Source organism: Kribbella sp. NPDC051936, assembly GCF_040680955.1.
In the GTDB taxonomy this organism is placed as follows: domain Bacteria; phylum Actinomycetota; class Actinomycetes; order Propionibacteriales; family Kribbellaceae; genus Kribbella.
In genome coordinates this window covers 54,965-170,307 of record NZ_JBFAXS010000002.1, presented here as the reverse complement: position 1 = coordinate 170,307, position 115,343 = coordinate 54,965, and the positions used below count along the sequence as shown (strand labels likewise).

The following is a 115,343-nucleotide window of genomic DNA, read 5'->3' as shown; positions in this document are numbered from 1 at the left end:
GCGAACGAGATCTTGCGCAGCTCGAGCAGCGTCTGCGCCTGCTGTGCGGGCGTCTGGTCCTTGGTACGGATGTCGATCACGCCGGCCCGGTTGTGCGTCGGGCCGGAGCGCTTCGCGGCCTTCCCGGCCAGGAACGATCCCTGCACGATCACGAGTTTGCGCCCGAGTTTGCGCTCGGCGGCCTCGAGCATCGCCATCGTGCGGCGATTGACCACCAACGGTCGTCCCGACGAGTCCCTGCCCAGCGAAACCTTGTCCAGAAATGCATTCGGCACGGTCTTCCTCCCCCCTCAAGGCCGGTCCCACCCGGCCTCGAACCCGCGGCGCCGCCCCCGACCCCCCGGGTCCGCGAACATGTCCATCTCAGTGAACGCCCGCCACCGCCCACTGGCAAGGTGTTCAAGAGCCTGAACCGCCACCCTTGGTGAGCGCGGACGGGAGCTGGCGTCGTGAGGTGACGCCGAGCTTGGTGAAGACCTTGCGCAGGTGCCACTCGACGGTGTGCCTGCTGAGGAACATCTGCGCACCGATCTCGGGATTGGTCAGACCGGCCGCCGCGAGTTCGGCGATCAACGCCTCCTGCGCGGTCAGTGCCTGACCCGGTGGTTCCGCGGGTCGGCTGATCGCTTCCCCGGTCGCGGCGAGCTCGCGACGCGACCGCTCCGCGAACGCGTCGGCGCCGGGCGCGGAGAACATCTCGTACGCCGTTCGCAGGTGTGCACGCGCGTCCCGGCGCCGGCCCTCCCGCCGCAGCCATTCGCCGTACAGCAGATGCGCGCGGGCGAGCTCCATCCGCAAACGCGTCCGGCCGAGGAGCTCGACGGCCTGCTGGTAGTGCGACTCGGCGACGTCGCCGATCGCGAGCAGCGCGCGCGACCGGGCGAGAACGCCCAGGCCCCAGTCCGTTCCGCCGGCTTGGGTCAACAGGGCCAGGCGTTCCAGAGCCTCCGCCGCCAGCTCGGGTCTGCCGGTGTGGACCGCCGACTCGACGAGTTCGCTCCAGGCCCAGTTCGAGACGCCGTACTCGATCGGGTAGGCGGTCGCCTCCTGAGCCGCCGTGAGCGCGCCCTGGTACTGACCGAGGCTGTTCATCAGCAGGGCGCGCGCCCAGAGATGGGATGCGACCCCGCCGCCTTCGCCACGGGCCTTTGCGTCCGCGAGACTCGTGGTGATGAGCCGGTCGGCGAGTTCCTCGTCGCCGCGCCACGCGGCCAGCGTGATGGCCTCGTACCGGGCGGCGGCGGCGAACGTCGCCTCGCGGACCATCTCGATCTCGCGGACCATCGACTCCGCGACCGCGAAGTCCCCGGCGAACAGGTCGATGACGAGCCGCGGCCCCAGGACCAGCGGGAGCTGGGTGAGATCGCCGAGGTCGCGCGCGATCCGGACGTGCCGCGCGGTCAGGTCGTTCCAGCCCGCGTCGTCCCACAGGTTGATCGCCACCAGTCCGGCCAGCCACAGCCACCGGACATCGGCGTAGTCGTCGGCCCCGTTCCTGCCGGAGAAGGCGTCGATCACCTCCCGGCCGAGCGGCACCGCCGCCGGGAAGTCGCCGGAGAAGAAGCGCGCGAGTGTGTCCAGCAGCAGGTCCCGCTTGTCGCGGGCCGCCGGCTCCGGCGCCGCCCGCGCCGCCTGCGCGACCGCCGGCAGATCGACGTCGCCGCTGAGCCGGCCGGCGAGCATCGCGGCCATGATCGCGTCGAGGTACGTGTCGCGAGCCAGACGGGCGTCGAGCGGTCCGAGCCGGCGTGCACTGTCGAGCAGCAGCCGGGGCGCTTCCATGCCGTGACCGGTGACGAAGGTGATCTGCGCCCTGAGGAGCTCCGCCTGTGCCTGCCGGAGTTCGTCGGCCGGGTCCTCGTCGGCGATGACGAGCAGTTTCAGCGCGGTCTCGAAGGCCCCGGCGCCGAGTGCCGCCTGGGCGGCGGCGAGGGCACGGTCGGCCCGTGCGCCGGGGGCCGGGGTGAGGTCGGTCGCGCGGTGCAGGAACGCGGCGCTGGCCGCGATCCCGCCACGACGCAGGGCGCGATCCGCGGACGCGATCAGCTCGCCGGCGATGGTCTCGTCGGGGCCGAGCGCGCTGTTGGCGCGATGCCAGGCGCGCCGGTCGGGATCGAGGTCCGGGTCGGTGGCCTCGGCGAGGGCCCGATGCACCACCCGCCGGTCGGCCGGTGCGGCCTCCCGGTATGCCGCGGACCGCACCAGCGGATGCCGGAACCGGACAATGGCCCCGAGCTCGATCAGTCCTGCGTCCTCGGGCGGACCGGCAGCGCTGATCGGTACGTCGAGGACTGCCAGCGCCCGCTGCAGGAGACCGATGTCACCGACCGGCTCTGCCGCCGCGGTCAGCAGCAGGCGCCGGGACTGTGGTGGGAGCGCCGAGATCCGCTGGGCGAAGTTCTGCTCGAGTTGACTGGCCAGCGGCTGGGCGTCCGGTCGCTCGAAGCCGCCGGCCAGCTCGGCCGGGCTGAGACCGCGGGGGAGTTCGAGCAGTGCGAGCGGGTTGCCCCGCGTCTCCGCCACGATCCGGTCGCGCACGTGCTCGTCGATCCGGCCGGGAACGACCGCGGTGAGCAGCGCCCGCGCGTCCTGGTCCGCCAGGCCGCGGACCACCAGTTCGGGCAGCCCGCGCCATTCCGGGCGGGTGAGCGGCTCACGGACGGCGAAGACGAACCCGATCCGATCGGCGAACAGCCGCCGCGCGGCGAAGGTCAGCGCCTGGGCCGACGCCTGGTCGAGCCATTGCGCGTCGTCGACGATGCACAGCAGCGGCCGATCGGCGGACGCCTCCGACAGCAGGGTGAGTGTCGCGGCACCCACCACGAACCGGTCCGGCGTGGCACCCGCCCGTACGCCGAAGGCCACCTCGAGCGCCTCGCTCTGCGGATGCGGGAGCCGGCCGGCGAGGTCGAGCATCGGCGCACACAATTGGTGAAGTCCGGCGAACGGCAGCTCCATCTCGGACTCGACGCCGGACGCCCGGGCGACGATGCAGCCGTCGGCCGTCCGGGCGAGGTGGTCGAGCAGCGCCGACTTGCCGATCCCTGCCTCGCCGCGCACGAGCAGGACCTGACCGTGCCCGGCGCGGAGGTCGGCGACGAGTCGCTTGAGTCGGGCGAGCTCCGGACGCCGGCCGCGCAGTGCGTACGACCCGCCACCGATCATCGCGCCACCCTCCTGTCCAGAGGCTAGGACGGATTCGCGGCGAAGGCGACCGCTGGTTATCGGTTTGCTCTCCGTGGACAGGTGGCGTGATGCTCGGCAGGTGGCCGGTGAGGCGAGTGGTGGCCGGGAGGTTCGTACGGCGAGCGGTGTGCTGCGCGGCAGCAGTGCGGACGGGCTGCTGGTGTTCCGCGGCATTCCGTACGCCGCGCCGCCGATCGGCAGGCCTCGATTCCAGGCGCCTGCACCGGTGCACGCGTGGGACGGCGTCCGGCCGGCGACGACGTACGGTCCGCCGCCACCGCAGTCCGGTCTGCTCGGATCGGCTCAGGCTGCCTCCGGTGACGACTGGCTGACTCTGAACGTGTGGACGCCGGATCTCGCGGCCCGGCTCCCGGTCATGGTGTGGATCCCCGGTGGCGGTTATGCACTGGGCAATTCGAGCCTCCCGGAGTACGACGCCACGCACCTCGTCGCGAACGGTGTCGTCGTCGTGACTGTCAACTACCGGCTGGGGATCGAGGGGTTCACGCAGCTCGACGGAGCGCCGGCCAACCGGGGACTGCTCGACCAGGTGGCCGCGCTGCGCTGGGTGCAGGACACCATCGGCGTGTTCGGCGGCGATCCGGATCGGGTGACGATCTTCGGGGAGTCGGCCGGCGGCGGCTCGGTCGCCGCTCTGCTCGCGATGCCGCGCGCCGCCGGACTCTTCCGCCGGGCGATCGCGCAGAGTGTGCCGGGCACGTTCTTCTCCGCCGAGTTGGCCGGTGAGATCGCCGTCGCCCTGGCCGGCGAGTTGGGTGTCCGGCCGACAACACAGGCGCTGTCCGCGATACCTCCCGCCCGACTGCCCGAAGCCGGCGATGCGATCCTGCCGAAGATGGCCGCGTGGCGGGAGCGGTGGGGACCGATCACGCACCGGCCGATCCCGTTCGCACCAGTTGTCGATGGCAACGTTCTTCCGGTGGCGCCGTGGCAGGCGCTGGCCGCCGGCGCCGCGCGCGACATCGAGCTGCTGGCCGGGCACACCCGTGACGAGCACCGGCTGTTCAGCCTGATCGACGGCGTCCTCGGCCAGGTCAGCCGCGAGCAGACCGAGACCGCCCTGCGGATGCTCGCGCCAGAGCCTCACCGCTACCGCGACGCGTACCCGGCCGCCTCCGACGAAGAGCTGTATGAACTCGTCAACGCGGACTGGTTGTTTCGGATGCCGAGCCTGCAACTGGCCGAGGCGCAGGTCGCCGGTGGCGGCCGGGCGCACCTGTACGAACTGACCTGGCCGGCACCAGCCCTCGGTGCCTGCCACGGCCTCGACGTACCGCTGGTGTTCGGCAATCTCACCAGCGGTCAGCCCGCGATGCTCATCGGCGATCCGCCGTCCCCGGAGGCGATCGACCTGTCCGCGCAGTTCCGTACGGCGTGGACCGCGTTCGCCACGCACGGCGATCCAGGGTGGCCGGCGTACGACGTCGACCGTCGCCTGACGCGGCTCTTCGATGCGCCGTCGACCGTCACGGCGTACCCGGAGGAAGCCTCCCGCCTGCTCTGGCGGAAGCACGAGTTCACGGCGCTCGAGCCGATCGGCTCCCGCTGACTGCAATCCCGCTCTTACCGCTGGCAGGGGGGTCCTCGCTCGGTGGGCCGGTCGCTTACCCGGCTAGCTGGAAGCCGGAGTTGGGTGCCTGCAGCGACGAATTCATCCGCCCTTCGAACGCATGCTGACGGAGTACTGCGGCTCTCGGAGTACGACGGGCTCCATCTCGCACGATCAAAGGACGCACCGATGCGAACACCAAGGAGGGCGGTAGCGCTGGCCGGAACGGTCCTGGCGCTGATGGCCACACTGACCGCCTGTGGCAACAACAGCACGTCGACCGGCAGCGCCGCGCCGGCGAACACTAAGGTAGGGATCCTGCTCCCCGACACGGCGTCGTCGCCGCGCTGGGTCTCGGCCGATCCCACCGAACTGAAGCAGCAGTGCGCGGCGAACAAGCTCACCTGCTACATCGACAACGCCAACGGCAGCGCCACCACGCAGCAGGCCCAGGCGCAGGCGCTGATCAACGCCGGCGTGGGCGTCCTGCTGGTCGTGAACCTCGACTCCGGCTCGGGCAAGGCGATCGAGTCCCTCGCCCAGCAGCACAACGTCGTGACCATCGACTACGACCGGCTGACCCAGGGCGGCAGCGCGTCGTACTACGTCTCGTACGACAACGTGAAGGTCGGCGAGGACCAGGGCACCGCACTGACGCAGGCGCCGCAGGTAAAGGGCAAGAGCTCGGTCAACTACGTCGAGATCGACGGCGCACCCACCGACAACAACGCGACGCTCTTCGCTGACGGCTACAACTCGGTGCTGTCGAAGCAACCCGGCTGGAAGAAGCTGGCCGACCAGACCGGCAACTGGGACGCCGCGACCGCACAGACCGTGTTCACCACCATGCTCGGACAGCACCCCGACATCAACGCGGTGATGGTGGCCAACGACACGATGGCGCAGTCGGTCATCAACGTCCTGAAGGCTCAGGGCCTGGCGGGCAAGGTCGCGGTCTCCGGGCAGGACGCCACCGCCGGCGGTCTCGACAACATCATGGCCGGCACCCAGGCCTTCACCATCTACAAGCCGGTCGCCGGTGAGGCGGACGTGGCGATCAAGCTGGCGGCCCAGATCCTGGCGGGCCAGAAGCCGACCGCGCCCACGACGACCAAAGACCCGACGACCGGTCGTGAGATCCCGTCGTACCTGGCGAACCCGACCGTCATCACCAAGGCGAACGTAGCGCTCCCGGTCACCGACGGGTACGAGACCGCCGCGTCCGTCTGCCCGACGCCGGCGCTGCAGCAGCTGTGCGCCGCCAACGGCATCCACACACCGTAGGGGGACGGCATGACTACTGTTCCTACTCTCGAGCTCCGGGGCGTCGACAAGGCGTTCGGGCCCGTCCAGGCGCTGTCGTCGGTGAACCTCGTCGCGAAGGCGGGCGAGGTGACGGCCCTGGTCGGCGACAACGGCGCCGGCAAGTCGACGCTGGTGAAGTGCATCGGCGGCATCCACCGGATCGACGCGGGGGAGCTGCTCTTCGACGGTACGGCGCACAGCGTCGGCGAGCCGCGCGACGCCGCGCGGCTCGGCGTCGAGATCGTGCACCAGGACCTCGCGTTGTGCGACAACCTCGACGTCGTCGGCAACATGTTCCTCGGCCGCGAGCACCTCACGCGGCTGCACACGCTGGACGAGAACTCGATGGAAACGCTGGCCCGTCAGGCACTGGACTCGTTGTCGGTGACCACGATCCGGTCGGCGCGCCAGCTGGTGGCGAGCCTGTCGGGCGGGCAGCGGCAGACCGTGGCGATCGCCAAGGCGGTGCTGTGGCAGTCGAAGATCGTGATCCTCGACGAGCCGACCGCCGCACTCGGCGTCGCCCAGACCGCGCAGGTGCTCGATCTCGTCCGCCGGCTCGCGGAGCAGGGCGTGGCGGTGATCCTGGTGTCGCACAACATGAACGACGTACTGCGCGTCGCCGACTCCATCGCCGTCCTGTTCCTCGGCCGGACAGCCGCACAGGTCCGGCGCGCGGAGGTGACCCAGACGCAGGTGGTCGAGCTGATCACGACCGGGCGATCGGGCGCGCTGGGACTGTCGCCCACCCAGGCGGGAGCGACGCTGTGAACGCGCAACTGCTGGAACACGGCGGCGCGGAGCAGCGCCACGAGTCGCCGGCCGGCTCGTCAGGCGTCGGCGCCTATGCGAGGGGCTATGTCGCGCGGCTGCGGGGCGGCGAGCTGGGCGCCGTTCCCGCACTCGTGGGTCTGGTCGTCATCACGGCGTTCTTCGCCATCGTGCACCAGGGATTCCTCAGCGCCTACAACCTCGAGGCGCTGGTGATCCAGGCCGCGCCGATCATCGTGATGGCCATGGGCCTGGTGTTCGTCCTGCTGCTCGGCGAGATCGATCTCTCCGCCGGTACGACGGGAGGGCTGTGCTCGGCGATCACGGCGATCCTGATCCTGCGGCACGGGGTCGCGTGGTGGATCGCGGCGGTCGCCGGGCTCGCGGTGGGCATGCTGGTCGGGTTCGGCACCGGCTGGCTGCGGGCGCGGATCGGCATCCCGTCGTTCGTCATCACGCTGGCCACGTTCCTGGCGTTCCAGGGCGTCACGCTGATCATCGTCGGCGGCCAGGGATCGGTGACGCTTCCGGCCGGCTCGCCACTGATCGGCCTGGAGAACAGCTTCCTGCCGCTCTGGCTCGGCTGGACGCTGCTGGCGGTCTTCGTGATCGGGTACGCCGCGCTCAAACTGGCCGACGCACGGGCCGCCCGGCGGGCCGGGCTCCCGGGCACGCCGTACGCCGTGATCGCGGTCAAGGTCGCCGTGGTGGCCGCACTCGGGGCGGCGTTCACCTTCGAGATGGGCGTCAACCGCAACGTCACGACGAACGCGTTCTTCACCAACAAGGCGCAGGGGATGCCGTGGGTCGTCGTCCTGCTGGTGGTGCTGTTCGCGGTGTGGCACCTCGTCCTAAGCCGGACCCGCTACGGCCGGCACGTGTACGCCGTCGGCGGCAACGAGGAGGCTTCACGACGCGCGGGGGTGGTCGTGTCCCGCATCCGCATCTCGGTGTTCGTGATCTGTTCCGGGATGGCCGCGGTCTCCGGTGTCGTCGCGGCCTCGTTGCTGCAGTCCGTCCAGTCGAACGCCGGCGCGGGCAACACGCTGCTGCTGGCGGTCGGTGCCGCGGTCATCGGCGGTACGTCGCTGTTCGGCGGGCGCGGCCGCGTCATCGACGCCGTCCTGGGTGGTCTCGTCGTCGCGGTCATCATCAACGGTATGAGCGACCTGATCCAGGGCGCGAACTCGGCCGGCTACGAATGGGTGGTCACCGGCGCGGTCCTGCTGCTGGCGGCCGGCTTCGACGCCGTCGTCCGCCGCGCCCGCAGATAGACCGGTCGGGAATCACCAAGGCCGCCGGGTCGTCACCGACCCGGCGGCCTCAGTGCGTGGCGCGCCGGAGAAGATTGCCGATGGCAACCGCCGACAGGCGCGTCTTCGGCACGAAGCCGATCGCCGCACTCGCGTCGATCAGCTCGGTGTAGTCCTGCTCGGCGTACGTCGAGATCAGGATCACCCGGGGCGGCGGGCGCAGCCGGTGCAGCCGGGCGACGATGTCGAAGCCGCTCTCCGCGCCGAGGTCGATGTCCACCAGGACCACGTCCGGGTGCGAGTCCTCGACCAGGTCGACGGCGCCGGCGCCGCTCGTCGCCGTACCGACGACGGCGACGCCTTCGCGTTCCAGGAGTCCGCGTGCGGCGTCGAGGAAACGCCGGTTGTCGTCGACGATCGCGCAACGCAGCATGACACCAGGGTCGCAGGGTCCGGCCGCGGTGGCATTCCTGCTAGCTGGAGATCTCCTCAGGGGCCACCGGCAACGAGACCTGCAGGGTGGTGCCCTGGCCGGCCGGGCTGTCGACGGTGAGCGTACCGCCCAGCGCCTGGACACGGTCGGTGAGCCCGATCAGGCCGGAGCCGTTCGCCGGGTCGGCCCCACCGGCTCCGTCGTCGCGGACAGCGAGCCGCAACGAGCCGTCGAGCAGCCGTACGTCGACGTACACGACAGAAGCGTCCGCGTGTTTCGCGGCGTTGGTGAGTGCTTCGGAGACGACGTAATACGCGGCCGACTCGACGGCCGGTGGGAGGCGCTCCGTGACGGTGACCTCCGCCTCGACCGGGATCGCGGACCGGCGGGCCAGCATCCTCACCGCGGGACCGAGACCGCCGTCGGACAGGATCGCCGGGTGGATGCCGTGGGAGATCTCCCGCAGTTCGTCGAGGGTGCTGCCGAGGTCGTCCGTGATCTCGTCGAGCCGGGCCCGCAGGTCGCCCTGGTCGCCGGTCAGGCCGGCCTGGACCGTGCGCAGTTCCAGGGCCAGGGTCACCAGTCGTTGCTGGATGCCGTCGTGCAGGTCGCGCTCGATCCGCCGCCTGGTTTCGTCGGCCGACGCCACGAGGCGGGCCCGCGAGGACGCCAGATCGGTACGAGCCTGGTCGAGCGAGGCGGCCATGCTGTTGAAGGTGCGCTCCAGACCGCCGATCTCGCCGACTCCGTCTTCGGGCACCCGAACGGCGAGGTCGCCCGCCGCGAGCCGGTCGGCCATGGCGGCGGTGATCAGCACCGGGCGGACGACGGCACGGGACAGGTACCAGGTGAATCCCAGGATGAGCAGCACCGATCCGACGAGCCCGATCGCGGCCGCGATGGCCGCCCGGCCGGCCGCGGCGTCGGACCGGGCCTGCGCGGCGGCCGAGAGACCTCGCTCGGTTGTGATCAACCCGTCGAGGACGGTCCTGATCGCGTCGACCCGGCGCTGGCCGTCCGTGGTCGCGGCCTGCGACGGTGCCGAGCCAGGACGACCGCGGATCGCTGCGACCAGCGGCTCCGAGTAGTCCCGGAGGTACGACGTCGCGCTGCGGCTGATCTCCTCGGCGCTGGCGCGTTGCGCCGGCTCGTCCGCGACCACCCGCTCCAGCGCCGCGAGCCGGTCCGGAAGCTGGGACCGCGCGGTCTGCCACGGCGCGAGGAACTGCTCCTCGCCGGTGATGGCGAACGCCTGCCGGCCGGTCTCCAGGTCGACGACCGAGCGCTCGACCTGGTTCGCGGCCGCGAGCACCGCCGCCGCCTGCCGGGCCTGGCGCTCGGAGTCGCGCAGATCCTGGACCGACGCCAGCAACACGGCGAACCCGGCGCCGACGAGCAGCACCAGCAGCGCACTGGCGACGATCACGCGACGCGAGACCCCGCCGGTCATCGGCCGGTCACCCCGAGGTCGCCGCTGCGATCAGCTCCGTCACCGGTCGTCCGCCGTACGACGGTCGCCCTGGAGGTAGGCCAGGACCGCCCGGACGCGACGGTGGTCGTCGTCGGTCTCCGGCAGGTCGAGCTTGGTGAGGATGCTGCGGACGTGTTTCTCGACGGTGCCCTCGGTGACCCACAGGCGCCGGGCGACGCCGGCGTTGGAGCGGCCCTCGGCGACCAGCGCCAGCACCTCACGTTCCCGGTCGCTGAGGGAGGCGAGCGGGTCGTGGCGGCGCCGGACGTCGACCAGCTCCTGCACCAGTGCGGGGTCGACGACGGAGCCCCCGTTCGCGACCCGCCGTACGCTGTCGAGGAACTCCTCGACGTCGGTGACCCGGCGCTTGAGCAGATACCCGATTCCGTGACCGGCGGCCATCAGCTGCACGGCGTGCTCGACGTCGACGTACGCCGACAACAGCAGGACGGCGGTCTTCGGGCGCTCGCGACGGATCACCTCGGCGGCCTCGAGCCCTTCGGTCGCGTGGCCAGGCGGCATCCGGATGTCCACGACGACCAGCTCCGGACGCCGGCTGCGGACCAGGTCCAGCAGCTCCGGGCCGTTTCCGGCCTGCCCGACCACGTCGAATCCCGACGCTGCCAGCAGACTCGCGATTCCTTCCCGTAGCAGGACGTCGTCGTCCGCAATCGCCACCCGCGTCCCGCTCATGGCGGCGAGTGTAGCCCCGGGCACCCGGTGCCCGAGCAGGTGATTGGACGGATCGCAGCGGGGGACTCATGCTCTACTCATGGCCGCGACCGACGACGAACAGTTGTTCGGTCGCGACCAGATCCTCGGTCGGCTGACGGCCAGGCTCGACGAGGTGGAGGCCGGCGGTTTCGCGATCGGACTGAGCGGCGAGCCGGGAGTGGGCAAGAGCGTGGTGCAGGCGCGCGTCGCCGAGCACGCGGAGTCCCGGGGTTTCACAGTTCTGCGTGCGCACGGCAGCCAGTCCGAGACCCACCTGCCCTACGCCGGTCTGCATCAACTGCTGCGGCCGGTCCTGTCGCGCGTGGACACTCTCCCGGCCCAGCAGCGCGACTCCTTGCTGGCCTGTTTCGGAATGGTCGAAGCAGGCCAGGTGAACCCGTTCTTCACGTCGCTCGCGGTGCTGGAGCTCCTGGTGGAGTGCGCCGGGCGGGCACCGGTCCTGATGAGCCTCGACGACCTGCACTGGATGGACCGGCCCAGTGTGGACACGCTCGCCTTCGTGGCCCGTCGTGTCGCGGCGGAGCGGGTGGTGCTGCTGTGCACATCTCGCTCCGCATCGCAGCTTCTCGGCGACGAGCAGACCGTCAGCTGGATCGAGCTGGGCGCCTTGCCGGACGCGGACGCGCAGGCGTTGCTGCGGTCGCGAGCTCCCGATCTGGCACCCGGGTTGCGCGATCGGGTTCTCGGCCACGCCGCGGGTAATCCCTTGGCGCTGGTCGAGTTCGCTGCCGCTTGGCAGTCCGGGATGTACGCCTGGACCGAAGTGGACGACGACCTGCCGATGACGGCTCGCCTGGAGCGCGCCTTCGCAGCGCGTGCCGACGAACTGGAACCGCCCGCTCGCGCTGTCCTCGACGTGGCCGCGCTGGATGACGGCGACGACCTCGAGCAGGTACTGACCGCGGCGGCGATCCTGTCCGGCGTCACCGTCGATCGCGGTACGGCGCTACCGGCCGTCGAGCTCGGCTTTCTCACGATCGCCGGACCGACGTACGCCATCGGGCACCCGTTGATGGGGTCGGCACTGCGGCAGGTGATGCCCGCAGACCGCCGTACGCAGGCACACGCCGCCCTCGCGACCGCTCTGTCCGCCGAGCCCGACCGCGCGATCTGGCATCGGGCCGGCGCGGTGGCCGGCCGCGACGAACCCATCGCCGCAGAGCTCGAGCGGGCGGCCGGCGAAGCCCGCCGGCGCGGGGCGTACGCCACTGCGCTGGCGCGGCTCGAGCGGGCCGCCGCTCTGAGCCCCGATCCCCTGGACCAGGCGGCCCGGCTGCTGGGTGCGGCGGAACTGGGCTATGAACTCGGCAGGTTCACCCAGGTCGAACAAATCAAGACCCGGGTGACGCGGATGGCACTTCGACCGCGAGATCGGTCCCGCCTCACGTGGCTGATGGGTGTCTTCCACGACGGCGCCACGAGTGATCCGGCGGAGGTCCGTCACCTGGTCGATCTGGCCCGGCAGGCCACCGCCGAGGACGACGTCGAACTCGCCATGCAGTTGCTGTTCGGCGCCGCCCGCAGGGTTTGGTGGCGCGATCCGGGCGAGTCGGTACGGCGGGAGATCGTCGGCGCCGCGCGGGAGGTTCCGCTGGCCGCCGGTGACCCCAGGTTGCTCGCGGTGCTCGGTCTCGCGGAGTCGCTGGAATCGAGCGCGCCGATCATCGAGCAGCTCGAACTGTGGCCCGCGGACGGCGGCGGCCGGGCGGAACCCGCGGCCCTGCTCGGCATCGCGGCCTTCGGCGCCGGTGACTTCGTGCGCGCGGAGTCGTTCCTGTCGGTGGCCGTGCACGAGCTGCGCGCGGACGGGCGGCTGAGCCTGCTCGCCGAGGCGCTCGCGATCCGCGCCTGGGCCGAGATCAACCTGGGCGTCTTCGACGCGTCGCGGTCCGCCGCCGAGAGCATGCGCCTGGCCGACGAGACCGGCCAGCGGGTGTGGGCCGGTACTGCCCGGATCGCGGCGGCACTGATTGACGCGATCGGCGGCGGCTGGGACCCCCGGCACGCCCTGCTCGCCGACGCCGAGCGCACCGCTCTGCAACTGCCGAACGCGAGCTCCTCCCTGCTCGCGGGTGCTCAGTTGGTCCGCGGGCTCGGCGAGCTCGGCGCGGAGCGTGCCGAGCAGGCGTACGGCGAGATGCTCCGCGTGTTCGTACCGACCGACGCCGCCTATCAGCGCGTTCAGCAACTGTGGACGGTCAGCTACCTCGCCGAGGCCGCCGTACGGGCCGGTCGCCGGGACGACGCGAGGTCGTTGGTCGGCACCGTCGAACGGGCGGCGCGAGGCACGCCTGCCGTCGGTACGACGATCGCTCTGGAGTACTCACGCGCGGTTCTGGCCGACGACGCATCGGCCGAGGAGTTGTTTCGGGGTGCGCTGGACGGTGCGAGCCGGCCGTTCCCGTGGCATCAGGCCCGCCTGCAGTTGGCGTACGGCTCCTGGCTGCGTCGCCGGCGGCGGGTGACCGAGTCCCGCGATCCGCTCCGGGCGGCGCGCGGCGCCTTCGACGCGCTCGGTGCCAAACCGTGGGCGCTTCGCGCCGACCAGGAGCTGAGGGCGACGGGAGAGCGTGGCTGGCAGCCGACGTCGAGTGGCCGGGAGCAGCTGTCGCCCCAAGAGGCGCAGATCGCCGAGCTCGCCGCCCGCGGACTGTCCAACCGGGACATCGCCCAGCGACTCTTCCTGTCGCACCGCACGATCGGCTCGCACCTGTACCGGATCTTTCCGAAGCTCGGCATCACCAGCCGCCAGCAGCTCGCCGGCGTACTCACCGGTGCTCCGGAACACGTGCTGAGGCAGGCACAGTCATTCGACTGAAGACGGCCGCGGCCCGGACGTCCTAACGTCGGTTCCAACGCGGTGTGTCCAGCACCTCGGGACCGACCAGGAGGACGACTGTGGGAACACCGGTGCTCTTCATCCACGGACTCTGGCTGCACGCGACGTCGTGGGACGCGTGGCTGACGCGATTCCGCACCGAGGGGTACGAGCCCGCGGCGCCGGGCTGGCCCGGTGACGGCCCGACCGTCGAGGCGTCCCGGCACGACCCGGAGGCGATCGGCGATCACGGCATCGACGATGTCGTGGCGCACTTCGCCGCCGTCATCGAGGAGCTCCCCGAGCCGCCGATCCTGATCGGGCACTCGTTCGGCGGCATGGTCGCACAGAAGCTGCTCGGGCAGGACCGCGCCCGGGCGGCGATCGCGATCGACGCCGCCCAGATCAAGGGCGTGCTGCCCGTCCCGCTGTCCGCGCTGCGGGCCACGTTGCCGGTGTTCAAGAATCCGGCCAACAAGCACCGGGCCGTCTCGCTGACCGCCGAGCAGTTCCGGTTTGCGTTCGGCAACGCGGTCTCGCGGGAGGAGTCCGACCTGTTGTTCGAGCGCTGGACCATTCCGGCGCCCGGCCGGCCGCTGTTCGAGGCGGCGTCGGCGAACTTCAACCCGCACTCGCCGGCCAAGGTCGACACCGGCAACCAGAAGCGCGGGCCGCTGCTGCTGATCGCCAGCGGGAAGGACCACACCGTCCCCGAGTCGGTGACCCGCGCGACGCTCAAGCAGTACCGCCACTCCGACGCCGTCACCGACCTGAGGACCTTCCCGGACCGGGGCCACTCGCTCGTCGTCGACTCCGGCTGGTCCGATATCGCCACGGCGTGCTTGGCCTGGCTGAAGGAGCAGTCCCTGTGAAGCTCGACCTGGCCGGCCGGACGGCAGTGGTGACCGGCGCGAGCAAGGGCATCGGTCTTGCGGTCACGCAGGCGCTGCTCGGCGAGGGCATGCGGGTCGCCGCCGGTGCGCTCGGCGGTTCACCCGAACTGGACGCGTTGGCCGAGGACGGTGAGGTCGAGGTCGTGCTGGGCGACCTCACCACCGCGGCCGGATGCGAGGCCCTGGTGGGTGCGGCCGTGACGCGATTCGGTGGCGTCGACGTGCTCGTGAACAACGTGGGTGGGGTACGTCCGCGCACCGAGGGTTTCCTCGCCGTCACGGACGCGGAGTGGCAGTGGGCGCTGGAAGTGAATCTGCTGTCGGCAGTGCGCGCGACCCGGGTCGCGGTGCCGCACCTGTTGGCGAGTGCGCCGTCCGCCATCGTCACGATCTGCTCGGTGAACGCCACGCTGCCCGATCCCGGCGTCATCGACTACAGCGCGGCGAAGGCCGCGCTGCGCAGCTTCTCCAAGTCGCTGTCCAAGGAGCTCGGACCCGCTGGTGTCCGGGTGAACACCATCAGTCCGGGACCGGTCGAAACCGCGCTCTGGCTGGGCCCCGGCGGCGTCGCGGAGACCGTCGGCCGGGCCCAGGGACTCGATCCCACCGCGGTCCGGGACGCGGCAGTTGCCGGTACACCGACCGGGCGATTCACCCGTCCGGAGGAGGTGGCGCAGCTGGTGCTGGTCCTCGCCTCCGGAGCCGGCGGCAACATGACCGGATGTGACGTGCTGATCGACGGCGGCATGGTCACCACGATCTGACGGCGATCTGACTACCGGTGGGCGCCGGCCTCGGCGTCGGAGATGAGTTCGAGGGCCACATCGCGGAGTTTGCGGTTGGTCTGGCGGCTGAAGCGGACGAGGGTGCTGAAGGCGCGCTCGGAGGTGATCGAGTACCGCTCCATCAGCAGGCCGACCGCCTGGCCGATCTGGTCGCGGGTCTCCAGGGCGGCCAGGAGGTTCTCCGTGCGCTGGGCGCCCGCGTAGGCCACCGCGGCGTGGACGGCGATCAGGCAGCCGATCTGCTCGGACTCCGCGGAGAAGGCGTTCGCGGTATCGGCGTACAGGTTGAGCGAACAGAGGTTGTCGTCCTTGGAGAACAGCGGGAACGTCAACACACTGAGCGCGCCCAGCTCGGCGGCCCGTGGGGCCAGCCGCGGCCACCGGGACTCGGTGCGCATGTCGTCGACGCGAACCACCGCCTTCTGATCGCGCAGCGCGTCCAGGCACGGGCCTTCGCCGAGCTCCGACACCAGGGCGTCGACGCGCATCGGCAGGGTGCCGGACTCGGCCTTGTGGGACAAGAGTTTGCCGACCACGATCGTGGTGACCGAACCGTCCTGGGCGCCGGGCACGAGCTCGAGCGCGGCCTGCACAGCCTCCCGCAGTACGTCGTCCGGCGCGTCGGCGCGGTGCAGGTCACGGGCCAGTTCGCTGAGGTCGCGGGCGAGCTGGTCGTGCGTGGAGTTCGGCGGCGAGCCGGAATCGGTCATGGCAATTCCCTCGGACCATTTCTGGATAGCACCGACCGGCCGGGGTCGTCCAGCAGGAAAAGAATGTTCCGGACGGGGCTTGCCCAGAACACGTTCGTCCGGTCATAGTGGTTCAGCCTCAGACAGCCGGGCGCCGAATTCTTCGAGCTTGCCGAGGCCGTCATGCGCGATTCCGATCCCCGTACCGTTCGTGAACTACTGCATGCCCTGCAGGCCGTCGAGGACGAGTTGCGGACTGCGCGCCGGCAGGCCGACCGCGAACAGCTGACGGCCGTGATCGAGCGCAAACGCCGCATTCTCACGATTCTTGCCTGCCGTCGCCGGCATCGGTCCGCCGTCGCGTGACCGCAACCCACAGACCGATTGCGGGCCTGTCGCAGCACAGGGGAGGGGGACGGGCCCGCAATCGCAATCCTTCAGTCCGCGGTGACCTTGACGATCGTCTTGCCGCGGCTGCCGAACGTGGCCGGGACGTCGGCCAGCTCACGGACCGCGGTGACGAGAGGGACGAGCCGGCTGTCGCGCAGCCGGGCGGCCAGCTGGGCCGTCTGTGCACGATCGGGCTCGACGACGAAGAAGATCGCCCTGCCGTCGCGAGGCTGGACGGTCGGCGGCTCGGCGACGGTGACGAGTGTGCCGCCCGGCCGCAGTAGTGCGGTGGAGCGGTTGAGGATCTCGCCGCCGATCACGTCGAACACCACGTCCACCTCACCGGCGTCCTCGAGGCGGTCGTTGTCCAGGTCGACGAACTCGTGGGCGCCCAGGCTCTCGGCGAGCTTCCGGTCGGCGGCCCGGCCGGTGCCGATGATGTGGGCGCCGGTCTCACGGGCGAGTTGTACGGCCAGCGAGCCGACGGAACCACCGGTGCCGTGGATGAGGACGGTCTGCCCCGTCTGCAGGTGAGCGTGGTCGTAGAGGGCCTGCCAGGCCGTCAGACCGGGCATCGGCAGGGCGGCCGCGGTGACGTGGTCGACGTCGGCGGGAAGTGGCGCCAGGTTGCGGGCCTCGACGGCGGTGTACTCGGCGAGCGTTCCGTTGCGGGCCCAGTCGGTCAGCCCGAAGACCCGCTGACCGACTGACAGACCCGTCGTGCCGTAGCCGAGCTCGACGACCACGCCGGACAGTTCGTGGCCGGGCACGCTCGGCGTGCGGTCGCGGCCGGCGCGGTCGACCCAGGTCGCGGGCCACTGCGGTTCGGTGCGGATGAAGCCCGCGGCGTGGACCTGCACGACGACGTCGTTCTCGGCGGCATGGGGATGGGGGAGCTCGGTGAGGGACAGCCCGAAGTCCTCGGCCTCGGGGTCCCGAACGGTGATGGCACGCATGATGATCCTCGGGGTAGACAGCTGCTGGTTCACCTTCGACGCTACGCGCTGGTGGACCGCTGCCGGGATGCCATTCGCGGCCTGTGTCGATGGGCCATTTCGGCGGCCGGTGGCCCAACATCCCGCCGTCGGAATGGACCAGCCGCGCGGGCCTTCCGCGCCGTACCGTCGAGGCATGATCACGATTCCTGACACTGCTGCCTCGTCGGCGGCCCTCGACGTGGCCGGCACCTACCTGTCCGCCGCCATGCTCAGTCACTCGCACCGCGTCTACCTCTGGGGAGCGACGTACGGCGATGAGCACGGCCTGCGGTACGACGCCGAGCTGCTGTTCGTCGCGGCGATGTTCCACGACGTCAGCCTGGTGCCGGTGTTCGACAGCCACACCGTCTCCTTCGAGGAGACCAGCGGACACGTCGCGCGGGTGTTCGCGGCCGGTGCGGGATGGCCGGACGAGCGCCGCGAGCGCCTGGGGGAAGTCATCGTCCGGCACATGTGGCCGGAGGTGGACCCGGCCGAGGACGTCGAGGGACATCTGCTGTCGCGGGCCGCGGCGGTCGACATCGTGGGCAGGGACCTCGACGACTTCACCCCGGCCTTCCGCGCCGAGGTCCTCGAGCAGTTCCCGCGCTCGGGTCTCGCCGCCGAGTTCCTCGCGTGCTTCCGGGCGCAGGCGGACCGCAAACCCGACAGCTCCGCGGCCCGCGCAGTTCACTCCGGTCTCGTGGACCGGATGGCGGCGAACCCTCTCGACCGCTGAGCGGAGCCGTACGGCGAGTTCCTCAGCCTCGGCGGGTCCATTGCTCGAGGACGACAAGCGTCTTGGTGCTTGCGATCGCTTCGGCGGAGCGTAGTGAGCTGACGACGCGGCGCAGATCCTCCACGCCCTCGACCTGGATGCGGACCAGCGCGTCCGGGTCACCGGCCAGGGTGAGGACCTCCTTGACCTCGGGGACCTGGGCCACGAACTCCATGATCTGTGCGAGGTCGAGGTCGTCGGCGAAGTGCAGCTCGGTCATCGCCTCGATGCCGCCGGCGATCCGGCCGTGGTTGATCTGCACCGTGTAGCGCTCGATGACGCCGAGTTTCTCCAGCCGGGTGATCCGGCGCTGGACGGGCGCGACGGTGAGGCCGACCGCGGTCGCGATCTCGCGCAGCGGGCGGCGGGCGTTGTCGCGCAGCAGGTCGAGGATCGCGCGATCGGTGGCGTCCAGGCTGGCTTGCTCAGGCACGCAACGAACTCTACTCCGAAGGAGTCCTTTGTTGCGTCCGGACCGCGATCGTCGCGGCAAGGATTGCGGATCGTCGCCAAACTCGACGACAACTCTTGTGACTCGGCCCACCCAGCCCGCACGCTCTGGGGAACTGCCGCGGACCCCTGGAGAGCCGATGACCGCCATCGCCCCCGCCGAGATCAGCGCGGAGCGACTCGCCGCTGCTCCGCCGTACGACCTCGACGACCGGTTCCGGCCGGCCGGCCCGCCGACGCTACTGACCGGCGTCCAGGCGATCGCGCGACTCCTGGTCGAGCACCGCGCGCTCGACCGGCGCCGTGGGCTGCGGACCGCGTCCTTCGTCTCCGGCTACCAGGGCAGCCCGCTCGGCGGCCTCGACCGGCTGCTGGCAGGCATGCGGGACGTGCTGGACGAGAACGACATCCGGTTCGTGCCCGGGCTCAACGAGGAACTCGCCGCGACCTCGGTGTGGGGCAGCCAGATCGAGCTGCCGCTCGGCACCGGCACCCATGATGGCGTGACCGGCTTCTGGTACGGCAAGGGCCCCGGTGTGGACCGCGCGACCGACGCGCTGCGGCACGCCAACATGTACGGCGTGAACCCGCGCGGCGGCGCCGTGCTCCTGGTCGGTGACGACCCTGCCTCGAAATCTTCGACCGTACCGGCGGTCAGCGAGCGGTCCCTGGCCGCACTGGGGATCCCGGTCCTCTTCCCGCGCAACGCGGCCGAGATCGTGACGCTCGGCCTGCACGCGATCGAGCTGTCGCGGGTGACCGGCTGCGTCGTCGCGCTGAAGATCGTCGCGGACGTCGCCGACGGCGCCTGGGCGGTCGACGCCACCGCGGGCGACGTACTGCCGGTCGTCCCCGCGATCGAGTGGGACGGCAAGCCCTACCGGTACGAGCAGCGCCCGATGGTCGTCCGGCCCGACGCGATCGTGCGTGCCGAGGCGGACCTGGTCGGGCCGCGCACCGAGCTGGTTCGCGCGTACGCCGTCGAGAACGGCCTCGACGTGGTCGACGTCGACCCGGCGCACGCCCGTGTCGGATTCGTTGCCTCCGGCAGCTGCTACGACTCGATGCGGCAGGCGATGAAGGACCTCGGCGTCACGGACGAGGCGCTCGCTCGGGCGGGCGTCCGGGTGCTGCGGCTCGGGCTGATGAGCCCTGTCGCGCCCGGCACCGTGCGCTCGTTCGCCGAGGGGCTGGACCGGATCGTCGTGGTCGAGGACAAGACCGCGTTCGTCGAGACCCAGATCCGGGAGATCCTCTACGGTACGCCGGACGCGCCGCAGATCGTCGGCAAACGCGACACCGCCGGCCGGCTGCTGATTCCCGCCGACGGTGAGCTCACGGCGGGCCGGCTGCTCGCGCCGCTGCGGTCCCTGCTGCAGGACCTGGTCGCCGTCACGCCGCCCCCGCCGCGGCGGATCTCGCTGCCGTTGCTCTCGACCAGCCGCTCGGCGTACTTCTGCAGCGGCTGCCCGCACAACCGCTCGACCGCTCTTCCCGAGGGGTCGATGGGCGGCGGCGGGATCGGCTGCCACGCCATGGTGACGATCTCCGACCGGCAGGACAGCGCCGTCACCGGAGTCACCCAGATGGGCGGTGAAGGAGCCCAGTGGATCGGCCAGGCGTGGTTCACCGACGCCGGCCACATCTTCCAGAACGTCGGTGACGGCACCTTCTTCCACTCCGGGCAGCTGGCCGTCCAGGCCTGTATCGCCGCCGGCGTGAACATCACCTACAAGGTGCTCTACAACGACGTCGTCGCGATGACCGGCGCGCAGGACGCCGAGGGCGCGCTCAGCGTGCCGCAGCTGACCCACAAGCTGTCCGTCGAGGGCGTGCGGAAGATCGTGGTCTGCGCCGACGAGCCGGAACGGCACCGTCGTCGCGACCTCGCGCCCGGCACGCTGCTGTGGAGCCGTGACCGTCTCGACGAAGCCCAGCGGATGCTGCGCGAAACCCCCGGCGTCACGGTGCTGATCTACGACCAGCACTGCGCCGCCGACGCACGGCGGCAGCGCAAGCGCGGCAGCCTGCCGGCCCGCACGCAGCGCGTCGTCATCAACGAGGCGGTGTGCGAGGGCTGCGGCGACTGCGGTGTGAAGAGCAACTGCCTGTCGGTGCAGCCGGTCGAGACCGAGTACGGTCGCAAGACCCGCATCGAGCAGACCTCCTGCAACACCGACTACAGCTGCCTCGACGGCGACTGCCCGTCGTTCGTGGTCGTCGAGACGGCGCCGCGGTCCACCCGGACGGCAGCCCGGAAGAAGGCGGCGTTTCCGGCGCCGCCGTCGGTGCCGCCGAGCAGCGCCGAGGACCGCGTCGCCGGTACCCAGAACGTCTTCCTGGCCGGCATCGGCGGCACCGGCATCGTCACGGTCAACCAGGTGCTCGCGACCGCCGCGCATCGCGCCGGGTACGCCGTCGAGTCGCTCGACCAGACCGGACTGAGCCAGAAGGCCGGCCCTGTCACCGGACACCTGCGGTTCGCCGACGGCGAGCTCGAGCCGGCCAACCGGCTCACTCCCGGCTCCGCGGACTGCCTGCTCGGGTTCGACCTGCTGACCCTCGCCGAGGACCGGAACCTTGCCTACGGCAACGGTGCTGTGAGCCGGACCGTGGTCTCCACCAGCCGCACCGCGACCGGCGCGATGGTGTACGACCCTGCCGTCCAGCACCCCGACGAGGCCGGGTTGCTGGAGCGGGTCCGGACCGCGAGCGCGGAGACGTTCGACTTCGACGCGCTCGAGGCCGCGGACCGGATCTTCGGCAACACGATCGCGGCGAACTTCCTGCTCGTCGGCGCCGCCTACCAGACCGGTGCGCTCCGCCTGCCGGCCGCGGCGATCGAGGAAGCCATCAAGATCAACGGCACCGCGGTTGCCGCGAACATCGCCGCTTTCACCTGGGGGCGTGTGGCGGTCGCCGACCCGGCCGTGTTCCGCGCCGCCGGGAAGCAGTCGGCCGCGGTCGCGAGTCCCGACGTACCTGTCTCGGTCGCGACCTCCGGGCTCGAGGGCGAGGTGCTGCGCCTCGTCGCCCGGCGTGCCGCCGACCTGGTCGCCTACCAGAACGTGAAGCTCGCGGACTCGTACGTCGACTTCGTGGCGCGGATCGCTGCCGCCGAGGGAGCCGTCACCACGCAGACCCGGTTCAGCGAGGCGGTTGCCCGCAACCTGTTCAAGCTCACGGCGTACAAGGACGAGTACGAGGTCGCGCGGCTTCTCACCGACCCGGCGTTCCTCGACTCGACCGGCGAGTCCTTCCCGGGCGGTGTGGTGTCGTTCAAGTTGCACCCGCCCGTGCTGCGCGCGCTGGGCCGCACGAAGAAGATCTCGTTCGGCCCCAAGTCGCACGGCACGCTGCGCGTCCTCGCCAGGCTCAAGTCACTCCGCGGCACCCGCGCGGACCTCTTCGGCTACGCGCACCTCCGCAGGGTCGAGCGCACCCTGCGCGACCACTACCGCACCCTGATGACCGGCCTGGCCGCCGACCTCAGCCCCACGTCGTACGACCGCGCAGTACAACTCGCCGAACTCCCAGACCTCGTCCGAGGCTACGAGTCCGTCAAACTCCGCAACGTCGACCGCTACGCCACCGCCCTCCGCGAACTGAACGTCGAACCCCCCGCGCTCGGCAGCCTGAAAGCCAACTGAAAGCCCGTCTGTCTGGCGTCGTGCGCCACTATCAGGCTCGACGGACGAGGACGAGGCTTGCGCCGGTGAGGAGCACGACAAGTGCTGCGATGGCCAGGCCCTGGCTCAGGCCGGGCGGGTGGTAGGTGCAGGAGACCGTGGACGCGCCTGCCGGTAGGGGTACGGCGAGAAGGCCTGCCCGGTTGTCGGGGGTGTGGGCGGGGCCGTGGTCGACGGAGCAGCGCCAGCCCTCGATTCGGATGGTTGCGATGACGAGCGAGGCAGACGTATCGCTCGGGTGGAGGCGGATGTGGATTGCGTGGCCGCTGACGTCGACTGCCGGCGGGCTGGGCGGAGTGAGAGTGTGGACGGCGGTGGCGAGGCGGGATCGATCGAGGCAGCCGATGGGGGATGAGGGGAGTGTCGCGCGGGGGCTGAGGCGGATGGGTACGGCGGCGACGCCGTCCGCGCCCACGGTGCCGACCCGGAGCATCGGCGCGCCCGCGTAGACGCCGGGGGACTTCACCTTTGCGGACAGGTTGACGACCCAGCCGCGGCCGGCGACCAGGACCGAGCCGACGAACTCCGGCGCCGCGAACCAGATCTCCGAGCCGGGCGCGCAGGCCGCGAGCAGCACGTGGCCCTTCTCGGGGCGCACACGCGGCACGGTGTAGACGTCCGCGCCGAGCGCCGACTCCTGCGCGCCGAACGGTCCGGGGTCGCTCGACGACCAGGCCGCCGCCGGTCGAACGGTGACCAGCGGCGGTACGTCGTACTTCTCCAGCGACAGCCGGCCCACGACGCGCGACCGGATCGCGAAGATCGCGTCGACGACCGGGTTCCGTGGGTCGACCAGCGCCCGTCCGTACGAGCTGTACCCGAACCCGAGATCGAGCAGCTGTTGCGACACCCGGTCAGGCATCGTGCTCGAGTAGTACTGCGGCCCCTGCCCGCCGATCAGCATCGGATCGTTGACGGTCTGCTCCGCGCCGGGCGCCGTGCGGTACGCCGGCCAGTCCGCCGCCGAGGTGACCAGCGAGCGCAGCGCGGTGTGCTCGGCGCCCCACGGCGCCTTCGCACTCAGGATCTTGCTCCGCCGCTCGTCGATCGCCACCGCCGACAACGAGACCTCCACGAACACGGCGGCGACGAGCACCGCCGCCGCTCCCCGCCGTACCCATCGCGGCGATCGGCTCAGGAACCACGCCCCGAGCGCGACGACGACCAGCACCGGTACGACGAGCTGCGTGGCCCGCGTCGTACTGCGGACGTCCCAGGACAAGACGTACAGCAGCAGCACAGCGCCCATCGGGGCAGCGACCGTCAGTACGGTGCGGATCCCGGCGGACCAGGAGATCCAGCCGACGATGACCTGCAATCCGGCCACGACGAACGCCTGCCGGTACGGGCTGCCGTTCGGCGCGTCGAAGCCGTGCCAGATCTCGTGGGTGATCCGGATCTGCAGGCTGAGCATCGTGAGCACGACCGTGGCGGTCCACACGATCCGTTCGCGGGCCGGGACGAGCCGGTTGAACGGCAGGCTGACCGCCAGCAGCAGCATGACCGTGCCGACCGCGAGTCCCGGGGTCGTGCCGACTCCTTCGCTGCCGGGCAGGAGCCGGGCCAGGAAGGTGAGCGGGAGGACCGGCCGGAAGACCACATCCGGGCTGGGCCGTGCGGCGCGCACGGCCTCGAACGTCGGCAGCAGCAGCGGAGCCGCCAGTCCGGTTCCGAGGCCGATGGCAACGAAGCAGCGCAACGCGCCGGTCAGCCGATGCCGCCACGACACCGTCGCGTCGTCCGCGAGCAGACGCGCCACCACGACGAGCGCCGCGCCGATCATCGCCATGTAGACGGTGTAGAAGTGCGACGTCCACAACAGCGCGACGACGAGCGACGTCACCAGCAACGACAGCGCTGACCGCCGCCGCAGGATCCATTCGCACAGCAGGCAGATCACCGGGAACGCGACCAGCCCGTTCAGCCAGACACTCATGTACGCCGCGTCGTCGATCGCCCACCCGCACGCGCCGTACGACACGCCCGCGATCACCGCCGGCCAGGCCGGGCCCGGACGCAGGTACCGCAGGTACGCCGTCATCGCGCCGGCCGCGAGACCGATGGCCAGGACGTCGACGAGGAACAAGGCCAGGTCGACGTGATCCCGTGGCATCAGCACGGTGATCCACGACAACGTGGAGCCGACGTAGGCCATGAAGTCGCCCAGGAACGGTACGCCCAACCCGCTCGACCAGTTGAAGAACAGATCGCCGCCGTGGCCGGTCAGGACGTCGCGGTAGTGCGCGTACATCGGCACGATCTGCTGACCGAGGTCGTTGGTGCTCCGCGGCCGGTCCCCGAACGGATAGGTGTGGCGCAGGATCCCGCTCAGCACGAAGGTCAGCCCGGCGGCGAGCGCGGCGACTGCCGCCGGCCAGTGCCGCCTCATGAACCGGCCCCGACCGTCGCCGCGACCTGGGCAGGCGCCGGATGTGTCAAGTAGCTCAACCGCGCGGCCTCCTGCCGGCTCCGGCCGATCGCGTCCAGCAGATAGCCGAGCACCAGCGTCAGGATCGCGGCCAGCCCGATGGACGACGCGAGGATCGCGGTCGGGAACCGCGGGACGAGCCCGGTCCGCAGGAACTCCAGGACGACGGGAGCGCCCAGCGCCAACGCCGCCGTACCGAGGATCGCCGCGATCACGCCGTGGAACAGCACCGGCCGCTCCAATCGTGCGAGGTGCAGGATCCAGCGCAGGATCCGCAGCCCGTCGCGATAGGTCCGCAGCTTGCTCTCGCCGCCGGCCGGCCGCTCCTTGTAGCCGACCTCGACCTCAGCGACCGGAACCCGTAGGTGCAGTGTGTGGATCGTGAGCTCCGTTTCGATCTCGAACTCCTGGGCGAGGGCGGGGAACGACTTCACGTACCGCCGCGAGAAGGCCCGGTAGCCGCTGAGCATGTCGGTGATGTCGCGGCCGAACAGCGCGCCGACGGCGGCGGTCAGCACCCGGTTCCCGAGCGTGTGGCCCGGCCGGTACGCCGCGGCGTCGGAGTGCCGCCGTACGCCTACCACCTGGTCGTACGGACCGGCCAGCAGAGCGTTCACCAGGTCGGCCGCGCGGGCCGCCTCGTACGTGTCGTCGCCGTCGATCAGCAGGTAGACCTCGGCCTCGATGTCCGCGAACGCACGCCGGACCACGTTGCCCTTGCCGCGGCGCGCGACGTGCCTGACGGTCGCCCCCGCGGCGGCGGCGATCGCGGCCGTGTCGTCGGACGAGTTGTTGTCGTAGACGTAGATCTGTGCTGCCGGCAACGAGTCGCGCAGTTCGGTGACCACCTTGCGCACCGCCGCGGCCTCGTTGTAGCACGGCACGATCACCGCGACCGCGGCCATGTCTCTCCTTCGGTGTTCTGCGGCGTGGGGTGCCGGAGCAAGATCAGGTCGCCGTCCCGGACGACGACATCGTCCGGGCGCGGCGACAGGTGCGGGTCGTCGTGCGGCGCCAGCGTCCACTCGGTCGGCCGTTTCGCCTTGAGCAGATACACGTCGGTCCGGGACGACAGGTGCGGCGCGATCGTGTCCGTCGTACTCACTGTCGCACCATCCGGGATCCTGGCGATCAGTCGGTCGGCAGCGGCCGTGAACTCCGACGGGTGCCCGGGACCGTTCGCGGCGGATGACTGCAGGAACAGCGTCACGCAGGTCGCCGCCAGAGCCGCGCAGACGACAGGCAGGAGGCCGCGCAGGCGTGGCCGGAGCAGGACCAGTCCGTGAACCAGCGCGCAGAACAGCATCGGCATCAGTACGGCGTCGTAGTGGAAGGTCGGGATCCAGTAGAGGATGTACGTGCTTGTCAGACGCCAACCCAAGGTCGGCACCAGCAACAGCACCAGGGGCGACCTGAGCGCGAGGAAGAGTGTCGGCAGCAGAAGCAGCACGACCAGGTGAAGCTTTCCCGGCGAGAGCAAGTCGCCGGCCAGGGCGGGCTCCGGTGCCCGCAGACCACCTGCACCCAGATAACGGTAGTTGCCGTAGGCACTGAAGGCCGGAATGATCACGAACACGCTGAGCAGCGACGCCGCGGTGCCTCCGGCGGCGGTGAGCAGCCCGAGCCGACGGGTGCCGGGGCGCAGGGCGATCAGCAGTCCCAGCACGGCCAGCGTCAGTCCGAGGTCCTCCTTGACCAAGACCAGGGGAGCGGCTATCGCGACGGCACGCCCCGGCCGGCCGTGGAGCAGTTCGGTCAGGGCGAACGCGAGCAGTGGTACGGCGAACGCGATCTCGTGGAAGTCGAACGTGATTGCGTTCAGCAGGCCCCAGGACAAGCCGTAGCAGGTCCCGACGACCAGTCCGGTTCTGGCGCCGAGCGTCGTACAGGCGAGGCGGGTGATGGGGAAGACGGACACAGCGAGCAGCATCGCCTGGGCGACCAACAGCGTCTCGGCCGTTGGGAAGAGCCGGTAGAAGGGTGCGAGCACGATCAGGATCGGATGGAAGTGGTCGCCGAGCAGGATCAGCTGCGGGTCCCGGATCGTCGACACCGGGAGCCGGCCGTGGGCGTAACTCCGCACGGCCTGGTCGAAGATGCCGAGATCGAAGCCGCCGGAGCGATATGCCCAGTGGCGCTGCACCGCGAACCAGGTGTAGGCGGCTGCGAACCCGGCGGCCAGGGCGGCCGACGGCCAGGGGCTCGCGCGACGGTCCGCGACCGCGACCAGGGAACGCGTGAGCCGGCGCGTGGCCGGGCGATGGGCGAGAAGCATGCGGCGGAGTCTGCGGCCGGCGTACCAAAGGGGGCCTGAAGCAACCTGAAGACTTCTTCAGGATGGTCCGCGGGATGTGTGATCCTGGGACGGTGCGGCTACTGGTGGTGGAGGACGAGCGCCGGCTCGCCGCCGCGCTGAAGTGGGGCCTGGAGTCGCACGGCTTCACCGTCGACGTCGTGCACAGCGGGCCCGAGGCGTTGTGGGCCGCGGAGGAGAACGCGTACGCCGCGATCATCCTCGACGTGATGCTGCCCGGCCTGAACGGCTACCGCGTCTGCGAGAGTCTGCGCCGCGGCGGCGACGCGACGCCGATCATGATGCTGACCGCGAAGGACGGCGAGTACGACCAGGCCGAAGGGCTGGACACCGGCGCCGACGACTACCTGACCAAGCCGTTCTCGTACGTCGTCCTGGTGGCCCGCCTGCGCGCACTGCTGCGGCGCAGCGGCGCGGTCCGAGTCGAGCTCGATGTCGGCGATCTGGTCATCGACCCGGCGGCCCGGACCTGCCGCCGCGGCGAGCGGGCGATCGACCTGACTGCGCGCGAGTTCGCGATCCTGGAGTGCCTGGCGCGGCGGCGCGACGTGGTGGTGACCAAACGCGAGATCCTCGAACAGGTCTGGGACGCCCACTACGACGGCGACGTGAACGTGGTCGAGGTCCATGTCAGCGCCCTGCGCCGCAAGATCGACCAGCCGTTCGGCCGGAACACCCTGCAAACCGTGCGCGGCATGGGCTACCGACTCACCGGCAGCAGCCATGCCTGACCTCCGGCTGTCGACCGCCCTCCGCGCCGCTGTGGTCGCGGGACTGGTCGCCGCGGTGCTGGCCGTCGGCTTCGCGTTCTGGATCCACCACCAGATCTTCACCTCGCGCTACCACGACCTCGAGCGTCAGGCGGACAGCGACCGGCAACAGCTCATCGCGAACATGTACGGGTACCGAACCCTCCAGCCTGTCACCGGGAGCTTTGCCCAGGCTCCCACGGACGCGGTGTTCGAGGTCGTCGACGGCGCCGGCAAGGTCGTCGAGTCGAGCCCGGTGATCGGTGCCCTCGGAGCGGTTCCGGTCGCGCCCCGTCCGAACCGGTACGACCTGACGGACAGTATGTTCGTGACCGTCCGCGGACTCGGCCCCGACTCCCACTGCGCCGCCGCGCCGCAGGGCGACTGTGCCATCGCCAGCAGGATGGCCGGACGGCGCGTATGGGTGGACCGGCAGGTCGTCGCGGTCCGCGATGTCCTGCTGAAAGGCGATCCGAACGACGTCGTGGTGGTGTCGGTCTTCGTTGTGCCGTTCGAGGCCGAGGACGCGGCCGCCGAGGTGGACCGCGTCCTGCAGCGAACGCTGCCGCTGGCGGTTCTGCTGATCATGGTCGGCGCGTACGTCGGCACCCGGCTGGCGCTCCGGCCGATCGAGCGGATGCGGGCCCGGGCGGCGGCGATCAGCCAGCGGAACCTGCACGAGCGGCTGCCGATTCCTCCGACCGGGGACGCGGTCGCGCGGCTGGCGGCGACGCTGAACGACACGCTCGCCCGGCTGGAGGCGGCCGCCGAGCAGCAACGTGGCTTCGTCGCCGACGCGGCGCACGAACTACGCAGTCCGATCGCCACGTTGCGCACCACCTTGGAGGTGGCGGGCGCGCATCCCGAGCGCGCCGACTGGCCGCGGGTGAACCGGGTCGCGGTCGAGGAGGTCCAGCGGCTCCAGCAACTCGCCGACGACCTGCTCCTGATGGCGCGACTCGACGCCGACGCCACAACCACCGTGCAGCCGGTCGACCTGGCCGAGCTGGCCCGCCGGCAGCTCGCGCGGCGAATCGACGAGGGGCCGGACCTCCACTTCGAGTCGGCCCAGTCCGCGATGGTGGAAGGCGATCCCAGGCAGCTGGACCGGCTGCTCCGCAACCTGCTCGACAACGCCGTACGGCATGCGCGGACCAGCGTCACCGTGCGGATCGAGCAGCGCGCCGACCACGTCGTACTGCACGTCGACGACGACGGCCCCGGCATTCCGGCGGCCGACCGCGAGCGGGTCTTCGAGCGGTTCACCCGCCTGGACGAGGCCCGCACCCGCGATGCCGGGGGAGCCGGGCTCGGCCTGGCCATCGCGCGGGAGATCGCCCATCGCCACCACGGCACGCTCACCGCCTCAGCGCCGGAGTCCGGCGGCTCCCGGTTCACGCTGAGCATGGTCGCCGGCTGAATTGGTCCGCGATTCCGCGGGCCGATTGGGCGTGGATACCGCCGGACCCGCACCTAGATTGGCCGTGCGAGTGACCAACGGTGCAAAGGAACTGGATCGATACATGGAGTACCGCAATCTGGGTAGGACGGGACTGAAGGTCAGCGAGGTCTGCCTCGGCGCGATGCACTTCGGCGGCCCGACGGACGAGCAGACGAGCGTCCGGATCCTCGACGAGTTCGCCGACGCCGGCGGCACCTTCGTCGACACGGCCGACGTGTACAACGCGGGTGAGTCCGAGGCGGTTCTCGGCCGCTGGCTCAAGGGCCGCGACCGCGACGCGTTCGTGATCGCGACCAAGGTGTACGGCGCGATGGGCGACGGACCGAACGACGACGGGCTGAGCCGTAAGCACATCCTGTCCGCCGTCGAAGCGAGCCTGCGGCGCCTCGGCACCGACTACATCGACCTGTACTACACCCACGTCTGGGACACCGCGACGCCGATCGAGGAGACGCTGGCGACGCTCGACACCCTCGTCACGTCGGGCAAGGTCCGGTACCTCGGAGCGAGCAACGTCACCGGCTGGCAGCTGCAGAAGGCCATCGACCTCGCGGGGCCGAACCGGTACACCGCGCTGCAGCCGCTGTACAACCTGCTCGACCGTGAGGCCGAGTGGGAGCTCCTGGCGATCTGCCGCAACGAGGGCCTCGGCGTGATGCCCTGGAGTCCGCTGCGGGCTGGGTGGCTCGCAGGCCGGTTCCATCGCGGTATGGAGGCGCCGCCGGCGGACAGCCGGGTGGCGGCCGCGGCGGACCGTGGGCTGCTGGAGGCGTGGGACTACTACGACAACGAGCGGACCTGGAGCGTTCTCGACGCGCTGCACGACATCGCGGCCGCGACCGGTCGGAGCGTGTCTCAGATCGCGCTGCGGTGGCTGATCCAGACGGAGCCGGTCACCGCTCCGATCATCGGACCGCGCACGCTCGAGCACTACGTCGACAACATCGGCGCCGTCGGCTGGTCCCTCACCGAGGAGCAGCTCGACCGCCTGACGGCAGTCAGCGAGAAGCAGCCGGTCTACCCGTACGACCTGCTCCGCAACTTCCAGCGCTGACCTGGGGCCGGTGCGGCGACGCGCCGTACCGGCCCTCGGACGTCGTGACTAGGATCTGTGGTCATGGCGAGGCAGTCCACGCGCGCGGCCTGGACTGTGGTCCTGACCCTGGACGGCCTCGGCAAGCTCCACCAACAGGTCGAGCGCGCGTTGCGGGAGGCCGTCCGATCGGGACGCGTGTCGAGCGGCACGGTGCTGCCGCCCAGCCGTGAGCTGGCAGCGCAGCTCGGCTGCTCGCGATGGGCCGTCACCCAGGCATACGGCCAGCTCGTGACCGAGGGCTACCTGGCTACGCGAGTAGGGTCCGGGACCTGGGTCAGCTGGTCCGGCTCCAGCCGGCCGCCGGTTCGCCGTACGAGCACGGCCGGCGTGCCGACGTACAGGTTCGATCTGGCGCCCGGCGCGCCCGACCTGCGCGCGTTCCCGCGCACGCGGTGGGCGGAGGCAGCCCGGGCGGCCTCGCGGACGATACCGACCGCCGGCCTCGGGTATCCCGACGAGCAGGGCTATCTGCCGTTGCGCGAGCTGATGTCCGACTACCTGCAGCGCAGTCGCGGAGCGATCGTGACGGCCGACGACGTCGTCATCCGCAGCGGTGTCAGCGCGAGTGTCCGCCAACTCTGCACGGGCCTGCGCGCGACGGGCATCGATCGGATCGCCGTCGAGGACCCGGGCTGGACGCGCCTGCGTGCCGTGATCGAGTCGGCGGGTGTGCGGACCGAGCCGGTGCCGGTCGATCAGCACGGTCTCGACGTCGAGCGACTGGCCCGGCGGGACGATCTGCGCGCCGTGCTCGTCACCGCGGCCCATCAGTTCCCGACCGGCGTCGTCCTCGCGCCGCAGCGACGGCTGGAGCTGATCGAGTGGGCGCGGCGGCACGGCGGCGTGATCCTGGAGGACGACTACGACGCCGAGTTCCGGTACGACCGCAGCCCGGTCGGCACGCTGCAGGGGATGGCGCCGGAGCACGTCGTACTGCTCGGCTCGGTCAGCAAAACGCTGAGCCCCGCGATCGGGATCGGCTGGCTCGTGGCCCAGGGACGCTTGCGGGAGCTGCTGGAACGATCGTCCGGCCACGGACCGTCGACACTCGACCAGGCGACCTTCGCGGAACTGATGGCGGCCGGTGCCTACGACCGTCATCTGCGCGCGATGCAGCGCCGCTACAAGCGCCGCCGGGATCAGCTTCTGGCCGCGGTACGCCGGGAGTTGCCGACGTGGACGATCGGCGGGGCAGCGGCCGGCCTGCATCTGACGCTCACCCATCCCGCGAGCCTCGACACCGCCCGGCTCACGGTCGCCGCCCGCGACGCCGGAACCCGGATCGTTCCGCTCGCCGCGTACCGCATTCACGCCAATGGCAGCGACAACGGCATAGTCCTCGGCTACGGCAACATCGCCGACAACGAGGTCGCCCCGGCCATCCAATCGCTGGCAACGGCCTTCGCAAGCGCGGCCACGTCTGCCTAGGGCAACTGGTGGGCCTTGCCGGCGCTAGCATGCGGCGATGCTGACGTGGGGCGACGACGACATCCTCGACCAGGAAGGCCGGACGGTCGTGGTCACCGGCGCGAACTCGGGTCTGGGGCTGCGCGCGGCGACTGTGCTTGCGGCCAAAGGGGCAGGGGTGATCCTCGCCTGCCGGTCCCGCGAGCGCGGTGAGCGTGCCGCGGCGGCGGTCGGTGGAGAGCTCGTGCTGTCGGACCTTGCGGACCTGGACTCGGTGCCACGGCCGCCGCGGAGATCCGGGAACGTACCGGAGAGCGCGTCGACCTGCTGATCAACAACGCGGGCATCCCGGCGGGCCGGCTCCGGCGTACTGCCCAGGGACACGAATCGATCTTCGCGACCAACTACCTGGGCCATGCCGCGCTGACCTGGCTGCTGATGCCCGCACTCCGCGCCGGAAAGTCGGCCCGCGTCCTGACCGTGTCCAGCATCGCCCAGCGCGGCAAGGGTTTCGACGTCGAGGACCCCGACTTCGAGATGGGCGCCGCCGGTGCGGCGCGTTCGCGCGACCGCTGAACGCCCTGACGAAGGCTCTGTCCCAGTCCGTACCCGAGGGCACATTGCCCCTGCTGTACGCCGCGACCGCACCCGACGTCCGGGGCGGTGACTACTACGGCCCACGGAAGTTCGGCGAGTTCTTCCGCGGCGTCGGCCCGGCCCGTATCGACCCTCGAGCCCAGGACGAGAACCTCCGAGCCCGCCTCTGGGACCGCACCGCCGAACTGACCGGCGTACGGCCGGACCCCCGCCTGACATTCAAAGCCGGGATCCGGCCGATCAAGGTGCCGGGATGATCGTCACCGTGATCTGTGGGGGTGCGGTGATCTCGGGTGGTTTGCCGGGTTCGGCTCGGACCTGTAGGGGGCCGTGCGGTGTGGGGACGGAGGCCTGGGCCCACTCGAGGCCGCCGAGTTGCGGGGCGATGGTGACGGACGTCATCCCGGGGGCTGTCGGCCGGACTCCGAGCAGTGTCGCGACGTAGTGGTACAGCGGATGGGCGCCCCACGCGTGGCAGTCGCTGCGGGTCGGTTCGGGGTGTTCGACGACGGTGCGCAGGCCCTGGTCCAGCAACCCGAACCACAGGTCGAGCCGGGCGAGCAGAACGTCGGTGCGCCCGATCGCGTGCAGTGCTTCGAACAGGTAATGATCGAAGTACACCGTCGTCCGCGCCAGCGGTACGGGCGGTTCCAGGAGCATCGTCCGCACGGCCGGCTCGCCGTACTTCGCGCCCGCGAGCAGGGCCAGCGCTTGTGCGTGTTCGCTGAAGGCGGTGTGGCCGAGGTCGTCGGCGTACAGCCCGCGATCGGCGTCGTAGAACGCTTCGTCGGCGGCTTCGAGGAGTTGGTCGGCCAGTCGTGCGTACCGAGCGGATGCGTCGGGCTCGCCGACCCAGGACTCCAGCTCGGCGACCTGCCGTGCGACCAGCGCCAGCTGGAGGTGCAGCACCGCCGATACCCCGCGCCCGGGACCTGGCCAGTCAGGATGTCGCTCCCCGTCCTGGACGATCCCGGGCGGGCTACCGCCGTCCCATCCCGGCACCCAGTCGGTGAAGTTCCAGCCGTGCAGGGCGTGGAAGATCCCGCGGTCGTCGACCGACTGCTGATGAACCTCGACAGCCGCACGTACGGCGGGCATGAACTCGGTGACGAACGCCAGATCGCCGCGCCACAACGCGAAGTCGTGCACCATCGCGACCCACCACAGTGTGAACGGCGGGATCGGGGAGGACCGGCGGGACGGCGTTCGGGACGCGACCAACCCGTTGCCGTCCTGGCTGTGGGCGAACGCGCGCAATGCCTGCCGGGCGAGGGCGTCGTCGCCGGTGGTGGCGTAGGCGATCAGGCATTGCAGCCGGGTGTCGCCGGCGTACTGAAGCTGCTCGTAATACGGGCAGTCCATGGTCGTCTCGTGGCTGCAAGCCTGCAGCGTCCGGAGCGCGAGTACGCCGACCTGCGCCAGCCGCGGGTCGCTCGCGGTGAAGCGGCTGCGGTCTTCGTACGGATAGTGGGTCTCACGGAACCGCAGCCCGGTGATCGTCAGCGGTTCGGCCGCGGTGGTGACGAGGACCTCGACATAGCGGCCGGACTGCCACCACAGCGTGCTGTGTCGCTCGTGACCGCCGCCGGCGACGAAGCTGTCACCGATGCCGTCCGCTTCAAGACAGGGACGGCCGAACAGCTTGCCCGCGACGACATCGCGATGTCCCTTACCTGCTCCGGCCTCCGTCTCGTAGAGGGACTCCTGCCAGCGCAGCCGCACCTCGGCATCGCGGCCGCCGTCGAGATCGAGGACCGGGTACGCGCAGACGTACTGGTCGAGATCGATGAGCACGCGGCGGCAGGTCCCGGCCGCCATCGACAACGCCGTACCGTCGAGCAGCCGCTGCCAGTCGCGGGCCTCGTCGTCGAGGTTGTCCGCCGGCCGTACGACGCGGTCGTGCGTCGGCTCGCCCGCGGGGTGGGCCGCGACATGGCGAATGCGGGCGCCCTCGGCCCACCGCTGTGCCGGTGCGGGCAGGCGAGACGGCACCAGCAGTCGCCGGCCGTTTGTCGTCCGTCCTTCGGTGGCCGCTGACCACTCGAGGTCGTCCGCGCCGGTCTGCCAGCCCCACGGGTACGTGCGGCCGTCGCTGGCGTGCCTGGCGCCGCAGCCGTACCCGTCACCCTTCGGCCGGCGGCCGTGTCCTGGCAGGGCCGCCGCTTGCCAGGTCGCCGTACCGGTGTCGAGCTCGGGCGGCCGACCGCGCACAGTCTCGGCCGCTAGCAGGAAGGTGGGGCCGTCGCCGAGGCTCAGCTGAGCGAGCGGCGCGTCGTCGCCGAGGCTCCACACGCGAGCGGCGAGCCAGTGAGCGCCGGGCGGCAACAGCAGCCGGTAGCTCTCGAACGACCAGTGGCCGATGTCGCCCCGCGACGGCCCGCGGCCGACGAGGTCGCCGTCGAGCCACAGTTCGTATCGTTCGTCGGCCGAGACGTGGACAACGATCTCAGCCGCCTCCGAGCACTCGACCTGCAGCCGGAATCCCACCACGTCGCCGCTTTCGGCCGCCAGAATCCACCGCGCGGGCCAGGCGGCCTGATCCGCGAACGGGGCTCGCTCGAGCTGAAGCTGCTGAACGTCAGCGGTCATCGTCACGGGCTCCCTTCCAGGGAGAGTTCAACTGGCGTCGGAGTCGCAATCATCCACGAGTTCCTCGAACGCGGGTGGTTTGGCGTCCTGTTCTGCGGGAACCCGACCCATCGAGCGGGACTCTCGCCCGCTGCGCGACGCCTCGGTCTGTTCGCTGACGCGAGGGGTCGCCGTTTCGGCACTGTTCGAGGTGAAGCCATGGCTCAGCATCGGCGGCCGACCGAGCTGCTTCCTGTCCCCGGCGTCGAAAAGGCCGTCGATGCGGTCGTACGGTTCGCCGTCCAGGCCGTCGGTTGCACGTACGCCTCGGTGGTGCTGGTTCACCAGCGGACAAGCGTCGAGATCGTCGCGCTGACCGACCCTAGGCTGGTCGGGCTGTGCCAAGCGCAGATCGAGCTGGGGGAGGGGCCCCTGATCAGCGCGATCCGGACAGATCGGGAGCAGATCGTCCCGGATGTGCTGATCGAGCAGCGCTGGTCACATCTGTGGACCGATCGGGCGCTCGCAGCGGGCATCCGCGGCGCTGTTCACGTACCGGTGCGTGCCGGACGGCAGGCGTCGGTGACGCTGAGTCTGTTCAGCGAGGTCCCGGACGGTTTCGATGACGACGACGTCGCCTTCGCGCACGTCCTGGGCACTCATGCGGCGATGGCGATCGCGGCGGCCCGTCCCGAGGCCGGCCTGGTCGTGACGCCCGACGTACGCGACTTGGTCGGGCGGGCGACCGGCATCCTGATGGAGCGCGCAAGTATGGACGGCTACCAGGCGTTCGAGGCGCTCAAGCAGATGTCGCTGGACACCGGGCGGACACTTCGCGAGGTCGCCCAGGAGTTGATCGACGCCCGCGACTTCGCCGAGTCGTCACGCTAGCGCCGGCCTCGGGACCTGATCCGGGTCAGCGCCTTCGCGGCGCGCCGAGGAGCCGTCGGCGGCGCGCGGTGACGGGCGCCGCGGCGACGTCGGCGGGTTCCTCGGCGGCGGGCGTGGTGGGGAGGCCGCTGGCGGCGGGGTCGAGGTCGATACTGCGGGCAGTCGGGGTGTCCGCAGTCGTCGCCGGTGCAGGCTTCGGTTTGCGGACGACGTACGCGCGGATCCGTCCGGACTGGACCGTGCGGTACTCCTCCTCGACCGACTCGTCCAGGGCCTGCGTCGCGACGCGGCGGCGCTTGTTGGTGATCACGTACGACAGCCAGATGCCGGCAGCTCCGGCCAGCATCAGGATCACCCCGAGGGCAGGCAGGTCGACCGCGTCACTACGGTCGCGCAGGCCGAACGCGATGATCGCGCCGGCGGCCATCAGAAAGATCCCGAACCCAATGCTCATCACGCGCCTCCCTTGACCGGGCTCCGACAAGTACCCGGTACCCGCCGTTCAACCCTCGGACCGGAGCCGCACCGCGAGGTCGGCGGTCTGATGGAATGAGCGGATGACCACGACAGACCCACGGCCGACGCTGCGGTTCGCGGATCCGGAGAGCCAGGCGCTGTACGGGGCGACCTACGACGCGGCGCTCGAGAACCTGCTGGGCACCAACACCGTTCCGTTCGGCGAGATCTACGCCAGGAGCGGGCTGATGAACCCAGCAGTCGGCATGGTCCGCGCCGGTGGCGGCTACGAGCAGCCGTGGACCCGGGACGCGACGATCAACAGCTGGAACGCGACGAGCCTGCTGGCGCCGGCGTTGGCCGCGAACACGCTGTGGGCGGTGGTCGAGAAGGATGCCGAGGGCAACCTCAGGGTGCAGCAGGACAGCCAGCAGTGGGATCAGGTGGTGTGGACCGTCGGCGCCTGGCACCACTATCTGGTGACCGGCGACGGGGACTTCCTGCGGAGTGCGTACGAGGTCGTGACGAACACGCTCGCCCTCCGCGAGCAAGCGACGGTCTTCGGCGCCGATGCGCGCTACGGCCTGTTCACCGGCCCGTCGTTCTTCAACGACGGCGTCTCCGGTTTCCCCCTGCCGACGGCCGACGGGGGCGAGTCGCGGGGGAGCGAGAGTACGTCGTACCCGGATGTCGTCTCGGGGATGTACCTCAGCACCAACGCGCTGTACTGCGCGGCGTACACGCGGGCGGCCGAGATGTCGGACGCGCTCGGCCGGCCGGCCGACGGCCACCTGTCCAAGGCGGCGGCGCTCAAGCAGGCCATCAACGAGCATTTCTGGAACCCGCGGACCGGAAGCTACAACTACGAGCTCACGGCCGATGGCACGCCGGGCGTCTATCAGGAAGGCACGGGCCTCGCGTTCGCGCTGCTCTTCGGGATCGCCGACGACGCGCAAGCCAGTGCGCTGATCTCGAATGCGCAGCGGATGCCATGGGGAATGCCCGACACGTATCCGCACTGGGACAGATACTCCGGCGCGGAGCCCGGACGGCACAACGCGATCGTCTGGCCGCTCGTGCAAGGGCTCTGGGCCAAGGGGTTGGCCGAGCACGGCGAGGTGGAGGGGTTCGCGACGGAGACCAGGCTGCTCGCGGAGCTCGTCAGGAACAGCGGCGGCTTCTGGGAGATCTACGACGGGAACACCGGCGCCGTCGAGGGCGGCTACCAGGGCGCGACCGGCGTACTGAGGCGCCGCTGGGACTCGGAACCGGACCAGACCTGGTCGGCGACGGCGTACATCGACATGATGCACACCGGGCTGTTCGGGATGAGGTTCGACGACCGCGGCCTCACCTTCGCGCCGTCTCTCCCGGCTGGTTGGGGTGATGTCACGCTGAGCGGCCTGCGGTACCGCGACGCCGGGTTGACGGTGACGCTCCGCGGCACGGGCACCGTCATCCGCGGGTTGGAGCTCGACGGCAGCCCGCAGTCCGGCGTACCGGCGTCCCTTCAGGGCGACCACACGATCGAGATCACGCTCGGCGGGTAGCATCTGGTGCCGATGCCTTCAGTTCGCACTCGCCGGCCGCGTCCGGCTGATATGACAGTTCCCCTCGGCGCACGCACCGTGTTCACCGACGGCGCGTGCTCGCGCAACCCTGGACCCGGCGGGTGGGCCTGGGCGTTGTCGAAGACCGAGTTCGCGGCCGGTCACGAGGCCGCCTCCACGAACCAGCGGATGGAGATCCGCGCGGCCCTGGAGGCCGTGCGAGCCAACGACGGTCCGCTGCTCGTCGTCTCGGACTCGACGTACGTCGTGAATTGCTTCCGCGACCGATGGCACGCCGGTTGGCTCGAGCGAGGCTGGCTCACGTCGGCGAAGAAGCCGGTCGCCAACAGAGACCTGTGGGAGCCGCTGGTCGGGCTGGTCACCGAGCGCGGAGATGTCGCGTTCCAGTGGGTCAAGGGCCACTCCGGCCACGACATGAACGACTTCGTCGACCAACTGGCCGTCGCCGCCTGCTTCCCGTCGCCCTGAGCTCGACTCAGCTGCTGCGGGGCAGAGGCGCGCAGCCCGTGGGGGATGCGCGCCTCGTGCCGGTCAGACCTTCTTCGCGATGCCTGCCATCAGGATGCGTTGGTACGCCGCGAGCTCGTCGGCGGCCGGGACGTCGGCGTCCGGGTCCTCCGGGTGCCAGCGCGCGAGGAAGTCCACGCCGGGCGGGACCAGCGGCAACCCGAGGAAGTGCTGCTCGATGCGCTCCGGGGTCCGGATCCAGCCGTTGCCGAGGCTCTCGAGGCCGGCCCGCTCCATCGACTTCTGCAGCGGCTCGCCGGTGTCCACGAAGTCGGTGATGAACAGGTAGCTGCCCGGGGCGAGCGCGTCCATCAGCGTGCGGACCCATTCGTCCGGCTTCTCGTCGTCGTGGAAGTGCATGTGCAGGCCGACGACCATCAGCGCGATCGGACGCGAGAAGTCCAGGTGGGCCTTGATCTCCTCGTTGTCGAGGATCGACTGCGGCTCACGCAGGTCGGCGGTGACGACGATCGTGCTGTTGTTGGTCGCCAGCAGGGCGCGGCCGTGTGCGAGCACGATCGGGTCGTTGTCGACGTACGCAGCCCGGGCGTCAGGGTTGATCTCCTGCGCCGCCTGGTGGGTGTTCTTCTGCGTCGGCAGGCCGCTGCCGATGTCGAGGAACTGGTCGATCCCCGCCGTCCGCACGAGGTAGTGCACGCCCCGGACCAGGGCCTCACGGTTCTCGATCGCGCAGCGTCCGGCGTCCGGCACGTACTTCAAGTACAGCGCGGCGCCCTCGCGGTCGGCGGCGAAGTTGTCCTTGCCGCCGAGGAGAGCGTCGTAGACGCGGGCGATGGTCGGCTGGGAAGTGTCGAAACCCGGATCGTAATCCGAGTCGTCTGATGGGGCCATTGGCGCAGCCTTCATGTCGGGAAAGGAACCTCTTGTCATCCTAGGGGAGACGGAAGTCACTTGGCATTCGGGTGCGGCCTGTCGGTGCGCCTGACCGAATCTTCACCAAAGTCCCTGATTCCTCAACTGTCAAAGGCGTTCAGGCCGCTAAAGTCCTGACATATCAGCCGCACCGCCGAAATCGGTCCCGGCGGCGATCGCCGGGGCGCTACCGTAGGCCCGTGAGCGTCGATCCGGTAGCGCACAACCGCGTGGCGTGGGACCTTCAGGTCGAGAGCGGCAACGAGTGGTCGAGACCAGTCACTCCCGAGACCGTCGCACGGGCACGCGCCGGTGACTGGTCGGTCGTGCTCATCGGGTACCGGCCGGCCGACCGGGCGTGGTTCCCCGCCGACCTGTCCGAGGTCGACCTGCTGTGTCTGGCTTCGGGCGGCGGGCAGCAAGGCCCGATCCTCGCCGCGGCCGGCGCGCGCGTCACGGTCTTCGACAACTCGCCGCGCCAGCTCGCCCAGGATCAGCTGGTCGCGGAGCGCGAGGGCCTGGAGCTGCGCACGGTGCTGGGTGACATGCGCGACCTGTCGGAGTTCGCCGACTCGTCGTTCGACCTGGTCTTCAACCCGGTCTCGAACCTGTTCGTGCCCGAGCTCGCACCCGTGTGGCGCGAGTGCTTCCGGGTGCTGCGGCCGGGCGGCGCGCTGCTGTGTGGCTTCCTCAACCCGGACGTGTACCTGTTCGACAACGAGGCCATGGACACCCGCGGCGAGCTGGTCGTGCGCCACCGCCTTCCGTACAGCGACCTGACCCACGTCCCGGCCGAGGAGCGCGAGCGGCTGTGGGGAGCCGACGCGCCGCTGGAGTACAGCCACACGATGGCCGAGCAGCTCGGCGGGCAGCTCGCCGCCGGCTTCGTGATCACCGGGTTCGACGAGGCGCCGCACCATTCCGACGCCACCGCAGGCTGGCTGCCCGGCTACTTCGCCACGCGGGCCCTCAAACCCTGACGGACCTGGAGGAATTGTGGGACGTTTCGACCGTCGCCGCGGTTACCTGGTGATGATCTGTGCGTTGGCTCTCGGACTGGTGGCGGCGCCGAGCCTGACTGCGAATGCGGCCCCCGTACGAGCACCGCTGTTCTCGCCCGGCGCACCGGGTGCTGGGGATCCGTACTTCCCTGACATGGGAAACGGCGGCTACGACGTCAGTCATTACGACATCAGGCTGGCGTTCGATCCCAGAACCAAGGCGATCAGCGCGACCACGACGATCGTTGCCAGAGCCACGCAGAATCTCTCCCGGTTCGACCTGGATTTCCTGGGACCGCTGAAGATCAGCAAGCTCTCCGTCAACGGGCGCGACGCGGCATTCGCCCGCAGCGGTGCGCAGGAGCTGGTGATCACTCCACGGCACGGTCTGTGGCGGGGGAGCACGTTTCTCGTCTCGGTGACCTACGCAGGCGTCCCGCAGAAGATCGACGACCCGGCGCTGGGTCTTTCCGGCTGGGTCGCCACCAAGGACGGCGCCGTCGCGCTCAACCAGCCGATCGGCGCGGCGACGTACTACCCGGTGAACGACACGACCGGCGACAAGGCGACGTACACCCAGACCGTCACCGTGCCGACCGGACTCACCGTGCTGGCCAACGGCGAACCCGGACCGACCACCAAGCACAACGGCCGGACCACCTTTCGGTGGCAGATGAACCAGCCAATGGCCAGCGAGCTGGCGATGCTGGCGATCGGGAGGTACAACGTCACTCGCTCAGCGACCGCCGACGGCCGGCCGAACATCACCGCGATCGGCCGGTCGATCGACACGAAACCCGGTCAGGGCCAGGTGTTCAACCGGACCACGGCGCAGATCGTCCAGTGGGAGTCGTCGATGTACGGGCGCTACCCGTTCGACTCGACCGGCGGCATCCACGCCGACGTCGGCGTGCACTACGCCCTGGAGACGCAGGGCCGTCCGGTGTACGACCAGCGCACGAGCAAGGTCAGTGGTGACCTGCTCGCCCACGAGCTCGGCCACCAGTGGTTCGGCGACAGCCTGACGCCGGTGCACTGGTCGGACATCTGGCTGAACGAAGGCTTCGCCACCTACTCGGAGTGGCTCTACCAGGAGAAGTTCAACGGCGTCCCGGTGCAGCAGAGCTTCGCGGAGACCTACGCGAACGAGAAGGACTGGTCCGGCAAGGTGGCCGACCCGGGGCGGGACCAGATCTTCGACGACCTGGTCTACAACCGCGGCGCGATGACGTTGCATGCGCTGCGCCTGAAGATCGGCGACCGCGCGTTCTTCCAGGTGCTCCGGCAGTGGCCGACGACGTACCGGCACGGCAACGTCTCGACGCAGACCTTCATCCGGTTCGTCGAGCGACTGACCCACCGCGACCTCGACACGTTCTTCCAGACGTGGCTCTACCAACCGGGAAAGCCGAGCCTCTGACGCCGCGGCCCGGCCTGCGGTAGTGGTCCGATAGCGTCGGGGCGTGTTGCTGCCTGAATCGTCGGTGCCGGGGGCTGATCTGCCGGTCCGGGCGGTTCTGCCTGCCACAGTCGAAGCGGTACGTTCGCGCGGTACGGCGGTCTTGGTCGCGCCGCCCGGATCGGGTAAGACCTCGCTGCTGCCGCTGGCGTTGGGTGACGCCCTGGGCGGGAAGATCATCGTGGCCGAGCCGCGAAGATTGGCAACCCGCGCAGCGGCGGTCCGGCTCGCGACGCTGGTCGGCGAGCCGCTCGGGCAACGGATCGGCTACGCGATGCGCGGCGAACGCAGCGGCGGCCAAGAACCACATGGACTACGTGTCGAGGTGGTGACGACAGGGCTCCTCGTACGGCGTCTGCAGCAGAACCCGGAGCTTCCGGGCGTCGCGGCGATCGTGATCGACGAGTGCCACGAGCGGCACCTCGATGCCGACCTGCTGCTGGCGTTCGGCGTCGACATCCGGGCGAACCTTCGGGAGGACCTGGCGATCGTTGCGACCTCCGCCACGCCGGACACGGTCAGGCTGAGTCGCGCACTGGGCACCGACGTTCCGGCGCCCGTGATCACCGCGTCTGCCGCGCTGTACGACGTGGCTGTCGAGTGGGCGCCGCCACCGCTTCCCGTGCCGCTGCTGCCGGGCGGGCGGGTCGACCCACGACTGCTGGACCACGTCGCGGCCGTCGTCGAGCGTGCGTGGACCGAGAACGACGGCGACATCCTCGTGTTCGTCCCGGGGGAGGCCGAGATCAACGGTGTGACGCGCCGGTTGGCCGGCCGGAACGTCCTGCCGTTGTTCGGTCGCCAGTCCAGGGCCGAACAGGACCGCGCGCTGGCCCCGACCGCCACTCGCCGGGTCGTGGTCACGACGTCGGTCGCGGAGAGTTCGCTGACTGTGCCCGGGATCAGGGTTGTGGTCGACTCGGGTCTTGCCCGGGAGCCGCGGACGGATCAGTCCCGGGGCCTCGGTGCGTTGGTCACCCGCCGGGTGTCGAGATCGTCGGCGGACCAGCGAGCGGGTCGCGCCGGGCGGGAGGCCCCTGGCCGGGTCTATCGATGCTGGTCCGCCGTCGACCACACGCATCTCGACGATCATCCGGCGCCGGAGATCGCGACCGCCGATCTGGCCGCCTTCGCTCTCGACCTCGCGGCCTGGGGTGCGCCCGCCGGCGACGGTCTGACCTTGCTCGAGGCGCCGCCGGCCGTGGCGATGACCGCGGCCACCGAACTGCTGCGCCGCCTCGACGCCGTCGACGACAGCGGCCGGATCACCGAACGGGGACGGCGGATGGCGGCGCTCGGGGCGCATCCCCGGTTGGCTCGTGCGCTGATCGACGGTACGCCGCGCATCGGCTCCGACCGGGCCCGCGAGATCGTCGCGATGCTCTCGGACGACTCCGGCCGCGACTTCGGCGACGATCTACCGGCCCGCTGGCGAGCACTGCGCCGCGGCGACGATCGCGGAGCCACGGCCCGCTGGCGAGAGGAAACACGGCGCCTCGGCCGGGGCTCATCGGGTGGTCCAACGGAGGCAGTGCCGGACGACCTTGCGGTGGGGGTTGTGGTGGGGCTGGCGTATCCGGACCGGATCGCGCGGGTTCGGGGCGCCGGCTCGGCGACGTACCAGATGTCCGGCGGTACGGGTGCGGCGCTCGATCCGCAGTCGCCGTTGCGGAGCACGCCCTGGCTGGCGATCGCGGTGGCCGACCGGGCACCGGGGCGCGCCGACGCCAGGATCCGTTCCGCGGCGCCGATCGACGAGCAGACCGCGCGGGACATCGCCGGCGAACTGGTCTCGACCACCGACCAGATCCGCTGGGACAATGGCCGGATCGTGACGCGGCGCGTCGAGACGCTCGGCGCGATCGTGCTCAACGACGTACCCCTGGCAAAGCCCGACCCACTGCTCGTCCAAGCGGCCGTCCGCGACGGTATCCGGCGCAGCGGTCTGTCCGTACTGCGTTGGTCGGACGCCGCTCTCGCCTTGCGGCAGCGGCTGGCGTTCTGCCACGCCCACCTCGGAGCTCCGTGGCCCGCGGTCGACGACGAAGCTTTACTGGCCGGTCTCGACGCATGGCTGGGTACCGAACTCGCCTCGGTCCGCAATCTCGCCCAGATCGACGTGACCTCGGCGCTCCGGCGACTACTGCCCTGGCCGGCAGCAGCCCGGTTCGACGAACTCGCCCCGGAACGGCTCCAGGTCCCATCAGGCTCACACGTCCGCCTCGAGTACGACGGCGCCGAGCCACCGATCCTCGCCGTGAAGCTGCAGGAAGTCTTCGGCTGGACCACCACTCCGCTCATCGCCGACGGCCGCGTCCCAGTCGTCCTGCACCTACTGTCGCCCGCACGACGCCCGGTCGCGATCACCAGCGACCTCACGTCGTTCTGGAAGCAGGGCTATCCCCAGGTCCGAGCAGACCTCCGAGCCCGCTACCCCCGCCACCCCTGGCCCGAAGACCCACTGACCGCCACCCCCACCAACCGCCCAAGACCCCGCCGGTAAACCGAGCGGGGCTGGCGGCCAGCTGATTCAGGTGTTATCGGCGGCGGTCGACGCGTCGCGCTGTGCGACGGGCTGTCCGTCGGGCCACCCTGCGGGAGCCGAACATGGTCACCTCCAACGTCGTGTTCGGGTCGGCGGCGTCATTTGGCCGACGCGGCCTTCTCCATCTCGTGCAGTTCCTTGGCCTCGGCGGCGTCGAGCAGTCCGATGCTGACCAGGTCGAGCGGACTGATGAATCCGTCGGCCAGCCGGAAACCGCCGGCTCGCGCGACCGCGTCGCGCAGCGGGACGGCCCAGTGGTGCTCGATCAGCAGCAGTGCGGCGGCAGAGTCGTTCGGGATGTCCTCGAGAACGTCCCATTCCTCCCCCTCGAAGACCTGCATCCCGTCGGCGGCGGCCTCGGCCCCCAACTCGGCGCCCTCCTCCATGCCTTTCTCACCTTCGATGCCGAGGCCGATCAGGGCGCCGATCTTCGTGCCCAGCTCGACAGCTTCGTCCAGGGTGAGGTTGCTGAGATGGGCGACCTCGATCTCGCCTTCTGCGTCCTTGTGGACGGCCAGCGCGTCGATCACCTTGATGGTGTCGCTGGCGCGCAACCGTTCGAGTTCGTCGATGATCTCTCCGTGAAAGTTCGGGTGGTTGAACCCGAGAACGATCAGCTGCACCGGTCCGATGGCCATACCCGTTCCCCCTTCCGTGCCGGGCGACCGCTCCTCAGCCAGCCCTGAACCATCCTCGTCGCCGCCCCCGCCGGCGGCATCACCCGCAGCGGATAGCTCGGCAGGTCGGCTGCGCCGCCATCGCGCCTACCTGAGTGGCTGCAAGTCGCGCGAGCCGGACTCGCTGGAGACCTCGATGGGCTTCCCGGCGCCGTTCCCCACGGTCGTGTCGCCTGCGTCCCGCAGATATTGCGCTCTGAATTCCCGGGGGCTCATGCCGTAGCGCTGACGGAAAGCGGCACTCAGGACGCTGTTGGAGGAGAAGCCGCAGCTGTGGGCAAGTTCGCCGATGACGATGTGAACAGGGCTGCGCAGGCGTTCGTGCACCAGCGCGAGTCGTTCTTCCCGGATCAGTTCCCGGGGCGTCGTACCTGCCTGCTGCATGGCCAGCTGAACCTGCCGCAGCGACCAGCCCAGGGCACGTGCCACCGTGGCGCCGGTCAGGTCCGGATCGGTGGCGTGCTCTCGCACGTAGCGTCTGATCATCGCCTCGACCTCGCCCAGGCCGCCCTCGGTGTCGGGTCGGTCGTCACCGACGGCGAGCATGCACAGCAGGTCGACCAGCCGATCGCAGACCGCATCGAATTCGGCTGCCGACAGATGTGCCCGCTGTGCGAACAGTTCACCCAGCATGCCGACGAGGACCCGGCCCAGGCCGCGGTTGGTGTCCAGAATCCGGGCTGCCGACCGGCGCGACCCGGGGCGCAGGCGGTTGTCCATCTCCGCCCCGGGGATCGTCAGCAGCGCGATGTCGGCGTGGTCGAGCTTCGCTTCGAACGGCGATGTCGACGACGCCAGGAACGCCGCGCCTGGGCCGACGCGAAACTCCTGGTCATCTTGGCTGACGAGCAGTTGACCGCGGATCGTCAGCATGAGCGTGCGGATGTCGTGCGGATCCTCGGACGCCATTGCGGCGGTCCGATGTCCTTGCGCACAGTCGGCCGACGCCCGGCCAAGCATGTAGGCGACCGTGCCGATGCGAAGCAGCCGGCCCCGGAAGGTCCCTGGCGAACAGGTCGGATCCACCCGGTAGCGCGTTGCCGCACTGATGACACTCATCCAGTACTCGACACGTTCCGGCGGTCTGACGTCGTCCGTCGACCACGAGTCGATCGAACAGGACGAACCCGGGGTACCACGCCTGCAGATCGCGGTTGACATAGGGACCTCACTGTTCCGGCGCATAGAGCCTTGGGCGGTTACTTCTAACGGCTCGTCAATCGACGGTGGGCGCTCAGTCCAGTGCGTCGATGGCCTTCTTCGCGGCCGGGTGCAACGGCACCGGGTCGGTCATTGCGGCGTTCTTGAGGTCTATTCCCTTGGCCGCGGGATTGACCTGGACGAGGGCTTCTTTGTTCTGGAGGAGCAGGCTGGTGAGTTTCCCGGCCAGGTCGTCGGGCATGTCCTTACGCACCAGCAGCAGGTTCGGCACGATGATCGTCTGGGTGTCGGTCGGCTGCTTGTACGCCGCGGCCGGGATCACGCCCGCGGCGTACACCTTGCCGTGCTCCTTCTGCAGGGCGGGCAGCACGTCGTCGAGAGGGATGAAGCGCACCTTGGCGCCCATCGACGTGGTGAGGTCGGTGATGCCGCTGGTGGGCAGGCCGCCGGACCAGACCAAGGCGTCGATCTGTCCGCTCTTCATCGCGTCCACCGATTCGGGCAGGCCGAGCCGCTGGGCCGTGACGTCCTTGACCGGGTCGACGCCGGCTGCGGTGAGCAGGCGCCGCGCGATCACCTCGGTGCCGGAGTTCGGCGAACCGGTGGAGATCCGCTTGCCCTTCAGATCGGCCATCTTCGTGATGCCGGAGGCCGCCCGCACGACGACCTGGGTGTAGTTCGAGTACAGCCGGCTCAGCGCGACCACGTCCTGCGGGGCGGTGAAGCTGTTCTTGCCCTCGACCGCGTCGGCGGCGGTGTCGGCCAGGGAGAAGGCGATGTCGTAGTTCCCGGCGGTCAGTCCTTGGATGTTCTGCACGGAGGCGCCGGTCTCGCTGGCGGTGGCGCGGTAGCCGTCGAGGTTGTCCGAGATCAGTGAGGCCAGGGCACCGCCGAGCTGGTAGTACACGCCGGTGGTGTTGCCGGTGGCGATGGTGAGGCGGCCACCTCCCGCGCCGTCACCGGGCTCGGGCTTGCGTTGCCCGCCGCAGGCGGCCATCGAGACCGTCAATGCGAGTGCGACCACCAGAGTGGACAAAGAACGGAGTCTCATGTGGGTAACGGCCCTTTCGTGGTGTTCCGCAGGCGTTGACGCCGTGCGAGGTTGATGACGACGGCGGCCCCGAGCAACCCCAGGCCGACGCCGATCGTGGTGGGTGCGAGATACAGCAACAGCAACGCGGCAGGAAAGCAGAGGAGACGCTCCAGCCAGCCGGTCCGGACGGCGATCCATCCGCCGGTGACCACCGCCAGTGCCGCGACGGCGAGCGCCGAGACCACCAGCGTCCACGCCGCACCTCCCAGACCCTCGAGGCCCAGCAGGTTGGCCCCGTTCGGCGTCAGCACGAACGCGAAGGGCACCAGGAACGCAGGCAGGGTGTACTTCCACGCCTGCCACATCGTCGGGATCGCCCGCCCGCCGGTGATCGCGGCGGTCGCGACGGCAGCGAGCGCGGTGGGCGGCGAGACCTCCGACAGGACGGCGTAGTAGAAGATGAACATGTACGCCTCGGCCGGGGCCACGCCGAGCTGGAACAGGGCGGGCGCGATCACCACCGCGGCGATGATGAACGATGCGGTGACGGGCACCGCCAACCCGAGCACCATGACCGCGAACGCTGACAGCGTGACGGTCATGATCAGCACCACGGTGTGGTTCTCGGAGATCGCGGAGGCCGCGGACACGATGATCTCGGCCAGGTTCAGGCCGAGCCCGGTCTGGGTGACGACGGCGACGATGATGCCGGCTACCGCGCAGGTCGCCACGACGGGTAGGACCGAGCGGGTGCCCTGCGCGAGCGCCAGGCCGAGCCGGCGTGGCGTCAACCGGTGCTCACGGTCCAGGAACGACAGCCCGATCTGCAGCAACGTCGCGTAGACGACGGCCTTGAACGGCGGAATGTCCATCGCCATGAAGCCGATGATCAGGAACAGCGACACGAAGTGGTATCCGAACCGCAGCAGCAGCCGGCGCGCCGACCGGGTCGACGGCTCGGCCGCGTCCGTGCCGTGCCGCCGGGCGTCCATCTCGATCGCCAGCAAGATGCCGAGGTAATACAGAACGGTCGGGACCGTCGCGTAGCCGAGGACCACGAGATAGCTGACCTGGAGATACTCGGCGATGATGAACGCCGCCGCGCCGAGCGTGGGCGGAGACAGGATCGCCCCGATGCCGGCCGCTGCCAGCATGCCGCCCGCCGGCTCGGGCGGATATCCGGCGCGGCGCAGGATCGGCCAGGCGACCGTGCCCAGCGACACCGCCGTCGCCGTACCGGAACCCGACACCGTGCCCAGCAAGAAACCCGCCAGTGTGACGGTCCGCCCAGGCGCCGTGCGGCTGCGTTTGAACGCCGCGAACGACACGTCGATGAAGAACTTCCCCGCACCCGAGGCGTCCAGCACAGCGCCATAGATCGTGAACAGGACGATGTAACTTGCCGCCACCGCCAACGGCGTCCCGTAGAAGCCCGCCGTACCCATGAACAACTGCGCCACGATCGCCGAGAAGTCGAAACCCTGATGCGCCAAGGACCACGTGTACGGCAAATAGCCGCCGTAATAGGCGTATCCGATGAACAACAGGCTCACCACCGGCAGCACCCAGCCCGTCGTACGCCGGCAGGCCTCCAGCGCCAGCACCAGCAGCAACGAGCCCGCGAGCAGATCGAGCTGCGTAGGAGCCTGCCGCCGCTCCAGGAACGCGTCGAAGTCCAGCAGCGGATACAGCGAGACCACCAGCGCAACCGACGCCAGAATCCAGTCCGTCACCGGCGGGTCGTCGCGGCGCTGATCTCCGCGGAACGGGTTCAGGAACGCCGGCACACGCCAACCGCGGTAACACAGCAGCGCACCCGGCAACACCGCGGCAAGAAACAGCATCAGATAAAACTGCGTTCCTGCGGGAATCGGAAAGAATACCTGCACCAGAACGCCGACACTGATCGACGCGCAGCATACGGAGATAGTGCGGTCCAGGGCCGGGCTCAGCCTTCGCGCCGGCCTTTCCTGCTCGAAAGCAGCAAGCTCCTCTGCGCTCGGGCCGGTGTTTACCGAATCGACAGTGACAGTCACCGGCACGCCTTCCTGCGCCCGCGACCGGTCGATATAGCGCTGGTTATCATAAGGGGCCTCCTGTGAATGATCTGCCGCAAACAATCCTCAGTTCGCAGCTATCTCACAACCCCCACCCGCGCATCCTTACCTCGCCTTAAGAAGAATCCCTGGACAACACTGTCCGGAGGCCGGACGGACGCCTGCACCGGCGGGGTGATCCCCGCCGGTGCAGGCAGAACGTGCGTTCAGGCTCAGCAGATGCTGAAGACGTTGTGGCCCCAGACCTTCCACGAGACCACGCACTTCGTCTTCTGCTTGGGCTTGTCGTTGCGATGTGGAGAGCGGGTGTCACCACCGAGCATGTCGTAGAGGAACCACAAGCCGAGGCCTCGTCTCATGACCCGTCCATCGGCTCTGAATTCGCCCTTGACCTTGCCGAGTTGTCCTCTCGGTGTGACGCCGCCCTTCTTCCAGATCTCGCCGACCCGGTAGAGGGTCCAGCTGCCACGGGCGACGACGTACCACTTGACGTAGTACCACCCGCCGCCGTCGGCCTTCCCCTTCGCGATGGCCGAGCCGAGGACGGCGCAGGTGTTGGCCGGGGTGCCCCTGATGAACCGGCAGATCGCGTAGCCGGTGCCGGCGACCTTCACCAGGGCGTAGTTCTCGCCGCCCAGGATGGAGTTCCCGGCCTTCTTGGGCCGGTGCTTCGCCTTGCGGTGTTCCTTCTTCTTGGGCTTCTTGGCGTGTTTCTTGGCCTTCTTCTTCTTGAGCTTGGCCGCCTTCTCGCGCGCCTTCTTGGCCGCGGCTTTCTTGGCGGCCCGCTTGGCCGCCGCGATCTTCTCCTTCTTCTTCTTCGCGAGGTAGCGCTGGTAGTCGCAGCCATCGCAGTAGTGGCGGGAGGCGGCGCTCTTGGTGGCCTTCTTGTGCTTCTTTGCCTTCTTCTTTTTCTTGGGCGCGTGGTTGTAGCCGCCGCAGCCGTCGCAGTAGTGGCCGCCGGGCAGGACGCGCCATTGGCCGTCCGGGTCGCTGGCCGTGATCGGGGTGTTGTCGGCGTACGCGTAGCCGTTGAGCTGTTGCGGGTTGTCGAAGTCGGCGACGGGGTCGGTGGAGATGAAGCGTCCGCGGGCGGAGTCGTACTCGCGAGCGCCGAGATGGGTGAGTCCGGTGGGGTCGTCGACGCCGTCGACGTAGCCGTGTGCGTCGGGCCAAGTCGCGGGTTTGGTGCCGCGGTCGACTCCGAACGGGGTGAAGCGGCGCCGCTCCTGGCTGAGGTCGGTGGCGTTGACCGAAAGGGTGTTGGTGCCGTTGTGGTCGGCAACGGTGAAGGTCAGACCCGACTCGGTGCGGACGGCGCTGGTGCTGCCGAGGTCGTAGTAGCGGGTGGGTGTCACGGTGCCGGTGGAGCTGAGGTGGAGCTCGGTGTTGTCGAGGTACAGGGTGGTGCCGTCGGCGTCGCGGGAGATGAGCCGCTCACCGTCGGCGTCGTACAGGTAGCTGGTCGCCTTGCCGTTCTCGGTGAGGGTGGCCAGATTGCCTTCCGCGTCCCAGGTGAGGGTCTGGGCCTTCCCGGCGACGTTGCGGGCGGTGGTGTTGCCCGCGGCATCGTAGGTGAAGGTGTCGTTCCGGGTGCCGGTGGCGACGCCGCCGAGCGCGTGCGGTCGAGGCCCTCCGGCGGCTGGGTAGGTGTAGTTGGATGTGGTGGCGGCGCCGGTGACCGGGTCGTGGTTGGTCTCGCTCAGGCGGTTGCCGGTCTTGTCGTAGCTCCAGCCCTGCCAGTACGGCGCGGGTCCGGCCAGTGCGCCGGCGCCGGGCTGGGTGGCGCAGTCGGCAGCAGGGGTCCACGCCTCGGTGAGTCGGCGCAGGTAGTCGTAGCTGAAGCACTGGACATCACTCGTACCGCCTTGGGGTGTGTCGGCGATCTTGGTGATGTTGCCGGCCGGGTCGTAGGTGTACTTCACGTCCGCCAGGTGTTCGGGGGCAGTGGAGCGGTCGACCAGGACCCGGTCCAGGTTCCGGGTCGCGTCGTCGTAGAACGCGGTGTGGACGACCTGCTTGCCGGCCGCGGCGGACAGGGTCGACTGGGCGACCTCGTCGTACGGCGTGTAGGTCGCCGCGGTGAGCATCGTGCCGAGACCACTGCCTGCGGTCTGCAACCGGCCGGCCGCGTCGTAGCCGTACCGCAGCGTCTCCGCCGCGAGCCCACCCGCCGCCGGGTAGGACACCAGCGACGGCAGCCCGGTGGCGGTGTAGCCGGTGTTGGTCTTGTACGACCCGGCCAACGCGCCCTCGGACGCGGGAATCGTGACCGTGCTGGTCAGCGGCCGGTACCGGATGTCGTAGGCGTCGACCGACTTGGTGTAGGCGTTGCCGTTCACGAAGCGGGTCGAGGTCGCGAGCATGCCCTTGACACTGGTGCCCGAGACGAGTGTGTCGTAGGTCCACTGAGCACGTTTGGTGCCGGAGGTGGACCCGTCGTACATGCCGGTACGGCGGCCCATGGCGTCGTAGGTGTACGCGAGGGTGGTGCCGCGCGCGTCGGTGCTGGTGAGCAGCTGGCCGGCGTTGTCGTAGGTGAAACTGCTCGTCCCGGTGTCGGGGTCTTCGCGTTGGACGACACGGCCGCGCAGGTCGTAGGTGGTGTCCCAGGTGTTGCCCGCCGGGTCGGTCGTCGTGACCATGTCGCCGCGGTTGTTGTAGGTGTAGGTGGTCGCGTCGTACAAGCCGGTCGGCGAGCCGCCGGTGTACTGGCGCAGCTCTACCACCGCGTCGTCGGCATCGGTGATGGACGTGGTGGCCGTGTCGCCGTCCGGCGGGTCCACGCTGACGCGGTCTCCGCCGTAGGTGGTGGTGGTGCGCCATTTCTCGAACCCGTGCGAGCGGAAGATCTCCACCGTCTCGCGTTCGGCGCCGTCGTAGACGGTCAGGTCCTGGCCGGGCACAGCCGCATCGGTCACCCCGGTCAGCAGCGTCGTACCGGCGGCGCCGCTGTTCCAGTACGCGCCGTTGGACTTCACCTCGAGGCCGCGTGAGTCGTAGAACTTGTCGGTCACGACCCGGCCGCCGTCAGCCGCGGGATCCTGCGTCTGCCGTTCGCGCAACTGCCCGTCGTACAGGTCGTAGCTGGCCTCGTACGTGCCGTCGTCGCGAACCTCCTCGGTGGTGATCACCGACGGCGCGTCCTGGCGGATCAGGTAGGAGTACTTGGTGTTCGGGGTCTTCCCGGCCGCCTTCGACCGGTCCGGCAGCCACACCGCCGTGATCCGGCCGAGCGGGTCCCGCGTGGTGTCGGTACGCCGCCCGTTCTGGTCGACCTCGGCGACCGACTCACCGAACGCCGGCTCGACGGTCGTCGTGGTGACATGCCCGGCCGGGTTGGTGACGGTGATATCGGTGACGGCCGCGCCACTGGCCGGGGTGTAAGTGGCGGACGACTTGCGGTCGAGCTGGTCGTACGTCTCGATCGGCCGGCCGTAGGAGTCGTAGACCGTGCGCCCCTCCTGGGTGTAGACCGGCGTGGTGCCCGAGTAGGAGGCGAGTTCCTTGCTGAGGGTCTCGTTGCCCTTGGTCGGCGCCGCACCCAGAGTGGTGGATCCGTCGTAGTAGGTGAGGTCGTCCGACTCCGCGTCGGCCGGATAGGACGGTGTCACGGTGCAGGCCACGGACACGGTCTGTTCGCGGGCCTCGAAATCGATCAGCCACGACGAGGTGTTGCGGGCGTACGTGGTGCGGGTGCATTCCTCGTCGCCGGTCTTGGCGGTGTCGCCGAGGTCGTTCTCCTCGACCTCGAGTCCGTAGGAGTCGTAGGTGGTGCGGGTCTCGGTGTTGCGCCATCCGCCGGACGACAGCGCCTCACGGTGTCGTTCGGCGGTCTCGTTGACCATGTAGGCCTTGAGTGTGCCGTTGCGGGTGACCTGGGTGGCGGTCGGGGCGGAGATCGACGGGTCGGTGATCTCGCCCTCCAGCACGCTGCCGCCTGCCTCGGTATAGGTGAGGGACTCCCGTTGGAACCCGGCCAGCGCGGGGTGATCGGCGATCGTGCCGCCGAGGGAGTCGGTGACGGTCACCGAGCGGGTGCTGCCGTTCGCGAGTTTGTCGCCGTCCATCCCGCGCAGGTACAGGTTCTCCTCCTGGGAGCGGGTCTCGCCGGGGTTGCCGTGGAGCTCCCGGACCTGGCCGTAGCCGCGCCACTGTCCCCACGTGCGGTACTTCAGCGGCGTCAGCTCGTTGTCGTCGTAGTGCCACGCGCCGCCGCCGACGTACTCGTAGTCGGTGCGCTCGATCCCGGCCACGCCGGACTGGTCGTCCTCCAGCACCGTGACCGGCACGTACTTGTGGAACCAGTCCCGCGTCAACGACTCCGACCCGTCGGCCTGCCAGTACTGCGGGAAACACCGCTTGGTGTTCTGGTCCGGAGCCGGCAGCGAACCCGCCGTACACTCCGCCGCGGAGTAGTTCACGTGGGTGTGCCCGCCGGCCTCGTCGTACACGTCGGTCAACCGCCACTTGTACATCGGCGGGATCCCCTCCGCGGCGTCCACCCGGTTGGCCAGCTGCACACCCTGGAACGACACCGCAGGAAGGGACGCGGTCCCGCCGACCTTACCGGTCGCGGTGATCGACGCCAGCCACAACGCCGGCGATGTTCCGTCACCGGGGTCACGGAACTCGTAGCCCAACGCCCACGACGTCGCGTCCCGGTAGGTCGTCCCGGACACCCACAGCTGGGTCGTCACCGCCGCCAACCGCTTGCGCGTCCAGAACGTGGGTGAATACAACCCGGTGCACGACTTACCCGCCGAACAGCTCTGGTCGTACGGCACGTCCGGCCAGTTCGCGGCATTGGCCGACGTGATGTCGCCGGTGCCGCAGGTCGCGCCCGCCGCGCAGCGCTCGTCCACCGTGAACGACACCCGCATCGGAGCCGGCGCTGAGTACATCGACGTGGACCGCTGGCCGTAGTCGATCCGCTTCAGATACCCGCCGCGCACGTACTGGGTGCCCGCGCTCGCGGTCAGGTTCCGGCCGTAGTAGTTCGTCTCGCTGCCGTAGAAATACGACATCGCGTTGCCGTTCGGGTCGACCACGTAGTCCAGGTTCCAGCGCCACGCCTGCGTGCAGTACGACGCCGCGAACGACGTCCCGTGGCACGGCTCGCCCGTGTCGTTGCCGAACACCGGCGCCGTCCAGACCGATCCGGTCTCCTCGTTACCTGTGGCCCACCCCGGCAGCCGGTTCAGCCCGAAGTAGTACTGCGTGCCGTCCAGTGACGTCAGCCGCCAGTGCTCGCCGTCGTTGTCGCCGTTCACTCCACCGGTCAACCGCTCCAGCCGCGAGCCGTCGTCGTCCCGCAGTTTCCAGGTACCGGTCGCGTCGTCACGGACCAGTTCGGACGCGGTCCCACCCAGCACCAGGTACGCGTTGTCGGTCTCCCAGCACAGGTCCTGCGGCTTCGGTGTCGTCGTCACCTCATCCGCGCACGATGAGTACCGCCGCTCGACGAACCCCTCGTCGAGGCCCCAGCCTTCTCCGACCCACGACGACTGGTTGTTCGTCGACGCCACCCGGCCGTCGATGTCACCCGAAGAATAGCCCAGATCCAGATCCGGTTCCGGGCCGCCGAAACCCTCCGGGCCATCCATCGAGTAGCTCCACGAGAACGCACCTGACGATCCGCCCGCGTTCCACGACGCCGACGCGGACAACGCGGTCGGCTTGTAGCTACCCGCGCTGCCGGACGGCGCCGACGTCAACGCCAGCACCGTCGCCTCACTCGACGCGGCGACCTCGGTGGCGATCCGGCTGTCGCCGGTGACGCTGGACTTCAGCACCTGCCCGTCCGAGCACCCGGCCTTGTCCGGTGTGGTCAGCGCACACGCCGGCAGCCGTACCAGCCGCAGCCTGCTTGCCCAGTCACCGCCGTACGCCGAACGGAACGCCGAGTAGTCCACCTCGACCTTCACCGGGCCGCTGCTCGCAACCCGGTCGGTGCGACCGACGCTGAAGAGCATCCCCGAAGCGCCCACCTCTTCGGCGGCCGCACGGTCGTGGACCTGAACGCGGACCCGGTTCACGGGCGTCAACGCAGCGCCCTGAACCCGCCCTGCGCCGACCCGAACCGGCAACCGGCCGGCCTGCGTAGTGGTGCCGTCGCGGGGGAGCGACACGTCCGCCTCACCCGCCTCCGGTCGACTGACTTGTGGAGGTTGATGCAGCACGGACGCCGCCTTCGGATCGGCCGGGCGCGACCTCGGCGCGGAATCGTGCCCAGGTACCGAGAACTCGGTCTGCGCCGCGGGCCGCCACGCGTTCGACGTACCGACATCGGCCTGCGCGGTGGGCACCTCGACCAGGCAGGTGGCAGCGAGCGCGACGGCCGTGACTATTCCGGTGAACGGCACCAGCATGGCGCCACTCCTTTCATGGGGCGGGGCGGAACTGTTCCCACGGACGGGTGGGTCACAGCTGGGACGGCAAGTACAGGTCGGCGATCTGCTGATCCGAGAGCACACCGGAATACATCTGAACGTCGTCGATGGCGCCGGTGAAGAAGCCACCGAGGCCGGCGGCCGACGTCCATCCCGCTCCGAAGCGTGCCGCCCCGGTCGCGTTCCACGCACTGCGGTGATACGTCTCGGCCACGAACTGGCCGCCGACGTACAGCCGCAGCGTCTGAGCCTTCGCGTCGTACACCCCCGCGACGTGCGTCCACCCGCCGGCCACCGGCTCGTCGAACGGACCAACCGCCGTGTGCACTTCCGCCACGGCCGAGTCCGCGACCGGCATGGCCATTGACCAGCGGTAACCGCCGTACATGTCGTCCCAGGCGTATCCGAGGCTGAAACCGCTCACCTGCGAGCCGTCCTGACTGATCACGACTTCGTTCTTGCCGACCGCGGACGGCTTCACCCAGGCGGCGACCGTGAAGCTGCCGTCGGTGCGGACCGCCGGCCCGGACGCCGTCAGCACACCGGTGGTGCCGTTCAGCTGCACCGCGTTGCCGGTCTTGCCGGCCACGCGTGACACACCGCCGGCCGACCAACTGGCCGGATGCGCCCCGCCGGTGTCCCCGGCCGTCGTGCCGGAGCTCTCGTCCATCAGCCACTGACCGTCGCGCCGGGCCACCTGCTGGATCTCGCCCGGCAGCATCACCCGGTTGTAGACCTGCAGCTGGTCGAGGTCACCCGGCCAGTACTCGCCGTAGACGCCGTTGACCTTCGACCGCCCGATCTGGAACGAGCCGGCCGCGCTCCACGGCGTGGTGTACGCCGTGGTGGCCTCGAGGACACCGTTCACGTAAAGCCGGATCTGGGCGTTCGGCGCGTCGTACACACCGGTCAGGTGGACCCACCTGCCGTCCGCCGCGGGCACCGTGCTGGAGATCGCCCGGATGTACGTCGGCGAGGCGACATCGGCCGAGGTGCGGTTGAAAATCCACCGCCGGTACGAGCTCGAGTAGTACAACGTGAACGCGCCGGCCTGGGTCCCGACCTGGGTGGCGATCACCGCGTTGCGCGACGTGTCGGTCAGCCGTACCCAGCCGGACACGGACAACGAGTTCAGCGTGTTGACCACCGCCCCGCTCGTCGCCGCGTACCCCGTGGTGCCGTTGAGCGTCAGGGCACCGCCTTGCCTGCCGTCGCCCCAGGACGCGCCGCCACCCAGGGCGGCGCTGTGCCCTCCCGGCGCGGAGTCGACCGCCACCGTGCCGTCACCGGTCTCGTCCAGCCCCCAGTCCGCGACCGGACCGGGCGCCGGGCCTGCGTAGAACACCGCCGTCACCACCGCGGAACGGTTGCCTCCCGCATCGACCGAGCGGACGTGCACCCAGTTCACGTACCGATCCGGCACGACCGAGACCGTCACCTCGCCACCCGGCGCCGACGGCGTCGCGGTCAGATTCAGCGCGGTCGAGGTCCCGTTCAGGGCGTACTCGTACCTGACGACATCGGACTCGCCGTTCGCGCCGAAGGTCACCGGCAGGCTCGTCCCCATCACCGCGTCGCCGGCCCCGTTGTCCGGGAACCCCGACGACGCCGCCGTCGGCGCCTCAGGAACGGTGGCGTCCACGGCGAACTCGCACCACGGACTCCAGGCGCTGACGTCGATGCCGTCCTCGGCCCGTACCCGCCACTTGCCGACCGCACCGTTGCCGAAGGCACCCGACGGAACAGTGGTCGCCACGACCGTCGGCGTCGCACCCGCGACGGTCGGGGAGACGTACTCCCCGACAGGGGCCGAACCGTCGACCGCCCACCACTCGAAGTGCGCCTGGACCGAGTTGTCAGCGTCCTGGAGAGTCGCTCGAAGCGTCGGCGTCACCGTGGACACGACCAGCCGATCGGCGCCCGTCACACACGACGCCGAGCCTTCCGTGGTGAGGTTGGCCGGGTTGTCGGGAATCGTGTTGTAGTCGATGGTGATGCTCGGGTTGTTGGCGAACTTCTTCCACGAGTACGAGTCGTTGTGGCTCTCCGCCCACGTCGACGCGCGAAGTCCCTGCGTGACGTTGGACCAACCGTTGGCCGCGGCGTTGGTGACCTGGCTGGTCACGTTGAACTCCACCCCGCCGGCCGGGCAACTGGACGACGAGAAGCCCTTCGCGAAGCTCTTCTTCTCCATCTGGTACGCCCAGGTCGGCTGGTTCTTCCAGGTCGTCGCCGAGGAGATCGGGTTGGTCGCCCACACCTGCACCTCGCGCACCGTGCAGGACCACGACCAGTTCGCGGAGGTCTGCAGCGTGGCCTTGAGGATGTGCTTGTACTTCACGCCGCTGGTGTCGAACTGGAAGAACGAGCGGGTGCGCTTGTTGTCCGTGCTGTCGTAGCCCACCCGGGCGACCTTCTCCGAAGTGCCGAGGTTCGCGCCGTTGTAGAACGACGTGGTCGGGTAGTTGCTCCACACCTGGGTCCAGGCCTGCTTGATGCCGGACCACGACGGGTCGATGTAGACCGGGAACCGGGTGGTCTTGGCGGTCAGGAACGCCCGATCCGGCACCAGTGACAGCTGATCTCCGGCGACCCTGGCGCCGACTGCCGTGACCCGGCCACCGGGTTGTGCGGCGGACCCTTGACCGGAGGAGTCCCACATGTACGGCGCAGGTCCGCTGAACACGACCTCGCCGGCCGGATCCGTCGCGGTCAGGCCGGCGGCCGTGGCATGAACCGTCAAACCCTTGGCAGTCAGGCGATACGGCAGCGATCCGAGTCCCGGGTTCATCGCGGCCGCGGCGTTCTTGACCACCAGGATCTGTGACAGACCGGCAGTCGACGCAGTGAGGACGAGGTCGACACCGGGGAAGACCTCCCGGTAGGTCGCGGTGTCGCCGGACAACACCGGCTGCGGAAGTTTGCCCGGCCAGCCGACAGCCAGCTCACGGCCGTCCCGGCGAAGCCGCACCAGAGGCGTATCGCCGCCCCCGGAGAACGCCAGATCGAGTGGGCCGGCGACCGGCGCTACCGTTCCGTCCGCTCCGGCTCGCAACGTCATGTCCACCGGCACCCACCCGGACGACCCACGGACCCGGACCGGCAACGCCGACTCGTGCCGGGTGTACGAACCGTCCGGATTGGCGAACACCTGCCCTGTCTCGGTGGTCAGCGTGCCGACCTCGACCTGGCGCCCTGTCCTCGCGGCGACATCCCGCGCCTGCGCTTCGCCCAACACCGTCGAGGCTTCTGCCGGCGTCGAGGCGGTGACGACCAGCAAACTTGCGAGGAGGGCGAGGACACTGCTCATCGCCACCGCCAACCAACCGGCCTTACGCGGGCGTTGAAGAGTACGAGACGGCATGACGGCCTCCACGGGGCGACGAAGGAAGAACTGAGTCCTCCGTGTCAAGGAACACGGCCCGGCACTGTCGCGTCCACGACGTCCCCCACGATCCTGCGCGTATCGACAACAGACGTGCGCGTGTCGATCGGCACCCGGTCCAGAGGTGGTTCTCAAGGCCACGTAAGGATTCGGCGCCCGGGGTTGCGCAGTGCGGCCGTTGTCACGACATTGACGTCGTGCGGATACTGATCGCCGAGGACGACGACAGCGTCGGTGAGGCGCTGGTGGACGTCCTCGGCGCGCATGGTCACCAACCGGATCGGGTCTCCAGGGGCGCCGACGTGCTGCTTCGGCACAGCTCGGCCGATGTCGTGTTGCTGGACCTCGGCCTGCCCGACGGAGACGGGCTGGACGTGCTGCGAAAGCTGCGCCAGGTCAGCGAGGTACCGCTGGTGGTCGTCACCGCGCGCGGTGACGAGCGGTCGGTGGTGCGCGGCCTGCGACTCGGGGCGGACGACTATCTGGTCAAGCCTGTGCGGTTGGGCGAGCTGCTGGCCCGGATCGACGTGGTGGTCACCCGTCGAGCCCGGAGCTCGCTGCCGGCCGGCGTGGTCGAGGTCGGTGACGTCGTGATCGACCTGACCGCTCGACGTGTCAGGGTCGGCGAGCGGGAGATCGCGCTCACTCCGAAGGAGTTCGACCTGCTCGGGGCGCTGGCGCGCCGAGCAGGTGCCGCGGTGAGCCGCGAAGTGATCCTCGACGAGCTGTGGGGCGACGCCTTCCTGGCGAGCTCGCGGGCGCTCGACGTCCATCTCGCCCAGCTACGCGTCAAACTCGGCAGTCCCGGCCTGATCACCACCATCCGCGGTTTCGGATACCGGCTCGGTTCATGAGAACGCGAGTCCTGATCGTGCTGACGGTCTTCTCACTCGTCGCAGTTGCCGGGTTGGTTCTGCCGCTGCTCGCGACCACCTCTCAGGCCCGCACGCAGGAACTGCTGCTCAGCCGCGTCGCAACGCTCGACCGGCTCGCTGCACTGGCCAGGGAAGTGAGGGACGCCGGCGACCTGGCCACCGTGCAGGCAGAAGCAGACCGGATGACCGAGGTGTACGGCGAAGACCTGCTGCTGGTGGGCCCGAGCGGACACCCTCTCATGTCCACGGGCTCGCTGGACCTCAACGATCCGGGGGTGCGGGAGACCCTTGCCTCCGCGTCCCGGAACCTTGCGCAGACGACCCTCGACCCGGTGCGGCCGTGGAGCGAGCGACGGCACCTGCTGGCCCGTCCCGTGGGCACCCCGCATGAGTTGGCCGGCGCAGTCGTGCTGCGCGTCGACGCCGGCCGGGCGATCTCCGGCGTCCGCCGCGACTGGGCGCTGATCGTGACCGGGGCGGTCGCCGCCGAGTTGCTCCTCCTCGAGTTGGCGATCCTCCTCACCCGCTGGGTGGTCCGTCCGGTCCGCCGGCTCGAGGAGGCCGTCGTCGGCCTTGCCGAAACGCCGACGACGGGCCCGGCTGTCATGCTGTCCGGGCCGCCCGAGCTACGCCATCTGACCCGATCGTTTGCGGACATGGCAGCCACGGTCACACGCTCCCTGGAGATGCAGCGCCGGATGGTGGCCGATTCGTCGCACCAGCTGCGGAACCCGCTCGCGGCCGTCCGCCTCCGGCTCGACGCTCTGGCCTCGGAGCTCCGCGATCCGTCCAGCCCGCGGTTCGCCGGCATCCAGCAGGACCTTGATCGGCTCGAAGCGCTGCTCAACGATCTGCTCAGGCTTGCCGAGGCCGAGAGCCGGCGCCCGGATGCCGTGGCCGGTCAGTCGGTGGTGTCCGAGGTGCTGCCCGGTGAAGTGGGAGCATGGCGGCTGCTCGCTGCCGAGAACGGTGTCGACCTGGCAGCCGAGCTCGCCGCTGTACCGCCGGTGGCGGTCAGCGAAACCGACCTGCGACAGATCGTCGGCGCCCTCGTCGACAATGCGATCAAGTACGCCGGCCACGGAGCGCGGGTGACCGTCCGGATCGAGAAGTCCGGCGCGGACGGCGTCCGGCTCAGTGTCGTCGACGACGGGCCAGGGCTTCCCCGAGAGCAACGCGAGTTGGCATTGCAGCGGTTCTGGCGCGCCGATCAGCACCAGTCGCCGCGAGGCAGCGGCCTCGGCCTGGCGATCGTCGACCAATTGGTGAGCGCCGCCGGCGGGACGCTCACGATCGAGGCGGTGACGCCACACGGCCTGGCGGTTCACGTCGACCTGCGGACGGCGACATGAGCGACGAAGCAGGCACTGGGCAGCACATGCTGCGCTTGTCCCGGCGGGTTCTGCTGGCCGCCGGACTGGCCTCGCTCGTCGGTGGTTGCGGCTCTGACCACCCCGTCGTGGACCGGCTGGTCGTGGCCGGCGGTGAGCGTGGCGGGTTCTACCTGGAGTTCGCACAGCTCCTCGCCACCCAGCTGACGGCTGCAAAGGTCGCCCGGGCCGTCGAGGTGCGGTCGACCGAGGGCAGCCTGCAGAACCTCGAGCTCCTGCGTCTCAAACAAGCAGACTTGGCAATATGCCTCGCCGATGCCACGGCGCAGTCGCGCGAGGTCGTCGCTCTCGGCAGGGTGTACGAGAACTATTTGCAGTGCGTGGTCCGCGCGGCCGGACCCGTCCGCAAGTTGCCTGACCTGGTCGGCAAGCCGATTTCTGCCGGGCCACCAGGCGCCGGTGCCGCGCTGACCACGAACCGGCTCCTGATCGCGGCCGGCATGCACGCCGAGCGTGCCCCCGTGGTCGCCAACCTCCATCTGTCGGACGCCGCCGACGCGCTTGCCGCCGGACGGATCGACGCGATGTTCTGGTCCGGCGGGGTACCGACCCGGCGGCTGTCGGATCTTTCCGCTCAGGTGCCTATCCGCCTGCTGCCGCTCGATCGCTGGCTGTCCACGCTGCGCACGGCGTACGGCGTGGTCTACCAGCGGGCGCAGATCCCGGCCGGCACCTACAGCGGTGCCGAACAGGTCAGCACGATCGGCGTACCGAACCTGCTGATCTGCCGGCCTGAAGTGCCCCGTGCGGTCGCGTCGAAGATCGTCGACGTACTCGTCAAACATGCGTCAGGGCTCGTGCCGGCCGCTGCGGTCGGCGCACACTACCTCGATCCGAACTCACTCATCGGTACCAGCCCGTTGAAGCTCCACCCGGGCGCGGCCGAGCGCTACCGCAGCGTCCACGGCTGAGCTCAGCGTGGTCGGGCGGCCTTCTTGGTCGAGGCGTACGACGATGTGCTCGTCCCATCGTTCGTCGGCGTGCGGATGGTCGGAACGCCAGTGACAGCCGCGGCTGTCCTGGCGGACGGTCGCCGCGACGACGACAGCCCGCGCCACCGTCGCGAGCGGTCCGGTGCCCATGGAGTCGAGCTCGTCCACGGCGGCGTTCAGACCGGCTCCGTCGCGACGGATACCGGCGTACCTGCTGAGGATCGCGCGGATCCGCTCCGGTTGCCGATCCTCGCCGAGCAGGAGCTCACGGGGGCGGCCAACGGCCTTGGCGGGGAGGTCGAGGGTCAGGGCCGTTGCGACGCGCCGTCCGAAGACGAGTCCTTCCAGCAGGCTGTTCGAGGCGAGCCGGTTGGCGCCGTGGACGCCGGTCGCGGCGACCTCGCCGACCGCGTACAGGCCGGGTACGTCGGTGGCGCCGCTCCGATCGGTCCGAACGCCGCCGCACAGGAAGTGTTCGGCCGGCGCGACCGGTATCTGCTCGGTCAACAGGTCGACACCGATGCGTGCGCACGAGGCCAGCACGGTCGGGAACCGCCTCCGGAGGACGTCGGGCGCGACAGCGGTCGCATCCAGCCAGACATGGTCCGACCCGTCGCGGCGCATCGTCGACTCCATCGCCCGAGCGACGACGTCTCGCGGCGCCAGGTCGGCTCGCGGATGCCGTCCGGCCATGATCCGGCGGCCGTGGACGTCGCGCAGTACGGCGCCCTCACCCCGGACGGCCTCGGTGACCAGGGGCAACTGACCGCTGGTCTCACCGGTATGGAGCGCGGTCGGGTGGAACTGGACGAACTCCATGTCCACCAGCGACGCGCCGGCTCGCAGCGCCAAGGCGATCCCGTCACCGCGTACCGTCGCGGGATTGGTGCTGGCCAGGTACGCGTTGCCGATACCACCGGTGGCCAGCACGACGGCGCGCGCCTCGATCTGCTGAACCTCGGTGCCCGTTTCAACGAGCACGCCGACCACGCTTCCGTACTCCGACTGCAGCAGACCGACGGTACGCCCGGTCACGGTCTGGACGCTGCTTCGCTGCAGGGCACTGAGGAGCGCGCGATGAACCTCGGCGCCGGTGGCGTCACCGCCTGCGTGCACGATCCGGGGACGACTGTGGCCGCCCTCCAGGGTCCTCGACAGCGAGCCGTCGCTGTTGCGGTCGAAGCGGGCCCCGTGGGCGATGAGTTCGGCAAGGCGCTGCGGTCCCTCCTCGACCAGCGCACGGACGTTGCGGGGATCGCAGAATCCCGCGCCCGCGACCTCGGTGTCGTACAAGTGGTCGAGCGGATCGTCCTCGCCGTACGCGGCCGAGATGCCGCCCTGCGCCCAGGGCGTGCTGCCGTCGCCGGCGCTGAGCAGGAGTACTTCGCGGGTGGCCGCGAGGCCGAGTGCGGTTGACAGGCCCGCTACGCCGGAGCCGATGACGACGACATCGGCCACGCGCTTCATCGAGCGCCCGCAGGCTTGCCGATGGCAACCATCCGCTCGACCGAGCGCCGGGCCCGCTCGACGACCTCAGGCGGTAGCTGGATCTCGTCGCGTCCCTCCCGCAGGCACCGCACCAGCAGCTCGGGGGTGATCATCTTCATGAAGCGGCACGAGGCCTTCGGGTTCACCGGCAGGAACGTCGTCCGCTGGTTGACCTTGCGCAGCTGATGGAGCATGCCGATCTCGGTCGCGACCAGAGCCGTCTTGGCGGTCAGGCCGCGAGCGGTGTCCAGCATGCCGGCGGTGGAGAGGATGTGGGTCCGCTCGGCCGGAAGGTCACCGACGCCGGCGAGCCAGATGGCCGACGACGCGCAGCCGCACTCGGGGTGTACGAGGACCTCGGCCGCGGGATCGGCGGCTACCTGAGCGCGCAGATCGGCCGCGCTGATGCCGGCATGCACGTGACACTCGCCCATCCACACCTCGATGTTGTCCCGGCCGGTCTGTCGCCGGACGTGCGCGCCGAGGAACTGATCGGGCAGGAACAGGATCGGCCGGTCCGCCGGAATCGAGTTCACCACCTCGACCGCGTTGGACGACGTACAGCAGACGTCCGCCTCGGCCTTCACCGCCGCGCTCGTGTTGACATAGGCGACAACAACGGCGTCGGGGTGCTCGGCCTTCCAGGCCCGGAGCTGGTCGGCGTCGATGGTGTCCGCGAGCGAGCAGCCCGCCTGGGCCGTCGGGATCAGCACGGTCTTGTCCGGGCTGAGGAGTTTGGCGGTTTCGGCCATGAAATGCACGCCGCAGAACACGATCGTGGACGCATCGGTACTGGCCGCGATGCGCGACAGTGCGAGTGAGTCGCCGACGTGGTCCGCCACGTCCTGGATCGCCGGTTCCTGGTAGTTGTGGGCGAGGATCACCGCATCCCGCTCCTGGGCGAGGCGCCGTACCTCTTCCTGCCAGCTGATTGCCGTGGTCACAACAGGTCCTTCTTTCGGGAGGTTTTCGCTTGATAAGCGATAACTGGGCATGACGATGCCTGGTTCATCCGTCGTTGCCGGCCACCAGCAGACTGATGTCAAGTGCGGCAGGGGAGTGGGTCAGGGCGCCGACCGAGATGGCATCGACGCCGGTGGCGGCGACATCCGCGATGGTGTCCAAGGTGATGTTGCCGGAGGCCTCGAGCCGGGTGGGGGATCCGGAGATGTTGCGCCACTCGACGATCAGGGCCAGCTGCTCGATCGTCATGTTGTCCAGCAGGATCCACTCGACCCGGCAGTCCAGCGCTTCGCGGGCCTCATCCGCAGTGGTGACCTCGACCTCGATGGCCATGCCGTTGTCTTCGGCGGCCATGCCGTCCCGGACCCGGCGAACGGCCGGGAGGACGCCGCCGGCCGCGGCGAGGTGGTTCTCCTTCAGCAGAACCATGGCGGACAGGTCGAGCCGGTGGTTGGTCCCGCCGCCGCAACTCACGGCGTACTTGTCCATCGCGCGGAGGCCGGGTGCTGTCTTTCGGGTGTCGAGGAGCGCGACCGGACGCGCTCCGATCGCGGCCACGAAGGCCGCCGTGAGGGTTGCGATGCCCGACATCCGCTGGGCGAAGTTCAGCGCCACCCGCTCGCCGGTGATGATCGACCGCGCCGCCCCGCTGATCCACGCCAGCGGCTGCCCCGGGACCACCGGATCACCATCGGCAACAGCCGTCCGCACTTTCACGGTGGGATCGACTGCGGCGTACACCTCCTGTACGGCGGTCAGACCGGCCACGCGACCGGACTGCTTGGCGATCATCGTCGCCTCGGCCTCCAGCGTCTCCGGGACGCTCCACCGAGTGGTTACATCGTCTGCCGCCTGGTCCTCGGCCAGTGCCGTCAGCACCGCGCTCCGGACCGTCTCCGTTTCCATCTGTTGCACCCTCCATGATGTTTTCGCTTCACAGGCGATAACTAACTGGCACGCTACCATCGGCCTCGTGCCCACAGCCAAGAAAGGTGATCCGGTTAACTTCCCCAGTTACCCGCACGAGGTGCTCGCCGTGGTCCTGTCCGTTCGCGAGGGCAGGCTGTGTGTGCTGCTGTGGAAGCGCGCACAGAGCCCGTACCGCGGCCGCTGGGCGCTTCCCGGCGGCGGGGTCGAGCCAACGGAGCGGCTCCGGGAGGCCATCACCGGACACCTTGCGACGAAGGTCGACGTTCGCGACGTCGCGCACCTCGAACAGCTGGCCACGCACAGCGCGATCGATCGTGATCCGCGGGCCCGCGTGCTGGCGACGGCGTATCTGGGCCTGGTTCCGTCCGACGTACAACCGAGGCTTCCGTCCGACACGCAGTGGCACCCCGTGGACGAGCTGCCGCGGACCGCGTTCGATCATCACTACTTCATCGAGGCCGCGGTCGCGCGGCTGCGCGCGAAACTGTCGTACACGAACATCGGTTTCGCGCTGGCTCCGCTGGAGTTCACCATCGCGGAGCTTCGCGATCTGTTCGGCGCCGCACTCGGCTACGAGCTCGGCGCCACCAACCTCACCCGCGTCCTGACCCGCCGGCACGTGATCGACCCCACCGACCGCCGAGCCAGCCCCGGCCAGAGCGGCGGCCGTCCGGCGACCGTCTACAAGTTCGCGGCCCGCGAGCTGACCGTCACCGACCCGTTCGCAGTACTCCGCCCACCCCGCTGACACCGTGCCGCTCTCGCAGACCGTCTGGAAAGCGCGGGCGACCGGCGTCCGCCGGCCGCCCGCCGGCATTACCTGAGCCCGAAGGCCCGGACGATCGTCTGGCTGATGCCACCGCCGTTGCGTTGCTTGGCCATGACCCGCAGCGACACCTGCCCGGCCCGCGCCGGCGCCTGCAGCCGCGTCTCCCAGCTGCCCTTGCTCTCCTTCAGCTGCAGGCGTTGCCAGGTCGCCCCGTCGTCGTACGAGACCTCCAGCCCGACCGAGACCACCGCGTCCTGCCGGGCGCTGCTGCCCAGCACCACCGGCTTGACGGCGAAGACCGAGTTCCGCTTCGCCCGGCCAGCCGCGTTGACGTCCACGCCGTAGTCGAGCTGGGCCAGCGGCAGCGGCTGGTTCTCCGCCTCCCCGGACGTGAAAGTCCACTCGGTGTGCGTGCTCGTCGAGTACGGCGTCAGCTCGGCGTTTCCGACGGTGTCGGCCACCAACCGGTACGGCCGCTTCTCCGGCGCCAGGTCGCCCACGCCGAAGTCCGGCCGCGGGCCGTTCCCGACCAGCTTCTCCTCGCCCTGGTACAGCGCGAAGCTGCGTGTCATCAGCGAGTCGCCGCTGTGCGCGGAGCCGCCGTCGCCGAACCCGGCGATCATGCCGCCCATCGCGTTGCCGACCCGGTGCGGGAGCTCGAACTCGAGCATCCGCGGCCGCACGATCGGACCGAACCAGCGCTGGCTCTGCACGCTGCCCGGCTGGTAGCTCGTGATGTCGGTGAACGTCGCCCAGCCGTTGATCGAGGCGTACTGCTGCCACTTCGCGCCCGCCGACACCCAGTCCGTCCGGTGCCCCACCGCGGGCTTCGCCGGGAACCGCGGTGCCCGGATCGACCCGAACACGGCGTACGGAAAGGCGGCCGGGAAGTACTCGTACGCCGGGCTGTCCTCGCGGCTCTCCAGGACCTGCTGCCCGTTCGGGGGAGCGAAGTCGTTCTCGATCCGGGCGAGGCTGCCGGGGTCCGTGGCCGCGGACGGGTCGTCCGGGACCCTGCCCTGGTGGTAGTCGACCAGGTCGTACAGGTACGACGGCACCGGGTTGGCCGCGACGGTCAGCTCGGTCCGGCGCGTGCTGAGCCTCTTGATCAGCGCCTCGCCGTCGTCGAGGGTGAGCGACACCGTCGGGATCGGGCCGAGGGTCCGGCCGTCGGCTCCGCCGTACCAATCGTTGTAGCGGCCGATCCCGTCGTTGACCACGAGCAGCATGGCCGCGCCGGCGGCGTGCGCCGCGGCGACCCGGTCCGCGGGCGGCACGTCGATGCTGTTGCGGACGACGACCGCCTTGCCGCGCGCGTCCAGAGCGGCGTACTCAGCGGGCGTGCCGGTGCCGGCGAGGACGGCCGTGACGCGCGTCGTACCGGCGCGGAACGCGGGGGAGCCGGGCTGAACGAGCAGTGAGTCGTCGAGGCTGCGGCCGTCGTAGCTGATCGTCAGCGGCGTCTGTTCGGCCCGGAACCGGGTGGTCAGCACGAAGCTGCCAGTGCGCACCTTGTTCTCCGTCGGCAGCGCCCAGAAGCTGTCGTAGTCCGGCGGTGGCATGAAGATCTCGTGCAGCGCGGCCCTGTCGTCTGGGGTCGGTTGCGCCGAGGTGAAGGACCGGAAGAGGTCGAACCTGCTCGTGGTGACGGTCGTCGGCTTGGGCGTGTCGACCTTGATCGGACGGCTCCGCGACGCGTCCAGGACGACGTCCCGGTCCGCGGTGAGGTCGACCTCGGGCGCGGTCAGGAAGGCCAGGCCGAGCGAGTGCGGGCCGTTGCTGCCGGGCACGTCCAGGGTCGAGACGATCGTGTACGAGCCGGGCGCCCACCGGCTGGTGAGTTGGCCGTCGGCTGCCCACAACATGGTGGACTTCCCGTCGGCGCCGGTGACCTCGACCTCTCCGCTGACCGGCTTGCCGGTCTGGTCCTTCAGGTGGACGGTGAGGTTGTACTTCTTGGGTTCGACGGCCAGCCCGACGGCCGTGTGCACGGTACCGGTCGAGGAGGTCGCGAAGACCTGGGCGGAGTACTGGCCTGGAGCCAGGCCGTTCGGGTCCGCCGTGAAACCGACCGCGGCGGTGCCCTTCGCCGGCACTGTCACCTGGGTCGCCGCGAGGCGGAAGATCCCGGCCCGGTCGGTGGACAGCCGCAGCGTGAGCGGCTTGTCCGTGGTGTTGCGGTAGCTGATCTGCCGCTCGACCGGCGTCCGGGTCGGCTCCGGCGACCATGGGACGAGCCCGGCGTCGACCGAGCCGCTGGCGAGGAGCTGGCCGTGCAGCGAGGCCGCCGCAACGTCGACGCGTCCGGTCCCCGCCTGGTACGGCGTGTACGCGGGCGTCAGCTTGCTGGTGCTCATCAGCGCGTCCTTGAGCTGCTGCCCGGTCCAGTCCGGGTGCTGCGCGGCGAGCAGGACGGCCGCGCCGGCGACGTGCGGAGCTGCCATCGACGTACCGCTGTCCGTCCGGTAGTAGCCCTCGCCGCCGTCGTTCATGTACTGCGACCGCGCGGCCAGCACGTCGACGCCGGGTGCGGTCAGGTCGGGCTTGAGACCGTCGTCCATCAGCCGCGGGCCGACGCTGGAGAAGTCGGCCAGCTGGTCCGAACCGTCCACCGCGCCGACGGTCAGGGCGGCGTCCGCCGTACCCGGTGAGCTGACGCTGTACGGGCTGCTCCCCGAGTTGCCCGCGGCGATCACGAACAGGGCTCCGGTCTCGGCGCTCAGCTCGTTCACGGCCTGACTCAGCGGATCGTCCTGGGTGTGCCAGGCCGCCGTCCCCAGGCTCATGTTGATCACCTTGGCGTGCTCGGTCCGCGCCGCCCACTCCATTCCGGCGATGATCCCGGAGATCGGACCCGAGCCGCTGTCGCCGAGCACCTTGCCCACGATGAGATCGGCGTCCGGTGCGACGCCACGTTCCTTGCCGTCCGAGGCCGCGCCGGTGCCGGCGACGGTCGACGCGGTGTGCGTGCCGTGACCGTTGCGGTCGACGACGTCCTCACCGGCCACGAAGCTCTTGGTCGCCACGATCCGCGGTGCCAGGTCCGGGTGCCCCAGGTCTACACCGGAGTCCAGGACCGCGACCCGCACGCCCTTGCCGGTCTCGCCCGCCGCCCACGCCGCGGGCGCGCCGATCTGTGCGGTGGTGTCCGCGAGCATCGTCCGCGCCTTGCTGTCGAGCCAGACCTTGCCGATCCCCGCCGCGAACGAGGGCGCCGCGACGGTGCTCGCCTTCGCCCGCGGACCGCTCTGCCCGGTCAGCGCCGACCAGAGCGCCGGCGCTTCCGCCTTCTCGGCCTTGACGGCCGCGCCCTCGACCGACGGCAGGTCGAGCGTGGTGGTCGTGCCCGGCAGCGCCGAGCGGCGCGCGGACTTGGCGGCCACGCCAGGCGAGCCGGTGACGACCAGCGGGAGATCCTTGCTCCTGGCGTTGTCGTACCCCTGGGCCACCAGCTCACTGACGTTGAACAGCTGCTTGTCGAGCTGCCCGGTCGCCAGGTACGGCATCGCGGCGCCGGGGTAGACAAACGTGTCGCCGTTCTCGACGCTGACCCGCACCGGTCCCGTCGACCGTGGAGCGCGTTCGACGGCCTGCACCGACACAGCGCGGCCGGGACCGGGCGCGACCGTGACCTTGTCGCCGGTGATGAGCGTCAGGTCGAGAGGTGTCCCCCCTGCCGCGGCCGCGACGCCGGCAGTGGGGAGCGGTGGGGGAGGTTCGGCGCCGGCCGTCGTCGGAGTGGCAAGACCGACGACCAGGAGAAACGCGGCGCCCGGCACGAGCAGCCGACGGGCAGAAGAACGCATGGTGTCCTCTCGGTGGTCTGGAGTGACGGAATCTGATCAGCACCGCGGACAGATGTAAACGAATTGCCCGTTCTCGCCACCAACCCCGGGATTTGGCAAGAATGGGCACGCAGTCAGGTCTGCTGTAGCAGCCGTTCCTCCCACAGAACCCAGCGGGCCGACGCGAAGCCGAGCCGCATTCGTCTTGGCATCGGCGACAGCATAGGTTGTATAGCTACATGTAGGGCGGCTATTCTCGGCCAGGTGGAGCGACGGATGATCCTGCGGGCGGGCCATGTCTCGCCGCGGGGTGTGGATGTGATGCTCCTGGTTGCGGTGGCCGGATCGGTTTCGGTGGCGGTCGCGGCGGATCAGGCCAGTTCGCGGCCGGTCGACCCGCTGCCCTATCTGTGGGCTGCGGGCCTGGGCGCGTTGATGATGCTGCGCAGGCAGACGCCGGCCCTGGTGCTGGCCATGACTGCGATCGGCTTCTTCACCTACTACGCCGCCGGCTTCCCCGCGATCGGCGTCGCCGTGCCGATCGCTGCTGCCTTGTACTCGGCCGCCGAAGCTCGGCGGACGTTTGCGGCCGTGGTGACCGGAGCCGTTGCGCTGCTGGCCTCGACCTGTTACCGGCTCGCGAGCGGACAGTCGATCGCTTTCGTGCTCGGCTACGAGTTGGTGTCGCACGCTGCTCTGATTGCGGCGGTCATCGCGTTGGGAGACGGCGTGCGGGCTCGCCGCGAGCTCGCGGAGCGCGGACGCACTGTCGCCGAACTGACAGCGCGCGAGAGCACCCTGCAGGCTGAAGCCAGCGCCCGCAGACAGCGGTTGGGGCTTGCTCGTGACCTGCACGATTCCCTCGGGCATGCGCTCTCGGTCGCCGCGTTGTTTCTGGGCGCCGCCAGGGACAAGTACGGCGTCACCTCCGTCGCCGGAGAGGATCCGCTGAATCGAGCGCGAACTGCTGTGATCGAGGCGATGGCTCACCTTCGGTCGACGGTCTCGTTGCTCAGATCACCGGGGGATCAGCCGTCGGCGCCCACATTGGACGACCTTCCGGCCGTTCTTCAGAGCCCGAGGCTGGCCGGCGTAGACGTCGACCTCCGGATGGACCAGGGACTGCGAGCCGATCCGGAGGTGCAGCACGTCGTGTATCGGCTGGTGCAGGAGGCCGTCACGAATTCGCTCAAGCACTCGGACGCCTCGTGTATTCGTGTCCACATCGGTTCCGACGACCGGGGAAACCTCACTGTCGACGTTATTGACGACGGCACGTCGTGGTCCGGGTCGGCTGCCGTTCCGCCGTACGGCAACGGCCTGGAAGGAATGCGGGAACGAGTCCACGCCGTATCAGGTGTGCTCGAGATCAGCGTCGACAACGGCTGGCGGGTCAGCGCGAGCCTTCCGGCAGGGGGTGCGGATGATTCGCGTACTGCTGGTCGATGACCAGGCGCTGGTGCGAGTAGGCCTGCGCGCACTGATCGACCGCGGCGACACCATGCGCGTGGTCGGAGAAGCCCGCGACGGCCGGCAAGCCCTGAACTTGGGGCGGCAACTCCGCCCGGACGTCTACCTCATGGACCTGAGGATGCCGGTGATGTCAGGCATCGAAGCGATTCTCGCCATCCGTGCGGACCCCGCGCTCGCGTGCACCCCAGTGCTGGTCCTGACCACGTTCGACGACCACGACGAGGTGATCGAAGCGGTGCGGGCCGGCGCGACAGGCTATCTGCTCAAGGATGTCGAGCCTGAGGACCTGCGACAGGCGATCCGCGTCGCCGCTCGAGGCGACGCGGTACTGGCGCCTGCGATCGCACATCAGTTGATGCAACGATTGGCTCGGTCTGCCGGTCCGGTGAAGCCTGACCCGAGGGTCGAAGCCTTGACCGACCGCGAACGCGAGGTCCTGACCGAGATCGGCCGCGGCTGCTCGAACGAGGAGATCGGCCGCGCGCTGTTCATCAGCCCGGAAACCGCCCGTACCTACGTCAGCCGGCTTCTGACCAAACTTCAATCCCGCGACCGCGCCCAGCTGATCGTGCTCGCGCACCGCTGGGGACTCGTGAGCGGCTGAACAGCCTTCTACCCGCGATCGGCGGACCGTCGGCGAAGAGCCTGTACGAGTACGGCTACGAGGCCGCATACCAACCCGGTTCCCGCGCCGGTGAACAAACTGCTGATGCTCGCCGCCGCGCGCAGCACGACCTCCTCGGCACCCGGTGACAGGGTTCCCTCCAGGTTGCCGCCGAGACTCGGGCCTGCGCCGTCGAATGCCTCGTTCCAGGCCAGATTGTGTCCGAGCGCGAGGATGACGCCGTAGCACGTGCCGATGACGAGCAGCGTCAGCAACGGCGATCGAGCGCGCGAGCGCAGCGTGGCCGCGATCCAGATGGCACCAGGAACAAAGACGAGCAGACCTGCGACTGCTGTGTTCGGGATCAGGTCGAGGTCGTGCAGCACGACGCGGGGCGCCGCAAGCAAGGACAGCGCGGCGAGCTGCCACAGTGGGCGGCCCAGTTTGGCTGCCGTCCGCGGATCCGATACGAGGTTGATCATGACCTGACCGTAGAAGTGCCGCCGCGGCGACGAATCCGCGCAGGAGCGACAGTCTCGACGCTGTATCGCGACACTTGCGTCGCCTGCTGCGGACGTCAGATCGAGGCGAACAGCTCGCCCAGGGCGGCCAGCGACTTGTCGCGGTAGGTGTCGCGCCCGGGCTCCTGCCCGAACTGAAGATCCTCGAGCAGGGAACAGCGCGCGTAGAACCAGGCACGGTCCCGGAGATCGTCGCCGGCCGGGTACCGTTCGAGGGCGGCCTCGAAACCGGTGGTGCCCAGGTCGCGCAGGATCAGACCGAGGTCGCGGGCCGGGTCACAGATGGCAGCGTCGGACCAGTCGATGATGCCGGAGACCGAACCGGTGCTCTCGGCAACGAGAACGTGCTCGATGCCGAGGTCGTTGTGGGAGAAGACCAGCGTCTGTGCCGGGTCAGGCAGTGGCGCGCGCAGGAAGTCCTCGATGCCGCGGTGCTGGCCGGGTGCCAGGCGTTCTGCGACGTCTGCGTACAGCTCCGCCGCTTCGTCACGCCAGTTGGCCAACGGCTCGTCGTCGACGTCTGCGATATCGGACCAAAGGTCTGGCTCGGACGCGTGCAGGGCGGAGAGGAACCCTCCGAGCTCCGCGCCGACACCTGCAGCCCAGGCCGACCGGCGGGCCGGCGAAAGATCGATGAGCGGCGTACCCGGGAGCTTCCGATAGGCGATGCAGTCGTGCTCGGGCAGGATGAAGACCGGTTCCGGCGCAGGCAGCGTGCTCACCTCGCCGAGCAGATCGAGCAGCGCCGCCTCTCGCCGTACCGCACCAGGCTCCCGGGCGATCCGAACCACGAGCTCGCTGTTCACCTCGTAGGCGACGTTGTCCAGTCCCGCGCCGAGCGGCACGACGCGTCGGACGCGGTAGCCGGGCAGCCCGATCGCCACCAGCTCGCGAACCTGAGAATCGGTCATGCCTGGACATGCTAATGGCGTATATGTAGCCAGACAACCTATGATGGCGTGATGGATCTTGCGGAGCACGCGGCGTGGGTTCTCGCTGCGGCCTTCACACTCTCGTTGGCCTACGAGCTGTACAGGGCCGCAGTGAAGACCGGGACGTCACGGCACGACTCCTGGCGAGCCTTCGTGCGCACCAACCTCACGCTGTACGCCGCTGCCGCACTGACGATCGGCGCGTTGTTTGCCGACTTCCGGTGGGCGCCGTTGGCCGGATTGGTCTTCTCGGTCGCGGTGACCGCGGTATCGATCCTGTACTACAACCCGATCATCCTGCCGGCGCGAAAACCGGCACGCATCGACTGGTTCGAAACTCTCGTGTTCACCAGCCTGGTCTTCCTGGCCGCGACCCTGCTCGCCCACAAGGTGCTCGGTCTCAGCCTTCTCACTTGAACCATGTTGGGCCTCCACTCCAGGACGCCGCAGGCTCAACCGTCCCGGGTGGAGGCACTGTCAGGTGCCCTGCGACTGGGACAGGGAAACCTGGTTCGGTGGCGCCGAAGGTGGGGTGCTGGACGCGTGGGTGACGATGCCGGCGGCGAGTTCGTACTGGGCGACGGTGTAGGTCAGGCCGACCAGGGGAGCGCGGGTCGGGAAGTCGTGCCCGGCCAAGCGGGTTCCGATCAGGGCGTCGGAGACGAGGAAGAGAGCCCCGCCGACACCTGCGCGGCGGCCGTACCAGCTGGATGTCACCGCGGTCGCCGTGAGCATCAGCGAGTAGGCGGCGACGGGTGCTCGCAGGGGACCTAGACCGGGCCAGAGGAGCATCACAATGCCGGTGCTGAGTCCGCCGTACACGGCGACGGCCTGCCACGGTGAGTGGCTGCGGCCCCGGAGGAAGAGCGTGACGTAGCAGGCGTGTCCGGCGCTGTACATTGCCATGCCCGGCAGAAGCAGCTTCTGTTCGAGGAGAGTGTCGCCGGCGGCGGCGGCGAGAAGTGCAGCGACCAGCAGACGTGGGCAACCGCTGGCGCGGCACCAGGTCGCCAGCGTCGGCATCAGAGCGGCCTTGGTGACGATACGCAGTCCCTGGTGATCAAGCAGATGACCTAGTCCGTGTGCGAGGGCGCAGCCCCAGTAGGCGGTTGCCCAGCGCTTGGTCCTGGAGAGTTGCCTGGTCATGTCACCCGCTACCGAACGGACTCGATCGTGTTCTGCCGGCCTCATGATCTCTCATCGCCTACGAGATCAGTAGGGCAGGAGGTCGCACGGCCCGGCGTCGTCCATGCCGGCCAGCGCGATGTCGGTCGGCACGTCCTTGCCAAGCGCAACGAGATCGTTGGCGGCGGCCGCGACGACGTACCCGTTGGCGCGGAGTACGGCGGTGGGTGGCTCGTCGGAGTCGAGCACCGAGCAGGCCGAACTGGAGCTGGACGGAGGACACCGGCGGGCTCGTGGTGACGGCGGCAAGCCGGGCGCGGAGGTGCGGGTCCGGCCCGGCTGCGCCGGTGGGGCGGTCGATCTACTGCTGGATTCCGTGATTTGGCTGAGGGCTGACGGAGTCAGCAGCCAAGCCAGAGCACAGGATGCGCCTGCTGGTTGTCGATGAGCCAGCCAGCCGCTACACCGTAGTCGCTGAGTGTGGCCGCCGCGCCGCTTTCGCCTCCGGCGACGCCTGGCAGCGGGACGATTCGTCCGCCGCGATGGGCGATGGCGGCGGGCAGACCGGACCCGGACACCGCCAGGTCGCCGTGCCGGTTGACCGCCGCCGCGCGACCGATGACGCCGGGCACGTTGGCCGCTCGCGCGTGGATCCGCCAGGCGGCCGGCACCTCGCCGGCAGGGCTGATCAGCCCGCCGGCGTGCGCCCGCGCCGGCCGTGCCCCCGGCGGTCCCGGCGAAGCTCGGCACAGCGACCGCGCCTGCCGGGAGGACGGCGACGGCCAGGACGGCGAGGGCGGTTCGGATCGGTTTACGGATGGTGCTCATGATGTCCCCCTTTCGGACACCCGCTTGGACGCGTTCCGGGAGATCGCAGGTTGGTTCGCCGTTGATGAAGTGCCTCAACGGGCACGCGGGGCAACCGGAATTTGTGTTGCCCGGTCGCACGGGCGGCCTTGCCCCCGTGCGCAACTTTGCCGCCGGGTGCAGCATCGAGTTGATTGACGGCTGTTTCGGCCAGGTCGGAACCTGTGCTGAGGTTGGCCGGCACACCAAGGAGTCGACGTGAATGATCCGTACGGTGAGGCACAACCTGGCCGATCCCCGCGTCCCGGGCAGCCCCGGTCCCGGCCGTTCGCGCAGCCGACGACCCATGGCCGCGAACCACCCGGGAATGCCGACCCGTCGAACCGCTCGAGGGATTCACTTGCTGACCCGCCTGCATCGGGGCCGGTTCCCGCCCGCCGGATGGACACGCGGACGCAGGTGATCAGCTGGCTGTGGGCGGTCTCGCCTCTGGTCACCTTCGGTCTTGCCACACCCGTGACATTCCTGTGGGCCGCGCAGCGGGCGCGGTCTCGGCACTTCGTGATCGCCGCAGTCCTGTACACCGCGTCGGTCGTCCTGTTCTTTGTCCTGCCGGACGACGTCGGCTTCGTGTTCTTCATTGTCGCCTGGCTCGTGGGCACGGTGCACGCACTCGCCTTTCGCGCTTCGGTCTTCGGCACGCACCCGCCGATCCAGGAGACGGCGTTGGATGCTGCCATCGAAATGGCCGAGGATCGTCGTGAGCTGCGGCGCAAAGCCCGCAAGATCGCCACCGACGATCCGGCACTGGCGCGGGAGCTGGGAATCGGACGGCCCGACGCGCAGCGCAACTTCGATGATGGCGGGTTGATCGACGTCAACTACGTTCCCGCTGATGTGCTCCTGCGGCTGTCCGGGATGACTGTGGAGATGGCCGAGCGCGTGGTGCAGGTGCGCGAGATCCGTGGACCGTATGTGTCTGCTGACGAGCTCAGTGTCTTCGCCGAGGTCCCACCCGGCCTCGCCGACCGCCTCGCCGACTACCTGCTGTTCCTTCGCGAGTAGAGGGCACCGGCCGGTGTCGACGCCGGAATCAGCGGCGGATGAGGCCCAGTTGAGTGGCGGTGGCCAGGGCGGCTGTGCGGGAGTCGACGTCGAGCTTGGTGTAGATGCGGGCCAGGTGGGACTTGACGGTGCCTTCGGTGAGGTGGAGGCGGTCGGCGATCGCCCGGTTGGAGAGGCCTTCGCCTACCAGAGCCAGGACCTCGGTTTCGCGGCGGGTGAGCGTCGTGATCGGCGTACGGAGTCTGTTCATCAGCCGGTCGGCGATGGCGGGGGCGAGGCTGGTACGGCCCGCGGCGGCGGTTCGTACGGCGGCTGCGAGTTCCTCTGGTGCGGCGTCCTTGAGCAGGTAGCCGGTGGCACCGGCTTCGATCGCGGGGAGGACGTCCGCGTCGGAGCCGTAGGTCGTCACCACGAGTACGCGCGGGGCGGCCGGATGGGCTGTGATCAGAGCCGTCGCCTCGGCGCCGGTCATGCGTGTGCCGAACTGCAGGTCCATCAGGACCACGTCGATGCCACCTTCGGCGCAACGGGCGACGGCGTCCTCGGCGGTAGCGGCCTCGGCAACGACCGCGAGGCCGGCTTCGGTGTCGAGTACGGCGCGCAGCCCGGCCCGGACGATCGGGTGGTCGTCGGCGAGGAGGACGCGGATCGGGGTGTCGGTCACGCAGGAGCCTCGGTCTTGGCAGGGATGGCGAGTGGCAACTCGGCCACCAGCGTGGTGCCACGCCGTGGGCTGGATCCGACGTGCAGACTGCCGCCGAGTTCCTCCATCCGGGCACGCATGGCGGCAATCCCGAAGCCGCCGGTATCGGAAGGGGCGATCCGACGAATGGTGTCGAAGCCGACGCCGTTGTCGGCGATCCGGAGTGCGACGCGGTCGCCGAGGTAGTCGAGTGCGACGTCGACTGTTGTGGCTTCTGCGTGTTGGACCGTGTTGGCGAGGGCGGACTGAGCGATGCGTAGCAGCGCTACCTCCTGCTCAGTCGACAGCGACACCGGCTCGCCACTGCTGCTCCACCGCGCGGTCAGCGGAAGCCGAGCAGAGGTCGTGGTGCACAGTCGCTCGAGCGCTCCGGCGAGCGAGTTCCGCTCGAGCGCGGGTGGTGTGAGTGCAGCCACGAAGCGGCGGGCTTCGGCGAGATTGTCCCCTGCGGTCTGGCGGGCTTGGGCCACCTGCGGACCGGCGACCTCGGGACGATCGGGTAGCGCACGCTCCGCGGCGCTCAGCAGGAGGTGGATACTCGACAGGCCCTGCGCGAGAGTGTCGTGGATCTCGCGTGCAAGGCGTTCGCGCTCGGCCAGCATTCCTGCGTTGTGCTGAGCGGTGGCTAGGTCAGCCCGGGTGGCAGTCAGGTCGTCGATCAGACGCCTACGTTCTTCACTCTCGCGGTACAAGGCCTGGTAGCCCCGGACGACCGCCACGGCTACAGCAGCGCCGAGCGCCGGTCCGATGGCGACAGCCGGGCTGAATGAGTGCTGGTGGGCGGCGAAACCGGCAACGGCCGCAGCTGCGGTGACGAGTACGGCGACCAAACCAGCCCTGCGAGGCAGCAGGTGCAGTTGGAGGAAGTACAACGGGAAGGCGACCCACACGCCGTCAGGGGACAGGGCCAGCAGCGCCAGCCACACCAGCCCGACAACCGCCAGCCACCACGCAGCCGCAGTCTTCGAGAGGCGGACGCGGGGCAGCAGCGGCCCGACGGCGTACGCCAGCCCGCATCCGGCGGCCAAGGCAACGATCCAGCCGGCGTTGGGTCGGCTGTCGATCACGGCGCGGGTGGCGGCAAGCGCGAGCAGACCGATGATCAGCAGGTGCAGGCACCACATCAGAGTTCGGCTGGTCGGGGTCAGGGCAGAGGTCCTCACAATGTCTCCAGACTACGGAGCCGGACACGTTGGGACATCCATCGAAAGTTACAGGCAGCGCCCTGCGTTTCGGCCCGGAGAGTGCTGTCCCGTGCCAGATGCGTAGGCGTCGGCCGGCGGCGAGGCTGGAAGACATCACATCTTCTATCGCTGGAAGGCCGCCGTGTTCGTTGCCTGGAGAGATCTGAGATTCGCCAAGGGGCGGTTCGCCCTGATGGCTACAGTCATAGTTCTGATCACGCTGCTGGTCGGCCTGCTGTCGGGCCTGACCGCCGGACTGGGGCAGCAGAACATCTCCGCGATCACAGGTCTGCCGGCCGACAAGATCGCGTTCCAAGCGCCGAGCGGTGGGCAGAAGCTGTCGTATTCCAACTCGACCGTCACGGAAAAGCAGTGGCTGGAGTGGTCGAAGGTACCTGGAGTAGCGAGGTCCGAGCCGCTCGGGATCATCACCACCAAGGCCAGTGCCGGTGACAAGAGCATCGGAGTCTCCGCGTTCGGCGTCCAGCCTGGCTCCCGTCTCGCGCCTGACGGCGGCAAGGTCGACGGGAGGTCTGTCGTGCTCTCCGCAGCCGCTGCCGACGACCTCGGCCTGGTGCCCGGTGGCACGCTGTCGCTGGCTGGACAGGAGCTGGAGGTCTCCGCGGTGCAGGGGGATGCTTCGTTCAGCCACACGCCTGTCATCTGGATCAGTCTGGACACGTGGCAGAAGATCGCGCCGCGATCCGGTGTTCGGCCCGCGGCCACTGTGATTGCTCTCACCACCACCTCCGCGGTCGATCTCGCGGCCGGCGATCAAGCAGCAGGTACCAAAACGGTGTCGACCAAGGAATCACTGTCCGCGATCGGCTCCTACACCTCCGAGAACGGCTCGCTGCAGCTCATGCGGGGGTTTCTCTTCGCGATCTCGGCGCTGGTCATAGGTGCCTTCTTCACCGTGTGGACAATTCAGCGCAGCGGCGACGTCGCCGTACTCAAGGCACTCGGCGCCTCCACAGCGACCCTACTCAAGGACGCGTTGGGTCAAGCTGTGGTTCTCCTGGTCGGCGGCACGCTGATCGGAACCAGCATTGCGGCCGGCGTCGGCGCGCTCGTGTCGGGTTCCGCCGTACCGTTCCTGCTCACTCCGGCCAGCATTCTCCTGCCGGCCGTCGTGCTGGTCCTGCTCGGCGCACTCGGGGCCGCGCTTGCTATCCGCCGCATCACCTCCGTCGACCCCCTGACCGCTTTGGGAGGCGTCCGATGAGCCTGATCCTGACCGACATCACTCTCACCTACCCAGACGGCGACACGCGTCTGACGGCTCTCGACAATGTCGGGCTGGAGGTTCCGAGAGGCAGCCTCACCGCGGTGATCGGCCCGTCCGGCTCGGGCAAGTCCAGTCTGCTGGCGGTAGCGGCGACGCTGATCACGCCCGACTCCGGCACGGTCACCATCGACGGCACGCCGACCACCCGACTCAGCCGCGCAGAACTCACCAACCTGCGCCGCAAGTCCATCGGCATCGTCTTCCAGCAGCCCAACCTGCTGCCCTCACTCACCGCCGCCGAGCAACTCCAGGTCATGGCCCAGATCGACGGCCGCCAACCGTCCAAGGCCCGCACCCGCGCGATGGAGCTGCTCGACGCCGTGGGCATGGCCCGGTACGGCGGACGCCGCCCGCACCAACTGTCCGGAGGCCAACGCCAGCGCATCAACATCGCGCGCGCCCTGATGAACAACCCCACGGTTCTCCTGGTCGACGAGCCGACCAGCGCCCTCGACCACGAACGAGGCGCAGCAGTCATCGACCTGATCGCCCGCCTGACCCACGAACAGTCCACCGCCACCGTCCTCGTCACACACGACCACACCCACCTAACCACCGCCGACCAATCCGTCGAGGTCCACGACGGCCGCATCCGGCTCCGTTGCTGAGGTGGTGATCACCGGCGGACCTGAATCAGCTCCACGGAGCGCTCGCTGACACCTGCGAGAGCGATGAACTCGTCTCGGCGCAGTCCTGGCACGCGACACGCTCCCCGAGCCGATCCCCGCCGCTCATTTGGCCCGCTGTGCACAGCTGCCGACAAGCATCCGGAGCGATCAGGCGGGGACGTTACGGACCGACTCGGGTTGGTTTGCCGCTGAGGAGGTGGGCGATCAGGGCTGCGGTGATGGGCTGGCCGGAGGAGCGTTCGACGTAGAGGAACTGGCCCGCTGGGTTGACCTCGAAGAACACGTACTGGCCGCCCGGAGTGAGTCGTAGGTCGATGCCGCCGTACTCCAGGCCGAGCGCCCGCATGAGGCGGAAGATCGCGATGACCACCTCGTCGGGCAGTGTGTGCGGCTGGTAGCCGATTCCTGGGTTGAAGCGGACGTCGACGGCGTACCCCGCCTCGTCCAGCACAGCGGCTGCCGCGAACAGCTCGTCGCCGATCACCGTGACGCGCAGGTCGGCGACGCCTTCGATCAACTCCTGGAAGAGGACCGGCGCCAGGTGAACGGCTTCGATGCCCGAGACGTCCTCGGGCAGGAGCATCCGGGTTTCGCGCCAGGCGGTACGAGTCTGGCGGAACGGCTTGTAGACGACATTTCCGGAGTGGCCCTCCCAGAACGAGCGAGCCTCTTCGGGGTCGTTCGTGATCAAGGTGTCGGGGATCGTGAGTCCCGCGGATCGCGCGGTGGCCAGTTGCCAGGGTTTGTGAGCGGCCGCAGCGTCGTTGACCGGATGGTTGACCCACAGGCAGGTGGTGGCCTGCCAGATACCGGCCGCCGCGGTCGCGGTTTCACTCGCGGCGAAGTGGCGCATGGCGGCGTCGGTGATCTCGGCAGCGATCCGGTACGGCTGCGGACGTCGCCACCAGACAGCGCGGACCTCCGCGAGATCGACGATCACGCCGTCCGGAAACCGCAGCTCGAACCGCGGATCGCGGTTCCGGGGATAGCGGGCGGTCAGTGCGAGGTGCTGCGGAAACGACGACAGGTCGAGAAGGCGGCACGGCGCGCCCTGCTCGGCCAGCTTGGCCAGGACCTCTTCGGCATGGCCGTCGCCGGGCGCCGAGCTGACGAGAATCATCGAACTGCCGCGGCCGGCCCGCAGTTCGGCTCAGAAGGGGAGCGTCTGGTCGATCGGCGCGTCGAAGAACGCATCCGTGTCCCCGTCTCCCCAAACGTCCTTGATGAACGCCGTCTCCACGTCGAGGATCGCGGCACTCAGCTCGGCCTTCCGGAGCTGGGCCCGGATCGAAGCCGCCGACGCGCGGTGCGGCGTCGCCATCACGAAGGGCACCGCGCCGGACGTACCCGCCCGGCGTGCGGCGGCATCGCGCAGCCGCGTGGCGTCCAGGGTGATCCGGGTCAGGCCGCCGTCCAGCGGCTCGAACTCGAGGACTGCTTCGACGTCCAGCTCGGCGGTCCCCGACTCCGGGGACCTGAAGACGAACTTGCTGTCGTCCGTCGATCGCCGTACTTCGCCGGTCAGGACGATCTTCGCCGACGCATCCTGTGCCGGCGGCGCGTCCTTGAGGTATTCGGCGAACGACCGACCGGAACTGTCCGTGCTCATCGCTCCATCCCCTCCCGCCAGAGCCATGACCTCGACCTGACTACAGCGTGCACCGGCGTACGGCGCTTGTCCACAGATGGGGCTACGCATCGGTGTCCTTGAAGCAGAGGGCGGCGAGCTGCTCCAGTTGAAAAGATCTGATTTCCAGTGTCGATGCGTTTGGATCGAGACCTGTTGCGCCAGGTGGTTGATTCCGTAGATCGCGTCGTCGAAGATGTCCGTCACGATTCGGTACGACTGCTGTCCGACCTCGCGGCGACTGGTGGAGGCCGAGAGCATCGACCGCGCCGTCGCCGCAGCTCTGACAGTTGCCGCAAGCACCAGATTCGAAAGAAGTGACCTCGACATGCCCTGAAATCCGCGACCGGTCCCTGCCGCTTGCCCGACGACCGCGCCAGACGGTCGTTGGGCGCGGCGCCGCGCGGTCAGGCTGGTTGGCCGGGTTGTGGCGGGCCGATGCGGTAGGGGCGCATCATCTCGTTGTCCTCGTGCTCGACGATGTGGCAGTGCCACACGAACTGTCCGGGTGTGCTGAATCGGAGCCGCAGCCTGGTCACTTGCCCGGGTAGCGCGGTGACGGTGTCCTTCACACCGGTTTCCCAGGATTCCGGCGGGAGTGGTACGGATCCTGGAGCGATCTGGACGGCGCCGGTGTCGTCGTCGGACAGGATGTCTTGGCGGTTCACGACCTCGAAGGCGACTTCGTGGATGTGCATGGGGTGTGCGTCGGCGGTGGTGTTGTAGATCTCCCAGATCTCGGTGGCGCCGAGGGCCGGGTTCTCGGTCACGTCATCCATCCACAGCTTCTTCACTGTGAAGCCGCTCTGGACGATCCCGAGGAGTGCCTCGACGGGTCCTTCGACCTCCTCCTCGGCCTCGGTCAGGCCGACGTCGGCCTCCTCGATCAGCGCCAGTTGCCGCGTGACGGTGGCCGTCGGCAGCGGTGTGATGGACGGTAGCCGGAGGAACCGCGGCGGCGTGGTGGGGTCGGGTGCGACCGTCGGCACGACGCGGAACTGCAGGATCTGCCCGGTCGAGTCCGGATCGGCGGGCTCGAAGTCGACGCCCGGCAGACCGCCGCCGTACGGCTCGTCGGGCCCGACGTTGCCGAGCATGTAGGTGCCGGCCGGAACGTTGGTGAAGTCGACGATCAGGTCGGCACGCTCGGCCAATGCCATCAGCAGTTGGTTGTTGTTGGTCGCGGTCAGGTTCACCGGCGCGGCCAGGAAGCCGCCCTCGTTGCCGATCGCCCACACCTCGACACCAGGAATCTGGCTGAAGTCGAGGATCAGGAACCGCGACTGGCAGCCGTTGAGGAACCTGAACCGGTAGCGCCGCTTCTCGACGGTCTGGAACGGCCAGGTGTTGCCGTTGGCCATGATCATGTTGCCGAAGAACTCGGGGTTCCAGATCGGTGAGAAGGGACCGTCGGGGATGTACGGGTCGACGAGCTCGTCGAAGAACCTGCGAGTGTCTGGATAGAACAGCGAGCCGTCGGTGTTGAACGCGCGATCCTGGATCGCGATCGGGATTTCGTAGTAGGTCTTGTTGGGCGGGAACTTGTCGCCCTCGATCGGCGCCGGCCCCGGGAGCACCGCGACCGTACCGGTCCGGCTGTCCAGCACCGTCTTGTCGCCGGCCGGACCGCCGCGAAGGATGAAGAACCCGGCCGGTCCGGCGTACACGTTCAGTCTTGTCATGCCGAGCGTGTGGTCGTGGTACCAGATCGTCGAGGCCCGGTTCAGGTTCGGGTACTGGAAGGTCGCGAAGCCCGGGCCCCAGGTGACTCCGTAGCTGGACTTCGCCTTGCCGGCGAAGAAGTCGTACCAGGTGCCGGTCTTCGCGAAGTCCCCGACGTCGGCCGCGGCCGGCAGGTACCACGCCTCGGCGTACCCGTCGCTGTCGTCGGCCACCCCGACCGCACCGTGCACATGCGTGACCGTCGGAACCGGGCCTGTGTACCTGCCTGGCGTCGGCTGACCGGTGAAGTCCGGCCGGCTGTCCCTGTCCGCGACACCGCCCGGCGGATTCGCCCAATGCAGCGTCGGATCGACCGGCAACAGATGCGGCAGGAAGTTGCCGGCCGCGTCGACGAGGTCGTTGATCCACTTCACCCGCACCGGCCGGTTCACGCTCGCCTCGATCGTCAGCGACGGCGCGTGATGGATCAGCAGGCCACGACTGCTCGCGGCCTTGACCGCGCCGTACCCCCAAACGACCGTGGCCGGTAGCGGGCCGGGCAGGATCTGCTGGGAGATCTGCCGCATGGAGATCTCGTAGTAATCCACCGGCTTGCCGCCTGGTGAGGTCAGCGTGCCGGCGCGCGGCATCACCGGCGGTATCAGCAGTGCGGTCCGGTACTTCGGCACATCAGCCGGACTCAACGTGCCTCCCGGGATCTCAGCCATCGCCTGGATCCCACCCCCGGGCAGGTAGGTGTACAGCGCAAAGCCAACCGCGGTGCCACCCACCGCCTTGATGAACGTACGCCGACTCATCGGCGACACCGAACGCGTGCGATCCTCCATCGCACTCACCCCCAACAAGTACCTCCACGCATCGCCGGCCGGTGTGCGGCGCGACCCGCTTCCTGCGAATCTGTCATCTCGTCCCAGAAGCAAAGTAGTTTGCGACTCAACTGACGGCATGGCGAAGCAGCGATGCCCGCAGCGCGAGCGTCTTGGCGCTCCCAGAGCGTCTTCCCCCAGCGCCTCTCCGTGACCCCTTCCGAACAACGTATGCCGGCCGCGGCCAACGGATCGCTTCCGAATCTACGTGCGGTGCCGAGGTCGTACAAGACACCTACGGCATGGGACGTCGCCGGCCTGCTGGCGGGGATGCCGGACTCGAGAACGAGGAGGCCGTAGACGATAGCGCCAGCACGAGCAGGCCGATCGCCATCGCGTTCAACGGCTGGTACTTCGTGCACGCGGCGAACAGGCGCGTGCCTTCCAGTCGGATCGCGACCCACGGTACGGCGACCCCGATGACGATACCAACGAGAGCTGGCTCCACGTGTCGTACCACTACGAGGCGGGGTAGATCAGGCCACCATCACCGCCCTGCCAGCTCCACGGGTTGAGTACATCCATCTGGAAGAACGGTTCCGCCCTCGCGACGGACAACTAGCTAATGCCGTACGGTCACGGCGTGGTCGACCTCGACGGGGTAGTGGCTGCCAACCACCGGGCCCGATGGAAATTCTTCGAGGTGGATCGGTCACGCCGAGAGACGGACGAGTTGTTGCGCAGTTGCCACGACGGTGACAGTGATGGCGACTTGGCTCATGCAGGGTGGCAACCGGGTGGGTCCCGGGGTCACTGGCGGTCTGTGTCGTGGCGTAGGAACGCCGCTTCCTGGATCTTCGCTCGCTCGATCCTGGCGGTCGCTTTCCCCGCCGCCTCTTTGTGCCAGCGCGACCGTCGGCGAAGGTCCCGAACCGACGAGCGTCGGCGGGTGTCGAGATCCTGGGCGAGGGCGGTGCGTAAGGCGCTGGTCGTTTCCATGAGGTCCACATAGGCGGTGTCGGTCAGGCGGTCGGTTTCGCGGGGAGTCCCTCGTGCCCGATCGGTCGAGCTCGCGGTGAGCAGGGCTTCGAGCAGCTTCTGGACGTCGCCGTACCGAGCTCGCGCCGACTCCGACAGAAATATGCCTCCGATGGAGAAGTACCAAGTGCGATATGCCTTGTGCAGCTCTGTGAGATCGTGGCGACTCGGCTCGGTTCGGGGCCACCGCGGCGTTGCGCCTGTCGCTTGCCACAGTTTCGGATAGACGGCGAGACGCCGGTCGCGGAGGTCCTCATCAACACCTGCGCGCGCCGTGATCCAGCTGTTGATCAGCGCGCCGACGCCGGCCGTGATCAGGGCGAGGAGCCCGGTCGCCAGGGCGACAATCAACTCAGCGGACATGAACGTTCCCCTCCCACCCGCCCGCGCACGCACCCCTACTCTCATGGTGCTCCTGCGCGAACCCAGGGTGAAAGCAAAGAAATGGTGATCTGACCGGATCCGTGACGGAACAAGCGAATGCTTGAATCGGCCGCGATTTTCACCTGCGCACGTCAATCATAGGATTGTGTGAATGTATGCTCCGATGCTCTGCTGAGAATGTGTTGATGATTGGCGAGTCTTCATGCCGCGTTCTGGCAGATATAGGATTGCTTCGGGGGAATTGCCGTGACTGAGCAGAAGAATCGCGCTGACGGCCGGTCCGGCTCCGACAATCCGGAAGCCGGGCGGGGAGCGCGCGTCTGGGGCGTAGTGAAGCGGGCGGGGGTATCGGTTGTCGGGCTGGTAGCCGCCTGGGCCGTCGGGTTCTTCGGCCCGGGTCTGTGGGAGTCTGCGAAGGTGGCGGCCGGGCAGGATGCTCTCGGTGTCGTGATTCTGCGCGATTATCAGATTCCTACCGATGCCGAGTTTCATTTCGACCAGGTCATCGTGCCAGAACGGTTGAGTAGGTTTCCTTGGCCCGACGGTCAGGCTGCTGCTGACGGCGCCCCGACGGTCAAGCCGGCGTGGACGTACCGTGCCGACGAGGTCGACGCCATGACGACGGCGATTCGGTTGGTGTTTACCGGCACGCGCTCGGACACGGTGGTCATCCAGAAGTTCGCTCTACGGGTGACCGAGCGACGCCCGCCGGTGCGTGGAATCCTCACGTTAGATGCACAAGGGGGCGAAGCCACGCCAATGGAGCCACGGTACCTGCGCGCCAATCTCGACACGGGCAACCTCGCGTGGAGAACGGGAGAAGACAAGCCGACTTCGCCGGCGCCGTTGGCATTGGATCGCGGCGATCAGCTTATCGTCGACGTGATCGCCGCCACGACGAAGTGCGATTGCGACTGGGTTGTGGACGTCACATATACCAGCGGATCCGAGACGGCGACAATGACGATGCCTCCGCGGGGTCACTTCCGGACGAGTTCGTTGTCGCGTGCGGCGGTGTGGAATCCCTTCGAGGAACGGCCCACCTGTGAGGACTTCCGGGACTTGGATCCGACTTTGTGTGATCGGCTCCCGCCACAGTTCGGCGGCGGGCGGCCCAAGGTGCGGCTCCGTCCGAGGTCGGGAAAGTACGCGACAGGCTATGGACTGTACGGGGAATAGATCGCGATCTGGAAGTGGACAAGTGGCTCAGCCGGACGACGTCGTTCGAGCCATAGAGTGTGCGACCAGGGACAACACGCCGCTATTGCTGCCGGCCGGTTCGATCTGTCCCATCCGGACGACATTCACGGCTTGTTCTTCATGCCTACGAAGCCTTCACCGGAGGAAGTAGCGGAGGCGACGTGGAAGCATTATCAGCCTGGCGCCCAGGAGTTCGAGTTCGACATCATTCTGCGGGGAACGATCCGCATCGATGGTGTCGACATCGACTGCAGCATGGGCAATCAGGGAATCGGCAAGGCGGAGCTGGAGCGCTCGTGCATGTTGGGCTTCGCCGGCCGACGCTGTGTTGTTAGGCCGAAGTCGGATGCAGGCCCGGAGCGGGTGATTCTTGTCGGCTTCGACCTGGTTGAGCTCACGAATGTCGCCATCGGCAACGGCGGGTATGCAGACGATATCTGGTTCTCGCGCGGCTACTTCAGCCCGAACATCGCGCAAGTGAGGATCGACGGACTCGTCGCACTCGCGACCAACAGGATCAACCGGAAGCGGGCAACAGTCGACTTCTCCGGGCTACGCCACCACATCTCTATCACCAACAGCCAGTTCTTCCGGCTCGGCTCGGAGGCTGCCGACGTGCCGTACCGCGAGCTGCCGCGGCTCACGGTCAGAGTTCCGCCCACCCCTCTGGACGCTGGACAATCTCGAGACGGAAGGCGTCGACCTCGCCGCCCACGGCCGCTCCTACACCTTGCGTGGCGCGGGTCTCACCACGACCGAGCAGTTCATCATTCACGAACTTGGGACTCAAGGTCGTGGCCGACGACGGTCAGCTGAGTGAGCCGGCGAACGAAGTTCGGGTCATGGCGCGCGGGTGCAGCTATCCCTCTGCATTCGGCCACGTCGGCCAGCCGCCGATCGCGCACGTCTTCGAGCGCGGGCACTGGACGTTTGCGCAGGCAGATCTCGGAGGCCGATCCCCCGCGGTAGCGCTACCCATGAAGCCCAACGACGGCGTGTTCCGGCACCTGATCTGAGGTATCTCGGCCTCCGGCTGCATCCTTCGAGCGGCGGGAGGCAGTGGTGGATCGCGGACCCCGCCCTTTCAGGCCGCTGCGGGGGCGACAGGAAGAGTGTGAGACGCTGCTCGACCTGGTCCAGACGGCGCGCTCGGGGCACAGCGCCGTACTGGTGGTGCGGGGCGAGGCCGGGATCGGCAAGACAGCGCTGGTCGAGTACCTCGCCGGCGCTGCATCAGACTGCCGGCGAAACCGAACGCCGCACGCTGAAATACCTGCAGCGCGAACAGGACCGATTGCACATCCCAACCCTGACCAGCCGTTCCCAAACAGAGGATCTGCGACCAGGATGATCCGGCGACGCCGCGCCGAACGGCCGGGCTCCAGGTGAGTTACGACCCGACATCAGGTCTGATGGAGCCACATCAGCTCTCGTTGCGCGTGGCTCACGTCGGCAGCCAAGGCTCACCCGCAGCGTCCTGTCGCGTGGCGCTGGCCGCCGGAGTCGACGCCGGCAGGGGGCGACGGCGCGGCTTCGTGCATCGGCCAGAGCCGACAGTGATCGCTCCTGTGAGCGACGGCAAGGGTTTGTCGTCGCAGGCGCGACCATCTGATGAGTACGTCAACGACGAGATCTGTCACGCTCGGCGGGCGGGCTCGGTCCTAGAGTCGGAGGGCCAGAAGATTCCGTCCCTGTTGGTGGCTGGAAGGGAACGAGCAATGGTTGATTCGATCGCACCGCATGGGCTCCACCACGTCACTGCGATTGCGGAGGACCCGCAGCGCAATGTCGACTTCTACACCACGGTCTTGGGGCTGCGCTTGGTCAAGCGGACGGTCAACTTCGACGCCCCGGAGACCTACCATCTGTACTACGGCGACTCGTCGGGCCGGCCGTCCACCCTGTTGACGTTCTTCCCGTGGCCGGGGGCGCCGAAGGGCCGGCAGGGTACCGGCCTCACGACGGCCACGGCGTTCAGCGTGCCGTCGGAGTCCCTCGGCTGGTGGCAGCAGCGCCTGCAAGCGCTCGGCGTCGACGCGGACGCGCCGGTGGCCCACTCCGACCACGAGGTGCTGAGGTTGCGGGATCCCGACGGCCTTGTGATCGAGCTGATCGCGTCCGAGGGCGACAGCCGGTCGGGCTGGGACGGCGTTGCCGCCATATCGTCCGATGACGCGATCCGCGGCCTGTTCTCGGTGACCATGACTGAGCAGGCCCTCGACCCGACGGCTGAAATGCTCGCGGGCATGTTGGGGATGGAGCACGGGCAGGACACGACCGACGGGACACGCTTCGTGATGGCCGGCGGCGCCGAGGGTACGGCTGTCGACGTTCGTCCGAGCAAGGCGTCACGCGGACTCCAGGCAGCGGGGACGGTTCACCACATCGCTTTCCGCGCACCTGACGGCGAGACCCAGGCGAAGTGGCGACTCGAGCTGATCGATGCCGGCGTACAGGTCACCGAGATCATCGATCGCCAGTACTTCACGTCGATCTACTTCCGCGAACCCGGCGGGGTCCTGCTGGAGATCGCGACAGATCAGCCGGGCTTCACCGTCGACGAACCGCTGCTGGAACTCGGCCAGCATCTGAAACTTCCGCCCTGGCTCGAACCGAACCGCGAACAGATCCAGGCCTCTCTGCCGGCGCTGCGCGTACCACCGCCACCGGAGTCGGCAGCGTGAGCGCGGATCTGCTCGCGCGACCGCACGTATGGCAGCCGGGTTCCGGCAGTCCGCCGCTCCTCTTCCTGCACGGTACCGGGGGCGACGAGCATGACCTCCTGGTACTGCGGCATCACCTTGCCCCCGACGCACCGGCGCTGTCGCCTCGCGGGACTGTGTCGGAGCACGGCATGGCTCGGTTCTTCCGCAGGCTCCAGGAGGGCGTCTTCGACGAGGAGGACCTCCGGCTGCGGACCGACGAGCTCGCCGCATTCCTTGCGGCCGCCGAGCAGAAGTACCACGTTGTTCCTGGCTCCTGGCTGGCGATCGGCTTTTCTAATGGCGCCAACATGGCATCCGCGTTGCTGCTACGCCAGCCAGAGTCGATGGCAGGCGCCGTACTGCTCGCCGCGATGGTGCCCTTCGCCGCCGACGAGCCCACAGACAAGGCTCTGGCCGGGAAGCGGGTGCTGATCGTGAACGGCGACCACGATCCGATGGCCACGCCCGCGCAAACCACCAGACTGACCGAGCAACTCCGCCGCCGCGGCGCCGACGTGCAACTCCTGCCGTTCCCCGGCGGCCACACCATCGACCCGAACCAACTGCCCCACATCAAGCAGTTCATCGACGCCGTACGCCGGAGTTGACGGCCGGCGCCCGGTTGCGGAGCGCGTCCCGAAGCCTCCTGTCAGGCACCGGACGAGAGGCTTCGGGAAGGGTCGTGGCAGCTGAGACGGTTATCAAGAAGTTGCGGAAGCGTTGGATCCCGGCTGGGATCGTGTGGAGTTGCGCGAGCAGTACAACGCGGCTGTGGCCGATCAACGGGCGGCCGAGTCGGCGCTAGCTGAGCTGTACGCGTCGCTCAGGTCGTCGCTGACGTACCAACACACTGAGCAGATCGTCGAAGTGGAGGTCGACCCGATGGGGACCTTGTGGTGAAGTGTGTCCGAGGCCGGACACGCACCTTAACCACACGCCTTGAACTCGCCACCGATGTTATCGGGCGAACTCTGTAACCGCTGATTCGGAGATCGGGGTCTGCACCCCTGAGGCGTCACGCACCTGAGCATTCTCCTCGCACCGCGGCCGTTCGCCTCGCCGAGACTCTGTCGGGGACCAGGTCATGCTCGTGGCGCTCGCCGACTCAGGCTATCGGCGTAAGAATGTGGCGCGGCTGCGTGTCACGAACAGGTCACACCGGATCGCCATGATCTTGGGACATCGTGCTGGCAGATCTGCGGAGACCTGTTGAAGGCCTCGACCTGTGGACCATCACCGATGCCCTGGCGAAAGTCGACCTCGCAGATACGGGGAGGCGACTCTTCTTGACACTGTCCGGTGGCGACGGGAGCGGGCGCTGGCCGCCGCGCGCTGGCACAGCAGCCCCCGCTGATCGTGTTCGACTAGCCCACCAACTAACTCGATATATTCGTGCCCAGCTCGAGTTCCTCCATCTTGTCCGCGGCTCGGGCGTCGCCGCGGTGGGCGCGCTGCGTGACCTCGACGAAGCGGCCACGCGCGGACCGTGTCCGCGTACTGCAGAACGGGGGCCTCATCGCCGAAGGCCCTACTCCTGGAGGTCCTCACGATCGACCTGATCGAATCCGTGTTCGGCGCTCGTGCCTCAGATCGGCACCTACCCGCCGCTCCACGTCCGCCCTCACATCGCGGTCGCTCCATGCACCTCCTGACAAGAACCGTCGCAGACGCGACCGCCGCCGCTGCCGACGTTGCCTCACCACTCCAGGCCTTCGACGCGGATCCGGATGATCGTCGCTGTGATGGGCATCGTGAGGCGGAGTGATTGCCGGCCGGTGATCGCCACCCTCGGCGTGCCATCCTGGACGGGATCGATAGTGAGTTCGGTCAGCGGGCCGAGATCGGCAGCGGGGCCGTGGGTGCGGTCGAGCAGAACCACTGTGCTGTCGAACTCGGGCACGAATGCCGCGTGAGCGGCGATCGTCTTCGACCCGAGCGTCACCGTTTGCCTGTCAACGCCACTCGTGTCGGCGACGATCCCATCGTTCCCCGCCTCCTGAGGATCGAGGTCGGCGTCGGCCTCCGGGAGTGGCGTCAGCCCGAGGTGATCCTCGATCTGCGTTCCCGTTGGAAGGATGAGCAGAGGATCGTCCATCCCGTCGACCAAAGCTGTGAGGTGGCTGGCGAGATCGTTGAGGTCGCACTGCTGGTGCGGGATCGGGTCGAGCTTGCCCAGGATCGTGGTGTTCACGTTCTCGGTCAGTCCGCTGGCAAGACGGGCGGCGAGACGTTCTGGGTTGCTGTAGACGTTCGATAATTCAACGAAGTAGTCCTTGGGAACGGACAGTTCGAAGGAGAGATCCTCGATGGCACCTTCTGGGGTTTCCACCGGCTCGTCCGGAGCGAGCAAGGACGCCAAGGAGACGCGCCTGCTGAGCGATCGGAGCAGCCTGGTCCGGAAGGCATCAACCCTGCTCTGATCGAGAGGGGCAGCCCGCAACGCGGCTGCCGCTGCATCGTCCCAGGCCTGCAACGCCCGACCTATGTGCTTGGCGATCTGCTCGAAGTCGGCTGGCTCGCGGTGCAGATCGAGGTCCCAGACATCCCGCGCCTCGGTGAGGTGGTTCTGCAGCCACCGCAATGATTGCGCTTGCTCACTGTCTGCGGGAGTATCCGGCTTCGTGATTCGGTCGGCCGCGAGCAGGATGAGTGTGGCATGCGCGGCGAAATTGTCGAGTTCAGCCTGATGAGCCTTGATGGGAAGCTTGCCGACCCGCTCCCATTCGTGCCACCGGCCGTAGCTGGTGTTCCTGCCGAGGGAGTCGACCACCGCGTAGAGGTCAACCGCCTTTCCTGCCTTCGGTGACTCATCGACGATCGTGTTCACAGTCGACGATCCTGTCTCGGTCGTCCCGTGCAGAACCCAGGCGATGAGCGCGACAGTTCCGCCGGTGATGTTGGGACGTAGTGCTCTCATCTCGTCACGCCCGTACGTGAAGAGGTTGGCGTGGTAGGCGAACGCGGTGGCGAACTCGGTGAGGTGTGGTGTGTCCAGGGAGTGCTTCACAATCTCTACGAACGTCCAGACGGCCTCGTCAGCCGCGCGGCGGGAGAAGGCGCTCGAGCTGTGTCCATGGGGAATGATGAACTCTGTCAGGCCATGCATTGAGGTCAGCAGGTTGTCTCGGGCGCCGCGGACGATCGAGTCCTGAGCCTCCGTCTCGACCAGGGTTTGCCAGATATGGGAGTAGCTACGGAGTGCGGTAGCGAGCCCAGGGAGGTCCACAGCCCGGAACGCGTCCTTGGCGCGTCGGTACGCCGCAGCCGTGGCCGTACTCGCCAGCCGCGGCTCGCGTTGTGCAGCGACAGTGTCGAGGGTGAAAATCTGGTCGCGAACACGGTCCCTGATCCGACTGTAGAAGTCGGGTTCGGGGTCTTTGGCAGCGCGCAGGTAGGAGAGGATGTCGCGGTAGTAGCCATAACCCGTCGCTGCGCGTTGAGCAAGCCCGTTCGCGATGGCCTCGGTGATAGTGTCCTGAAGGGAATCGGCCTCACTCAGCACCATGACAGCTGGGTCGTTCGGATCCTCCGACACTGCAGGAAACGCAGCACGAATGTCGCGCTCAGCGTTGGTGAGCCAGGACGTAGCAGCATTGCTGGCGTGGTGAATGTAGGCAAGCAGGTCGCCTGGGCGGACAGATTGTCCGGGACGGGCGGCGACGTAGATCGAAGGCATGGCCATGCCGGTCAGCTTGCCGTCGATCCGGCTGGCCTCGTCCAACGAGCTCATGGCATGCGCCAGAGGTACGACGGACGGCGTGAGGATACCCGGGCTGCCGTCGTACGTCACCGCCCTGCTCAATCGCGAGTCGGTCATGGGTCGCTCGGTGACGGGGAACAGCCCACGGCTCGGATCGAGCTTGCTGCGGAAGCTGGCCGCTCGGTTCCCGGCCATGTCCTTGGCCTCGGCTGCCTTGTCGACCTCCCGCTTGAGATTGTCGAGTGTCAGGCTCTCGATCATACGCGGTGCTCTGTACAAGTCCGCCATCCGCCAGTAGGCAAGGGCGATTGTCAGCAGCGATGGAACTACAACCGCGACTAGGACCGCCCAGACGCTGATCCGGTTCGGCACGGCGAGTGCGGCGGCGCCGATGATGAGGTCTGACCCGACGCCCAGGACAAGCATCCGGGCGAACCGGACGTGAGCGACCACCAGCCGCCGCGCTGAACCGAGGGCGAGAGGCGGGGCGCTGAGAAGCTGGAACGCGATGGCGAGACCGGCGAAACCGATCGACACGAACGATGCATGGACCTGCCACATCAGCCCCAACGCGGCTGCGGCGTCCCTCGTGGCCTCAGCATCCTCACCACGCCGCAGCCACCACCCACCGCCGAGTGTGACGACGACGAGTACCAGCCAGAGCCACAGTGTCCGCGTTGTCAGCAGCCAACTGTAGACGTCAGGGTTCTTGCGCTTGGATCGTGTCTGCACCGGCAACAACTACCAGACGCCGGATCGACTCAGTTTGCCGGTGTGGCCCGACGGGCCAGTGGTGTCCACCGGGGGCCAACCCAGCGCAGCCCGGAGTCAGCCGGAAGGTTCGTGGCACCTCAGTGATCGAGTCGTGGCACTCCACGGTGGAGTTTGAGTTACGCAGGCTCGAGCACTTCACGACCAAGGCTCACGCCCGTGCCCGCGTGGCGGCCTGGATCGAGGAGTACAACCACGACCGGCGCCACTCCGCGCTCGGGATGCGCTCGCCGCTCGATTACGAACTCACCCACCAACCCCACGACCAGGAACCGGAACATGCAGCATGAACGACCGGATCCCCGCACACCGAGTCTGACCTCGTCCTCGCCGGCGTCAAGGCTAAACCCCTGCGGGGTGGCCTCCGGCCAGCCTTGACCCTCGCCTCCGGGCGAGCTCCTCAGGCAGCCAGCGGGGGACGGCCAACAGACCGAAACAACAAGATTAAGTCTCTACGGTTTCAGGGGATTGCCGCAGGCGGCGGGCGGCTTGACGTGATTGGCTCCGCGACCCGTGGTTGTCGCGAGGAACTCGGGCTCGACATCCCCAGAGATCATGTGCGGTTGCTGGGCCTGGCGGTTGACATGGCGTACTACCTGTGGAGTTTCCTGGGGCTGGTCGAGGCCGGATGCTCAGCACACGAGGTTCTCCAGCGGCATGGGCTCCACGCCAAAGATCGATGGGAGGGCAAGCTGGAGATCTTGCCTGCCGACCCGGTGGCTGTCTTCAGGCGGCTCCAGGCCGACGGGGCGTGGGACTTGGCTCTAGTTTGCGCCTACCTCGCATTCTGCAGCCGACTAGGATTCGCCGCTGCGCAGGAGGCTGCTCGTGTCGTGTTCGGTCGCTGACTTGTTGTTCGATCAGCACGGCCTCCGGGTGCGATGCTGCCCAACACCTCGCTGACTGTAGTTTTGGGTGGCTGTTGAGCTGTGGGGGAGGAGTGGATGGTTGTGCCCGGAGGGCCGAGGGTGTTGCTGGCGCGGGTGGGGGCGTTGCTGAAGGCTGGGCCGCGAGCGGTTGATCGATTGATGTCCTGGGTGATGTTGCTGATGGTTGTCGATCGGCTCACCGAGCAGGCGGAGTTCGTCGAGGCGAGGGCCTACGCACGGCACAACCCGGCGACGAGTCTGCGTCCACGCAACGGTCACCTGGCGCGCTCCACCACGACGGTGCGGGAGCGTGCCTACGCGACGACGGTCCTCGCGGTCGTGACCTGGCTGATCGGGTGGCGTGTCGTCTGGAATGAGCTCGAGGCGACCGTCGGTTGGTTCAGGCAGTCTGACCCGAAGGATGCGGCGGACGTCATCCACGCGCTGGTTGACGTCTTGACGGATGCGGGCGGTGTGGTGAGCGGTGCGGTCGTCGCTGCCAACATCCTGGTCGTGGCACTCTGCCTGGGCGCTTTGAGGCTGGCGGTCCGACAGCACGACGCGTGGTTCGCGGCGCTTTCGGAGCATGTTCTGCCGGAGTTGCGGATCCTGATCAATCGCGAGGTCACTCGGTGGCATCCGGCCGAGCTGCTTGTCGACACTACGCCGGGACTGGCCGGCCGCGATCTGCCGACGCCGTGGATCGAACGCGCGAGTTCGCAACGCGTGGATCGGCTGATCACCGAACTGGGGGCGACGGCAGTGGCTGTCAGCGGGCGGCGGGGCGTTGGCAAGACCACTCTGCTCCGCAACATGCTCGAGACCGTCGTCACACCTGCTCCTCAGCCGGCTGTCAGGGGCAAGCAAGCGATGCTGGCGCCGTTGTCGGTGTTCGTCGAGGCGCCGGTGGACTATGCGCCGAAGGACTTCCTGATCGATCTCTTCGCCCAGCTATGCGAGAAGGTCATTCAGGTTGACCCGGGTCGGCGGTTCGGCCCGAAGTCGCTGCCGTCCCGGGTCGTACTGCGTGCTGTGCGATTCGTCGGCCGGGTCGCCTGCGTGCTGTTTGTGCTCGGCGCCGTGGTGGCTTCGCCGGTGGAGCCTCAGGCTGAGCCTGAGGCACGCTGGATATCGGAGTCTGCGACGAGCGCGCTGCACTGGGTCGGCATCGACGTACCGCTTGGACCCGGGATGCTCGGATTGCTGTTCCTGGGCGCAGTTGGCGTCGGTGTCGGTCTGGGGTGGATCACCAAGCCGGCGTCGGGCCCGTTGGCGCGCAGGGCATCGACGGAGCTGGCGCAGCTGCGGTACTTGCAGACCCTTCAGTCAGAGCGTTCGATCAACCTGAGCCGCGCCTTCGTCGCTTTGGGATTCCGGCGGGCACGTCAGCTCGCGCAGCAACCGATGACCCTGCCGGAACTCGTGCGGCGGTACCGGGCGTTCGCGCAGCAAGTGGCCGACGAGCCGCTACCCGGCAAAGGTGTCGGTCTGCTGGTCGCGATCGACGAGATGGACCGGATCGCCGAGGCGGAGTCCGCGGAGGTGTTCCTGAACCAGATCAAGGCGACCTTCGGTGTGCCTGGCTCGATCTACCTCGTGTCGGTTTCGGAGGATGCGCTCGCGCACTTCGAGCGGCGCGTGTCGACGTTGCGTACGACGGTGGACACCTCATTCGACGAGGTTGTGTGGTTGCCTGACTTCTCCCTCGCCGAGTCCATGGATCTCTTGAGATCCCGGCTCACGGGCTTTCCGGATCTGTTCCTGGCGTTGTGCTTCTGCCTGTCCGGCGGCGTACCACGGGATCTGTTGCGGGCGGCGAGGAGTCTCGTGGACGCGCGGAGGGACACCGGGGCGGAGCAGCTGAGCGACCTCACCCGGTCGGTGGTGCACGCCGAGGTTCAGTCGTTCGGCCGCGGCGCCCTGCGCTCGCACATGATCTCGCCGTCCGGGCCGGCCAAGGCGCCGGAAACCTTCATCGAGCTGCTGGCCAATCAGCCGCGGGTGCGGGCCGGGAAGCTGATGGACGTCTTCGAGACCGTGTCGCAGCATACCGGCGACGAGGTGCAGGAGTACGCCGCCGTGCTCAGTTACTACGCGACCATCGAATGGATGTTCGTGGAGCGTCGCGACATCGTCGAGGCAGCATTGGTCGAGTCACCGGACGAGACCGCGTTGCGCGTCGTCGAAGACCTGGCGGCTGCACGAGCCATGCTCGCCATCAGCCCACAGCTGGCGACGGCACGGCTGGCGGAGATCCGTCGTACGGTGAGCTCACAGTCGGGCACCGGGGTCAGCTGAACCGCGGCGTGTTCCGGCTGGTAAGTGTCAGCCGACTATGAATGAAGCGCTTGCCGATGTCGATCTGCTGGAAGTCGTGACCGGTGAGTTCAGCGGCTTGGGTGTCTTTGGCGATGAGTCGGAAGATTCCGCCGGTGTCGGCCGCGGAGACTTGGGCATCATCTCCGACCAGGAGAAGCTTCGCGCCGGCGATGTCGGTGACTCGGGCGAGTGTTGCGAGTTCCATTGTGCCGGCCATGGAGGCTTCGTCGACGATGACGAGCTGGTTCTTGCGGAAGCGCCAGCGGTCGTCCTCGGCGCGGAGCGTCGCGAGTTGTACGGCGAGTCGCTGGTGGCGGCGTCGGCGGCGCATCTGTTCGGCAACGTGTACGGCGTACTCGGTGCGCTGCATCCGTTCTCGTCGTTGCTTGGCGCCGAGCCTTGCGGAATCGTAGATCCATTTGTCGATGTTCTCGGTGGGGATGTCGATGGCGTCGGCGAGGATGGTCGACGCAGACGACGACGGCGCGAGGGCGATGACAGAGCCTTCGCCGTGCTCGGTCTGCCAGTCGTTGGTGAGCGCGGACAGCAAGCTGGTCTTGCCGGTGCCCGCTGGGCCGACGAGCGCTTCGAGCGTCTGGCCGCTGGTTCCGATCCTCTGGAGGGCTCGCGCCTTGTCTGGGCTCAGCCCTTGCGTGTGAATTTCGGGGACGGTCGGGCCTGCCGCGTTTCGTGCGAGGTCGAGCAGCAATGATTCGGCGCCGAGGATGACAGGGGAGGTGAAGATCTCGCTGTTGTGGATCGTGAAGATACTCTCGCCGTCTGCTCGGGGGATCGGGGCGGAGAAGACAGCGGGCGGTGTGAGACTGATCGAGTGGTGTTCGGCGCATTCGACGATAGACTGCAGTACGGCAAGGCGCTCATCAGCGGAGACGAGGCGGAGCAGCCTAGTCTGGCGTGTGGCTTCGGCCATGAGGTTCCAGCGGTTCCACGTCGCGCGCTTCGTCTGGAGCGTGAGAACGGTCGCGGCGCCGTACGCCTCGATCGTCTCCGGGCTGAGATCGGCGGCGGCCAGTCGCCGACGCGGTCGAGTGAGCGCTGAATGGCGCCCACCGCGTCCGCGCCGATCGCCTGATCGGCACGTGCGCGCCACTGCCCCATCATCGCTGCGAGGGGTCGAGCGAGGTGCTTCGGTGGCCGGCCAATGAGTGTTGCACGTTGGCGAAGAACGTACATCTCGCTGCGGGTCGGCGGACGAGTTGGTCGCTGCACTGTCGAGCAGTACGGCGAGATTGGCTTCGATCTGGTCGGTTCGGCCGGAGAACTCGGCGATGAGTTCGTCCGGTACGGCGTCGATCTCGAACGCCGGATTGACGCCGGGACGCCGGGCCAGATTGTCCGCTAGGAACACGTTGTGGATCTCCGACATCGCGACTGCCGAGCGATGCAAAGTACGGCTGTCGAGCGTGCGCCACACGCCGTCCAGGCCTTGCACACGGTTCCCGACGACGGCGTGGGTGTGGAGCTGGGGATCGCCGCTGCGCGTGTCCCAGTGGTCGAACGCTGCCGCGATCACGCCATGGACGTCGAGCCGAGCAGCGCCGCGTTCGCCGGTTCTCGTAAAGGCAGCCTGCTGTTCGATGAGTGCGAGGACGTCGTGAACGGCCTCGTGATGCGCGGCGACGATTTGCTCCTGCGTACCGACGTCAGAGGTTGCCCACAGCGCCGATACCGACTTGTCGGGGGAGAAGGTCAGATCGAAACCGGCGACAGCCTGCTTGGTTTTCTGACGCATCTCGCTCTTGCGGATCTGCTCGATCTCCGCATCGCGCTTTGCATCGCTGAGGGTCGGATCGAGCGCGCGGACCTGCTGCTCAATCCGCTCCGATGGGCTCTTGAAGAGCGAGTGCGGACTGCCCAGGATCCGTCCAGTCAACGGGTCCTCAGCCCGACCGAACAGAGCCGCCATCTGTACCTCGGACACCTCGTCCCGGGAGCGAGTTCACCGTTTCCGAGCCCGTCCAAACCACTGCCCATCCATCGACGGCCGGGTATCCCGACGCGGCGTAGTACGCCGTCAGCGACATGGACATCCGGCGATCCACATCGCCGGCCGCGCTATGCCGCAACAGATACTGATAACCGTCCCCAGCCGCCAACCGATGAATCGTCAGCACGGCCACGCACAAGCACAGGTCGAGCCAGTTCGAGGCACCATGACAGCTCAACGGTCCGCACGGCAGAGGACCGCGCTCTACTGCTAGGCGGCTATGCCCAGGTCACAAGATCGGCTCGGTCGAATCCGGCGTCTTCCGCCATCCGTCGTAGTGCGGTCCGCACCAGGTCGCGGACGTCCTCCTGGGGGAGCGATCCGCGTCCGATGACCGCGATGTCGAGCTGGGACAGCCGGGTCTTCTGGGTGGTTCCGAACGGACTCAGATCGACGAGATCTCCGAGGCGGAACGTCCGCTTGGGGCCGGTGTTCGGCGGGTGCTCGCTGATCAGGTGAAGACTCACGCGTGGTCGTCCACCAGGATTCGGGAGGCTGATGTCCTCGTCGAGGGCCAGTGGAAGTACGTCGAACGCAATGTGCCAAGCCGCCGTGAGGAAGTCGACGATCTCGTTGAGCGACAGTCTCTTGAGAACTGGCGTGTTCGGCTGGCCAGCTTCGGGCTGGCAGCCGTCGAAGTCGAGCTCGAGATCCACGACCGAGGTGATGCCGGGAGCCATCAGCTGCGGCATCAGGTACTGCGCTCGACCGCGTATCGCCGGCAGTTCGCCGGAGTCGTAGATGACGCATTCGTACGACGCACCCAAGCTGTCGTTTCGACCCTGCAGATCGTTCGTCTGCCGCCACCGCAGCTCACCTGGAACGTCGATCCGGTCTGCAGCAAGTGCAGCGATCGGCTCGACCATTGCGCGTTCGGCAAAGGCTGCCGCCAGTCGGCGTCGACCTCCAGCGGTGAGCCGGGGCTCGGCCTCGACGCCGGGCATGTGTGCGACCAGCCGCAGCCTGCAGTCGAGGCGCGGTACGGACCCGATAGCGATTTCGGTGTCGACGGCCGCGTGCTGATCGAACGCGAGGTTCGGAATCCATCGCCAGTCGCCGTTAGCCATCCCTCGGACCATCGTGCCGTCGGACCAAGCGCCCCCAGCAGTTGCTATCTGCATCATGTTCGGACCGATATATGGGCCCTTGGGGCCGATTGGCAGGCCCACGCCGTCCGCACCGTTGGTGTGCCCGTCGCTGACCCTTGAGATCGCATTCCACAGGTCGCCGGTGATGATCACTGGTTGCCGGTTCCGCAAGGCGCAGATCACCGCTGGGTGCCCACAGCTGCCGCCTCTCAGATGCTGTACGAACCCGGGGCCGATCGGGTAGGCCTCGGTGATGGCGGCGCCAAGAAAAGACGCGCCGCCGACTGCGTCGTACACGTCCTCGAACGACTGCTTGATGCTTGGCACGCCCTCGCCCAAGGCTGGGCCGACCGGACCGCTGGCCTGGAGCGCAGTGTGGAGGAGCAGAGCGGTCTCGTGTGCCAGATGTCCGGCGATCTCCAGCTGGTCGACTGCGGCATTGAGCTCGGCGGTGGTATCTCGGAACAGGTCAGTTAGGAGCTCGGGCAGCACGTCAGCCAGGTCTGGCAACCGGTTGAGTTCGGCCCGGGCGGCCTCGTCGAACTCGGCCTCGTGGTCGAGTTTCCACTGACGTAGCGTAGCGACCGAGTAGAACTCACTCGTGTGCTCATCATCGATGAGCCGGTGATGACGTCCGCAGAGAACCAGCAGGTTGTCGAAGCCCTCGCGATCATCAACCTGCTCCGTCCCGCGAGGCCCGGACTCGACCGCGGCGACGATATGCGCGATCTGTCCGACGAAGACCGGTTGGCCGTTCTTGAGGACGATCACGCGCTCGACGCACTCAGGTTCGTAGCAGACACCGCGGCTTACAGCGTACAGCGCGCGCCGAACGCGCTCGGAGATCTGCCCTCGGGATGACGCCACGGATGGAGTTTAGGCCGCCCTTCGATGCGTCTGTTGCAGGCGCTACGCCTCGGTATCAGGTTCCGTCGACGAATGGTTTGAGCCGGCAACAGGCGCGCCTGTGCGCGCGCCTCAGGGCCTGGCGGAGCGTTGCGTTGGCGTGCTGGAGTTCGTTGACTTGGCGCTGCAATCGGTCGACTTCTGTGCGGAGTGCGGCCTCCTGTTCGGTCTCGATTGCTTCTGCTGAGTGGAGCCGTTTGCGGCTTCGCCAGTGGCGGAGGCGGCACTGACTTGAGCAGAAGCGTTGGTCGGATCTGGCCGCGAGATAGATGCCGCTGCAGTGCTCGCAGACGTGTCGACGCACGGCGAGATCGTGTCCGAACGGGGTGCGAAGGTCGTCCATGTCTGGTCAACGGGCGGCCGGTGAAGCTCCCGAACTGTTCGTTGCAGGGTGCTGAAACGCCTCAAGTGCCAGATGTGTGACGGCGACGGCTGCAGCGTTTTGCCTGGTGCGGGTGAATCGGGCTGCACGGAGAGTCTGACTGAGCATTGAGCTTTCAACTAGCATGTGGTAGTTGCGCTCGCCGTTGAGGCGAATCGACAGGTGGTGTGCAGACGAGAACCCAAAATCCGGATGCAGCAGTGGACCCGCGCGTTATGCACTCGTGTTCCGTCGGACGTGTGCGTCCCCGTGTTGCAGCGAGCAGGTGGTGACTCTCCACGCGCCAGTCGAGTGGATCGCATCGATCTGTAGAAATTGGCCCCTGCGGAGGGATTGTGCTGTAACCGATGCGATCTTCGGTGGCCTTCACCTTAAACATGCGTTTGCTCTATGCGATTGAACTGGTGCGCCTTGCGACGTCTGGCTGCGGGGGAGTCCGCATGCCTAGGGGAATGCCGTCTCGTCCGCTCTCTGCACGTCGCTCACACGGTGCGTCGACAAACGGCATGCCACGGGCCCACCACTTCGGAAAATGTCGGCGGTGGCAGATACGGTCGACGTCGACAACACTGCCAGCTTGGTCCACATAGGAATGTCGAGCACCTTAGGGACCATTGAGGAGAGTCACGATGGAAACCCTGAGTACAGAATTCGAGTCCGCCGTCACGAATGTCACTATCCACGGCGAGAAGCAGACGCGCGCCTCCGAGGCTCACTCGGAGGTGCGTGAGCTACTGGAGGCCGATAGACAACTGCGTGGCTGGGGGATCGACACGATTTTGATCGGCTCCTACGCCCGGCGGACCGGGCGTTACCCTGGCAAGGACGTCGACGTGTTCCTGCGGTTCAAGAACCTGTCTGTGCGCCATGACCCAGGGCGGATCTACGAGGAGGTTAAGCGGGTCCTGGTCGAGCACTACGGGCTCAAGGGCCGGGACGTCGGCGGACGGGTCACCGAGCAGGCGCGGAGCCTGAAGATCGACTTCGAGGACTCGGGTGTCCCGGAGGACCTGGCGTTCAGTGTGGACGCGGTCCCGGCTGTCCCGTGGGGCGAGCACTGGGGGATCCCGAACCGGAACCGCGACCGTTGGGACGAGGAGGACGGCCGCTGGGTCAAGACCAGCCCGGTTGAGTTCGCCGTCCGCACCAACAATTTGGCGACGGCGCCCTCGACGCCGTCCGTCGGCAACCGGTCGGCCTACCGGCCGATCGTGCGCCTGCTGCGCCAAGTCCGCCACGTGCACGTTGGCGAGAACAGGCCAGGCGGACTCTACACGGAGATCGCTGCATACTACGCATGGTCGGACGACCGGGTGACCGGGTCGTCATGGGCCGAACTGCTCGCCGGTTCCCTCGGCGCGGTCGCGGACGAGTTCGATCTGGCCAGCACCGACGGCATGCTCGACCCCATACTCCAGACGCAACTGAAGCCCGCGCTGCTTCCCGACCAGTGGGGATCGGGAGCCTCCAAGTTCCGTGAACTCGCTGGTCTGGCGAAGCAGGCGCTCGACGCTGACAGGTGCCGGGCGGCCAAGTTGTGGCGGGACGTTCTAGGTACGAACGACAGGGGCCAGGTGCTCCCATTGCCGGATGGCTGCGACGCGAACGGCTTCGCGATCGCCGGCGTCGCCGCAGTCGAGGCCTTGGGGAGCAACCAGCCGCGCGGATTCGCGTGATGGCGTTCGAGACCTTCGATGCCGGCGGTTTCGAGCGGTTCTGCTCCGGTCTTGTGGCCGCCGGCTTCAGCCCGGTCGATGACACCGACCTCAAGACATGGACGGGACCGATCCGGGAGTCGCTCAAGCCGCTGACCGATCGGGAGCGGATGCAGGTGGTCTTCTACGACGGGTGGCCGCTGCGGTATGCGCACGTGAAGGTCGAGGGTTTGAGGGCGCCGCACGTCTACGACGGATTCGTGTGCCTGTGGGCCGACGACGATCCGGCCCAAGTCGAAGGACGCAACCTCGAGGCGCTCTGGGCCCGGGTCGACGCCTGGGCGGTGGCGGCGCGGACCGGCTTCGGCGTCGCCGACCAGGCGCTCGACTCGTACCTGTTATTCGACCAGGCGAGCGGCTACCGTCTCGAACTTCCGGTTGGCGAGTTGCTTCGTGGCGCCTCCAACGGCGCGATCATCGACCTCACGGCCCACCTGCGGACGATCCTGTTCCAGGTGGGGGTTGAACGAGACACCCCGACGTTCAAGGGAGTCCTGTACCACCGCCGCAGGATCATCAGCCCACCCGTTGACCTGGCTCAGTTTCGAGACGCCCTCGCCCTCCGCCAGCGTCAACACTTCGAGAGAGGACTTGCGGCCCGGCAAGACGCGGACATCAAGACGCCTAGCGGTGGACTCGACTTCGCCGTGCTGACCTGGCCCAGGTTCGATGGACAAGTCGACGCTATCGCGCTCGGCTTCTCTGGACACGGCGCTGAGGTCCTGGCCGAGGCTCACGCAGCCTTCCCATCCGACTCGGCGGCCCGCATGCGACGTGCTGGGTCCGATGCGCGTGCGCTGACCAGCAAACGCGTCCTGGTGGCCGGGCTGGGATCGATCGGAGGAAGCGTGGCACTGCTGCTGGCAGAGAGCGGCGTCGCGCACATCAGGGGCTACGACTCGGATTCCCTCATGACCGCCAACCTCGTCCGACACGTCGCCGGCGAGGACTCGGTTGGCTACAACAAGGTCGTCGGCGTTAGCGTGAAGATCGACGATCATGCGCCTTGGTGCGACGTCGAGATAGTGACCAAGGACCTACCGTTCGTGCCCTCCGAGCTCGCGGACAGCGTGCAGGGTTTCGACCTGGTCGTCGACTGCACCGGATCGGCGCCGATGACTGCCGCGCTCTGCATCGTGTGCGCTCAGGAACGCGTACCCCTCATCACCGGCGCCCTCTTCCACCAAGGAGCCCTCCTGCGGATCCGACGCCAGGCGGAGAGCGACACTCCTATCTCCGCCCGCGACAAGTCGATCGAATACCTGCCCCTGCCGCCAGACGATACCCGGCCTGCGGGCGGTTTCCTCGAAATCGGATGTACAGCGCTCGTCAACAGTGCCCCTCCCTGGGCGGCTCAGCGGGCTGCCGCGGACATCGCGGCTGCGGTCATCGACCAACTCATGGGGTACCGTCTACTGCCGGACGAGCAGGTCGCAGTCCTGCGGCCTCTCGCAGCTCCGCCCTTCGACGTGATGGGTCCCGTGACAGCGTGACGCACGCCCGGCCAGAACTTCTCATCACCGAGAGCGCGATCGACCGGCTGAAGCAAGCGGCCAGCCTCTCCCACCCGCTCGAGACAGGCGGCATCCTCGTGGGTGTCCATGCCGACCAGCAGCCGTGGGCGACCATGGCCATCGAACTGCCCACCTCCAGCCGCGGACGAGCCCATTACCAACTGGCCGGCGGAACGACCCAACCCGCCGTTCTAAGTACGCGAGCGATCGACCCCCGACTCGGGTACATCGGGGACTGGCATTCACATCCCGCAGACGTGCCGCCGAGCAGGACGGACCTCGCCAGCCTTCGGCTCATCTCGTATCTGCACCCTCGCCTGCCGAACCCGACGCTCCTCGTGCTTCGGCGCAGGCTCGACGGCGACTATGACCTTGACGCCCGGCGCATCACTACCGTCAACCCTGCGCGTTGTGCGGTCAGGATCACGGGCGACCTGCCGACACACGTCCACGACTCGATGGAGCCAAATGACTGACTACACGCGCCGTGACATGCCGCGGCCCACGGGGGTGCGCATCGCTGGTGACCGCTATCAGTGGTTACATGCCTGGCGCCTCTGCATGCGCGTCGTCAACGAGCAGCGGACGCACAGCTCCACGAATCCCGGAACCGCAGTCGGTGTCGAATGCGACGATGCTGGCAATCTTGACGACGTCGTCTATTATCGCGGTGAGCCGCCGAACGACTACGCGCAGGTCAAGTACGCTGTCGACGCGCGCACTCCGATCAACCTGGAATACCTGACTAGCAACGATCTGCTCAAGAAGCTCGTCTCCAGCTACCGCCATCTCGCATGCAACGGTGAACGCGTCCGGGTTTCGCTGATCACGAATCGCGCCATCGATCCAGGCGACATCCTACTTCGTGACCGTGATGCCCGAGACGGTCGGCTAGTACCCCGGGCCGCACAGGGTGGCCCGAAGTCCGACCGCGGCCTGGCCCGCAAGGAATGGGCCAAAATCGCAGACGTAACCGAGGCGGACCTGCTCGCCTTTTTCGAAGACTTCTACCTCGAAACGTCCGAGGATCCGGTGAGCCTTCAACGCGAGGTCAGCCTGCTGATGACCGTGAACGGACTCCGGTCCGATGAAATGGCGATCGACGCCGCGACCGGCTGGGTCGCCAGGCAGGTGGAAGATGGTCATCAGCGCCTTTCCTTCGACGACATCGAGAACGCCATCACCATGCTGAGCCTGCAGGCGGGAACCCCTTGGACACCCATCTCGATCGCGACGCTCAGCCGCGACCGATTGGCCGATCAGGCCCAGTACGCCCTGGACTGGGTGGACCGGATCGATGGCGATGACGCCTTCACCAAGGTCGCACCCAAGCCCCCGTCCACATGGGAACAACTAGCCAATGACATCGAGGACATCCCTAACCACCTCGGAGAACACCGCCGGCTCATGCTCACCGGAACGATGCGACAGGCCACCGGGTTCAAGGCAGGCACAGTGCTCCGACGGGTCCTCGGCTACGAGGTTGGCATCAGACAAGGGGAACAACCCTGGTCCAGCGAAGTCACCGCGGCGGCAATGCTGCCGATCCATCACCAGCGAGATATCGGACTCGGCGGCGATCCCGCGCTGGTTGTTTCGGTCACCACCGATGCAACCGACGCAGTGGTCAGCTGGATCAAACGAACAGGAATTGCGGTCGGGACGGTTCACACCGCAATGCCCGTAGGAGGGCAGATTGGTCCGCGATCCGTGCCAGATCCAGAAGCAGCCAATGCCCTCGCGGTCGGCATCCGCGACCTCGCACGCCAGATCGCGGCCCCTGCCGGAACCCTCCACCTCTTTCTCGCAGGTCCGTTGGGCCTAGCGCTGCTCCTTGGACACCATTGGAACCGAGTAATGCCAACCGTGGTCTACGAGCACCTCGGCACGACGGAGTACGTACAGGCGTTCCGCGTCTCTGCCTAACTGGGCGCTTGGGTGCCAGGTATGTAGCTACCCGTCGCCGTCAACCGGGCCTCCGACAATGACCTGGCGTGGACGATGAGATCGACCACGCCAGGTCATACCGCTCGTCAGCCGGTTTCGACATCGACGCGGCCAGCCCGGCTTGGATTCGCCGGCCTGGGCTGGACTCGGCGGCAAGGTCTAGTCGAAGCCGGGTACGAATGACAGATCCTGGCGAGGAAGGATCTCCAGCAGTTCCGGCTCGAGAGGAATTCTGAACGCGAATGCCAGGGCGGCGATGTGCGGCGCCATGGCGAATCGCATTGCGTCCAGATGCTCAATGAACCTGCCGATATGGTTACCGAAGTCGCGATTCTGCCCGGCCGCACTCACGAACTCGGTGGCGGCCCGTCGAATTGCGCGGAGCGCAGAGTCGACGTCGTCTCCATGCTTGGCTGCAGGCAGCCTCTCGGTCATGAGTTTGCGAATCTCTTGCGCTGACATGACGCACGCGACTGGATCTTCCCGACCGAGTTGTTGCCACAACACCCGCCGGTTCTCCAGATCGATGAGAACGCTGCGCGCCACCTCGTAATTGGACTCTAAGTACTCCCATTCTACGGAACCGCCGATAGGGCCGACCTGCCCGCCGATTCCCGTAACGCGGACCCTGAATTTCTTCAACGGACCCTCCCCTGCCAAGTCAGGCATCACTGTCGCGGCGCGTCATTCTAGCTCGACCGGCCACTGGGTCAGCACTTCGAAGACGCCCGTGCAACTGGATACAGCCGAGCGACTCGCTCGTGCAGTCCCTGCTATCCATGGCCGGGTCCAGCAGGTAGCGCGACAGGACGCTGACGGCTCTTGGGCTGAAGCCGTCACTCCCTCCACGCAGTATCGAGCAGGCTGTCGCGAACTGACTCCATCTGATGGCGAAGGACCTCGACTAGTTCAGCGGCGGCTTCTGCGTTGTTGGTAAGACTTGGAAAAGCCTGCCCTGGAGAGACCGGGCGATTGAGGCCCAGAGACTCGTCGATGCCCTGCTCCAACTTCGATGCCTCGACGTAAAGCTGAGACAGGCGACCCAGAAACTGCTGCTTCGCCTCACCAGAAGAGCGGGAGAGAAGAGGCCATGCAGTTTTGAGGTGCGAGATACGCCACTCGCTACGGCTTCCATGCCAGTCGGCTGGCTCGCGCTGTCCACACTGACAGAAGGCCTGCCGACCCGAATCGCTGACTTGATGACCGGTAACCGTCGTCAGTGCATCGACGGCTCTCGGCGGAACGCCGCCTACGAGTCCGAATTCGCTGATCTCCATAGGCAAAGCCTAAGGCCGGCCACCGACATTCTCCGGGTGGCCGAGCCTCCCACGACAACCCGGGTGTCCATCTGCCGACACCCTGCTGTTGCCTGAGTTCGCGATTCAAGGACTCAGACGGGTGAAGTGGGCGGCAGAGTCTTCGACGATGCAGGTGATTTGATGGTTGTGAAGAAGCTCGATCATATCGGGACTTGGGCGGGTCGGAACAAGGATTGCTAGGGATTCGGGCCCGACGTAGCGCTGGTAGTCGAGTAGTTGGCCGATCGCGTAACGAACTGCCTCGCGGGATGCGGTTGCCTTGGCTTCCACGAGTTCTGCACGTTTGCTGTCGAACAAGTCGGTGTAGAGGGTGACATCGGTGAGCTTGATCTGCTTACGTGTGGCCGTTGAGCCCTCCCGGTCGAGCGCCTCGGCGTAGCGCTGCACGAGCTTCGCTTCGTTCCGCAGGGCCGTCGTAGGTTCCCTCGACTCGATGGGAAAGGTGTCGACGAATTGCGCCTCGAAGGCAACATCGCTGACAATTGGAAGCACGGCAACTGTGACGCGCTGCGTCTCTGTTGCTGCCGAGTCTGAGCTCTCGGAGCCTCCCGATCGAAGGGAGGGATACATCCACTGGCCCAGCAACGTGTTGTCCCGCTTTGCCAGCCGCGCATCCGTTTCCCCCGTCGGACGTAGGCCCTGCTCTTCCTCCCAGTAGTAACTCCACCAGTAAGAGTGGTCCTCGACCGTCTGGCCGGTAGACTCGAGGATGGCGAACCAGTTCCCGCGACACCTATCGCAGGTCGGCCACGCCGTCCGCGACGGTTCATTCTCCAGGTGAAGACCCTGCTCTCGGCACTTGGCGGCAGTCCAGTACCTGGCCGTGAGATTCTTGGTGCAAAGTAGCTTGGCGTAAGGACGTTCGTCCCTGCCGTAGTAGAACTCGTCGACGATGTGAGTCTTCCCAGGGTGCTCTCGCGACATGCTGACTCTTGCCGGATACCAAACCAGCCTGTACCTGCCCATCATGCACCCCGTCCATCTGCAAGCCGATCACCCTTGGCTATCGCGGATGGAAGACGATGCGTTACTTCTGACCGCAACCGTTGGATTGGTGCTCGCGGCTGCGTAGGTTGTACTGCGCCGCTCGCTTAGCGCGGAGCATCTGGTTGCCGGCTCGCGCCGCCGAGTTGGGTCAGGTTCGCATTAGGAGGATGACGTCCGAAGCCAGATCCGAGTTGATTTGGCGCGCCTCAAGGCATACGAGGCTGCTGAAGACGCCGCGAAAGGTTTGACGAGTACCTTGTCACTGAACCTGTCGGCACCGCTGATCATCGCCAGGAGGCCGATGTGGATCGCTGAACTGGAAGGGTTTGGTCTCGCTGGCCCTCGGATTGTCGGTTCGATCATGGCCGTGACAGCGGCTGCGATGCGGCGCGCCAGCAGGCGCCAGCATTGTTCCACGCGTCCGGGATCCGATCCGGCCGAGTTGGGTTCCGCGGGCGCTGAACCGATCCATGTAGAAGTGACCAACAGCGATTGCGCCCGCAGCGGGGCGCTTTCAATCTCGGCAGGGATGAGCGGAGACATCTTGGCCGACGCCAAGTACAGGCCGCTCAGAATTGGCCGAATTGGCTCCAAGCCTGTGCCGATCGGTATCGCGTGCGGACCGGCTGGGAGCCCAGATCGAGAGCAGCACTCTCACCGACAGGACGACAAGCTCGAATTCTTCCGTTGATGCAGGCCGCCCGGGCCACTCAAGCGAGGTCAGTCCGTCAGTTTCCCTGGATGGCAGCCAGGCAGGCTACTCCTCCCGGAGTCGCCGTCTTGATTGGCAGAGCGAGTCTCCATGTCAACTACCCGATCGCGTGGCTGATGGTGGCTGCCAACCGAGTGTCAAAGGACTCGGTGTTCATTGTGCGTCGCCCCCCAAGGCAGTCGTCCTCCGACGGGCGGCCATACTGCAGACGCCTGTTTCGATGTCAACCATTCGGGTCGTTTCCGGCGACATCAATCGGAACACGCACCACACTTTGGATCGATTGCGACTGCGGAGGTTGACGCCGCTTCCGACACTGGATCTGTACGGGCCTGTTCGCAGTTCCCGGAACCAGTTCGAGAAGGCCTCCGGCGCCAGCGCAAGGATGTGCTCTGGGACGTCACTCCACGTCGCGTTCAAAACGTTGCTGTAGGCAACTGTCTGCTCCGTCATAGCTCCGTGAACCGGTGACAAATCCTGGTTACCGTTGATCATCGATGACAGGCGAAACCGCAGGTCAGAGCGCATGTTCGCTGATCCGCACGGAGGCAGCCGCCATGCCGGAAGAGATCTACACCATCTTCGAGGGGGGCTCGGGAGGTAGCCGCCTCAGACAACATTAACCAGGTTGGCGGTCGACGTGCGCCAATGGCGAGACTCGTCGACCGTGGAAAGGTCGCATGTGAAGGACGTCATCGACCGAATCGCGGCATGTCGAAGGAGGTCCCCGGAGTCACCGAGGTTGTCATCAGCGCACCAATCGACGGCTCGCTTCGGAGATCGTGGCTACCGTCGTGGTCGAGGATGAGGCGTGGTGTCGAGACCCGGTCACAGTTCGAGTGTCCAGTTGCCGTCGCTACTGGTGAGGGTGCTCCGGTCGGTGCCCAGTTCGACGGTCATGGTGTGGAGGGGGAAGTGGCCGGCGGCTGTCCACTTGGCTTGGACGCGCTCCAAGTCGTCCCATAGGCGGCGCGGGCCGCTCTGATGGACGGTCTTGGATTTGCTGTCGGCGCGGGCCCAGGATCCGTCGGCTGCTAGGAGCCACAGGAGTTGGGTGCCGTCTTCGCGGGTTGCGGAGCGGTTCTCGATGTCGGGGGTGTCGAGTTCGTACAGGCAGCGCAGTTCCCAGTCTTCCCACAGGTCGGGCAGGCGGCCGGCCACTGGGCGGGTGTCGGTGCCTGGCTGGTCGCGGGCGTCGTCGTACACGTGGTCGAGACGAGCTGGGTAGTCCGTGTCGCGGCGGGTGCGCATGAAGGTGGCCGGATCGGGTTGGACGCGGCCACGGACGACTCCGTCTGCGTGTTTCTCGGCGTTGATGAGGAGTGAGGTGCCGGTGATGGTGGTGACGATCTTTCCGCCAGGTCGGAGCGCGTCGAGCCATGCCCGCGGGATGGGTCGGACGGAGACGGTTGCGATGATGCGGCCATAGTCGGTGTCCGGTAGCGAGCCGGTGGCATCGGCGATCTCGAGGTGTGGTGTTCGGCCGAAGTCGGCGAGGCGTTCGCGGGCGACGTCGACGAGGTAGGCGTCTACATCGATGCTGGTCACCTGCGTGTCGCCGAGGCGACGGGCGAGGAGGGCGGCGGAGTAGCCGGAGCCAGTGCCGACGTCCAGCACACGGTTCTGCTCGTCGGGGTCGAGCAGGTGGAGCATGCGCACGATCAAGCCGGGCAGCGTCGAGGACGAGGTCGGGAGACCCGTTGGACGATCGGACAAGTCAGCAGCGTCCGCGTGGAGTGAGCCCACACGGGTCACCAGCGTCTCGTCGGCGTAGATCTCTGCCCACTGTTGGTTCGGCTGCGGCGTTCGGAGTCCCCAGGCGAACGGATAGCTGTCGGGAATCGGCTCCCACCACCTCGGCACCAGTTGGTGCCGAGGTGTGGAGCTGACCGAGTCGTGCCACTCCGGTGCCGTTGCGGTTACCTGGTCGGCGAGCTTGCGGGCGGCGTCGGTCCAGTCAGTCACGGAGTCAATCGTCCTTTCCTTGGAGGGCGTCGGCCATTGCCTCGATCATCGGTACGCCGGCCTTGACCGCGAGCCAGTGCCATTGGCCGTTGGGGTTCACTTCGAAGAACACCCATCGGCCGTCCGGGGTCACGGCGAAGTCGATCGCCCCGAAGAACAAGCCCAACCCGTCCATCAGCAGCCGGACACCCTTCTCGACGTCAACCGGAAGTTCGATCGGGCCGTAGGTGAGGGATGGGTAGTCCGTTCTCCAGTCCAGTCTGGCAGCCGCGCTTCCGGCGTGGATCGCGACCGGGAACATCCGCTGCCCGATCACGGTCAGGCGTACTTCGCATTGCTTGCGGACTCGCTCTTGAAACAGATGCGCAGTGCCGGTGAGGCTCGCGTCGATCTCATCGGCGCGCAGCACCGTGGTCGGCAGGTATCGATGACGGCGTTCCGCGGTGAGCACGCCGCCGCTGAGGCCTTTGTAGATGACCTCGTCGGCGCCGATGAACTCCCGTGCATGAGCTGGATCTGAGGTGATGATCGTCTTCGGTACGTCGAGGCCCGCGCGCGCCGCGACGGCCAGTTGCACTGGCTTGTAGTTGGCGGCCGAGTCCTTGGCCGGATGATTGATCCATCGAACCGGAAGCGATCCCAGTACGCCGAGAACTCCGACGCGCGCCTCAGATACTGCGAATGCCCGGGCTTCGTCCGGCCAGGTGCTCGGCACAGCGAATTCGGCGGGGCGTCGCCACCACACGGCGCTGACCGCGCTGAGGTCAACCGACCGGTCACCGGTCAGGTGCCCGTTCCAGCCTTGCGTCCCGAGTGTGGCGGTGACGCGGGACGACTGCGGGAAGTCGGAGGTGTCGTACCGGACGACCGACGCATTTCGCCGGGTCAGCTCGTCGATGACGGCGTCGGCGGTGAGGTCGTCGCGACCGGTCAGCACCAGGACTGTGTCCATGGGTCAGTAGTTGTCGGTCGAAGTGTCCGATCCTGGCCGCTGGCCGTCGGGGATTGGTGTCTCGGTGTTGGTCTCCGGCAGGGCCGCGGCGATTGCGTGGTACGGGTTGCCGGTCGCGGATACGTTCAATTGGAGGTTGGCGCTGTAGGTCATTGGCAGTTCCATCGGCGTGGTGTCCGGCCCGGACGCCAGGTGACGGACGCCGAAGGGAACTGCGCTCATCTCGTTGCTCATGGTGAACCTCCAGTGTCGGTGAGGGTTTGGAACGGCCGGCCCAGGACGGACTCGCCATCTCGTCCCGCGCCGGCCGGCTTCTGGGTTGCGGCGTCGGCGATCCGCTGACAGCGCAGGTGTCGGCCAGGTAGGCCGTGGATCCGAAGGGTGATGACGTGTGCGTACTGCTCTGCGAGGGCCGTTGGGGCGATGTGCTCCTCGATCAGGTAGTCGCCCAGCCACAGCTGCACGCGCCAGAGTTCCTGCTCGGCCGTTGACCTGAACGGTCGCTCAGGCTGGGAGATCGGCGTCGAGCCGCCGTACGACGGTGGATCAGGAGTGAAGGCCCTCATGGGAGAGCAAGTACTTGGGCGCCGGTCGCCACCTCGAAGTAGGTCCTGATGCACCTCGGGGATCCGAGCGTCATCAGGTGGAGCATGCTCGGCAGGAGCACCACCTCAACCTGGTCCCGGACGACAGCGTCAAGCAAGCGTCCGAACGCCGCCGCCGACCGGGTGCCGTCCTCGACGAAGATGGCCGCGAGGTCAAGGCCGGAGGTGGCGGCGAAGGCCGACAGACGTTCCCTTGTGCGATTGACTTCCGACATACACACCAGAAGGTGAGCGCGCACATAGGCATACGCCCGACGTAACTCGACGGACTGGGGGCGGTCGTCGGGCCCGCAACTGCAGGTCAACGAGTAGCAGTTCCCGGTCGCATGTACGCGCTGTGCGTCGCGGGTGTGCATCGCTGCCGTCATGCCACCGACGCTACAAAGGGGCCGCCAGCAACGACCAGGTTGTTGCGGGGAGTTGCTATCCCAACTCGCCCTGGTTCCGGAGGATTAGTTCGCGCGCGTCGCGGCCGTAGACGGCCCAACCGCGGAGGTGATCGAACATGGTGGCGTAGAGGTCGACTTCCTGGGGTTGGGAGACTTCGATGCTGGCGGTGGGCGTTTCCAGCTTCACGAGGTTGTCATCGAAGATCCAGAAGCCGGCGGAGCCGATGACGTCGCGAACGGTCAGCGACGGGATGATGCCGAGCGACACGTTGGGCAGGCTCATGATCGAGAGCAGCCGATCGAGCTGGCCGCTCAACGTCTCGGTATCCCCAAGGGGTGTCCGTAGGCAGGCTTCTTCGAGCACGACCGAGAAGGTCTTCGATCCGTTGTACAGCACGGATTGCCGTTCGAGCCGGGCCGCGACCGACTCCTCGAGATCGTTGCGTACACCGAGGAACGTAAACCAGAACGGCAGCATGGCTCGGATGTAGCCGGCGGTCTGAAACAAGCCGGGGATGACGTTGTGCTCGTAGATCCGAAACTGTGCGGTGCGCTCATAGAGCGGAACGGGCGAACGCATGAGCTGCTTGAAGCCGGTACGCGAGCGATGCCGGAACTCCAGGTACATCGACCCGATCGAGCCGGCCTGCGCGATCAGGTCTGGAACTTCGGCGTCGGTGGCGCAGACCGCGCACCAGGTGCGGATATCGGCGTCGGTCGGTCGCTGGACGCCGTTCTCAATCTTGCTGATACGTGTGAAGTGCCAGCCGGTCCCGTCGGCGAGTTGGCGCGCGGTCAGTCCGGCGTCGAGGCGTAGTGAGCGAAGGCGCAGGCCGAGTGCTTCCTGCGCCTTCTTAGCTGCGCTACTGGGGCTGGTAGTCACGGTGCGGCACGGAAAGCGCCCACACCCGTTCAAAGGCGGTGCGGCACATCTCGACGTCGGCTGGATCGGTGGAGAGTGTGAGAGCGGTGTTGAGACCGGAGCCGGCGTAGTGCAGGAAGACAACCTGCTCGTCGTCGAGCACGTAGAAGTCGTTGCCAGGGATGCAGATCGACGACACCGAGCGACGCGGCACCCAGCGGATGTCCTCGCCGGCGTCGACCATGGGGCCTGTCAAGGTGTGGGCCCAGCGCTGGTAGTCGCTGAGGGGCTCCGAGACGATCTTGGCCCGCCGGACCGACCGCCCCTGTTCGACGTGACCCTGGACCTTGTTGCACCAGCCTTGTAGCCAGTCCAGATCGTCAGGCTCGCCCGCGGCCCACTTGGCCATGTGCGGAAGTTCGGTCTCGGTGCCGTAGGCATCCCGAGTCTCGAGGTGCACGGCACTGCGCTTGATCGACGCCGTCAGGTCCTGGAACTGAGTGTAGGTGAGTTCCTGCACGATCCTCCTACTTGAAGAACGGGATCATCCGGTCGGGGATCTCGACTACGGTCTCGCCTTCGGGCACGTTGAGCTGACTCAAGGCGT

The 115,343-nt window shown here is 68.2% G+C and carries 97 protein-coding genes and 1 pseudogene (2 of these 98 running past the window's edge); 48 read left to right on the top strand and 50 right to left on the bottom strand.

Annotated elements, in window-relative coordinates:
• Together AB0L64_RS06495 and AB0L64_RS06490 are read right to left on the bottom strand one after the other, a co-directional pair.
• Positions 1-275, bottom strand: the beginning of a protein-coding gene (locus AB0L64_RS06495; RefSeq protein ID WP_363708408.1) for a peptidoglycan-binding domain-containing protein. It extends 484 nt beyond the left edge of the window; the window shows 275 of its 759 coding nt (coding positions 1-275); the start codon lies at positions 273-275; its stop codon lies beyond the left edge, outside the window.
• A gap of 124 nt (positions 276-399) precedes the next feature.
• A complete protein-coding gene (locus AB0L64_RS06490; RefSeq protein ID WP_363708406.1) occupies positions 400-3,165 on the bottom strand; it encodes an AAA family ATPase in 2,766 nt (921 codons plus the stop codon).
• 100 nt (positions 3,166-3,265) lie between these two features.
• Here AB0L64_RS06490 and AB0L64_RS06485 point away from each other — a divergent pair, with 100 nt between their 5' ends.
• The 4 genes from AB0L64_RS06485 (at position 3,266) to AB0L64_RS06470 (ending at position 8,106) form a co-directional block, all read left to right on the top strand.
• A complete protein-coding gene (locus AB0L64_RS06485; RefSeq protein WP_363708404.1) occupies positions 3,266-4,756 on the top strand; it encodes a carboxylesterase family protein in 1,491 nt (496 codons plus the stop codon).
• 189 nt (positions 4,757-4,945) lie between these two features.
• Complete coding sequence (locus AB0L64_RS06480; RefSeq protein WP_363708403.1) at positions 4,946-6,040, top strand: substrate-binding domain-containing protein; 1,095 nt, start codon at positions 4,946-4,948, stop codon at positions 6,038-6,040.
• A 9-nt stretch (positions 6,041-6,049) separates the two neighbouring features.
• Positions 6,050-6,832 (top strand): ATP-binding cassette domain-containing protein, encoded by a 783-nt coding sequence (locus AB0L64_RS06475; protein ID WP_355692224.1) that lies wholly within the window; start codon positions 6,050-6,052, stop codon positions 6,830-6,832.
• Positions 6,829-8,106 (top strand): ABC transporter permease, encoded by a 1,278-nt coding sequence (locus tag AB0L64_RS06470; RefSeq protein ID WP_363708400.1) that lies wholly within the window; start codon positions 6,829-6,831, stop codon positions 8,104-8,106. Before AB0L64_RS06475 ends, AB0L64_RS06470 begins: the two co-directional genes overlap by 4 nt.
• Positions 8,107-8,155: 49 nt before the next feature.
• On the opposite strand, the gene AB0L64_RS06465 is transcribed toward AB0L64_RS06470, so the two are convergent.
• Genes AB0L64_RS06465 through AB0L64_RS06455 form a run of 3 tightly spaced genes read right to left on the bottom strand, consistent with a single transcriptional unit; the run spans position 8,156 to position 10,682 of the window.
• Complete coding sequence (locus AB0L64_RS06465; protein ID WP_363708398.1) at positions 8,156-8,518, bottom strand: response regulator transcription factor; 363 nt, start codon at positions 8,516-8,518, stop codon at positions 8,156-8,158.
• 40 nt (positions 8,519-8,558) lie between these two features.
• Positions 8,559-9,968 carry a CHASE3 domain-containing protein gene (locus AB0L64_RS06460; protein ID WP_363708396.1) on the bottom strand — a complete coding sequence of 470 codons (1,410 nt, stop codon included), beginning with the start codon at positions 9,966-9,968 and terminating at the stop codon, positions 8,559-8,561.
• A 39-nt stretch (positions 9,969-10,007) separates the two neighbouring features.
• Complete coding sequence (locus AB0L64_RS06455; RefSeq protein ID WP_363708394.1) at positions 10,008-10,682, bottom strand: response regulator transcription factor; 675 nt, start codon at positions 10,680-10,682, stop codon at positions 10,008-10,010.
• A gap of 79 nt (positions 10,683-10,761) precedes the next feature.
• Here AB0L64_RS06455 and AB0L64_RS06450 point away from each other — a divergent pair, with 79 nt between their 5' ends.
• The 3 genes from AB0L64_RS06450 (at position 10,762) to AB0L64_RS06440 (ending at position 15,199) form a co-directional block, all read left to right on the top strand.
• Positions 10,762-13,542 carry an AAA family ATPase gene (locus tag AB0L64_RS06450; RefSeq protein WP_363708392.1) on the top strand — a complete coding sequence of 927 codons (2,781 nt, stop codon included), beginning with the start codon at positions 10,762-10,764 and terminating at the stop codon, positions 13,540-13,542.
• Positions 13,543-13,622: 80 nt separating this feature from the next.
• Positions 13,623-14,414 carry an alpha/beta hydrolase gene (locus AB0L64_RS06445; protein ID WP_363708390.1) on the top strand — a complete coding sequence of 264 codons (792 nt, stop codon included), beginning with the start codon at positions 13,623-13,625 and terminating at the stop codon, positions 14,412-14,414.
• Positions 14,411-15,199, top strand: a complete 789-nt coding sequence (locus tag AB0L64_RS06440) for an SDR family oxidoreductase (RefSeq protein ID WP_363708388.1) — start codon at positions 14,411-14,413, stop codon at positions 15,197-15,199. The genes AB0L64_RS06445 and AB0L64_RS06440 overlap by 4 nt, the downstream gene beginning before the upstream one ends.
• 11 nt (positions 15,200-15,210) lie before the next feature.
• Here AB0L64_RS06440 and AB0L64_RS06435 read toward each other — a convergent pair whose 3' ends face one another.
• Positions 15,211-15,930: a GAF and ANTAR domain-containing protein gene (locus tag AB0L64_RS06435; RefSeq protein ID WP_363708386.1), complete on the bottom strand. Its 720-nt coding sequence runs from the start codon at positions 15,928-15,930 to the stop codon at positions 15,211-15,213.
• A gap of 162 nt (positions 15,931-16,092) precedes the next feature.
• Here AB0L64_RS06435 and AB0L64_RS06430 point away from each other — a divergent pair, with 162 nt between their 5' ends.
• Positions 16,093-16,275, top strand: coding sequence for a hypothetical protein (locus AB0L64_RS06430; protein ID WP_363708384.1), 183 nt, complete (start codon positions 16,093-16,095; stop codon positions 16,273-16,275).
• 71 nt (positions 16,276-16,346) lie between these two features.
• On the opposite strand, the gene AB0L64_RS06425 is transcribed toward AB0L64_RS06430, so the two are convergent.
• Entirely contained in the window at positions 16,347-17,255 is a 909-nt protein-coding gene (locus AB0L64_RS06425; protein ID WP_363708382.1) for an NADP-dependent oxidoreductase, read from the bottom strand.
• A gap of 175 nt (positions 17,256-17,430) precedes the next feature.
• Here AB0L64_RS06425 and AB0L64_RS06420 point away from each other — a divergent pair, with 175 nt between their 5' ends.
• On the top strand, positions 17,431-18,015 hold the full coding sequence (locus AB0L64_RS06420) for an HD domain-containing protein (RefSeq protein WP_363708379.1): 585 nt from the start codon (positions 17,431-17,433) through the stop codon (positions 18,013-18,015).
• A 22-nt stretch (positions 18,016-18,037) separates the two neighbouring features.
• Here the strand turns inward: AB0L64_RS06420 and AB0L64_RS06415 are convergent, their stop codons facing one another.
• Positions 18,038-18,487, bottom strand: coding sequence for an Lrp/AsnC family transcriptional regulator (locus AB0L64_RS06415; RefSeq protein WP_363708377.1), 450 nt, complete (start codon positions 18,485-18,487; stop codon positions 18,038-18,040).
• Between the two features lie 157 nt (positions 18,488-18,644).
• Between AB0L64_RS06415 and AB0L64_RS06410 the strand changes: the two genes are divergently transcribed.
• Positions 18,645-22,154, top strand: coding sequence for an indolepyruvate ferredoxin oxidoreductase family protein (locus tag AB0L64_RS06410; protein WP_363708375.1), 3,510 nt, complete (start codon positions 18,645-18,647; stop codon positions 22,152-22,154).
• A gap of 31 nt (positions 22,155-22,185) precedes the next feature.
• On the opposite strand, the gene AB0L64_RS06405 is transcribed toward AB0L64_RS06410, so the two are convergent.
• Genes AB0L64_RS06405 through AB0L64_RS06395 form a run of 3 tightly spaced genes read right to left on the bottom strand, consistent with a single transcriptional unit; the run spans position 22,186 to position 26,896 of the window.
• Positions 22,186-24,582: a YfhO family protein gene (locus tag AB0L64_RS06405; protein WP_363708373.1), complete on the bottom strand. Its 2,397-nt coding sequence runs from the start codon at positions 24,580-24,582 to the stop codon at positions 22,186-22,188.
• Positions 24,579-25,526 carry a glycosyltransferase gene (locus AB0L64_RS06400; RefSeq protein ID WP_363708370.1) on the bottom strand — a complete coding sequence of 316 codons (948 nt, stop codon included), beginning with the start codon at positions 25,524-25,526 and terminating at the stop codon, positions 24,579-24,581. Before AB0L64_RS06400 ends, AB0L64_RS06405 begins: the two co-directional genes overlap by 4 nt.
• Complete coding sequence (locus tag AB0L64_RS06395) at positions 25,508-26,896, bottom strand: DUF2079 domain-containing protein (RefSeq protein WP_363708368.1); 1,389 nt, start codon at positions 26,894-26,896, stop codon at positions 25,508-25,510. Before AB0L64_RS06395 ends, AB0L64_RS06400 begins: the two co-directional genes overlap by 19 nt.
• A 92-nt stretch (positions 26,897-26,988) precedes the next feature.
• Here AB0L64_RS06395 and AB0L64_RS06390 point away from each other — a divergent pair, with 92 nt between their 5' ends.
• The 8 genes and pseudogenes from AB0L64_RS06390 to AB0L64_RS06355 all read left to right on the top strand — a co-directional run bounded on the left by AB0L64_RS06390 (position 26,989) and on the right by AB0L64_RS06355 (position 32,503).
• On the top strand, positions 26,989-27,666 hold the full coding sequence (locus AB0L64_RS06390) for a response regulator transcription factor (protein WP_363708366.1): 678 nt from the start codon (positions 26,989-26,991) through the stop codon (positions 27,664-27,666).
• Positions 27,659-29,104, top strand: coding sequence for an ATP-binding protein (locus tag AB0L64_RS06385; protein ID WP_363708364.1), 1,446 nt, complete (start codon positions 27,659-27,661; stop codon positions 29,102-29,104). The genes AB0L64_RS06390 and AB0L64_RS06385 overlap by 8 nt, the downstream gene beginning before the upstream one ends.
• A gap of 103 nt (positions 29,105-29,207) precedes the next feature.
• On the top strand, positions 29,208-30,200 hold the full coding sequence (locus AB0L64_RS06380; RefSeq protein ID WP_363708362.1) for an aldo/keto reductase: 993 nt from the start codon (positions 29,208-29,210) through the stop codon (positions 30,198-30,200).
• 63 nt (positions 30,201-30,263) lie between these two features.
• On the top strand, positions 30,264-31,670 hold the full coding sequence (locus AB0L64_RS06375) for a PLP-dependent aminotransferase family protein (RefSeq protein ID WP_363708360.1): 1,407 nt from the start codon (positions 30,264-30,266) through the stop codon (positions 31,668-31,670).
• 37 nt (positions 31,671-31,707) lie between these two features.
• Positions 31,708-31,980 carry an SDR family NAD(P)-dependent oxidoreductase gene (locus AB0L64_RS06370; RefSeq protein WP_363708358.1) on the top strand — a complete coding sequence of 91 codons (273 nt, stop codon included), beginning with the start codon at positions 31,708-31,710 and terminating at the stop codon, positions 31,978-31,980.
• Positions 31,944-32,087: pseudogene (locus AB0L64_RS06365) on the top strand (protochlorophyllide oxidoreductase); the annotation flags it as partial. The gene AB0L64_RS06370 and the pseudogene AB0L64_RS06365, both read left to right, overlap by 37 nt.
• Positions 32,088-32,225: a hypothetical protein gene (locus AB0L64_RS06360; RefSeq protein ID WP_363708356.1), complete on the top strand. Its 138-nt coding sequence runs from the start codon at positions 32,088-32,090 to the stop codon at positions 32,223-32,225.
• A gap of 44 nt (positions 32,226-32,269) precedes the next feature.
• Positions 32,270-32,503, top strand: coding sequence for a hypothetical protein (locus tag AB0L64_RS06355; protein WP_363708354.1), 234 nt, complete (start codon positions 32,270-32,272; stop codon positions 32,501-32,503).
• Here the strand turns inward: AB0L64_RS06355 and AB0L64_RS06350 are convergent.
• Entirely contained in the window at positions 32,487-34,835 is a 2,349-nt protein-coding gene (locus AB0L64_RS06350) for an alpha-L-rhamnosidase C-terminal domain-containing protein (protein ID WP_363708353.1), read from the bottom strand. The two genes, AB0L64_RS06355 and AB0L64_RS06350, sit on opposite strands and share 17 nt — an antisense overlap.
• A 198-nt stretch (positions 34,836-35,033) precedes the next feature.
• Between AB0L64_RS06350 and AB0L64_RS06345 the strand changes: the two genes are divergently transcribed.
• Positions 35,034-35,705 (top strand): GAF and ANTAR domain-containing protein, encoded by a 672-nt coding sequence (locus AB0L64_RS06345; RefSeq protein WP_363708351.1) that lies wholly within the window; start codon positions 35,034-35,036, stop codon positions 35,703-35,705.
• Between the two features lie 25 nt (positions 35,706-35,730).
• On the opposite strand, the gene AB0L64_RS06340 is transcribed toward AB0L64_RS06345, so the two are convergent.
• Positions 35,731-36,159 (bottom strand): DUF6458 family protein, encoded by a 429-nt coding sequence (locus tag AB0L64_RS06340; protein ID WP_363708349.1) that lies wholly within the window; start codon positions 36,157-36,159, stop codon positions 35,731-35,733.
• 103 nt (positions 36,160-36,262) lie between these two features.
• Here AB0L64_RS06340 and AB0L64_RS06335 point away from each other — a divergent pair, with 103 nt between their 5' ends.
• Positions 36,263-37,711, top strand: coding sequence for a glycosyl hydrolase family 65 protein (locus AB0L64_RS06335; RefSeq protein ID WP_363708347.1), 1,449 nt, complete (start codon positions 36,263-36,265; stop codon positions 37,709-37,711).
• A gap of 51 nt (positions 37,712-37,762) precedes the next feature.
• On the top strand, positions 37,763-38,200 hold the full coding sequence (locus AB0L64_RS06330) for a ribonuclease H (RefSeq protein WP_359924574.1): 438 nt from the start codon (positions 37,763-37,765) through the stop codon (positions 38,198-38,200).
• A 63-nt stretch (positions 38,201-38,263) separates the two neighbouring features.
• On the opposite strand, the gene AB0L64_RS06325 is transcribed toward AB0L64_RS06330, so the two are convergent.
• Positions 38,264-39,091, bottom strand: a complete 828-nt coding sequence (locus AB0L64_RS06325) for an SAM-dependent methyltransferase (protein WP_363708344.1) — start codon at positions 39,089-39,091, stop codon at positions 38,264-38,266.
• Positions 39,092-39,312: 221 nt separating this feature from the next.
• On the opposite strand from AB0L64_RS06325, the gene AB0L64_RS06320 reads away from it, so the two are divergent.
• Genes AB0L64_RS06320 through hrpB form a run of 3 tightly spaced genes read left to right on the top strand, consistent with a single transcriptional unit; the run spans position 39,313 to position 44,075 of the window.
• The gene (locus AB0L64_RS06320) at positions 39,313-40,092 is read left to right on the top strand and encodes a methyltransferase domain-containing protein (protein ID WP_363708342.1); all 780 of its coding nucleotides are present in this window, start codon (positions 39,313-39,315) and stop codon (positions 40,090-40,092) included.
• A gap of 16 nt (positions 40,093-40,108) precedes the next feature.
• Complete coding sequence (locus tag AB0L64_RS06315; protein WP_363708340.1) at positions 40,109-41,533, top strand: M1 family metallopeptidase; 1,425 nt, start codon at positions 40,109-40,111, stop codon at positions 41,531-41,533.
• A 43-nt stretch (positions 41,534-41,576) separates the two neighbouring features.
• On the top strand, positions 41,577-44,075 hold the full coding sequence (hrpB, locus tag AB0L64_RS06310) for an ATP-dependent helicase HrpB (protein ID WP_363708338.1): 2,499 nt from the start codon (positions 41,577-41,579) through the stop codon (positions 44,073-44,075).
• A gap of 140 nt (positions 44,076-44,215) precedes the next feature.
• Here the strand turns inward: hrpB and AB0L64_RS06305 are convergent, their stop codons facing one another.
• The 6 genes from AB0L64_RS06305 to AB0L64_RS06280 all read right to left on the bottom strand — a co-directional run bounded on the left by AB0L64_RS06305 (position 44,216) and on the right by AB0L64_RS06280 (position 58,744).
• A complete protein-coding gene (locus tag AB0L64_RS06305) occupies positions 44,216-44,755 on the bottom strand; it encodes a hypothetical protein (protein WP_363708336.1) in 540 nt (179 codons plus the stop codon).
• 126 nt (positions 44,756-44,881) lie between these two features.
• The gene (locus tag AB0L64_RS06300) at positions 44,882-45,853 is read right to left on the bottom strand and encodes an AraC family transcriptional regulator (RefSeq protein WP_363708334.1); all 972 of its coding nucleotides are present in this window, start codon (positions 45,851-45,853) and stop codon (positions 44,882-44,884) included.
• Between the two features lie 175 nt (positions 45,854-46,028).
• Entirely contained in the window at positions 46,029-46,991 is a 963-nt protein-coding gene (locus AB0L64_RS06295; protein ID WP_363708332.1) for a TAXI family TRAP transporter solute-binding subunit, read from the bottom strand.
• Positions 46,992-47,002: 11 nt separating this feature from the next.
• A complete protein-coding gene (locus AB0L64_RS06290; protein WP_363708330.1) occupies positions 47,003-49,108 on the bottom strand; it encodes a TRAP transporter fused permease subunit in 2,106 nt (701 codons plus the stop codon).
• A 149-nt stretch (positions 49,109-49,257) separates the two neighbouring features.
• Entirely contained in the window at positions 49,258-55,413 is a 6,156-nt protein-coding gene (locus AB0L64_RS06285; RefSeq protein WP_363708328.1) for an RHS repeat-associated core domain-containing protein, read from the bottom strand.
• A gap of 52 nt (positions 55,414-55,465) precedes the next feature.
• Positions 55,466-58,744: a LamG-like jellyroll fold domain-containing protein gene (locus AB0L64_RS06280; protein WP_363708325.1), complete on the bottom strand. Its 3,279-nt coding sequence runs from the start codon at positions 58,742-58,744 to the stop codon at positions 55,466-55,468.
• Between the two features lie 272 nt (positions 58,745-59,016).
• On the opposite strand from AB0L64_RS06280, the gene AB0L64_RS06275 reads away from it, so the two are divergent.
• From AB0L64_RS06275 to AB0L64_RS06265, 3 genes are read left to right on the top strand one after another with little or no spacing between them, the layout of a single operon-like run.
• Positions 59,017-59,673, top strand: coding sequence for a response regulator transcription factor (locus AB0L64_RS06275; protein WP_355692305.1), 657 nt, complete (start codon positions 59,017-59,019; stop codon positions 59,671-59,673).
• Positions 59,670-61,046 carry a HAMP domain-containing sensor histidine kinase gene (locus AB0L64_RS06270; RefSeq protein ID WP_363708322.1) on the top strand — a complete coding sequence of 459 codons (1,377 nt, stop codon included), beginning with the start codon at positions 59,670-59,672 and terminating at the stop codon, positions 61,044-61,046. The genes AB0L64_RS06275 and AB0L64_RS06270 overlap by 4 nt, the downstream gene beginning before the upstream one ends.
• Complete coding sequence (locus tag AB0L64_RS06265) at positions 61,043-61,996, top strand: TAXI family TRAP transporter solute-binding subunit (protein WP_363708320.1); 954 nt, start codon at positions 61,043-61,045, stop codon at positions 61,994-61,996. Before AB0L64_RS06270 ends, AB0L64_RS06265 begins: the two co-directional genes overlap by 4 nt.
• On the opposite strand, the gene nadB is transcribed toward AB0L64_RS06265, so the two are convergent.
• From nadB to nadC, 3 genes are all read right to left on the bottom strand, one after another.
• Positions 61,925-63,484, bottom strand: a complete 1,560-nt coding sequence (gene nadB, locus AB0L64_RS06260; protein WP_363708318.1) for an L-aspartate oxidase — start codon at positions 63,482-63,484, stop codon at positions 61,925-61,927. The two genes, AB0L64_RS06265 and nadB, sit on opposite strands and share 72 nt — an antisense overlap.
• Entirely contained in the window at positions 63,481-64,449 is a 969-nt protein-coding gene (nadA, locus tag AB0L64_RS06255; RefSeq protein ID WP_363708316.1) for a quinolinate synthase NadA, read from the bottom strand. The genes nadB and nadA overlap by 4 nt, the downstream gene beginning before the upstream one ends.
• Positions 64,450-64,513: 64 nt before the next feature.
• Complete coding sequence (gene nadC, locus AB0L64_RS06250; RefSeq protein WP_363708314.1) at positions 64,514-65,374, bottom strand: carboxylating nicotinate-nucleotide diphosphorylase; 861 nt, start codon at positions 65,372-65,374, stop codon at positions 64,514-64,516.
• Between the two features lie 67 nt (positions 65,375-65,441).
• Between nadC and AB0L64_RS06245 the strand changes: the two genes are divergently transcribed.
• Complete coding sequence (locus AB0L64_RS06245; RefSeq protein WP_363708312.1) at positions 65,442-66,146, top strand: NUDIX domain-containing protein; 705 nt, start codon at positions 65,442-65,444, stop codon at positions 66,144-66,146.
• Between the two features lie 68 nt (positions 66,147-66,214).
• On the opposite strand, the gene AB0L64_RS06240 is transcribed toward AB0L64_RS06245, so the two are convergent.
• Positions 66,215-69,973: a S8 family serine peptidase gene (locus AB0L64_RS06240; RefSeq protein ID WP_363708310.1), complete on the bottom strand. Its 3,759-nt coding sequence runs from the start codon at positions 69,971-69,973 to the stop codon at positions 66,215-66,217.
• A gap of 255 nt (positions 69,974-70,228) precedes the next feature.
• Here AB0L64_RS06240 and AB0L64_RS06235 point away from each other — a divergent pair, with 255 nt between their 5' ends.
• Together AB0L64_RS06235 and AB0L64_RS06230 are read left to right on the top strand one after the other, a co-directional pair.
• The gene (locus AB0L64_RS06235; RefSeq protein WP_363708308.1) at positions 70,229-71,401 is read left to right on the top strand and encodes a histidine kinase; all 1,173 of its coding nucleotides are present in this window, start codon (positions 70,229-70,231) and stop codon (positions 71,399-71,401) included.
• Positions 71,376-72,029 (top strand): response regulator transcription factor, encoded by a 654-nt coding sequence (locus AB0L64_RS06230; RefSeq protein WP_363708307.1) that lies wholly within the window; start codon positions 71,376-71,378, stop codon positions 72,027-72,029. The genes AB0L64_RS06235 and AB0L64_RS06230 overlap by 26 nt, the downstream gene beginning before the upstream one ends.
• 8 nt (positions 72,030-72,037) lie before the next feature.
• Here the strand turns inward: AB0L64_RS06230 and AB0L64_RS06225 are convergent, their stop codons facing one another.
• Positions 72,038-72,511, bottom strand: a complete 474-nt coding sequence (locus AB0L64_RS06225) for a hypothetical protein (RefSeq protein WP_363708305.1) — start codon at positions 72,509-72,511, stop codon at positions 72,038-72,040.
• A gap of 95 nt (positions 72,512-72,606) precedes the next feature.
• A complete protein-coding gene (locus AB0L64_RS06220) occupies positions 72,607-73,461 on the bottom strand; it encodes an aminoglycoside phosphotransferase family protein (protein WP_363708303.1) in 855 nt (284 codons plus the stop codon).
• Positions 73,462-73,512: 51 nt separating this feature from the next.
• Between AB0L64_RS06220 and AB0L64_RS06215 the strand changes: the two genes are divergently transcribed.
• Positions 73,513-73,899, top strand: coding sequence for a hypothetical protein (locus AB0L64_RS06215; protein ID WP_363708302.1), 387 nt, complete (start codon positions 73,513-73,515; stop codon positions 73,897-73,899).
• A 60-nt stretch (positions 73,900-73,959) separates the two neighbouring features.
• On the opposite strand, the gene AB0L64_RS06210 is transcribed toward AB0L64_RS06215, so the two are convergent.
• The 3 genes from AB0L64_RS06210 to AB0L64_RS06200 all read right to left on the bottom strand — a co-directional run bounded on the left by AB0L64_RS06210 (position 73,960) and on the right by AB0L64_RS06200 (position 75,239).
• Positions 73,960-74,628 carry a lysoplasmalogenase gene (locus AB0L64_RS06210; protein ID WP_363708300.1) on the bottom strand — a complete coding sequence of 223 codons (669 nt, stop codon included), beginning with the start codon at positions 74,626-74,628 and terminating at the stop codon, positions 73,960-73,962.
• Between the two features lie 66 nt (positions 74,629-74,694).
• Entirely contained in the window at positions 74,695-74,856 is a 162-nt protein-coding gene (locus AB0L64_RS06205; protein ID WP_363708298.1) for a hypothetical protein, read from the bottom strand.
• Positions 74,857-75,008: 152 nt separating this feature from the next.
• Positions 75,009-75,239 (bottom strand): hypothetical protein, encoded by a 231-nt coding sequence (locus tag AB0L64_RS06200; RefSeq protein WP_363708296.1) that lies wholly within the window; start codon positions 75,237-75,239, stop codon positions 75,009-75,011.
• 634 nt (positions 75,240-75,873) lie between these two features.
• On the opposite strand from AB0L64_RS06200, the gene AB0L64_RS06195 reads away from it, so the two are divergent.
• Positions 75,874-76,479 (top strand): helix-hairpin-helix domain-containing protein, encoded by a 606-nt coding sequence (locus AB0L64_RS06195; RefSeq protein ID WP_363708294.1) that lies wholly within the window; start codon positions 75,874-75,876, stop codon positions 76,477-76,479.
• Positions 76,480-76,507: 28 nt separating this feature from the next.
• On the opposite strand, the gene AB0L64_RS06190 is transcribed toward AB0L64_RS06195, so the two are convergent.
• Both AB0L64_RS06190 and AB0L64_RS06185 read right to left on the bottom strand, forming a co-directional pair.
• Positions 76,508-77,143: a response regulator transcription factor gene (locus tag AB0L64_RS06190; RefSeq protein WP_363708292.1), complete on the bottom strand. Its 636-nt coding sequence runs from the start codon at positions 77,141-77,143 to the stop codon at positions 76,508-76,510.
• Complete coding sequence (locus AB0L64_RS06185) at positions 77,140-78,345, bottom strand: sensor histidine kinase (protein ID WP_363708290.1); 1,206 nt, start codon at positions 78,343-78,345, stop codon at positions 77,140-77,142. Before AB0L64_RS06185 ends, AB0L64_RS06190 begins: the two co-directional genes overlap by 4 nt.
• Before the next feature lie 214 nt (positions 78,346-78,559).
• Here AB0L64_RS06185 and AB0L64_RS06180 point away from each other — a divergent pair, with 214 nt between their 5' ends.
• Positions 78,560-79,591, top strand: a complete 1,032-nt coding sequence (locus AB0L64_RS06180; RefSeq protein WP_363708288.1) for an ABC transporter permease — start codon at positions 78,560-78,562, stop codon at positions 79,589-79,591.
• Entirely contained in the window at positions 79,588-80,262 is a 675-nt protein-coding gene (locus tag AB0L64_RS06175; RefSeq protein ID WP_363708286.1) for an ABC transporter ATP-binding protein, read from the top strand. The genes AB0L64_RS06180 and AB0L64_RS06175 overlap by 4 nt, the downstream gene beginning before the upstream one ends.
• 181 nt (positions 80,263-80,443) lie before the next feature.
• Here the strand turns inward: AB0L64_RS06175 and AB0L64_RS06170 are convergent, their stop codons facing one another.
• The 4 genes from AB0L64_RS06170 to AB0L64_RS06155 form a co-directional block, all read right to left on the bottom strand.
• On the bottom strand, positions 80,444-81,403 hold the full coding sequence (locus tag AB0L64_RS06170; RefSeq protein ID WP_363708284.1) for an MvdC/MvdD family ATP grasp protein: 960 nt from the start codon (positions 81,401-81,403) through the stop codon (positions 80,444-80,446).
• Positions 81,404-81,433: 30 nt separating this feature from the next.
• Positions 81,434-81,892, bottom strand: coding sequence for a hypothetical protein (locus AB0L64_RS06165; protein ID WP_363708283.1), 459 nt, complete (start codon positions 81,890-81,892; stop codon positions 81,434-81,436).
• Positions 81,893-82,317: 425 nt separating this feature from the next.
• Positions 82,318-84,390, bottom strand: coding sequence for a multicopper oxidase (locus AB0L64_RS06160; protein ID WP_363708281.1), 2,073 nt, complete (start codon positions 84,388-84,390; stop codon positions 82,318-82,320).
• An 819-nt stretch (positions 84,391-85,209) separates the two neighbouring features.
• Complete coding sequence (locus AB0L64_RS06155; RefSeq protein WP_363708279.1) at positions 85,210-85,800, bottom strand: hypothetical protein; 591 nt, start codon at positions 85,798-85,800, stop codon at positions 85,210-85,212.
• A 267-nt stretch (positions 85,801-86,067) separates the two neighbouring features.
• Between AB0L64_RS06155 and AB0L64_RS06150 the strand changes: the two genes are divergently transcribed.
• From AB0L64_RS06150 to AB0L64_RS06120, 7 genes are all read left to right on the top strand, one after another.
• On the top strand, positions 86,068-87,000 hold the full coding sequence (locus AB0L64_RS06150; RefSeq protein WP_363708277.1) for a hypothetical protein: 933 nt from the start codon (positions 86,068-86,070) through the stop codon (positions 86,998-87,000).
• A gap of 132 nt (positions 87,001-87,132) precedes the next feature.
• On the top strand, positions 87,133-87,837 hold the full coding sequence (locus tag AB0L64_RS06145; protein WP_363708276.1) for a hypothetical protein: 705 nt from the start codon (positions 87,133-87,135) through the stop codon (positions 87,835-87,837).
• The gene (locus tag AB0L64_RS06140) at positions 87,816-88,037 is read left to right on the top strand and encodes a hypothetical protein (protein WP_363708274.1); all 222 of its coding nucleotides are present in this window, start codon (positions 87,816-87,818) and stop codon (positions 88,035-88,037) included. The genes AB0L64_RS06145 and AB0L64_RS06140 overlap by 22 nt, the downstream gene beginning before the upstream one ends.
• Before the next feature lie 43 nt (positions 88,038-88,080).
• Positions 88,081-88,410 carry an ATP-binding protein gene (locus tag AB0L64_RS06135; protein ID WP_363708272.1) on the top strand — a complete coding sequence of 110 codons (330 nt, stop codon included), beginning with the start codon at positions 88,081-88,083 and terminating at the stop codon, positions 88,408-88,410.
• Between the two features lie 179 nt (positions 88,411-88,589).
• Positions 88,590-89,705 (top strand): ring-cleaving dioxygenase, encoded by a 1,116-nt coding sequence (locus tag AB0L64_RS06130; protein ID WP_363708270.1) that lies wholly within the window; start codon positions 88,590-88,592, stop codon positions 89,703-89,705.
• Positions 89,706-89,875: 170 nt separating this feature from the next.
• Positions 89,876-90,334, top strand: coding sequence for a dienelactone hydrolase family protein (locus AB0L64_RS06125; protein WP_363708268.1), 459 nt, complete (start codon positions 89,876-89,878; stop codon positions 90,332-90,334).
• Between the two features lie 163 nt (positions 90,335-90,497).
• Positions 90,498-90,626 (top strand): hypothetical protein, encoded by a 129-nt coding sequence (locus AB0L64_RS06120; RefSeq protein ID WP_363708266.1) that lies wholly within the window; start codon positions 90,498-90,500, stop codon positions 90,624-90,626.
• Between the two features lie 476 nt (positions 90,627-91,102).
• On the opposite strand, the gene AB0L64_RS06115 is transcribed toward AB0L64_RS06120, so the two are convergent.
• Both AB0L64_RS06115 and AB0L64_RS06110 read right to left on the bottom strand, forming a co-directional pair.
• A complete protein-coding gene (locus AB0L64_RS06115; protein ID WP_363708264.1) occupies positions 91,103-91,243 on the bottom strand; it encodes a hypothetical protein in 141 nt (46 codons plus the stop codon).
• A 179-nt stretch (positions 91,244-91,422) separates the two neighbouring features.
• Positions 91,423-94,158 carry a hypothetical protein gene (locus AB0L64_RS06110; RefSeq protein ID WP_363708262.1) on the bottom strand — a complete coding sequence of 912 codons (2,736 nt, stop codon included), beginning with the start codon at positions 94,156-94,158 and terminating at the stop codon, positions 91,423-91,425.
• A gap of 122 nt (positions 94,159-94,280) precedes the next feature.
• Here AB0L64_RS06110 and AB0L64_RS06105 point away from each other — a divergent pair, with 122 nt between their 5' ends.
• Both AB0L64_RS06105 and AB0L64_RS06100 read left to right on the top strand, forming a co-directional pair.
• Positions 94,281-94,487, top strand: coding sequence for an integrase core domain-containing protein (locus AB0L64_RS06105; protein ID WP_363708260.1), 207 nt, complete (start codon positions 94,281-94,283; stop codon positions 94,485-94,487).
• 738 nt (positions 94,488-95,225) lie between these two features.
• The gene (locus AB0L64_RS06100; RefSeq protein ID WP_363708258.1) at positions 95,226-97,364 is read left to right on the top strand and encodes a hypothetical protein; all 2,139 of its coding nucleotides are present in this window, start codon (positions 95,226-95,228) and stop codon (positions 97,362-97,364) included.
• Here AB0L64_RS06100 and mobF read toward each other — a convergent pair.
• Positions 97,357-99,327 carry a MobF family relaxase gene (gene mobF / locus AB0L64_RS06095; RefSeq protein ID WP_363708256.1) on the bottom strand — a complete coding sequence of 657 codons (1,971 nt, stop codon included), beginning with the start codon at positions 99,325-99,327 and terminating at the stop codon, positions 97,357-97,359. The two genes, AB0L64_RS06100 and mobF, sit on opposite strands and share 8 nt — an antisense overlap.
• Positions 99,328-99,611: 284 nt before the next feature.
• Positions 99,612-101,348, bottom strand: coding sequence for a hypothetical protein (locus AB0L64_RS06090; RefSeq protein WP_363708254.1), 1,737 nt, complete (start codon positions 101,346-101,348; stop codon positions 99,612-99,614).
• A 1,050-nt stretch (positions 101,349-102,398) separates the two neighbouring features.
• On the opposite strand from AB0L64_RS06090, the gene AB0L64_RS06085 reads away from it, so the two are divergent.
• The 4 genes from AB0L64_RS06085 to AB0L64_RS06070 are packed head-to-tail and all read left to right on the top strand — an operon-like array spanning position 102,399 to position 106,924.
• Positions 102,399-103,445, top strand: coding sequence for a nucleotidyltransferase (locus AB0L64_RS06085; protein WP_363708252.1), 1,047 nt, complete (start codon positions 102,399-102,401; stop codon positions 103,443-103,445).
• The gene (locus AB0L64_RS06080) at positions 103,445-104,977 is read left to right on the top strand and encodes a ThiF family adenylyltransferase (RefSeq protein ID WP_363708250.1); all 1,533 of its coding nucleotides are present in this window, start codon (positions 103,445-103,447) and stop codon (positions 104,975-104,977) included. The genes AB0L64_RS06085 and AB0L64_RS06080 overlap by 1 nt, the downstream gene beginning before the upstream one ends.
• Positions 104,974-105,474, top strand: a complete 501-nt coding sequence (locus AB0L64_RS06075) for a Mov34/MPN/PAD-1 family protein (RefSeq protein WP_363708248.1) — start codon at positions 104,974-104,976, stop codon at positions 105,472-105,474. Before AB0L64_RS06080 ends, AB0L64_RS06075 begins: the two co-directional genes overlap by 4 nt.
• Positions 105,467-106,924 (top strand): SAVED domain-containing protein, encoded by a 1,458-nt coding sequence (locus tag AB0L64_RS06070; protein ID WP_363708246.1) that lies wholly within the window; start codon positions 105,467-105,469, stop codon positions 106,922-106,924. The genes AB0L64_RS06075 and AB0L64_RS06070 overlap by 8 nt, the downstream gene beginning before the upstream one ends.
• A 180-nt stretch (positions 106,925-107,104) precedes the next feature.
• Here the strand turns inward: AB0L64_RS06070 and AB0L64_RS06065 are convergent, their stop codons facing one another.
• The 3 genes from AB0L64_RS06065 to AB0L64_RS06055 form a co-directional block, all read right to left on the bottom strand.
• Positions 107,105-107,587, bottom strand: a complete 483-nt coding sequence (locus AB0L64_RS06065) for a DUF6650 family protein (RefSeq protein ID WP_363708244.1) — start codon at positions 107,585-107,587, stop codon at positions 107,105-107,107.
• A gap of 194 nt (positions 107,588-107,781) precedes the next feature.
• Positions 107,782-108,222, bottom strand: coding sequence for a hypothetical protein (locus tag AB0L64_RS06060; RefSeq protein WP_363708242.1), 441 nt, complete (start codon positions 108,220-108,222; stop codon positions 107,782-107,784).
• Positions 108,223-108,327: 105 nt separating this feature from the next.
• Positions 108,328-109,233 (bottom strand): hypothetical protein, encoded by a 906-nt coding sequence (locus AB0L64_RS06055; RefSeq protein WP_363708240.1) that lies wholly within the window; start codon positions 109,231-109,233, stop codon positions 108,328-108,330.
• Between the two features lie 214 nt (positions 109,234-109,447).
• Between AB0L64_RS06055 and AB0L64_RS06050 the strand changes: the two genes are divergently transcribed.
• Positions 109,448-109,942: a hypothetical protein gene (locus AB0L64_RS06050; protein WP_363708238.1), complete on the top strand. Its 495-nt coding sequence runs from the start codon at positions 109,448-109,450 to the stop codon at positions 109,940-109,942.
• A gap of 849 nt (positions 109,943-110,791) precedes the next feature.
• On the opposite strand, the gene AB0L64_RS06045 is transcribed toward AB0L64_RS06050, so the two are convergent.
• The 8 genes in view from AB0L64_RS06045 to AB0L64_RS06010 are tightly spaced (at most 55 nt apart) and all read right to left on the bottom strand, a layout consistent with a single transcriptional unit that may run on beyond the window.
• On the bottom strand, positions 110,792-111,928 hold the full coding sequence (locus tag AB0L64_RS06045; protein WP_363708236.1) for a methyltransferase domain-containing protein: 1,137 nt from the start codon (positions 111,926-111,928) through the stop codon (positions 110,792-110,794).
• A 4-nt stretch (positions 111,929-111,932) separates the two neighbouring features.
• Positions 111,933-112,880, bottom strand: a complete 948-nt coding sequence (tgmB, locus tag AB0L64_RS06040) for an ATP-grasp ribosomal peptide maturase (protein ID WP_363708234.1) — start codon at positions 112,878-112,880, stop codon at positions 111,933-111,935.
• Positions 112,881-112,883: 3 nt separating this feature from the next.
• A complete protein-coding gene (gene tgmA / locus AB0L64_RS06035) occupies positions 112,884-113,114 on the bottom strand; it encodes a putative ATP-grasp-modified RiPP (RefSeq protein WP_363708232.1) in 231 nt (76 codons plus the stop codon).
• Entirely contained in the window at positions 113,111-113,446 is a 336-nt protein-coding gene (locus tag AB0L64_RS06030; protein WP_363708230.1) for a hypothetical protein, read from the bottom strand. Before AB0L64_RS06030 ends, tgmA begins: the two co-directional genes overlap by 4 nt.
• The gene (locus AB0L64_RS06025; protein ID WP_363708228.1) at positions 113,443-113,853 is read right to left on the bottom strand and encodes a hypothetical protein; all 411 of its coding nucleotides are present in this window, start codon (positions 113,851-113,853) and stop codon (positions 113,443-113,445) included. Before AB0L64_RS06025 ends, AB0L64_RS06030 begins: the two co-directional genes overlap by 4 nt.
• A 55-nt stretch (positions 113,854-113,908) precedes the next feature.
• On the bottom strand, positions 113,909-114,757 hold the full coding sequence (locus tag AB0L64_RS06020; RefSeq protein WP_363708226.1) for a helix-turn-helix transcriptional regulator: 849 nt from the start codon (positions 114,755-114,757) through the stop codon (positions 113,909-113,911).
• Complete coding sequence (locus tag AB0L64_RS06015; protein WP_363708224.1) at positions 114,738-115,256, bottom strand: DUF6879 family protein; 519 nt, start codon at positions 115,254-115,256, stop codon at positions 114,738-114,740. The genes AB0L64_RS06020 and AB0L64_RS06015 overlap by 20 nt, the downstream gene beginning before the upstream one ends.
• Positions 115,257-115,263: 7 nt before the next feature.
• Positions 115,264-115,343: the 3' end of a hypothetical protein gene (locus AB0L64_RS06010; protein ID WP_363708222.1), read on the bottom strand. The gene runs 115 nt beyond the window's last position; the window shows 80 of its 195 coding nt (coding positions 116-195); its start codon lies beyond the right edge, outside the window — the gene reads right to left on this strand; the stop codon is at positions 115,264-115,266.

Bases quoted from the DNA above. Each gene is read 5' to 3' on its own strand.
- AB0L64_RS06055 (WP_363708240.1), bottom strand. From the start codon at position 109,233: ATGATGGGCAGGTACAGGCTGGTTTGGTATCCGGCAAGAGTCAGCATG.
- AB0L64_RS06070 (WP_363708246.1), top strand. From the start codon at position 105,467: ATGACTGACTACACGCGCCGTGACATGCCGCGGCCCACGGGGGTGCGC.
- AB0L64_RS06395 (WP_363708368.1), bottom strand. From the start codon at position 26,896: ATGCTTCTCGCCCATCGCCCGGCCACGCGCCGGCTCACGCGTTCCCTG.
- nadC (WP_363708314.1), bottom strand. From the start codon at position 65,374: ATGGAAACGGAGACGGTCCGGAGCGCGGTGCTGACGGCACTGGCCGAG.
- AB0L64_RS06030 (WP_363708230.1), bottom strand. From the start codon at position 113,446: ATGAGGGCCTTCACTCCTGATCCACCGTCGTACGGCGGCTCGACGCCG.
- AB0L64_RS06235 (WP_363708308.1), top strand. From the start codon at position 70,229: ATGATCCTGCGGGCGGGCCATGTCTCGCCGCGGGGTGTGGATGTGATG.
- AB0L64_RS06155 (WP_363708279.1), bottom strand. From the start codon at position 85,800: ATGTCCGCTGAGTTGATTGTCGCCCTGGCGACCGGGCTCCTCGCCCTG.
- AB0L64_RS06340 (WP_363708349.1), bottom strand. From the start codon at position 36,159: ATGAGCATTGGGTTCGGGATCTTTCTGATGGCCGCCGGCGCGATCATC.
- AB0L64_RS06300 (WP_363708334.1), bottom strand. From the start codon at position 45,853: ATGAGTGTCATCAGTGCGGCAACGCGCTACCGGGTGGATCCGACCTGT.
- AB0L64_RS06115 (WP_363708264.1), bottom strand. From the start codon at position 91,243: ATGAGGCCCCCGTTCTGCAGTACGCGGACACGGTCCGCGCGTGGCCGC.
- AB0L64_RS06375 (WP_363708360.1), top strand. From the start codon at position 30,264: ATGGCGAGGCAGTCCACGCGCGCGGCCTGGACTGTGGTCCTGACCCTG.
- AB0L64_RS06480 (WP_363708403.1), top strand. From the start codon at position 4,946: ATGCGAACACCAAGGAGGGCGGTAGCGCTGGCCGGAACGGTCCTGGCG.
- AB0L64_RS06455 (WP_363708394.1), bottom strand. From the start codon at position 10,682: ATGAGCGGGACGCGGGTGGCGATTGCGGACGACGACGTCCTGCTACGG.
- AB0L64_RS06345 (WP_363708351.1), top strand. From the start codon at position 35,034: ATGGCTCAGCATCGGCGGCCGACCGAGCTGCTTCCTGTCCCCGGCGTC.
- AB0L64_RS06230 (WP_363708307.1), top strand. From the start codon at position 71,376: ATGATTCGCGTACTGCTGGTCGATGACCAGGCGCTGGTGCGAGTAGGC.
- AB0L64_RS06465 (WP_363708398.1), bottom strand. From the start codon at position 8,518: ATGCTGCGTTGCGCGATCGTCGACGACAACCGGCGTTTCCTCGACGCC.
- AB0L64_RS06160 (WP_363708281.1), bottom strand. From the start codon at position 84,390: ATGAGTCGGCGTACGTTCATCAAGGCGGTGGGTGGCACCGCGGTTGGC.
- AB0L64_RS06335 (WP_363708347.1), top strand. From the start codon at position 36,263: ATGACCACGACAGACCCACGGCCGACGCTGCGGTTCGCGGATCCGGAG.
- AB0L64_RS06175 (WP_363708286.1), top strand. From the start codon at position 79,588: ATGAGCCTGATCCTGACCGACATCACTCTCACCTACCCAGACGGCGAC.
- AB0L64_RS06270 (WP_363708322.1), top strand. From the start codon at position 59,670: ATGAGAACGCGAGTCCTGATCGTGCTGACGGTCTTCTCACTCGTCGCA.
- AB0L64_RS06210 (WP_363708300.1), bottom strand. From the start codon at position 74,628: ATGACCAGGCAACTCTCCAGGACCAAGCGCTGGGCAACCGCCTACTGG.
- AB0L64_RS06220 (WP_363708303.1), bottom strand. From the start codon at position 73,461: ATGACCGATTCTCAGGTTCGCGAGCTGGTGGCGATCGGGCTGCCCGGC.
- AB0L64_RS06100 (WP_363708258.1), top strand. From the start codon at position 95,226: ATGTCCTGGGTGATGTTGCTGATGGTTGTCGATCGGCTCACCGAGCAG.
- AB0L64_RS06425 (WP_363708382.1), bottom strand. From the start codon at position 17,255: ATGCGTGCCATCACCGTTCGGGACCCCGAGGCCGAGGACTTCGGGCTG.
- AB0L64_RS06285 (WP_363708328.1), bottom strand. From the start codon at position 55,413: ATGCTGGTGCCGTTCACCGGAATAGTCACGGCCGTCGCGCTCGCTGCC.
- tgmB (WP_363708234.1), bottom strand. From the start codon at position 112,880: ATGGACACAGTCCTGGTGCTGACCGGTCGCGACGACCTCACCGCCGAC.
- nadB (WP_363708318.1), bottom strand. From the start codon at position 63,484: ATGAAGCGCGTGGCCGATGTCGTCGTCATCGGCTCCGGCGTAGCGGGC.
- AB0L64_RS06420 (WP_363708379.1), top strand. From the start codon at position 17,431: ATGATCACGATTCCTGACACTGCTGCCTCGTCGGCGGCCCTCGACGTG.
- AB0L64_RS06125 (WP_363708268.1), top strand. From the start codon at position 89,876: ATGGCTCGGTTCTTCCGCAGGCTCCAGGAGGGCGTCTTCGACGAGGAG.
- AB0L64_RS06265 (WP_363708320.1), top strand. From the start codon at position 61,043: ATGAGCGACGAAGCAGGCACTGGGCAGCACATGCTGCGCTTGTCCCGG.
- AB0L64_RS06360 (WP_363708356.1), top strand. From the start codon at position 32,088: ATGCCCGCACTCCGCGCCGGAAAGTCGGCCCGCGTCCTGACCGTGTCC.
- AB0L64_RS06410 (WP_363708375.1), top strand. From the start codon at position 18,645: ATGACCGCCATCGCCCCCGCCGAGATCAGCGCGGAGCGACTCGCCGCT.
- tgmA (WP_363708232.1), bottom strand. From the start codon at position 113,114: ATGAGCAACGAGATGAGCGCAGTTCCCTTCGGCGTCCGTCACCTGGCG.
- AB0L64_RS06165 (WP_363708283.1), bottom strand. From the start codon at position 81,892: ATGAGCACGGACAGTTCCGGTCGGTCGTTCGCCGAATACCTCAAGGAC.
- AB0L64_RS06060 (WP_363708242.1), bottom strand. From the start codon at position 108,222: ATGGAGATCAGCGAATTCGGACTCGTAGGCGGCGTTCCGCCGAGAGCC.
- AB0L64_RS06080 (WP_363708250.1), top strand. From the start codon at position 103,445: ATGGCGTTCGAGACCTTCGATGCCGGCGGTTTCGAGCGGTTCTGCTCC.
- AB0L64_RS06475 (WP_355692224.1), top strand. From the start codon at position 6,050: ATGACTACTGTTCCTACTCTCGAGCTCCGGGGCGTCGACAAGGCGTTC.
- AB0L64_RS06400 (WP_363708370.1), bottom strand. From the start codon at position 25,526: ATGGCCGCGGTCGCGGTGATCGTGCCGTGCTACAACGAGGCCGCGGCG.
- AB0L64_RS06025 (WP_363708228.1), bottom strand. From the start codon at position 113,853: ATGACGGCAGCGATGCACACCCGCGACGCACAGCGCGTACATGCGACC.
- AB0L64_RS06435 (WP_363708386.1), bottom strand. From the start codon at position 15,930: ATGACCGATTCCGGCTCGCCGCCGAACTCCACGCACGACCAGCTCGCC.
- AB0L64_RS06330 (WP_359924574.1), top strand. From the start codon at position 37,763: ATGACAGTTCCCCTCGGCGCACGCACCGTGTTCACCGACGGCGCGTGC.
- AB0L64_RS06215 (WP_363708302.1), top strand. From the start codon at position 73,513: ATGGATCTTGCGGAGCACGCGGCGTGGGTTCTCGCTGCGGCCTTCACA.
- AB0L64_RS06380 (WP_363708362.1), top strand. From the start codon at position 29,208: ATGGAGTACCGCAATCTGGGTAGGACGGGACTGAAGGTCAGCGAGGTC.
- AB0L64_RS06405 (WP_363708373.1), bottom strand. From the start codon at position 24,582: ATGAGGCGGCACTGGCCGGCGGCAGTCGCCGCGCTCGCCGCCGGGCTG.
- AB0L64_RS06225 (WP_363708305.1), bottom strand. From the start codon at position 72,511: ATGATCAACCTCGTATCGGATCCGCGGACGGCAGCCAAACTGGGCCGC.
- AB0L64_RS06430 (WP_363708384.1), top strand. From the start codon at position 16,093: ATGCGCGATTCCGATCCCCGTACCGTTCGTGAACTACTGCATGCCCTG.
- AB0L64_RS06385 (WP_363708364.1), top strand. From the start codon at position 27,659: ATGCCTGACCTCCGGCTGTCGACCGCCCTCCGCGCCGCTGTGGTCGCG.
- AB0L64_RS06240 (WP_363708310.1), bottom strand. From the start codon at position 69,973: ATGCGTTCTTCTGCCCGTCGGCTGCTCGTGCCGGGCGCCGCGTTTCTC.
- AB0L64_RS06490 (WP_363708406.1), bottom strand. From the start codon at position 3,165: ATGATCGGTGGCGGGTCGTACGCACTGCGCGGCCGGCGTCCGGAGCTC.
- AB0L64_RS06305 (WP_363708336.1), bottom strand. From the start codon at position 44,755: ATGGCCATCGGACCGGTGCAGCTGATCGTTCTCGGGTTCAACCACCCG.
- AB0L64_RS06450 (WP_363708392.1), top strand. From the start codon at position 10,762: ATGGCCGCGACCGACGACGAACAGTTGTTCGGTCGCGACCAGATCCTC.
- AB0L64_RS06280 (WP_363708325.1), bottom strand. From the start codon at position 58,744: ATGAGCAGTGTCCTCGCCCTCCTCGCAAGTTTGCTGGTCGTCACCGCC.
- AB0L64_RS06370 (WP_363708358.1), top strand. From the start codon at position 31,708: ATGCTGACGTGGGGCGACGACGACATCCTCGACCAGGAAGGCCGGACG.
- AB0L64_RS06180 (WP_363708288.1), top strand. From the start codon at position 78,560: ATGGCTACAGTCATAGTTCTGATCACGCTGCTGGTCGGCCTGCTGTCG.
- AB0L64_RS06085 (WP_363708252.1), top strand. From the start codon at position 102,399: ATGGAAACCCTGAGTACAGAATTCGAGTCCGCCGTCACGAATGTCACT.
- AB0L64_RS06325 (WP_363708344.1), bottom strand. From the start codon at position 39,091: ATGGCCCCATCAGACGACTCGGATTACGATCCGGGTTTCGACACTTCC.
- AB0L64_RS06170 (WP_363708284.1), bottom strand. From the start codon at position 81,403: ATGATTCTCGTCAGCTCGGCGCCCGGCGACGGCCATGCCGAAGAGGTC.
- AB0L64_RS06460 (WP_363708396.1), bottom strand. From the start codon at position 9,968: ATGACCGGCGGGGTCTCGCGTCGCGTGATCGTCGCCAGTGCGCTGCTG.
- AB0L64_RS06350 (WP_363708353.1), bottom strand. From the start codon at position 34,835: ATGACCGCTGACGTTCAGCAGCTTCAGCTCGAGCGAGCCCCGTTCGCG.